Genomic DNA, 115343 nt, shown 5'->3' with positions numbered 1-115343 from the left:
ACGAGTACGATGTGCTCAACAATCGGGTCGCGACAGTTCGTCCGGACGGGCACCGTGTCAGCTGGCTCACCTATGGCAGTGGTCATTTGTTGGGGCTACGCCTGGACGAGCACGAGCTGATTGGCCTGGAGCGCGACGACCTTCATCGTGAGATTGTCCGGCATCAGGGCAACCACCTGCAGCAGACGCAAAAGTGGGATTCTGCCGGTCGTTTGCAGGAGCAGGTGCTGGGGCGCAGTGAGGACGGTGCGACGCTTGTCAAACGGACATATCAATACGATGCCGCTGGTCAACTGACTGCGATCAACGATACCCGAAGAGGCGCGATTTCATACCGTTATGATCCTCTCGGTCGACTGTTGGAAGCAGCGACACGACAGGTGGTTGAAACATTCACCTTTGACCCGGCCAGTAATCTGCTTGATGAAAAGGCGAGTGAAATTCGACGACCACTGGACCGGTCTCCGCGCCAGGAGAGGCAGGTAGACAACCTGCTACACGAGTACGAAGGTAATCAGTTCACATACGATGAGCGCGGCAACCTGGTCGAGCGTCTGCAAAACAATCAGCGGAGCTTCCTGCAATGGGATCTGTTTGACCGTTTGGTGCGATTTGAAGATCAACGCTTGTCGGTTGAATTCGCCTATGACGCTCTTGGACGTCGTCTTCACAAAAACTCTGTCGCCCATTCCAAGGGGCGTCCCGAGGCGGGGTCGCACTGGAACCGGAACGAGCATGCACGCATACAGCGAGAGTACGGCTGTGGCTTCACGCTCTACGGCTGGGACGGTAACCGACTTGCCTGGGAAAGCAGTGCCGCGCAACTGGATGGCGGTGCCGGACGCACGGTGCACTACATTTTCGAGCCCGGTAGTTTCGTTCCTGTAGCACAGGCCATACGACATGCCCCGATTACACTGACGAATCAGCCTGAGTATCAGGGAGAGTACAGCCTGGATGACGATCCGTTGTGGAATCGCAAGGTCACGGTTCAGCCAATTGACGTTTTGCTCTGGTATCAGTGCGATCACCTGGGTACGCCTCAGGAACTGACCGACTCTGAGGGGCAGTTGGTCTGGACGGCTCAGTACAAGGCATGGGGGGCGATATCGGAGCAGCAATCGCAATCGGCCCGACAAAGTGATGTGAGAAATCCTATAAGATTTCCGGGGCAGTACCATGATCATGAGACCGGGCTGCATTACAACCGGCATCGTTACTATGACCCGGCGGTGGGGCGATTCGTCAGCCAGGATCCGATCGGTTATGCGGGCGGTCTGAATCTCTACACCTATGGTCCGAACCCTACAGGGTGGGTGGATCCGATGGGCCTGACGGGGGTCGATGTCTATCGGGCCATGAAAACCGACGAAAAAGGAAAGCCCATTGCTGACTCGACCGCGCGTGGCCTAGGGGTACGGCCTGTCGATATTCCAGTTGATAAAGATGGGAACGTTCATCCCAATACCGGTGGGATGTCCGTAGCGCCGGATACTCCGCAAAACCTGCCGGATCATCGGCGCCCCTCCACGTTACCCGGCGGAACCGGCAAAGACAGCGCCTGCAAATTGAATACCGCTTCACTTCCGGAAAGTCTTCGTTACGTGCAAGACAAAAAAACTCACGGAACCATTCAGCCTAGTAAGGCCATGCCACTTTCTGATTACCAGAAGGCACTAGGGTCGACGGCTGAGCATTGGGAGAAACAATGATGAAAACGCTTGATAAACCGTTGGACGATGAACTGTCCGGCGCATTGAGGAGGGGGGATGATCTTCTTTCGATACGGGAAATCCTGCTGAAGTATCGAGATAAGGGTTTTTCGGCTATATCGGTTAATGAACTGTTGGGGTCAATGCGCGGTGATGCCGATGAAGAGTTGGAGGATCGGATTCTGGAGGTGATGGATATCGTTACCGGGTTTTGTGCGCCAGCTCTGGAAGTCTGGTAAGCAGCGGGTTTGGAATCGAGAAGTTTCACTGGAAATCTGGGGAATGAGCATGAAAAACACTGCTGTGATCCTTGCACTGACCGCCACTTTCGGCCTCGGCGCCCTGGCCCGCGCAGAAGCGCCAGATCCCGCTACCCTGAAAAGCATGTATGACAGCGGTCGCAACATGTCGGGCCTGATCAAGCATTGCGTCGACAAGGGCTACCTGAAAGCGGACAGCACGGAAAACGCCAACAAGATGGTGGCGTTCGTTGCGAATATGCCGGGCGCGTTCGACAAGGCTGATGGCGACAAGAACGAAAGTCTCGGTCGCAAAGGCGAAGTGTTGGCCGACGGTCAATACAAGAGTCTGCAAGGCAACCTGCCGCCGGATCTGAGCCTCAAGCAATGGTGCGAGCAAGCGGATCAAGGGATGCGTGAGGGGCTCAAGCAAATCGGCTTGTAAACCACATCGAAGAGAACACTTGCCATGAAATCCGAAATACCACCCACCGACGCCTCGGCACTCATCGACGCTCGAATCGCTGAACTGGACGATTGGCGTGGCGTCATTCTCAGCGAGATTCGCAAGGTCATTCATCAGGCCGATCACGAGGTGGTGGAGGAGTGGAAGTGGCGCGGTGTTCCGGTGTGGTCACGGGGCGGGATCATTTGTACCGGGGAGACCTACAAGGCGGCAGTCAAAATGACCTTCGCCAAGGGCGCAGCGTTGGCCGATCCGGCGCGGTTGTTCAACGCCAGCCTTGATGGCAACACCCGCCGGGCGATTGATTTTCATGAGGGTGACACGATCGATGAACAGGCCTTGCAAGCGCTGATTCGCGAGGCGATTGCGCTGAATTTGTCGAAGTGAATCGTGGCGCTTGCTTTGGCTCAGAAATAACTGGCTGTTTTAAAACAAATTTTTTTGCACTCAGGGCTTCCCAGATCAAAAAAAGGTTGGTAAATTGCGGCCCATTCTCGCAGAGCTTGTTACAGAGCTTGAGATACAGGGGCGTCGCCAAGCGGTAAGGCAGCAGGTTTTGATCCTGCCATGCGTTGGTTCGAATCCAGCCGCCCCTGCCATATTCAGAAAAAACGCCAGTCCGAAAGGGCTGGCGTTTTTTTATGCGCGCGATTTGTGTCTCTCGTGATGAGGCGTTGGATTCTGCCCTGTCAGCCTCACGTTTCAATCATGCGCGTGACGGAGGCTCCCAGCTCATCCTGAAAATCTCGCAGCTTTTGCGCTTTTGCCGATTTGAACCGATCACCGCACTCATTGATGGTGGCGGCGAAAGTACTTAATGCAGGGTTGTTGGCAATCAGCATTTCCTTGGCGGCGATATGCTTTAGCAGAGATTCGCAAAGCGCCACACCTTGCACTGTCTTGCCCTGATAAACGATGACGGTCGTTTCGTTGGACTCCAGGCGTACGTAGCGTATGTGTTGATCGTAGTCGTGGAATCGAGGATGAAACCAGTCATCAATACTGCCCGGAAGCGGATACGTCATCCGTGCCGGATCGATGGTGCCCCAGATTTTGTCACTTTTTTTGGCGTTGCAGTCCGTGCACGCAACCGCGAGATTCCAGAAGTGAAGCGAAAACTGGGCGTATAAGGCTTTTGGCAATACATGCTCAATGGGGCGCGCATAAGCTGTGTTGACCAACCAGCGCCGGCAGTAACAACAACGGTTTGCTTGTAGTTTGACCAACTGATCGCGCAACGCTGCCTTGAGTTGAGATGCTGTTGCAATGTCTTCCTTGGGGTCCAGTGCGTCAAGGAGCGCCCAGCCATCAGCCAGGCCTTTTCTTGTTTTGCGAAACAGCGTGCGCAACAAATCGCGCGTTTGCGTATGAAGTTTTTTGGTTCGATGGGGGCGCGCCAGATAATCGGCAAGTTCTTTGCGCAAACGTATACGGATTGCGTCGCCACGATTTGAAGGGGTCATGGCGTCAACATCTCACGCACGGCAGCGATGGCTTTGTCGACAAGTGTTCGATCCGATGCAGCCCCGTGCACCATGGACTCGCTCAGCTTCTCTTTAAGTGACTCGAGTTCGCCCAGGAAGCGGTTTTCATCCCCCCAGACCTGTCCCTGTTCATCAGACTCACCAATGATTCTTGAGATGATCTCTGCGCAACGTTCCTGAATATGATGAGTGTAGGGCGTATAAGTCCGAAATCCTTCGAACAGGCTTGCCTCTACAGATTTGCGTGCATTAGGGCTCAACTCCTCCAGTTGACGTTTTGTCATCACGAAACAATGGTCGTGCACATTGCTGGCCGAAGCGATGACGATGGGCGAATGTGTGGCAACCACAAATGAGCAGTCAAGAACCCTGGAAAATTCCCGCAGTACATGCGGAAGCTTACGTTGCCAGGCCACATGCAAGCTGATCTCGGGTTCATCAAGAAGCACCGTGGTGCCGCGTCGTACGTTGGCGACGATTTTGATCACCATTGTCAAAATCTGTTGTTCTCCCGAACTCAAGGTATCGAAAACCACAATTTCTGGGGATTCATGCCGCATGACAGCGATTTTGTATGCGCCTTTCGCCAGTGCTCGACGCTGCTCCAGCTGTTCCTGCTCTCTTTCTGTTGTGCCGAGGTCGGAGAGCGGATGAATGTCGGCCAATACCCGTTCCAGATGGTCTGAAGTGGACTTCATGGTGACGGGCACCAGATATTGTTTTGGCTGAAAGCCCAACTGATCCAGTGCCGTTTTAAAACAGCCCAGGCGCACGGGGTTATCAAAAATATCCTTGACCATCTCTCCCAATTCGCCAAGGAAGCGATTCATGTTCGGCCCGCCGCGAACATTGCGGGCGCCGGCGTAGGTGAAGTGGGATTTCAGTGGTTCGGCATTCGCTGATCTGTCGAACCTGTCGGTCGTGCCGAATGACACACCAAAGGTGTCACGTCCCTGCAAGGCAAGTGCTGTCGCAATGTCGCGCAACGCAAGGCTTTTGCCCGCGCCGTTGTCGCCTATCAGGTATACCGATTGACTATCGGTATCTGTACGAAGCTTCATCAGAACTGGATCGATTTCCACTTCCGCACGCCACGCATCATCCTTGTACCTTTTGACGTAATCCTCGGCACGTAACGAATAATTTTGTTCCTGCATTTGATCACGGTGAATGAAGCGGAGAAATCCGGGGATCTCGTCGATACGGGTGCTTAGCGCTTCTTCAATGAAGGTGATCACACGTCTTGGAGCACCAGATTCTTCCAATACCGAATGATCAATCGGGCGTCCTTCAGTCCAAGCGCGCAGCAATGATCCGACCAGTGACGCGCAAGTGAAAACTTCTTCGGAGTTGATGTTCAGTTTTAATTGCCGGACATCAATCAGAGCGACCTGCTCCCGGTATTCCGGAAATGGCGGGCCGAAATACCAGAGGCTGAAAAGTGCCGTGCCCTTTGCGGTGAAGCTGGCGAAGTCGATGACTGCACGCAAGTCGTGGTCAAAGATAAGTTCGCGACGAAGGTATTCGTCTTTGTTATACGCGCGTCTATCTTTACCGGTAAAGACGACAAACATGGGAGGGTCACCTTTGCGGCGAACATCTACCAGACCCTTGATTTTGCTTTCTTTCAAAAAAAGCATAGATCTGTCGCCATAGGCATCCCTGCTGATCTCGAGGCTTTTATCAAAGAGCCATAAATTCAGAGTTCTTCCGTCTGCACTATGGCCCTCAAATGGAATGTCATGCACAGCAAGTCGAAGATTGCGAAGAAAACGTAGTCGATCCCATAGTTCAGGAGGTAGGTCGCCGGGTCTATGGTCGAATTGACTATCGGCTCGCTCAGGAAGGCCTGATTGAGTGAAAACCTCACCAGAGCCTGGTTGCAGCTCGGCTATACCACCAAAAAACTGCGCGAGGGGAATAGCGTACATTGCGATCTGCCGATGATGTTTCGGTGCAGAAGGGATCAGTCGAGCAAACAATTTGTAGAACAAGGCGTCAATAACATGTCGTCGCATGTACTGATCAAGTTCCCCCAGTTCATACATGAGCAATCCACTGATGTAATAGACTGCACGCGGTAGGACGCCTGTACCTCGACTGACGCCGACCCACTCGCAGTTCATTGCGAGTGCCAGCAGGTGCCTCAGCTCATGAAGTTGTCGTTCTGACCTGTCCGGGTCAGCGACATTCAGCAGTTCGTGGGTGAGTTTCTGCAGCTCAGCGGCCCGCGGCGCTGGAAGATAATCCTGTAATCGAGAGTCGGCCTGCAGGCAGAAAGCCCCGAGTAAGGCGTAAGCGATATCACAGGCTTCTAGCTCCCCAAAACCACTATTCTTTGAGAACCTTGCGAGTTCGCGACAAATCCGTTCTGCGCGAAGCGCACCCTCCGACAGCATGTGTTTCTCCTTGAGTCCCGCCAAATCAACATTCGAGCGCAGCAATAGTGGCGCATGGTCATCATTGCAATGTTACCTGAGCGGTTGGGACGCGTCTTTGCAACGTTCGATCGGGTGAATCCGGGTGATGTAAACTCCCCCGCGACAAGTCCCGGCGCGTTGCTGGCCGGCGACCCTCAATCTCTCCAGACAAGAGACTTTCATGGCTAATCAAGACCTCAGCTTCACCCCTGATCCGGATGCCGATTCCATTTCCTCCGACGTTGTCGGTTTCAACGGCATTCTGGTTTCGACCCAGATCCCGACCCGCGCCGACGGTAGCCTGGAGCTGGGCGATATCACCCTGCAAAGCGAATGCACCCTGCAGGCGCTGAAAGTGGCGCTGGAGCGGGCGGGCAGTTCGATGGATCGCGTGATGCACCTCACCATCTACCTCACCGACATGGCCGACCGTGCGGCGTTCAACGAAGTCTACAAGCGCTTCTTCGCCAAGCCATGGCCGGTGCGCGCCGCTGTGGGCGTGGCGTCGCTGGCGGTGGAAGGCATGCGTGTGGAAGTCACCGCAATGGCCGCCAAGGCCTGACCGCCCCCTGTAGGAGTGAGCCTGCTCGCGATAGCGGTAAATCAGCCACCATCAACGTTGACTGTGCCACCATCATCGCGAGCAGGCTCACTCCTACAGGAGACTCTCGTGTCGGATTGGAGCGAGGTCATCTGCCACTTGGCAGCACGGGCGTGCCGCTCGGGCGTTTCGCGGCTACAATGCGCGCCTTAACCGTGACAGCCTGACTAAAAAAACTATGTCCTTGCCCAAGCATCATCTGGAATTGCTCAGCCCCGCCCGTGACGTGGCGATTGCCCGCGAGGCGATCCTGCACGGCGCCGACGCCGTGTACATCGGTGGCCCGAGCTTCGGCGCGCGCCACAATGCCTGCAACGAGGTGAGCGAAATTGCCGAGCTGGTGGAGTTTGCCCGCCGTTATCACGCGCGCATTTTCACCACCATCAACACCATCCTGCACGACAACGAACTGGAGCCGGCGCGCAAGCTGATCCACCAGTTGTACGACGCCGGTGTCGACGCGCTGATCGTCCAGGATCTGGGCGTGATGGAACTGGACATTCCGCCGATCGAGCTGCATGCCAGTACCCAGACTGACATCCGCACGCTGGAGCGGGCGAAGTTCCTCGATCAGGCCGGTTTCTCGCAACTGGTACTGGCCCGCGAGCTGAACCTGAAAGAAATCCGCGCCATCGCCGACGAAACCGATGCCGCCATCGAATTCTTCATTCACGGCGCACTGTGCGTGGCGTTCTCCGGGCAGTGCAACATCTCCCACGCGCAGACCGGGCGCAGCGCCAACCGTGGCGACTGCTCGCAGGCCTGCCGTTTGCCGTACACCCTCAAAGACGAAAAGGGTGGGGTGATCGCCTACGAAAAGCACTTGCTGTCGATGAAGGACAACAACCAGAGCGCCAACATCCGCGCGCTGGTCGAGGCCGGTGTGCGCTCGTTCAAGATCGAAGGTCGTTACAAGGACATGGGCTACGTGAAGAACATCACCGCCTATTACCGCCAGCGCCTCGACGATGTGCTCGAAGACCGTCCGGATCTGGCCCGCGCTTCCAGCGGCCGCACCGCGCATTTCTTCCTGCCGGACCCGGAAAAGACCTTCCACCGTGGCAGCACCGACTACTTCGTCACCGATCGCAAGATCGACATCGGCGCGTTCGACTCGCCGACCTTCACCGGCCTGCCCGTGGGCACCGTCGAGAAAGTCGGCAAGCGTGACATGCAGGTGGTGACGCAGGAGCCGCTGTCCAACGGCGATGGCCTCAACGTGCTGGTCAAGCGGGAAGTGGTGGGTTTCCGCGCCAACATCGCCGAGCCGAAGGGCGAGTTCGAAGAAGACGGCGAGAAGCGCTACCGCTACCGCGTCGAGCCGAACGAAATGCCCGAAGGCCTGTACAAGCTGCGCCCGAACCATCCGCTGAACCGCAACCTCGACCACAACTGGCAACAGGCACTGCTGAAGACCTCCGCCGAACGCCGCGTGGCCCTGAGCTGGGTGGCGCGTCTGCGTGAAGAGCAGCTGGAACTGACTGCCACCAGTGAAGAGGGCATCAGCGCCAGCGTGACCCTGAACGGCCCGTTCGGGATGGCCAACAAGCCGGAGCAGGCGCTGGAGCAATTGCAGGATCTGCTCGGCCAGCTCGGCACTACCCAATATCACGCCATCGACGTGAAACTGGACGCACCGCAGGCGTTCTTCATCCCGAACTCGCAGCTCAAAGCCTTGCGCCGTGAAGTCATCGAAGCGCTGACCGCCGCCCGCGTTGCGGCGCACCCGCGTGGCAGCCGCAAGGCCGAAACCACGCCGCCGCCGGTGTACCCGGAGTCGCACCTGTCGTTCCTGGCCAACGTATACAACCAGAAGGCCCGCGACTTCTATCACCGTCACGGCGTGAAGCTGATCGATGCGGCCTACGAGGCGCACGAAGAGGCCGGTGAAGTGCCGGTGATGATCACCAAACACTGCCTGCGTTTCTCGTTCAACCTGTGCCCGAAACAGGCCAAAGGCGTGACCGGTGTGCGCACCAAGGTCGCGCCGATGCAGCTGATCCACGGCGACGAAGTGCTGACCCTGAAGTTCGACTGCAAGCCGTGCGAGATGCACATCATCGGCAAGATGAAAGGCCACATCCTCAACATGCCGCAACCGGGCAGCGTGGTCGGCCACATCAGCCCCGAAGACCTGCTGAAAACCATCCCGCGCGCGCCACACTGAGTGACGGGCGGGCGTGGCGCTACGGTGTCACGCCTGCGCGGGCTCGCGCTCCGCGAGGTCTTCAAGCAAGTCGGCTGACGGCACAAAGAACAACCCCCCGGTGACCGCGGTGCTGAAGTCCAGCAAACGGTCGTAGTTGCCGACGGGTTTGCCGACAAACATGTTCTCCAGCATCTGCTCGATCGGTTCCGGCGAGCGCGCGTAACCGATGAAGTAGGTGCCGAATTCGCCAGCCCCCGGGCGGCCGAACGGCATGTTGTCGCGCAGGATTTTCTGCTCCTGGCCGTCCTTGGTGATGGTGGTCAGGGCGCTGTGGGAATTGCTCGGTTTCACCTCTTCACCGAGTTCGATGTCGGCCAGTTTGGTGCGGCCGATCACCTTTTCCTGAGCTTCGACGCTCAGCGCATTCCACGCCTCCATCTTGTGCAGGTACTTCTGCACCAGCACATAACTGCCGGATTCGAACGCCGGGTCTTCGTTGCCGATCAGGGTGAAGTGGTCTGCCTTGCGGCCCACCGGGTTCTCGGTGCCATCGACGAAACCGATGATGCTGCGCATGTCGAAGTAGCGGAACCCCTGCACCTCATCCACCACGGTGATCGCGCCATTGAGTGCGCTGCACAACTGGGTCGCCAGTTCGAAACACAGATCCATCTGGTCGGCACGGATGTGCAGCAGGATGTCGCCCGGCGTTGCGACGGCACGACGGCCCTCGACGCCGAACTCGCGGAACGGATGCAGCGACGCCGGGCGCGGGCTGCCGAACAAGGCGTCCCAGGCGTTGGCGCTGAAACCGCAGACACATGACAAGTTGCCGTTGGGCACACGTTTGCCGACCGAGCGGGTGAGGGCGGCGATGTCGCCGCACCAGCCGCGCACCTGACTGGCGGCGTCGCTGCCGGGCAGCAGCGTGGCGACGATGAAAATCGCGCTGCTGGTGATCGGGTTGCAGATCGCTTGTGGCTCGGGGGTATCCATTGATGAGGTCATAGTCGGTTCCATATGCGCGGGGCCAAGGTCGGCGCTCAGTATGAAACCAAAAACGTTTCATCGGTATCTCAGAAGCGACCCAGTCGATAGGCATCCATCGTCGGCACGCCGGCATTGGTCGAGGGAGACGCCAACTGAGCAATCATCTGCGCAGTCACCGCCGCCTGCGTCAGCCCCAAATGCTGATGCCCGAACGCGAGCAGCACTTTACCGTCGCCGACCTTGTCGATGACCGGCAGCGAGTCCGGCAGCGACGGACGAAAGCCCATCCACGGCGTCGCGTCTTCAGCGTTCAAATCACGGCGGAATAAGCCCTTGCTCAAACGGTGTAACTGCCAGGCGCGTTCCATAAACGGCGGGCGCTCCAGACCGGCGAACTCAACGGTGCCGGCCAGGCGCAAGCCGCCGGCCATTGGCGTCATGATGAACTTGCGCTCCAGCGACGTGACGGCGAACGGCAGTCGCTCGTGCTCGTGGGGCAACATCAGGTGATAGCCGCGCTCGGTGTCCAGCGGCACGCGTTTACCGGTCAGCGCAGTGGTGAGCTTCGCCGAATGCGCGCCACAGGCGATCAGCACCTGCCGCGCGGTGAAACGCCCCTGATCGGTGATCAGTGACACGCCATGCGCCTGCAACTGGCCGCCCTGAACCTCCTGCTGAATGAACTGCACGCCGGCCATTTTGGCCGCACTCACCAGTTCGCACACCACCTGATACGGGTCGAGAAAATGCCCGGTGCGCGGGTAGAACAACCCGCCCTGAATCTGTTCGCTGAGCTGCGGCGCGGTGTCCCGCACGGCGCTGGCCGACCAGAAGTCCACGGGCACCTGTTGCTGACGCATGCGAGTCTGCAAGGCGTCGATCGCTTGCCGCGACTCGGCGCGCTCGAACACCAGCAGCGAGCCGTCCTCCTTGAGCAGGTCGGGGCGGGCGATGCTGTGCAGCAGGCGCTTCCAGGCGTCGAGGCTGCTTTCGTTGAGCGCGCGCAAACCGGCCACGGTGCGCTGAAACGGAGCTGGGCGCAGGTTCAGCAGCAGGCGGCTGAACCACGGCACGGCGCACGGCAGGTACTTCCAGTCCAGGCGCAGCGGCCCCATCGGGTCCATCAGCATCGCTGGCAGACGCTTGAGGATCGACGCATCGGCAATCGGAAACACCTGCTCGGTGGCCAGATGCCCGGCGTTGCCGAACGAGGCGCCATGACCGGGCGGCTGCTTGTCGATGACCACCACCCGTTTACCCTGACGCGCGAGTTGCAGAGCGCAGGCGACGCCGATGATGCCGGCGCCGATCACCGCGATGTCGGCGTTGTCCGTTGTGAGGTTGTCGGGCATGTTCAGGCTTCCCTCTGGCCGTCGAGCAAGCGTCGTAGCTGCAGCGGATTTGCCTGTTTCAGCGGCGGCGGCAGCAGGCTGTCGGGGAAATCCTGATAACACACCGGCCGCAGGAAACGCAGGATCGCCGCCGTGCCGACCGAGGTGCTGCGCGAATCCGAGGTGGCCGGGAACGGCCCGCCATGCACCATCGCATCGCACACTTCGACCCCGGTCGGCCAGCCGTTGACCAGCAGGCGTCCGGCCTTGCGTTCCAGTGTCGGCAACAAGGCCCGGGCTTGATCCAGATCGGCGTCATCCAGGTGCAGGGTGGCGGTCAACTGGCCTTCGAGGTGTTCGCAGATCTGACGGATTTCATCGTCGTTGGCGCACTGTACGAACAGTGATGCGGCACCAAAGATTTCACCTTGCAGGCGTGCGTCGGCGAGGAAGTCCTGCGCCTGAGTCATGAACAATTGCGTCTGGCACTGGTTCGGGCCTTCAGCCGCTAGACCGCTCGCCACGCGTTGCGCCTGCGGATGTTCGGCCAACGCGGCGACTGCGCTTGAATAGGCGCGGAAGATCCCCGGCGTGAGCATGGTCTGCGCGGGGCTGCGCTGGATCAGCTCGGCGGCCGCCGCGATAAAAGCGTCCAGTGCCGTCCCTTGGCGAGCGATGACCAGCCCGGGATTGGTACAGAACTGCCCGGCACCTTGAGTCAGCGAGGCGACAAAGCCCTGCGCCAACGCTTCGCCCCGTGCGGCAAGCGCTGCGGGAAACAGCAACACCGGATTGATCGAACTCATTTCCGCGTACACCGGAATCGGTTCCGGCCGCGCTTGCGCCGCTCGGCTCAGGGCGAGGCCGCCACTGCGCGAGCCGGTGAAGCCCACAGCCTTGATGCGCCAATCACTGACCAACGCAATGCCGACCTCGTTGCCGGAACCGAACAGCAGCGAAAACACGCCTTCAGGCAAACCGCATTTTTTCACCGCGCGAGTCAGCGCCTGGCCGACCAGTTCACTGGTGCCGGGATGCGCGCTGTGTGCCTTGACGATTACCGGGCAACCGGCGGCCAGTGCAGACGCGGTGTCGCCGCCCGCCACGGAGAACGCCAGCGGAAAGTTGCTGGCGCCAAACACCGCCACTGGCCCCAGCGCAATCTGCCGCTGGCGCAAATCAGAACGTGGCAGCGGCTGGCGCTGTGGTTGTGATTGATCGACGCGAACATCCAGCCATTCGCCGGCCCGCACGGTGCGGGCGAAGGTGCGCAGTTGTTCGCAGGTGCGCCCGCGTTCGCCCTGGATACGGGCGCGTGGCAGGCCGGTTTCGGCCACGGCACGGTCGATCAGCGCATCGCCAAGGGCTTCGATCTCATTGGCGATGGTTTCGAGAAATTCGGCGCGAGCGTTGAGGGACGTCTCGCGATAACGATCAAAGGCTTGCCACGCCAGTGCGCAGGCCTGTTCGACATGTTCTGCAGTGCCACCGGCATAGGCCGGTTCCAGCACCGCGTCGGTGGCGGGATTGATCGCGCAGATCGCTTCACGGCTGCCGGCGATGGCTCGGCCGCCGATCAACATGTGCCCTGTCAGAGTCATGACGCTTCCTTGATAAAAGAGGTGAAGCCCCGGCATCACACCGGGGCAGGGACTGCGATCAGGCGAGGTTCTGTTCCGCGGACCAGTTTTTGTACCACTGACGGAACAGCGCGTACTGGGTCTCGGCGTAACGGCGCTGGGCATCGCTGAGGGCGTCGGTTTCGTTGAAGTGCAGGGCGTATTCATGGTCGCCGTTGAGCACCATCAGGTGCTTGTAATACAGCACCAGATCGCAGCCTTCATCGAACGACGACAGCACCGCCAGTGCCGCTTCCAGTTCGCGCGCCAGGCGCCGGGCCTTGGCGTCGCCCTTGGCCGCTTGCTTGCTCAGCGCCACCAGTTGCAGCACTTCGCAGGGCAGGGCGTTGCCGATACCGGTGATCGCGCCGGTGGCGTTGCAGTTGACGAACCCGTGCACCACTTGGGTATCGACACCGACCATCAGGGTCACGGCATCGTCCTGCGAGGTGATGTTTTCGGCGGCGTAGCGCAAGTCGGCGCCACCACCGAATTCCTTGAAGCCGATCAGGTTCGGGTGTTCGCGGCGCAGTTCGAAGAACAGCTCGGCGCGGGTGGCGAAGCCGTAGTAGGGGCTGTTGTAGATCACCGCCGGCAAATTCGGCGCGGCGTTGAGGATCGCGGCGAAGTGGGCTTTTTGCGCGGTGGCCGAAGCACCACGGGACAAGACACGTGGAATCACCATCAGGCCATGGGCGCCGACTTTCGCCGCGTGTGCAGCGTGGGACACCGCTTCACGGCTGTTGACCGCGCCAGTGCCGACGATGGTCGGTACCCCGGCGGCCACCAGACGCGCCACGCCTTCCTGACGCTCGGCCTCGGTCAGCAACGGCCAGTCGCCCATCGAGCCGCAGTAAACTACGGCGCTCATGCCGATATCGATCAGCTCGCGACCCTTGGCCACCAAAGCGTCGAAGTCGGGTTTACGCGCGGCGGTGCACGGGGTCATCAGTGCGGGAATGCAGCCAGTGAAGATGTTATCGCTCATTGTTGTAGCTCCTCGGGACATTCATTCAAGTCGAAAAAAACGGGGCAGGTCAGATGCCCCACGCGAAAGGATCCTGCTCGTCGATCAGCAGGGTGGCGTCGGCGGTCATGTAGGCGCGGCCGGTGATGAACGGGCGCACGCGCTCGCCGTGCCATTCGAAGCGCCCTTCGAACTGGCTGCCGGTGATGCTGGCCTGGGTCCAGACCTGGCCTTCAGCGAGTTTGCCGTCAGCGGCCAGGCAGGCGAGTTTGGCGCTGGTGCCGGTGCCGCAGGGGGAGCGGTCGTAGGCTTTGCCCGGGCACATGACGAAGTTGCGGCTGTCGGCGTGGGCGTCGTCGGCAAACAGTTCGACGTGGTCGATCAGCGCGCCGTCCTCACCGTGGATGCCTTGGGCTTCGAGAGCCTTGAGCATCGCCCAGGTGTACTCGGTAAGGGCTTCGACGTTGCTCATCTGCAGGTCCTGACCGTGCTCGGAAACCAGGAAAAACCAGTTGCCGCCCCAGGCGACGTCGCCGAACACGCGACCGTAGCCGGGCACGTCCACCGGCACCTGTTTGCGGTAGCGCCAGGCCGGAACGTTGCCCAGAGTCACCGCGCCGTCCTCGTGCAGGGTGGCGCTGACCGGGCCGACCGGCGTGTCAATCTTGTGCACGCCCGGTTCGATCTGCCCCAGGTAATGCAGCGAGTTGACCAGGCCGATGGTGCCGTGGCCGCACATGCCGAGGTAGCCGGCGTTGTTGAAGAAAATCACCCCGCAGGTGGCATCCGGCGACACCGGCGCGCAGTACAGCGCACCGACCAGCACGTCGTTGCCACGCGGCTCCAGCAGGCAGGCGCGGCGCCATTGATCGTGGCCCTCGCGCAAGGCATCGCGCTTCTCGGCCATGCTGTTGCCGGGCAGCTCGGGGAAGCCTTTCATCACCAGGCGCGTGGGTTCACCGCCAGTGTGGGAATCGATGATGTGCAGTCGTTTCATGGTTCGTCCCTTGAGTGAAGGTCAGGCGTGAGCAGGGCGCTGGCCCGTTGCCGAATGGGTGAAGGATTCAGCGGCTTCGCTTTCGTCGTCCTCGGTTTCCAGACGAATCAGGCGTGCCGGTACGCCGGTGGCGGCGCCCCAGTAGTAGATGCCCAGCGCGCAGACCGCGACGATCACCGTGTCGAACGGATGACTGAGCACGCCGATGCCGCCGAAACTGCCGAGCTTGGAGAGGACGATGGTCACGGCGTAGAAGCCGATCAGCCACGCCGACGAGCGCACTTGCTGGCCCAGATTCAGGTGCGCGGTCGGCACCATGCGCCCGCACAGCAGGTAGATGACAAACATCAGGATTTGCAGGCCGAGCAACCACGACACGGTGCCCCAGCCCGACCAGTAGACAATCAGCGCGGCGATGATGAACGACAGCGGCCCAAGCACGCTCATGCCCTTGACCCGGAACGGACGCGGCATGTCCGGCGCGTTACGGCGCAGTGCGGCCACCGTCACCGGCGCCACCGCATAGCTCAATACCAGCGCGGCGGAGACCACGTTGATCAGAGCTTCCCACGACGGGAACGGCAGGGTCCAGAACACCGACAGGCCAAAGGTCAGCCACAGCGCCGGGCGCGGGATGCCGGATTTTTCGTCGATGCGGGTGAAAATCTTGAAGAACGTCCCGGTCTGCGCCCAGCCGTAGATCACCCGTGGCGTGGCGTTCATGTAGATGTTGCCGCAGCCGCTGGGCGAGATCACCGCATCGGCCACCACCAGATACGCCAGCCAGCCGACGCCCAGTGCCAGGGCGATGTCGCGATACGGCAGGGCCAGTTCCTTGGCGACGCCGGCCCAGCCATTGGCGAGCATTTCGGTCGGGATGCCGCCGAGGAAAGCGGTTTGCAGCAACACGTAAATCGCGGTGGACAGCAGCACCGACAGGATCAGCGCAATCGGGATCGTGCGTTGCGGATTCTTCACTTCACTGGCCACGGAGATGATCGGCGTCAGGCCCAGATAAGCGAAGATCACCCCGCCGGCCGACACGGCCATTTCGATGCCGGACAGACCGAACGGCGCAAAGCCATGCACTTCGAAATTGGCCGGTTTGAAGAAGGTGAACAGCACGCCGATCACCAGCAGCGGCACGATGAACTTGAACACGCTGACCAGATTGTTGGCCATGGCGAAGGTCTTCACGCTGCGGTAATTGAGCAGGAAAAACAGGCACAACAGCCCGAACTGCACGAACCACCCGAGCACGGTCGGGTCGCTGGAGCCGGCCTTGGTCAACTCGGGAAACCACGCTGCCGCATATTGCCGCGAGGCGACCACTTCGATCGCCACCAGACTGGAAAACGCGATCAGCGTGATGAAACCCATCAGGTACCCGAGCAGCGGGCCGTGGGAGTAAACCGGGTAACGCACCACGCCACCGGCACGCGGCAACGCGGCGCCCAATTCGCAGTAGACAATGCCCAGCAGCAACACGGCGAAACCACCGAGCAGCCAGGAAAAGATCCCCGCCGGGCCGGCGATGGCTGACACGTGACTGGCGGCGAACAACCAGCCCGAACCGAAGATCGCCCCCAGTCCGATGAACGTGAGGTCTATCAGTGAAAGTTGTTTCTTGAACTTGCCTTGGCCTGTCATAGCGTCGCCTTCTTGTTGGTTGTTGGAGGGGCGTGCAGTGGCGCTACAGTGAACTCATCAGGCGATGGGCGATTGATGTTTTTTGCCGGTGACGATGACGAAATCAGCACAATGGCCAACGGCAAAGGCCCGGCTCGACAGGCTGTCAGCCATGGGGCAATCTGCCTGCAAGTGATAAAGCCGAGTGGGGAGTGAGAGGCATGCCGCAGAACGCGTTTGCGATCCTGAGCCAGCAGAACGAGGCGAGCCGACCGCAATGCCTCGACGATCTGCTCGCCAGCATGGCGCTGCTGTTGCCGATGCTCGACGTGATTCCCAACGCGGCGATCTTCATCAAGGATCTGCAGGCGCGCTATGTCATGGCCAACCAGACGCTGGTGCAGCGCTGCGGTTTGAAAGACCTGCGACCGTTACTGGGCAAGACCAGCGCCGAGGTGTTTCCGGCGCAATTGGGCCCGGGCTACACCGAGCAGGATCGGCGCGTGCTGGAAGAGGGGTTTGTGCTGGAGGATCAGCTGGAACTGCATCTGTACGGCAGCCGCGAACCGGGCTGGTGCCTGACCCACAAGCGTCCGCTGTACGACCGCGATAACCGGATCATCGGCCTGGCGGGAATTTCCGTCGACCTGCAAACCGCCAGCGAAACTCATCCGGCGTATCAGCGACTGGCGGCGGTGGATGAATACATCCGGGCGAACTTCAATCAGCGCGTCAGCCTGAGCGAACTGACGCGCATCGCCGGGATTTCAGTGGCGCAACTGGAGCGTTACTGCAAGCGCGTGTTCCACCTGACGCCGCGGCAGATGATCCAGAAAGTGCGTCTTGAGCACGCGCATCGGCTGTTGCACGGCGACTTGCCGATCACCGAAGTGGCGCTGCAGTGCGGTTATACCGACCACAGCGCGTTCACCCGGCAGTTCAAGGCTTCCACCGGATTCACCCCGCGCCAGTACCGGTTGGCGACGGCGCAGTGAGGCTTGCCCGTCAGGCCTTGACCCAGCGCTGCCGGCTCCACGCACTCAGCGAATCCACGCCCAGCACCAGAATCAGCATCGCCAGAATCACCGTACTGGCCTGCGCTTCCTGAAACAGGCTGAGGCTGACATACAACATCTGCCCCAAACCACCGGCACCGACGAAGCCCAACACGCTGGCCATGCGAATGTTGTTTTCCCAGCGATACAGGCAATACGCGAGCAACTGCGGGGCGAGGTTGGGCAGGGTGCCGTAGCAGAACGCGAGCACCGGGTTGCCGCCCTGCAAGCGGATCGCTTCGGCCGGTTCCGGCGGGGTATTTTCCAGCGCTTCGGCGAACAACCGGCCAAGCACCCCGGTGGTGTGCAGGGCCAGCGCCAGGGTGCCGGCATTCGGGCCGAGGCCGGCGGCGAGCACCATCAACGCCGCCCACACCAATTCCGGAATCGCTCGCAGGCCGTTGAGCACCAGCCGCGAAGTGCTTTGCAGCGGCCAGCCGAAACGTCCGGCGGCGGGCAGCGCGAGGAGGATGCCGAACACCGCCGCGAGCAGGGTGCCGAGGGCCGACATGGCGAGGGTTTCCAGCGCGCCCTTGAGGATCGCCTGCAAATGCGTGGCGCTCAGGTCCGGGCTGAGAAAGCGCTGCGCGTAGGCACCCATCTGCTTGAGGCTGGTGGCGCTGCCGAGTTCACCGAGATCGAGTTCGAGGTAACCGAACGAGGCGATAACCGCGACGCCAATGCCGACGATCAGCAACAGATTGATCAGGCGATTCATGTCAGCCTCCAGCGCAGCAGGCGGCTGAGTTGGTCGGCGCCGAGCACCAGAATCAAAAAGGTCAGCAACATGCTCGCCACTTCACCGCTGGCGAACATGCGCAATGACAGGTCGATCTGTTGGCCGAGGCCTCCGGCGCCGACAAATCCCATCACCACCGACGCACGAATCGCGCACTCCCAGCGATACACCGTGTACGACAGCAGCTCGGCCGCGACATTCGGCAGAATCCCGTAGGCGAACGCCGCGAGCCGCCCGCTGCCGGCCTGCATCAAGGCGTGCGCCGGGCGTTGGTCGGTGGATTCGAAAATCTCCGCGTAGACCTTGCCGAGCATGCCGCTGTAGGTGATGGCGATTGCCAGCACACCGGCCGCCGGGCCGAGGCCCACGGCACGCACAAACAGCAGCGCCCAGACAATCTCGGGCACGCTGCGCAAGAAGATCAGCAGCCCGCGCACCGGCCAGCGCAGCAAGCTTCCGACCCGACTGGGAATGCCGCCGCGGGACGCCGCCGACAAGGACAGCGCGCGGCTGGCAATCAGGCTCGCCGGTACCGCCAGCAGCAGCGCCAGAGCCATACCTGCGGTGGCGATGGCCAGTGTTTGCAGGGTCGCCTTGAGCAGCAACTGGAGAAAATCGTGGTCATGCGCCGGTGGCCAGAATCCGGAGATGAAGCGGCCCATTTCGGTCTGGCTGTCGCTGTGCAGCAGCACGCCAAGGTCCAGTTCGCTGAGCTGGATGCCCGGCCACAGCAAGGCAAGTGCCAGCAGGGTCAGCAGTAATCGCGGCGCGGCGGCCGGGTCGCGTGAATCGGCCCTCAGCATCGCGGGATCTGCACAATCAGCGGCGCATTGGGCGTCGTCGGGCTTTGCAATTGCTCGTTGACGTACAGCGTGTCGAGCATCTCGCGGCTGACCTGTTCGGCCGGGCTGTCAAACAGGATCTGGCCGTCGCGCAAACCGATGATGCGCGGAAAGTGCGCCAGCGCCAGTTCCACTGCATGCAGGCTCGCTACCAGCGTGACGTTATGCGTCCGCGCGTGCTGCGAGAGGATCGACAGGGTGTGCCCGGCGAGTACTGGGTCCATCGCCGACACCGGTTCGTCCGCCAGCAGAATCTCCGGCGCCTGATACAGCACCCGGGCAATACCCACGCGCTGCAATTGGCCGCCAGACAATTGCTGGCAGTAAGCGAAGAGTTTGTCGCCCAGATCCAGGCGGGCGAGGGCCGCACGGGCGCCGGGAATATCCGTCGGGTGCAGCAGATTGAGCAGGCTCTTGCCCAAACTCCATTGGCCGAGTTTACCGGCCAGCACCGCCGTTACCACGCGCTGGCGCGGCGGCAGCGGTGGGGCTTGATGCACCAGGCCGATGCGCGCACGCAGGCGTTGCCGTTGACGAGTGGAGAGGTGCCAGGGACGTTCGCCCAGCACCTCGATTTCGCCGCTGCTGGGGCGCAACGCGGTGGCCAGCAAGTTCAGCAGACTGGATTTTCCGGCGCCGGACGGGCCGATAATCGCCACCTGTTCGCCCGCGCCAATCTGCAGGTCGACGCCGCGTAGCGCATCGACCCCGTTGACGTGGTGCAGTTTGGCTTGTTTGAGGCTCAGGGTCATTTCAACAGATCGGCAGCGCGAGCAGCTTCCTCGATACCCTTGTAGTTTTCGGGCTTGGTGTCGATGAAGCGGCTGGCCGCCTGCAGATCAAGAATCTTCTTCTGCTCCGGGTTGGCCGGGTCGAGGTCGAGGAAGGCTTTTTTGATCTTCGCCGCCAGCGCCGGGTCGAGGGTGCCGCGCACGGTCCAGTTGTAATCGAAGTAGGCCGGGGTGGTGGCGAACACGTGGACCTTGCTGGTGTCGACCTTGCCGGCGTCTACCAGTTTCTGCCAGACGCTGGCGTTCAGCACACCGGCATCGACCTTGCCTGCCTGAACCCAAGCCACGGTGGCATCGTGCGCGCCGGAATAGGCAACGCGGCTGAAATAGGCTTCAGGCTTGATGTTGTCGTTCTTCAGCATGAAATAACGTGGCATCAGGCTGCCGGAGGTGGACGACACCGAGCCGAAGGCAAAGGTCTTGCCCTTGAGGTCGGCCAGGCTCTTGACGTTCGGGTCGGCGGTAATGAATTTGCTGGTGAACTGCGCATCCTGCTCGCGCTGCACCAGCGGGATCACCGGGGTGGTGGCGTCGGTCTTCAGGCGTGCCTGAACAAAGGTGAAACCACCCAGCCAGGCCATGTCGAGGCGGTCGGTCGCCAGCGCTTCGACCACGGCCGGATAGTCGGCCACGGGAACGAACTGCACCTTCATGCCCAACTGCTGCTCTAGGTACGCACCGAGCGGCTCGAACTTGCGCAGCAATTCGGTCGGGGCTTCATCGGGAATCGCGCTGACCCGCAACACATCGGCGGCATGCGCCACCAGAGCAGAAAAAGACAGGGCCAGACCAGCAGTCAGTGCCAGGGTTCGTTTGAGCATGGAAATCTCCGTTTCATGAGCGTCGCATTCTAAGCGCCACCGGGCGCGGTGTCGCGCGCGGGCGCTCAATCAGGTTAGACGAAACGGCGAGGTTATACGCAGCGGCGCTGTCAAAGGCCAGCAGCGGTGTCCGATGATGTTTTACCCCGGATTACGATCATGGGGTTTCCGGGAGTTTGGCAATCACCTTGATCTCGAACTGAAACCCGGCCAGCCAGGTCACGCCCACCGCAGTAATCGTCGGATACGGTGCGCTGCCCCAGAACTCCGGCACCACTTCCCAGATGGTTTCGAAGGTCGATTGCGGATCAATCATGAACACCGTGACGTCCACCGCATCGGCGAAGCTGCAACCGGCGGCATCGAGGATCGCATTGAGGTTATTGAACGCCAGGCGCACCTGGTTCTGCAGATCCGGCTCGGGCGAACCATCTACACGGCTGCCGACTTGCCCCGAGACAAACAGAAAACCGTTGGAACGAATCGCTGGCGAATAACGATGGCGCTCGTAAAGCGCATGGCGGGCTGGCGGGAAAACGACGTCGCGCTGGGTCATGGGTGTCTCCATCATTGTTGGGTGGTTGCTGATGGAGTGACTGTAGGGGCTTGCGCAGTGGCGATAAACGCGCAAGCTTGGCGTTCACTGTTTGCAGATTCCAAACAATCCGAGGGCGCAAAGTGGACCGTTTCGATGCAATGCAGGCGTTCGCCCGGGTGGTTGAGGCGGGCAGTTTCACCAAGGCTGCCGAGACCTTGCACATAAGCAAGACCACTGTCACTCAGCTCGTCCAGCAACTGGAAGCCCGGCTGCGGGTCAGGTTGCTCAACCGCACCACGCGCAAGGTCAACGTCACTGCCGATGGCGCAATCTATTACGAGCGAGTGATCAAGCTGTTGGCCGATATGGACGACGCCGAAACCAGTCTGTCCGGCGCGTCGGCATTGCCCAGAGGACGCTTGCGCGTAGATGTGCCGAGCCCGCTGGCGAGGCTGATTCTGATGCCGGCATTGCCTGAGTTTCATGCGCGTTATCCGGACATTCAGATCGACATGGGTGTCAGCGACCGCATCGTCGACATCATCGATGAGAACGTCGATTGCGTGGTGCGCGGCGGCGAATTGCTTGATCAGTCACTGATGGCGCGGCGGGTGGCCGATCTTCAACTCGGGGTCTTCGCCGCGCCGAGTTACCTGGCCCGTGCCGGCACGCCGCAGCATCCACGCGAGCTGGAGGACTCGCATCATCGGGTGGTCGGTTTTCTCTGGGCCCGCACCGGCAAACCGGTGCCTTACGCCTTGCACAATGGCAGCGAGCACCTGCAGATCAAGGGCCGCCACGTGCTCGCCGTCGATGACGGCAACGCATACCTTGCGGCAGGTCTGGCCGGCATGGGCGTGCTGTGGTTACCCAGGTACATGTCGCACGCGCATCAGGCCCGGGGCGAGTTGGTGCCGCTGTTCGAGGACTGGCAACTTGAGCCGATGCCGCTCTACGTGGCGTACCCGCCGAACCGGCATGTGAGCCTGAAACTGCGGGTGTTCATTGACTGGATCGTGGAGCTGATGGCGCAACATGCGCCGCTCGTTGCTCGCCGGGTTGAGTGATCGATCGCAAGCATGATTGACTCTTTGGCCCATCGAGCCAACTATCGGCGCATAACAACATGACCGATGGGCCAGACCTTGATCGAACGACGTCAATTCAGCGGAGGCATGAAGGGTAAAAACCTCCGCTATCTGAATGAGCAATCCACCGAGACCCGCATCACCCGCACCGGTTTCCTGTTGCTGGAGCACTTTTCACTGCCGGCCTTCACCCAGGCGCTGGACACCATCATCACCGCCAACCTGTTGCGCGCCGGACTGTTCAGCTCGCGCACGTTCGGGCTGGGTGAGGGTGAGGTGATCAGCGATCTGGGGCTGGTGATTCGTCCGGATGCGCGGATTGACGCCGCCAGCCTTGCGGATCTGGACTTGCTGGTGGTGTGTGGCGGCTACCGCACTGAGCTGAAGGCCAGCGAGGAGTTGAACAGCCTGCTGCGCTCGGCGGCGGAGCGTGGGGTCAGTCTGGCCGGTTTGTGGAACGGTGCGTGGTTTCTCGGCCGCGCCGGGCTGCTCGATGGCTATCGTTGCGCGATCCACCCGGAACACCGTCCCGCACTCACGGAAATTGCCAAAGCCACTCAGGTCAGCAGCGAACCTTATGTGATCGATCGCGACCGGCTCACCGCGTCGAGTCCGTCCGGGGCTTTCCATATGGCGCTGGACTGGATCAAGAGCCTGCACGGCAAGGCGCTGGTCGAGGGCATCGAGGACATTCTGGCATTCGAGGAGTCGCGGTATCGGCGGATCAAACCGGATGAAAACCTCTGCGTCAGTGCACCGTTGCGCGAGGTGGTCAAGCTGATGGACGCCAACCTCGAGGAGCCGCTGGAGCTGGAGCAACTGGCGGTGTACGCCGGGCGCTCGCGGCGACAGCTGGAGCGTTTGTTCAAGGAGCAACTGGGCACCACGCCGCAGCGCTATTACCTGGAATTGCGCATCACCGAAGCCCGGCGCCTGTTGCAGCACACCGAGCTGTCGCAGATGGAAGTGCTGGTGGCCTGCGGTTTCGTTTCGCCGAGCCATTTCAGCAAGTGCTACAGCGCATTTTTCGGTTATCGCCCGTCCAGGGAAAAACGCCTGGTCAAATAGACCGAGGCGTTTTCTGCCTTCGACCTCAGAGGTGATCGGCGTCGATCACTGCCTGAGCAAAAGCCTGCGGATCCTCCTGCGGCAGGTTGTGGCCGATGCCGCCGTTGATCAGGCGGAACTGGTACTTGCCGGTGAACCGCTTGGCGTAATCCTCAGGCGCCGGGTGCGGCGCGCCGTTGGCATCGCCCTCGAGGGTGATGGTCGGCACACTGATAAATGGGGCGCTGGCGAGTTTCTGCTCCAGCGCCGCGTATTGCGGTTCGCCCTGCACCAGGCCCAGACGCCAGCGGTAGTTGAACACCGTGATCGCGACGTGATCGGGGTTCTCCAGCGCTTTGGCGCTGCGGTCGAACGTGGCGTCATCGAACGCCCACTTCGGCGAGGCGAGCTGCCAGATCAGCTTGGCGAAGTCGTGGGTGTTTTTCCGGTAGCCGTCACGGCCACGTTCGGTGGCGAAGTAGAACTGATACCACCACTGTAATTCGGCCTTGGGCGGCAACGGATTTTGCCCGGCAGCCTGATTGCCGATCAGGTAGCCGCTGACCGAGACCAATGCCTTGACTCGCTCCGGCCACAGCGCCGAGACGATGTCCGCCGAACGTGCGCCCCAGTCGTAACCACCGAGCACCGCTTGCTTGATGTTCAGGGCATCCATGAAGTCGATCACGTCGCTGGCCAGCGCCGCAGGCTGCCCGTTGCGTGGCGTCTGATCGGAGAGGAAATGCGTGTCGCCATAACCCCGCGCATACGGCATCAGCACCCGATACCCCTTGGCGGCGAGCACCGGCGCGACCTCGTCATAGCTATGAATGTCGTACGGCCAGCCGTGCAGCAGAATCACCACCGGCCCCTGCGCCGGGCCGGTTTCGGCGTAGGCCACATCCAGCAGCCCGGCCTTCACATGCTTGAGCGGACCGAACGGCGAGGGCGCGGAATACCTGACGTTGTGGTCGCCGGTTGCCGGCTGCGCGGCGGCGGCCGTTGGCATTTGCGTCGCCGCCAGCGCGCCGAACAGCGCCACGGCGAGGATGTTCATACGGTTGAATGCTGCGTTTTTCATGCTGAAGTCTCCTTGGCAATCCTGTCGGGGGCAGGTGCGGGCTGAGCCCGGCAAACCTTGCAGGCATTTGAACGCCGGCACGTATCTGGCCTATGTCGAAAAAGCGCGGTGATTCAAGTTCATGTATCGCCGGGGTGTCTGTACACACTGTGGTACACAGCCGGTGTGCTTTGTATGGCCGTGTATCCAGCTCTGCACGTGATACACGGCGAGACCAAACGCGGGTTTTTCGACACATGGCCGCTACACCCGGCAGTCACAGTGCAGGCCTTCACACCATGACTGTCGAGAGGGCAATTGCATGCAACGCACACTGATTCTGGCCACTGTGGCCGCACTGGTTTCATTCACCGGCCTGGCGCAGGCGGCAGACGCTCAGGCCATGAGCTGGCAGCAGGGCTTGAGCCGTACCGACCTGATTCGTCAGGACCTGGGCGACGCGGATCGCGAGGTGATACAGGCACGTATCGATTTCGAACCGGGTGTCACCGCGCCGCGGCATGCGCATCCGGGTGTCGAAGTGGCGCACGTGCTCAGCGGCACGCTGGAGTATCAACTGGAGGGGCGGCCGGCGGTCACGCTAAAGGCCGGTGACTCGCTGTTCATCCCGGCAGGCGTGGCCCATGTGGCGAAGAACGTCGGCCAGGACCAAGGCGTGGAACTGGCGACCTATGTGGTGAAAAAGGGCCAGCCGCTGCTGCAGCTGAAACCGTGATCGGGCTTATCTGGCGCGCAGCAACTTGCGGTAATCCACTGGCGAAATCCCGCGGGCCTGACGGAAGGAATGGCTGAAAGAACTGGCCTGCGAGTAACCCAGCATCAGGGCGATGTTCATGATGCTGGTCTCGGTGCGGCGCAGGTAATGGTCGGCCAGTTCCATGCGCATGGTTTCCAGCACCTGATTGAAGTTTTCCCCTTCGGCCGCCAGTTTGCGCTGCAAGGTGCGCGGCGAAATCGCCAGCTGCCGGGCCAGGCTTTTCAGGCTGAAATCACCGGTCGGCAATTGCTCGGTGAGCAGCGCGCGCAATCGATCTGTGACCGAAAACGCCGGATACGACAGGCACAACTGCCAGTCGGCCTCCAGCAGCATGCTGCGATGCATGCGCGGGTCGGCGCCCTGGATTCGTGTAGAGAGTGTCGACTCGGCAAACACCAGCGCATTGCAACCGGCCTCGAACTGCACCGGACAACCAAAGAAGTGTTCATACAGCGCCGGTTCGCCCACCGCCGAATGCATCATCCGGACTTCCAGCATCGGCTGATTACTGGCGATCAACCAGCGGCCGAACGCTGCCCAGCCGACCATCAGCGCTTCCTGATGCAGGGCGCAATAGGGCTCCAGTTCACTGATGCGTTGATCTTCGAGGGTCACGCGGCCGTCGCCGATGACGATTCGGGTCTGGCTGGACGGACTGTCGTAAACGATCTTGCCGAAACGCAGAATCATATTCAGCGATTCGCCCAGTGTCGCGCTGGTCATCAGCACATAACCCAGTACGCCGTAGGTGCCCGGGCGTACGGCGGCGCCGACCAGCAGGCCGAAATGCGGCAGGTTGCTGCTGAGCGCCGCCAGTTCCAGCAAGGCACGCAGTTGGCGCATGGGAATGCGCACGATCGAGTCGGACAACTGCTCGCGTGAGAGTCCGGTCTGCTGCAACAGCCAGTCGCCATCGCAGCCGTATTGTTCGGCGACATCAAGGACGTGGTTAACGAAGGCAGCGCTGGAAGTGGCGGGTCGCATGGGGGGAGGGGAAGTCCGGTAATCCGGTGATCTTGCTTTTCCGAAAGGTGAAGAAAGCGACGTCGCCAAGGCGCGCGGCGTCAATAGACCCTACATGCGCCCGATCACCGGAATACCGGTGCCAGTGACGGCCGACGCTTGTTCCGAGATCAGAAACAGAATGACCGCCGCCAGTTGCGCCGGTGTCACCCAGCGCTGGTGCTCGGCGTCGGGCATGGCTTCACGGTTTTGCGGGGTGTCGAGCACGCTCGGTAACACGGCATTGACCGTGATGCTCATGTCCTTGAGTTCTTCGGCGAGGCTTTCGGTCAGGCGCAAAACGCTGGATTTCGACGCGGCGTAAGCGCCCATGCCCAGCCCGGCCTTCGCCGCCATGCTCGATCCGATATTGACGATGCGTCCCGCCGAGGATTGCAGCAGCAATGGCAGCAAGGCTTTGCTGGCGTTCAATGCGGTTCGAAGGTTCAGCGAGTAGAGCCGATCCCAGGCCTCTATCGCACTGCCCAGCAACGGCTCCCACGCATAGCCTCCGGCGCCGTTGACCAGGGCGTCGAGGCGTCCGAAATAGCGATTGATCTGGTGGGCGACTGCTTGGCAATCGGCAAGGGAGGTCAGATCGATGCCGGACAGGACCAGTCGATTGTGCGAGCTGGGCATCGCCATCGTCGCCTGATCGATCAGCACCAGATCCGCGCCCTGGGCTGCGGCCATGTCCGCCAGGGTCTCGCCGAGATTCCCCAGGGCGCCGGTAATCGCCACAACGCGCCGTGAGAGTGACTGAGTCATCAAGAGTCCTTTCCTTTTTAAGGGCGCATACTCTAATGATATCGGTGGCCCGTGGCATGCTTTTGGATGTCAACTTGTTGTGCAAAAGTGCCAAAATTTTATGCTTGGCAACACATCACGAAAGGGTCGTGAAACAGGCGTCAGAAAGTTGGCTTCTGACGGTGGGCGCCAAGCGGATTCTGAAAGCCTGGCGATGGTTTGGTCTGGCATTCTTGTCGCTGTTTCGCCAAGCGCAAGTCCTTCCTGAAGTCTTTAGCACGCTTTTTTTCCGGACGACGCCGTGCAATTCAGAAGTACGTTTTTTGCGTCACATAATCTGTTGCTGCAGCGAGTCAGTGCTGCTTGTATCCTTGCGCGCGACAAGGACACGCGGCTGCAGTCATCGAGTCGGTCGACCCGCCGCAGGAACGGAAACCGGACTTTCCCAAAGGTAGTAATGTGAAGCGTGATACCCGCCTGGTTGTGCTTTTGTTGTTGGTGATCGGTTGTTCCCTCGGGTCACTGACGGTGTGGAAAGTGCTGGCCTCTCGAGAGCGCGCACTGGAGGAGGTAAACGTTCATGGCCTGAACCTGACCCAGGCGCTGGCGACTTATTCCGAAGGGATCGTTCGCCAGAGTTCGTTGCTGCTGCTCGGAATCGTCGAACGTCTGGAAACCGAAGGCAGTGGCCCCGCGCAGATCCAGCGTCTGAGCGCTCTGGTCAATCGTCAGGAACCGCTGATGCCGCAGCTCAGCGGCATCACCATCTACGACAATCAGGGCCGTTGGCTGATGTCGTCCAACCGACCGATTCCGGCCGGGGCCAACAGCAGTGATCGTGTTTATTTCATCCATCATCGTGACGACCCGAGCCGCGAGACCTTTATCGGTCCGCCGATCCAGAGTCGCTCCAATCAGGAGTGGGTGATCACCGTCAGCCGCCGTTTCAATGATGCGCACGGCGAGTTTGCCGGTGTGGTGGCGGTGACCCTGGGAATCGAAAACTTCCTGCGCCTGTTCGGCAAGATCGATGTGGGCCAGGAGGGTGCTATCGGCTTGTCCTATACCGACGGTACGTTGCTGGTGCGCTATCCGTTCCGCGAGCAGGACATGGGGCGTAACTTTTCCAAGTCGCCGATCTATGAGAAGTATCTGGTCGATCGATCGGTCGGCACCGCGTCATTTACTTCCAGCCTCGATGGCGTCGAGCGGCTCTATGCCTTCCGCAAGAGCGACCGGCTGCCGCTGATCACCACCGTCGCCCTCGGCAAGCGCGAAGCCCTTGCTGCGTGGCGCATGGAGGCCTGGCTGTCGGCAGTGGTGGTCGCGGGGTTGCTGGGGCTTACCGGGCTCATCGGCTGGTTTCTGATTCTCGATATTCGCAGGCGTACCAGGGCTGAAGATCAATTGCGCGGGACGCAGCAGCAGTTGCTTTCCTCCAATCGTCAGCTTGAGTTACTGGCGATGAAGGACGCCCTGACCGGCCTGGCCAACCGGCGCTGCTTCGATGAGAGCCTCGCCATGGAAGCCCGACGCGCACAACGTGACGGCACGACGCTGGCGTTGCTGATGATCGATATCGATTACTTCAAGCTGTTCAACGACTCGTTCGGGCATGTCGCCGGCGATGCCTGCCTGCAGAAGGTCGGGACAATCCTCGAAGGTTGTGTACGGCGCCCCTCGGATCTGGTGGCGCGTTACGGCGGCGAGGAGCTGAGCGTGATCATGCCGGCCACCGACAGTGACGGTGCTGCAGTGGTCGCGCAGTTGATCCTCGAACGCTTGGAGCAAGCGAACATCGCACACCCGTCCAGCCCGTTCGGCCGGCTGAGTGTGAGTATCGGCATCGCTACGGTCTCGGGGGCCCAACTGCAATCCTTGCAAGGGTTGATTGAGGTCGCCGATCAGGCGCTGTATAACGCCAAGACGCTGGGGCGTAACCGGTTTGTGAAGTGATTGGTGGGCATTAATCCGATAGATCGCCGTCAGGCTGACTTTCACGCCGGGCGGCGAACCCGCTGGGTGTCTCTTGATGGCGGACACCCGAACTGGCGACTGTATTCCCGGCTGAATTGCGACGGGCTTTCGTAGCCCACTCGATAGCAGGCACTCGCCACATCCAGCCCTTCGCCGAGCAATAAGCGGCGGGCTTCCTGCAGGCGAAGCTGTTTCTGGTATTGCAGTGGACTCATGGCCGTCACGGCCTTGAATTGATGATGCAATGTGGAGCTGCCGAGACTTGCGACCCGCGCGAGTTCTTCGATGCGCAAGGGTTGGGTGTAGTGGTTGTTCAGCCAATCGATTGCCCGCGTTACCCGGCGTGTTTGCGAGTCAACGAGGGCAAGCTCATACAGACGACGACCGTGCACACCTCGCAGGAGCCGGTAATACAGCTCGCGAAGGGCGAGGGGCGCGAGCATGCCGATGTCTTTCGGTGTTTCCAGTAGCCGGACCAGCCGAAGCATGGTTTCCAGCAGAGGCACATCGACCTTTTCAATGAACAGGCCAAGCTCCGGCTCGTCCGGGACGCCCGTCGGGGGCGAATCGGCGATGACCTGCGCGATTTCCGTGGCTTCGAAATCAATGCGGATACACAGGTAGGGCGCCTCCGGGCTGGCCATCAACACGCGCCCGGAAACGGGAAGTGTCACTGAGACCACCAGGTAACTGAGCGGGTCGTACAGGTAATGGTCGTCACCCAGGCCGACTTCTTTTTGTCCTTGCACGATCAGGCAAAGTGCCGGCTTGTGCACGGTGTGGATCAGCTCCGAAGGCGCGTCAAAACGGATCACATGCAAGGACGCTATGGCTGTCTCATAGACCCCGGATGCGCTAAACCGTTGCGTCAGCAAGCGAACCAGTTCGTCACGGTAGATGGCCGTGTTTTGCAGGATGAAAGCATCGCTCTGTTGCATTTCAGGCTCTCACAAGTGTCCATGAGCGTCTGCCCGGAACTGTCCAGGCAGACGATATTCACCCGACATCATTAAAGTGCTCATTGCCGATAAAGGACCATGCCGGCGTGATACAGCACGTCGTCATGAAAATGCCCGTCAGCGGTGAAGCCGGTGTCGTCCCAGTACTGGATATAGTCACCGGTTATTTCGTAGCGACCTTCATAAGCACTGTTATTTTTACCACGGGCCTCGTCATAACGCCCAGTGGTCAGAAGCTCGTGACGGATGAATCCATCGGCGGTGACCCACATCCCGGCGTAACGATGGTCAGGCGTGATTTGTCTGGCATTTTTCATCAGCTTTTCTCCTCAGTCCTCATTCAATCCGAGCGGCCTGCCGTGGCCTGTGTCTGCATCCGTTGCGTGCTTTCAGATTACGTAGCCGAGCGCAGAGGTGTCAGAACAAAACTGCCGCAGATTTGCCTGATCCTCTCGGGCTTGCGGGCGGATCTTTCCTGTAATGGCTCAACCGGCCGTGACGGTCATGCCGCCGTCGGCCATGACAACCGAACCGACCATGAAGCTGGCACGATCCGAGGCGATGAACGCGACCACTTCGGCGATTTCTTCCGGTTGTGCCGCACGGCCGATCGGCGCGGCCTCGCCGTGTTGGGCGAGAAATGCCGGACCATCGTCGACTACATTGTTGAGGATGTTGGTCACCACATCTCCGACGCCGACGGCATTGACGCGGATGCCGTGGCCAATGACTTCAAGCGCCAGGGTGCGCGTCAGTTGCGCGAGTGCGCCTTTGGAAGCGGTGTAGGCGGCGATGGTGGGGAAAGCGAAGTAGGAGGCGTAGGACGCGATGTTGACGATCGAACCGGATTTATTCGGCATCATCGCCTTGACCGCTTCGCGGCTATGCAGAAATGCCGCCGTGGCATTGACCGCCTGAATGCGCTCCCAGTCTTCGCGAGTCATGTCGATGACCAGTTTGTTGATGATGATGCCGGCGTTATTGACCAGGATGTCCAGTCGACCAAATTGCTCGACGGCCAATGCGACCGCGCGTTCGGCGGCCCCGTCCTGAGTGATGTCGGCTACCAGTGGTACCAGCCCGGGGCGAGCCAGCGCCTCTACCTCAGGGTTGATATCTTCGGCGATGACCTTGGCGCCGCGGGCATGCAGCAGTAGTGCGATGGCCTTGCCGATGCCACTGGCCGCGCCAGTGATCAGAGCCACTTTACCGGCCACTTCGTTTGGTGTGCTGTGCTTGATATCGGTCATGATGTTCTCCAGCATTTTGATCGAGTAGGGATTGGCCGGGTCGGCGCCCGCAAGGCGCTGTCATCGGCGACGGGCCTACTGTCTCGCAGCGGGGCGAGGTCGGCTTTCGGGAGATTGCCCCGGCTGTCGGGGTTTTGCGCTGAATCTCAGCAAAAGGGCATGTTCATGACCAATACCGGGCAAACGGCGTTGCAACAGAAGTCCACTTCCTCCCAGGACTTGCGCATCACCGGGCAGTCGATGGGAGACTACCTGCCGGGCGAGCCGCAGGCGTTGCCAGCGTGTCCGGAAATCAAGGACATCGTGATCCGGTTTTTTACCCATGGCAGCGTGGTTGAACCCATTCTCGTGCCTGCGGTGGTGGAACCGCTGCTCGTCCTGGTTCTGGCGGGGTCGGCGAGGGTGGAGGAGCGCGTGCCGGGTGGCGAGTGGGAAGCGGCGGAGGTCAGCGCGGGCGATTTTTTCCTCACCAGTTCCGACGAGCCTTATGAGATGCGCTGGCAGACTCAAGGGGCCGACACCTTTGAAGTCATGCACCTTTATCTGGGGCTGCCGTTGATCGAGCACGCGTCGCGTGAGTTGTTGGGGGATTACGGGGGAGCTGTGCGTTTGCGTGATATTTCCGGGGCACGCGACGCGCGCGTCGCGTTTGTCATGGAGCAGTTGCGCACCGAACTGGTTCTGGAGCGCTCGCCCAGCGCTCTGTTTGCCCGCTCGCTGGCACAGGCGCTGGCCGTACATCTGGTGCGCAGCTATCGCGCCGAGGCCCGAGGCGGACGTCGGAGCAACGCTTTGCAAGCCTACAAGCTGCGCAAAGTCACTGACGCCATGAGCGCGGATCTGGGCGCTGAATTCAGTCTGGCAAAGCTGGCCGGACTGGCCGAGCTGAGCGAATACCACTTCAGCCGTCTGTTCAAGCGTGCGACGGGTTTTTCGCCTTCGCAGTACTTCATCCGCTTGCGCATGATTCGCGCGCGGCAGCTGTTGCTCGAGACCGGGCGCAGTGTCATCGACGTCGGCCTGGAGGTCGGCTATTCAAGCCCCAGTCACTTCTCTCAGGTATTTCGTCGCGAGGTGGGCGTAACGCCCAGCGAGTTCCGTGGGGCTTGAGCATCGCTGCTTTATCTGTTTTGCAGATTGATGCACACCGACACGAATAGGCAAAAGTTGCGCAGGTTTCGGCACGCGCCGAGCAGGCATGTGCCCTTAATCTTTTCGACGTACCCCGCAGCAACGCCCGCACTTCAGCGGTCGCTGCTGAACTTCAATGCTGAGAGCAGGAGCTACGGATATGTCGAACATTCACAACAAAGTCGTGCTGATTACCGGTGCAAGCAGTGGTATTGGCGAAGCGGCGGCCAGGCTGATCGCCAGCAAAGGTGCCCATGTGGTACTCGGTGCCCGCCGTACAGAGCGTCTGGACCAACTGGTCAGCGAGATCCGGGCCGAGGGTGGCTCGGCCAGCGCCCGCGCACTGGATGTCACCGATCTGCAATCCATGCAGGCGTTCGTGACGTTCGCCAAGGCGCAACATGGCAAGGTCGACGTGATCATCAATAACGCGGGCGTGATGCCGCTGTCTCCCCTGGCCTCGCTGAAAGTCAATGAGTGGAACCAGATGCTCGATGTCAACGTGCGCGGGGTGCTGCATGGTATCGCTGCGGTCTTGCCGGACATGCAGGCGCAAGGGTACGGGCAGGTTATCAATATCTCGTCGATTGGCGGTCTTGCGGTCTCTCCAACCGCCGCGGTGTACTGCGCGACCAAATTCGCCGTCCGCGCCATCTCGGATGGTTTGCGCCAGGAAACCGACAAGATCCGCGTCACGGTGGTGTGCCCGGGTGTCGTCGAGTCGGAACTGGCCGATACGATTTCCGATGAGGTGGCACGCGAGGAAATGAAAGCCTTCCGGCGTGTGGCGCTCAACGCCGACGCCATTGCACGAGCACTCGCTTATGCCATCGAACAGCCCGACGATGTTGATGTAAGTGAGATTGTGGTACGTCCGACGGCCAGCCCGCACTGAGCCATCCTGGAAGGCAATCGCTCTCAGGCTCAAAGCAGTCGTGCATCAACGGCTGCTTTGGGCCGCTTCATTTTCGAGGCCGCAACGAAAACCATCTGTCGCGCCGTCAGTCGCCGCCGCTGAACACTCCAGAACCGCAGCCCTCTACCGACTTACAAGTCCGGGGGTAATGACCATGAGCGACATTCGCAAAGAGCAGGCGTTGGCCGCCTGGCGAAAATTACTGGAAGAGCCAGAGATCCGTATGGACGCCGAGGATCAATACGACGAGTTGCTGAAAATGGCCGACACCATGGAGCAGGAAGGGCTGATTACAGCAACAGAATGGCGCCAGTTGGTGCGCAAGGCCGGTGCGAGGTTCGCCCAGGCCACCGAGGGGCTTTCGGGCGGAACCTGAGAATTTGGCGGGGCAGGGCGCAGAGCGACGGTGCCGCATTGACAGCGGCAACTGTTGTTAATGGGAATCTGTATTAATTGCGAATAATTTTGTATAGCATGCGCGGGAGTTTTTTGGCGGATTCACCCCCTGCATTGGCCTATTCGTAAAGGTTTCCCTCTCCATGCGTCGAACCCTGCTTTCCATTTGTGTGCTGCAAGCATTGTCGCCTGCCTCATGGGCTGATCAAACGGGGGCATCACCCTCAACGCTGGAGCTGGACGCAACCGATGTCATCGGTACGGCGAATTACGAAAGGGCGGACGGCCCGGTGCAGGGTTATCGCGCGACGCGCTCGGCCAGCGCCACGCGTACCGACACCTCGATCCACGAAACTGCGCAATCGATCAGCGTCGTCTCGAAGGATGCGGTCGAAGATCTGGGCGCCACCCGATTGCAGGACGCGCTGGACTACGCCGGTGGCGTAGGGCGAGCGAACAATTTTGGTGGCCAGGGCCTGACCACGTTTACCGTGCGTGGCTTCACCACTGGCGAGTTCTATCGCAACGGTTTCCCGATCAACCGCGGCTATCCGAACATGCCGGATGCCAACACAATCGAACGCCTCGAAGTGCTGCGCGGCCCGGCCACCATGCTCTACGGTCGAGGTGATCCTGGCGGCACCTTCAACGTGGTGTCCAAGCAGCCGTTGCCTGAAAGCAGCGTCACCCTGGGCAGCCAACTCAACGATCAGGGCATGAAACGCGGCACGCTGGACGCTTCCGGCCCGCTCGACGAAGAAGGGCGTCTGGCCTATCGCTTGAACGTTGTGGGCGAGGGCGGCGATACTTTCCGCGATCATGTCGAAACCGAGCGCTACGGCATCGCACCGGTGCTCACCTGGCAGGCAAGCGACGCGACCAAGCTGATTTTCGAAGGCGATTTCATGCGCAACAACGCGCCTCTGGATCGCGGCCTTACCCGTTACGCAAAACAGACGGGAACCGCTTCGCGCGACAGTTTTTTCGGCGAAAAAGACGCTGGCAAACTGCATAACGACAACAACATGGCGCAAATGCGTTTCGAGCACATGCTCAATGACGACTGGACCCTGGGCGGCGGTTTCCAGTGGCTCGACGGTTCGCTCAAGGGCAACGCAATCGAGGCTAATGGCATTGCCGATGACGGCCGCACTTTGGGGCGCAATTTCAACTATCGCAAGCTGGAGTGGACCGACAAGGATACCCAGCTCAACCTGACAGGGCATTTCGATACCGCGGGTTTGCAGCACACGTTGCTCACCGGCATCGAGTACGAGGATTACGACTACAAGTCGATCATCCAGCGCTCCAGCGGCGCCGTCGGTGCGTACCCGATCGACATCTTCGACCCGGTCTACGGCCAACCGCGCCCGGCACTCACCCGCACGCCGACACACGACAAGGAAAACCTCAAGACGTATGCCGCGTTCGTGCAGGATCAGGTGGCGTTGACCGATAAACTCAAGGTGTTGGCCGGGGCGCGTTTCGAGCGCTTCGAACATGACTACGAAACTTACGTGCCCGGTGGCAAGAGCTGGCAGGCCAGTGACAACGCGGTGACTCCGCGCATCGGTGTGACCTATGACCTGACCGAGACATTGGCGATCTATGCCGACACGGCGCGCTCTTTCAAGCCGAACACCGGCGCCAGTCGCCAGGGCGGAGGGTTCGAGCCAGAAAAGGGCAAGTCCTATGAAATGGGAATCAAGTGGGAAGCGCTGGATCAGCAGTTGAGCGTCGACGCGGCGATCTATCAGATCGAAAAACGTAACGTGCTGACCACCGACCCGGTTGACTCGACCTTCAGCGTTGCGGCCGGCGAGGTGCGCAGCCGTGGATTCGACGTCAACGTTGCCGGCAACCTGACTCCCGAATGGCGGGTGATGGGTGGCTACGCCTATGTCGATGCCGAGGTAACCAAGGACAACGTGCTGCGCTCTGGCACGCGGCTGATGAACATCCCGAAGAACAGCTTCAGCCTGCTGAACATGTATGAGTTCCAGGACGGCACCTTCAAGGGACTGGGCCTGGGCACTGGCATCAAGTACGTCGACGAGCGCGCCGGCCAAACCGCCAACACCGCGTTTTCGATGGGCAGCTATACCGTTGTCGACTTGCTCAGCTTCTACAAGATCAATGACAAGGTGCGACTCAATCTCGACGTGAAAAACCTCTTTGACCGTGATTATGAAGAGGGCGCATTCGGCAACGTCTATGCCTACCCGGGGGCGCCGCGAACCGTGCAGGTCGGCGTTTCCTACACCTTGTAGCAGGGTGGAGCAAAATTCTCACAGGCCACAAATGAAACAGCCCTGAATATTCAGGGCTGTTTCTTGATTATCCGATAACGCTTGAAACGTTCTTGCTGTAGCCGCTGCCGGCCTCCGTCAGATTCGCGTAAAAGATACAGCCGATCAGTCTCGCGAACAGGCCTAACGTATCCGCCAGATCCGGGTCGTCGAAAATCACCGCCCTGGAGTCCAACGCACACAGCGCGCCCCAAAGTTGTCCGTCAGGAAGGAAAATGGGCGCGCCTGCGTAGCTTTCAATCAAATATTGCTTCACCACGGGGCGTGTGGAAAATCTGCCGTCGCGACTTATCTGCGGCACGAAAAGCACCTGAGGGTCTCTGCGAAACTCACTGCACAGCGTGGTTTCCAATTCCAGCGTGTCGCCGGAGTTGATCCCAAGCTCGATCGGATCGTAGGCGGAACAGACGATCCAGTCAGTCTCGGTGAATTTCGCGATCGCCGCGAACCGCGTCCCGGTCATGCGTGTAACAAGCTGCAGAATATTGGTTGTAGCTTCAATTTCAGCGATAGAGGAACGTTCCTCTGCGCTTAGCAACGCTCTGTCAATGGTGTCACTGAGGGGCATGCATTGTTCTCCGGTCATGATTTTTTAAGTTGGCGACTGCTAAACGCTTTTGAAACTGCCCATTTTGATACTAAACAAAATGGATTCGTTCACATCAAAGGTTCCTGATGGCTGCAATAGCGAAGCGTCATTGGCGTGCGGCTTGAGGCGCCGTTATCGGCGGCGTAGCCTTGATCTCATAAATGTTGGATGTCGCATTGAATGAAAGGTGAGGAAAGTGGAAGGCGTAGTGTTGAGCGAAAAGATGCAACGTGAAGCTGATCGGCTCCTGGCGCAGATTGTCCGGGCAGACTCGATGATCATCGCCGTGAAGGCGGGGGCTCGTGCGGATGGCTTCGTGCTTGGGCTGGAAACCAGCGAGGTTCTGCGTGCCGGCGATGCTGAAAAGCTGTACGTCATTTTTGAAGCGGCTTTGGTCGAGCGGCTGAAAACGCTTTCTCGCAGTTGAGCTGCAGAACATTTATCCGCTTGAACTAACGATTGACCGGTAAGTCAGGGTAGTTATCTGCCACTCTGATTTTGAGGTTATTAATGCGCAATTACACCATCGAGTACCTGTTCAACGGCGAGTCCCGTACGCATCAACTCGCGTTGCAGCAGTCGAAGCTCTCCATTCACGACGCTGCCATGCATCTGCTGGAACTGCATTTTGGGGATGCTGAGAACAGTCTGATCATGCCAACAGCTGACTCGACTGCTGAAGAGATACTGGAGCAGGCCAGTCTGGTGGGTATTACGCAAATCGACGTGAAGGATGCAGGCGCTGACTGATTTGTGGATTCGGCCTTGAGTCCGCGCCGCCATCCCGCTCATCCAGAATGCATAAAACAGAGTGAACTCGCGGTGGCGGAGTCCTTCCGAATTTGAAGAGACAGTTCTTCAATTCCATCGTCAGAGGATTGCACCATGCGAGCAATGACCTACCACGGCGCTCACGATGTACGCGTCGAAACCGTGCCGGACCCGATCCTTGAAGCACCGGACGACATCATTCTGCGAGTGACTGCCACAGCCATCTGCGGCTCGGATCTGCACCTGTATCGGGGCAAGATACCGACGGTCGAACACGGCGATATCTTTGGTCATGAGTTCATGGGCATTGTCGAGGAAACAGGTTCGGCAGTGACCGCGGTGCAGCGCGGCGATCGAGTGGTGATTCCGTTCGTGATTGCCTGCGGCGACTGTTTCTTCTGCCAGCAGGCCCTGTACGCGGCCTGTGAGACAACCAATGCAGGACCGGGCGCGGCGATGAATAAAAAGCGCATACCGCCGCCGGCTGCGCTGTTCGGTTTCAGCCGCATGTACGGCGGAATTCCGGGCGGCCAGGCCGAATTGGTGAGGGTGCCGAAAGCCAATACCGGGCCGTTCAAGGTGCCGGGAACACTGGCGGACGAGAAGGTCTTGTTCCTTTCCGACATTCTGCCGACCGCATGGCAGGCGGTGATCAATTCGGGCGTTGGCCAGGGTTCGAGTCTGGCGATCTATGGCGCCGGGCCGGTCGGACTGCTCAGTGCGGCGTGCGCTCGCATGCTCGGCGTCGAGCGCATCTTCATGGTTGATCACCACGCTTACCGACTGGCCTATGCGCAACGCACCTACGGTGTCATTCCGATCAATTTCGATGAGGACGACGACCCGGCCGATACTATCATCAGCCAGACACCCGGCAACCGTGGGGTGGATGGCGTGATTGATGCGGTGGGCTTCGAGGCCAAAGGCAGCACTACCGAAACGGTGCTGGCCACGCTCAAACTCGAAGGCAGCAGCGGCAAGGCACTGCGTCAGTGCATCGCGGCGGTTCGCCGCGGCGGCTCGGTCAGTGTGCCGGGGGTGTACGCGGGGTTTATCCATGGATTCCTGTTCGGTGACGCTTTCGACAAGGGCCTGACTTTCAAGATGGGGCAGACCCATGTGCAGCGTTATCTGCCGGAACTGCTGGGGCATATCGAAACCGGGCGCCTGCAACCGGACGCAATCATCAGTCATCGACTCTCGCTCGAGCAGGCGGCCGAGGGCTACAAGATCTTCGACAAAAAACAGGAAGACTGCCGCAAGGTCATCCTGACGCCGGGCGGCAGTGCTGTGCCGCTGGCCGAGGTGGACGGGACAGCACCGCTGGTGCCGGCCGTCTGAGCAAGCAGACCTGTGCCGAGAGCCCTCGCCACAGAATCATTTAGCGGGAGACGATCATGAAAACAATCTGTGCCTGCCTGGGGCTTTGCTCAATGTTGCTGTTGCAGGGCTGTTTTGAAGGTTCGAATGATGCGCCGAACAAGGATGGCGACAAAAGCAAGGCGTCGCTGCAGATCCAGAAAGACAAAGCGGCCGATTCAGATAAGTGATTGAGGGTGCGGACGTGCGCGCGAAACTGAACTGCATTCGCGTGTGGAGCATCGCGTCCAGTGGCGGTTGGCCAGGCATCTTGTTCTGGGTAACGCTGATGCTGGTTACCGGCCTGCTGCTGATCAGCGGATATAGCGCACTGGTCGGTGCTGACAAGGGAAATCTGCGTCTGGCTGCATTGGGTGGCCTGTCAGGCTTCGGGGCGACCGCATTGGGCGCTTTGGTGGCGATCATCCTGCGCGATATCGCTTCACGCACCCAGGACATCATGCTGGGGTTCGCGGCCGGCATGATGCTGGCCGCCAGTTCTTTCTCACTGATTATGCCCGGAATCGAGGCTGCCCAAACGCTGTGTGGCAACCCGCTGCTGGCAGCCGCGGTGGTCGTGTGTGGATTGGCCCTGGGCGTTGCACTGATGGTCGGTCTGGATCGCTTTGTACCCCATGAGCATCAGCAGATCGGCAGGCGCGGGCCCGACGCTCAACGCATCAATCGCGTCTGGCTCTTCGTCCTGGCGATTACTCTGCACAACCTGCCGGAAGGCATGGCCATCGGCGTCAGTTTTGCGGACGGCGACATGAAAGTAGGCCTGCCGTTAACGACCGCCATCGCGATACAGGACATCCCCGAAGGACTCGCGGTTGCTCTGGCTTTGCGCGTTACCGGGATCTCGGCCTGGCGGGCGGCACTGTTCGCCATTGGCTCCGGTTTGATGGAACCGCTGGGTGCAGTGGTCGGACTGGGTGTGTCGAGTGGCTTCGCTCTGGGCTATCCGATTGCGCTGGGTCTGGCTGCGGGGGCCATGATCTTTGTGGTGTCGCACGAAGTCATCCCAGAGACCCATCGTAATGGTCACGAGACCCCGGCGACCCTCGGCTTGATGCTCGGCTTTGGCGTGATGATGTTTCTGGATACCGCTTTGGGTTGATGGAAGTCTCACTATGGCACGCTGATCGCGATGGCCAGCACCTGAAACTCAAGGATGCCGCAACCTTGCTGCAGGCCATGCTTGCAGAAGAAAAGGGCGCGGATGAAAAACTGACGAAAATCGCCGAGCAAGGCGGTAATCAGGGGGCGACGCTTGAGAAGTGAGCAGACGTTGCAGCGTGCCTGTAAGCGCCACGGCGATCGAGTACGCCGTGGCACTTCAGGACAAGCCTTCGCCTGTGTTGTATGAATCCACCCATGGCCGTCCTCTGCGGAGGACAGCAGGGTAAACGTCATCCCTTGCGTGAGCGTTACGCTTCCGGCCAGGAGGTGGAATGCTCAGACTCAAAGGCGTACTTGTCTCGTTAAAGTGCGCGACCACCATCAACGATAATTTCCGTTCCCACCGTCCAGCGAGACTCGTCCGACGCCAGATACAGCACCGCCTTGGCTACTTCTTCAGGCGTGCCAAAACGGCCAAACGGAATAGTCGCGACAATCTCCTTGTTGACCTGCTCGCGGTAGGCATCGGGTATACCTGCCTTGTCATACAGCGGTGTGTCGATTGGACCAGGGCTGACCGCATTGACTCGAACACCACGCGGTAGAAGCTCGCCAGAGAGCGTTTTCGACAGGTTCAGGAAGGCCGCCTTGGTTGCAGCATAAACGGATGAATTCGCGGCGCCCAAGTGCGCACTTATCGAGGTGTTAAGAACCACCGATGCAGGATTGGAGAAAGTCGGCAGCAGTGCTTGCAGAAGGAAGTAAGGGCCTTTGACATTGATGTCGAAGGAGCGATCAAACATCTCCTCGTTCCAGTCTTCGATTGGCCTCCAGACGGATACGCCAGCATTGAGGAAGGCAACGTCCAGCTTCCCGTAATGAGACTGAACGGCCTGTGCCAGCTCCTTCTGGGCTGTGACGCTGGCTGAGTCGGCGCGCAACACCAGGACTTCGCTACCTAAAATAGCTTGAGCATTTGCCATGGACTCAGGATTGACACCGGTGACGATCACACGTGCGCCTTCGGCGAGGAACTGCTTGGCGGTCTCCAGACCGATACCGCTTGTACCGCCAGTGATCAGGGTACGTTTGCCTTGTAAACGGGACATCTGAATTTCCTCTCTTTTTGGACCGCCAAATGGACGACTGGCCCTCTGAGAGCAACTATGTATTCATGCCGGCGCGCTGATAAGATGGGTAAATAGAATAGATCTCATGCGAAATCCGCATGAAAAGGGGCGTGATGGATCGGTTGTTACTGATGAGCTGTTTTGTGCGAGCTGTCGAGACAGGCAGTTTTTCTGCTGCGGGCCGTGATCTGGGACTAGGGCAACCGAGCGTCAGTCGTTACGTCGCTGCGCTTGAAGACCATTTGCAAACCAGGCTGCTTCACCGATCCACACGTAAACTGATGCTCACGCCCGAGGGTGAACGGTACTACGCAGATGCGCGGCGTATCCTGGATTCAGTGGAACAGTCCGAGTCCTCACTGAGAGGAAAAGTAGCGCCGTCCGGGCTACTGCGCGTCGCTTGCCCGACCGCATTGGCTCACACTTTCATCGTACCGCACGTCGCGAGTTTTCTAGGGCGCTACCCCGAACTGTCGCTCGATCTTCAAATCAATGATCGCTACGTCAATTTGGTCGACGAGGGGGTAGAACTCGCGATTCGTATCGGTCACCTCGAAGACAGTGCAATGCGAGCCCGGCCACTGGCATGGTTCGAGCGTGTGTGCGTTGCCAGCCGCGCGTACCTGGAGAAACGAGGCACTCCCTCTTCGCCAGACGACCTGAAGGAACACGACTGCCTCATTTATACCCTCCTGTCCACTGGAACCAACTGGCGGTTCAAGGACACTGATGTGCCGATCTCCGGACGACTGCGTGTCAACTCGCCTGAGGCGATCCGTGAGTACGTCAATGCAGGGTTGGGCATCGCGCAGGGGCCGCAATGGCTTTATGAGGAAGGGCTGAAGAGTGGCAATCTTCAATTGCTGCTTAACGAATACGTGGCGCCGCCGGTACCGATCCAGATTGTCTACCTGGCTAATCGGCTGCTCCCCCAGCGAGCCATCGTTTTCATGGATTTTATCGCGGATATTTTTGCTCAATTCCATGAGCGCCCTGACTAGCCTTTTAGCTCGCGGTCAGTGTGCGAGCGGAGAAGAGGACACTGGCACACGTGTGTCGGTTTCCGTTGGCAATGGGAATGGAGTGCGTCCGAGCCGATTGCTGCCTGTCGCGAAGGGCTGCAAACGGCTAGAAGCAGCCGTTCGATCAACGCTTTTTACCAGGTAAAAACGGAAAATTGCTCAATCTGTAAAAGCTAGCCTGCAAGGGCAGCCATTATTTCCTGGACCACCGGCTTCGTGTACTTCTCACTGGGGTCAGTCTCCGGTGGATCGTTACTGCGGATCCATTCACCTTGGTCGAACGCCTGGTAAAGCGAGAACGCGGGCTGAGGCATGTCGTCAGTCATGCCCACTTCAACCACGGCATTTATGATCCCATTCATAACACCGTCGCAAAAACAATAGATCAAGGATCCTTGTAGATAGCCCTCCGCAACGGCAATGGACAATTCGTTCAGCACATCTTGCGGTGCAACATCGAACTTTTCGCAAGTGGCTGCAAGATCGCTCAGCTTTAAACCGTATGAATCGGCTTTCACCGAAAGCTCCATGAGTACGTTGTGCGGTAAAACCTTGATCATGAGTTTATTCCGACCAGTTGCAAAGACAGTGAATCAGGATGGAACACATACCGAGAGGCAGAAATTTTCGTAAGCGCCAGAAACGACAAAGCCCTGAATAATCAGGGCTTTGTCGTATCAAATATGGCGGAGGCGATGGGATTCGAACTCATGGACCTGTTACAGTCGACGGTTTTCAAGACCGTTGCCTTAAACCACTCGGCCACACCTCCGTTTGCGTTGCGGGCGCCATAATACCTGAATGAAACACACTGTCAAACTCTGTGCATGGCTTGTTACAGAGCGTCTGTTATGATCTTTGCCACTGAACGTTTCAAACCAACAGGAGTGTCGCCATGCGCGAACAGGATTACGCAGTTCACAACAGCGTGCAGGCTGAGCAGCTAGAGGTTAGCCGCGTCCTGCGCAACACATACGGCTTGCTGGCGCTCACCCTCGCATTCAGCGGTGTGATGGCTTTCGTGGCGCAGCAGATGCGTGTCGGCTACCCGAACATTTTCGTGGTGCTGATCGGTTTCTACGGGCTGTTCTTCCTCACCAACAAACTCCGTGATTCCGCGTGGGGCCTGGTGTCCGCCTTTGCGCTGACCGGTTTCATGGGTTTCCTGCTCGGCCCGATCCTCAACCGTTACCTGGGCATGCAGGGCGGCGCAGAAGTGGTCAGTTCGGCATTCGCCATGACCGCGCTGGTGTTCGGTGGTCTCTCGGCCTATGTGCTGATCACCCGCAAGGACATGAGCTTCCTCGGTGGTTTCATCACCGCCGGTTTCTTCGTGTTGCTGGGTGCAACGCTGGCGAGCATGTTCTTCCAGATCAGCGGCCTGCAACTGGCGATCAGCGCCGGTTTCGTGCTGTTCTCGTCGGTGTGCATTCTGTTCCAGACCAGCGCGATCATCCACGGTGGCGAGCGCAACTACATCATGGCAACCATCAGCCTGTATGTATCGATCTACAACCTGTTCATCAGCTTGTTGCAGATCTTCGGCATCATGAGCCGCGACGACTGATCGCTGTTGTGAAATAACGAAAAACCCGCTTCGGCGGGTTTTTTGTTGTCTGCGAAAAGCGGATCAGTTGATCACGATGCTGCCATCGGCCTGTTGCTTGTAAATCGTGTAGGGCAGCAGAAACGTATCCAGCACACCTGAGACTGCTGCATCGACCACCAGGCCAAGGGAGGCGTTGTTGTAATTGAACGCGTCGACGTCATCCGGCTTTTCGGCGTGCAGCATGCAGAAGTCGTAGGTTGCACCGCTGTAAATGCGTGGAACAGCGCCGCAGTAGCTTTTCTTGGTCTTCAGCTGGTCCACAGAAGCCTTGTCGCTGAGCACGACGGTCTGCACCGTCCCGCACCCGCCGAGCATCAACACCGTCAGCATCACTGCCTGAATTCTCATTACCGCCCAATCCTTTCGCCGGAAAAACCTCAATCTACGCCGAGCAGGCGCAAAAAGCACTCACGCCATCGGCGGTAACCGGCGCTTGACCGGGGTTTTCTTGACGATCGCGGTGTTGGTTTCGGCCAGCGTATTGAGGCGGTCGAGCAGGGTGTCCAGCTGTTCCATCGAGCGCACGTGCAGGCGGGCGATGAAGCAATCTTCCCCGGTGACCTTGTCGCACTCGGTGAACTCCGGGATCGACATGATTTGACGTTCCACCTCCTGCAATTGCCCCGGCAGTGGTCGCACCCGGACGATCGCCTGGAGCTGATAGCCGAAGCATTTGGGGTCGATCTCGACGGTATAGCCCTTGAGCACGCCGCGCTCCTCCAGGCGGCGCAGGCGTTCGGCCACGCTGGGTGAGGACAGGCCGCTGATTTGCGCCAATGCCTTGAGCGAGCGACGCGAGTCGTCCATCAAGGCGCTGATGAGGATCTGGTCGATATCGTCGGTCATGGGGCAACTCCGGTATTAGGCATTTAAGGGAAACCACCCACGATAAAAAAGGCAGAAATCGAGTTTAGCCTGCTTTTTGCGCTGGAGGCGCTCGTGGTCGGCTTGGCATACTTTTGCCACGCTTTCGTCAAACGCTTAGGGAGATCGATGATGGACAACACAATCCGCCGTGGTTCATTGGAAATGACCGCCGCCATGCTGATTTCCGGGACCATCGGCTGGTTCGTGCTGGTGTCCGGGCAACCGGTGCTGGATGTGGTGTTCTGGCGTTGCGTGTTCGGCGCCGGCACCTTGCTGCTGATATGCGCGGCGTTCGGCTTCTTGCGTCCGGGCATTCTGACCCGCACCACGTTCCTGCTCGCGGTGCTCAGTGGGGTGGCGATTGTCGGCAACTGGGTGTTGTTGTTCGGCTCGTATTCCCGCGCCTCGATTGCCATCGGCACGGCGGTCTACAACGTGCAGCCGTTCATGCTGGTCGGTTTGGCGGCGCTGTTTCTCGGCGAGAAAATCACCTTGCAAAAGCTGTTCTGGCTGGCGATTTCCTTTCTCGGCATGCTGGCGATCGTCAGTGCCCATGGCGGGCAGGGCGAGGGCGGTAGCGAGTATCTGCTGGGGATTGCGCTGGCGTTGGGGGCGGCGTTGCTCTACGCGATGGCGGCGCTGATCATCAAGCGCCTGACCGGCACGCCGCCGCATCTGATCGCGCTGATCCAGGTCTGCACCGGAGTGCTGTTGCTCGCGCCGTTCGCGCACTTCAACGGCCTGCCGCAAACCAATGGAGCCTGGGCCAGTCTGGTGACGCTGGGCATCGTCCACACCGGCCTGATGTACGTGCTGCTGTACGGTGCGATCCAGAAACTGCCGACTGCCCTGACCGGTGCGCTGTCCTTCATCTACCCGATTGCGGCGATTTTCGTCGACTGGTTCGCCTTCGGCCATCGCCTGCAGATCCTGCAATGGATCGGGGTGGCAGCAATTCTGCTGGCCGCCGCCGGGATGCAACAGGGCTGGGGCCTGAAAGCACGGCGCCAGCTCAAATCGGTTTGATCAGATCCTTGAACAGGCCTTTGAGCTGTTGATTGCCGGCATCCACCAGATGATTGTCGTCAAAGTACAGCGGCACGCCGTCCATGGAGCCCATGCAATTGCCGTTGGGGCACAGGTACGGCGTCGGGTCGATCACCGTCGCGTTGCAGCGGCTGGCGGCGGCTTCGATGGTTGCGATGGCGATGCGGTTGCGCTTTTCATAGGCCTGCAACGGCAAGGAAATGTCTGTGTTTTGCCGGAACAAGCGCTGATTCAGATTCAAGCCCTTGTAGACGCTGAAAGGCATCTCCGGGATCGGTTTGACGATGTACACCGGATGGTTTTCCGCGATCGAGCAGACCGTGCTGACGTACTCTTCGGTATACGCTTCGGCAAACGTGGCCTGGCGCTCGGGAAAGGAAATCCGGTAGCTGTTTTCCCGGCCCGAATCCGCATACAGCGCCGCACGGCTGAACAGCACCACCGGCACCCCGGCGTACGCGGTTTTCAGTTGTTGCAGCTTTTCCTGATTGAAGCCCCGGCACTGGCTTTCGACGGTCTTGTCGTGCATGGCGAAGTGCGTCAGGGTCGGGCAACCGCCCCGTGACCATGACAGTGCCGCCTGAGGATTTTCCATCTGCACCGCCGCTGCGGTGGATTGCGCATGGCTGTCGCCGTACAGAATCACCGACACATCACCCGTGCCCAGTTTGCAATCCGCCGCCGCATAGGCATTCGGGTAGCACTCCTGCGGATACAGCTTGCTGGTGTATTCCGGCTGACCAAGTTCGACCAGTGCCGGGCGCCAGTCGGGGTGTTGCTTGACCAGCGACGACGTCGTTGCCGACACGGCCACCACCGCTACCGTCAGTGACGCGAACTTGATCACTGTTCGAGTAGCGCTCGTACCTTTTTTCACCTTCGATTCCACCAGATAGAAGGACAGGGTGCCGAGGGCGAACGAGGCGATGATTGCGCCAATCACGTGCGGCCAGCTGCTCAACAGCCCGCACAGGTAAAGCAGTACCACCAGCGGCCAATGCCACAGGTACACCGAGTAGGAAATGCTCCCGACAAATTGCAGCGCAGGATTGCCGCTGAACATCGACCGGGTGTTGGCGTGAATCACCAGCATCGTCCCCAGCACCGGCACCAGTGCCAGGTAGCCCGGCCACAGATCCGCCTCCGAAAAAACCAGCACGCTGACGGCAATCGCCAGCAGACCGAGCCCTTCGCAAATCGCGCCGCCGCGCTGGCTCAATCGTAGTGGAAACAGAAAAACCAGGCCGCCAGCGATCATTTCCCAGGCGCGGGTGGGCAGCATGTAGAAGGCGAACGTCGGGTTGACGCGGGTCACGATGATGGACGCCAGCAGCGAAATCAGCGCCACGGCCAGCAAGGCAAAGCGAGTTTTATCGGTGCCGAAGAACCGGTGCAGCCCCATGATCAGCACGGGGTAAAGCAGGTAGAACTGCCATTCGACCGACAGCGACCAGGTATGCAGCAACCAGTTTTCATGCAGCGGCGCCGCGAAGTAATTGCCGCTTTGGGCAAAGCTGAAGTTCGAGCTGAACAGCAGACTGCTCTTGATCGTACGGATGGTTTCGCGCAAGTCATCCAGCGGCAGATAAAAGTAGCCGAAGATCAGCAGCGCAACGCACAGGACCAGCAGGGCGGGAATGATGCGGCGGGCGCGGGAGGCGTAGAAACCGAGGAGGGAAAAGTTCTGCTGCTGCACGCCATTGACGATGATGCCGGTCATCAGGAAGCCGGAAATGACGAAGAACACGTCCACGCCGACGAACCCGCCCTCGAACCCTGGCACCTTGAAATGAAACAGCACGACCGCGAGCACGGCCAGTGCCCGCAGGGCGTTGATACTCTTCCTGAATTGCATTTATGCGTCCATGTCACATCCATTGTGCGGCGCATTGTAGTGATGATGTCGGCTTTGTTACATGGATTTTTCCGCTGATTCAGATGTTCCAGCGCGGCGCCGTCATCGCCAGGCGTTGGCGCAGCTCGCCAATGTTCGCGGCCAGTTGTCGGGTCAGTAACCGGTAACCGTCCAGCGTGTTGTAGACCGGCGTGTCGAGACTGGCGTCCGGCAACTCCAGCGGGCGCTGCAGGCGTTGCGTGGCGCCGGATTTCAAGGCCCGGGCCATGCCGATCAGTTGCACGCGGATCACCCGGTGCTCGGCCCGCAGTGCCGATTGCAGGTGTGCCATGGCGTCGGGGTCGTTGGCATCCGGGCGGGTGTTGCCGAGGATTTCCAGGGTACTGACGCACATTCGCAGGTTGCGTTGAATCGCGTCCAGCTCGGTCATGGAGATTTTCACTTCCTTGGACACCGAAGGCATCAGCGAGCGCAGTTGCACCATCACTGTGGTCACCCGGCCCATCAGCTTCAGATGTTCATCGGCGCTGACCGGTTGGCCGCTGATGATTCGCCCGTACAACGTGGCGCAGTCGCGCAAGGCATCGGCCAGGTTGTAGCGCCACGAATACACGGCGTACAGCGGCAGGGCGAAGGAAAATGCCAGGGCCAGGGCGATGCCGATCAGGATGTCGACCCCGCGCCATAAGCCATCGGTGATCGGGTTGTCACCATGTCCGGCAACGATGAACACGGTGATCGCCGAGAGCAGGGCGGTGTACCCGCCCTTGCCGATCGCGTGATAGGAGAAGAACCCGCAGACCACCGCCATGGCAAAGTAGGTCAGCCACGGCAGGCCCAGCCATGCCTGTTGCGCTACCAGCAGCAGACCGACGCCGGCACCGATCAGGGTGCCGGTGGCGCGTTCGGCGGCTTTCTTGCCGATGTTGCCGTGGTGCTGCAGGCCGCCGATCACCACCAGCATGGTCACCGACGCCCACTCGCCGTGGGGCAGGTTGATGCCGGTGGTCAGCAGGATGGTTGCCAGCAGCCCCAGCGCTACCCGCACCGCGTGAATCAGTCGGGCATGCTGGTAGCGGCGGTACGGGTCCAGCAACGGACGCAGGATTCGCCGCAGCAGCGGTGGCAGTCGTTGGGTGCTGAAGGTGCTCAGTGCAAAGTCCTCGTCAGAAGATGTAATCGGTGGTCAGGAAGCTCGAATCGCGGCCGCGAATGATTTCGCTGATCAGGTCCTTGTTGCTGTCCTGGAACTTGGTTGCCACCAGTGTGCGGATCGAAAACACCCGCAGGGCATCGTGTACCGACAGCGTGCCTTCGGCGGAGTTCTTGCGCCCGTTGAACGGGTAGGTGTCCGGGCCGCGCTGGCACTGGGCGTTGAGGTTGATCCGCCCGACCTGGTTGGCGAAAGTGTCGACCAGTCGGCCGATCGCCACCGGGTTGGTGCCGAACAGGCTCAGTTGCTGGCCGAAGTCCGATTCCAGCACGTAATCGATCACGGTATCGAGGTGACGGTACGGCACGATCGGCACCACCGGGCCGAACTGTTCTTCGTTGTACACGCGCATCTGCGGCGTCACCGGGTACAGCACGGCGGGGTAGAAGAACGACTCGCGACTCTCGCCGCCATTCGGGTTGACCACTTGTGCGCCCTTGCTCTGCGCGTCGGCCACCAGACCGTGCAGATAGTCGACCTTGCCCGACTCCGGCAACGGCGTCAGCGCCACGCCGCTGTCCCACGGCATGCCCGGCTTGAGGGTGGCGAGTTTGGCGTTGAATTTTTCGATGAAGGCGTCGACCACGTCCTCGTGCACAAAGAGGATCTTCAGCGCGGTGCAGCGCTGGCCGTTGAACGACAGCGAACCGGTGACCGCTTCGCTGACCGCATTGTCCAGATCGACTTCCGGCAGGACGATGCCGGGGTTCTTCGCATCCAGGCCCAGCGCGGCGCGCAAGCGGTGTGGTTTCGGGTGCAGTTTCTTCAGGTCGCTGGCGGCCTTGTTGGTGCCGATGAAGGCGAAGATGTCGATCTTGCCGCTGGCCATCAGCGCGCTGACGGTTTCGCGGCCGCTGCCGTAGATCACGTTGATCACGCCGGTCGGGAAACTGTCGCGGAACGCTTCGAGCAGCGGGCGGATCAGCAGCACGCCGAGCTTGGCCGGTTTGAACACCACGGTGTTGCCCATGATCAGCGCCGGAATCAGCGTGGTGAAGGTTTCGTTCAGTGGATAGTTGTAAGGCCCCATGCACAGTGCCACGCCGAGCGGCACGCGGCGGATCTGGCCGAGAGTGTCCTGTTCCAGTTCGAAACGGCTGGAGCGGCGGTCGAGTTCTTTCAGTGCGTTGATGGTGTCGACGATGTAGTCGCAGGTGCGGTCGAACTCTTTTTCCGAGTCCTTGAGGTTCTTGCCGATCTCCCACATCAGCAGCTTGACCACGGCTTCGCGCTGCTGGCGCATCCGCCCGAGAAACGCTTCGACGTGCTGGATGCGTTCGGCCACGCGCAGGGTCGGCCACAGGCCCTGACCACGATCGTAGGCACGCACGGCGGCGTCGAGGGCGGTGAGGGCGGTGTCGGCGTCGAGCAGCGGGGTGCTGCCGAGAATCACTTGTTCATCGCCGTTTTCGCCGTGCAGATACACCGGGCTGCGCACGGTGGCGAGTGGGCCGTCCCAGCGCCGCAGTTGGCCATCGACGAGGTATTCGCGCTGCTCGACCTGACCGTCGAGGCGGTATTTTTCCGGGATGTCGCTGACAGAAGGGAACAGATTGCCAAGGATGTTTGCTGTGGTCATGTCGCTACCCCGTGTTGATGTCTGTATACAGATCAAAAAGTCTCTACAGGTTATACGCCTGAATGCGCCGACATTTAAACCCGCCAATGTCACGCGAATGTCACGCAGAGCCCCAGAGCAGAGCTCTGACTGGTTTATGAGATCCACTGTGGGAGCGGGCTTGCTCGCGAATGCGTCCTTTCAACTGACATCCTCATTTGCTGACACACCGCATTCGCGAGCAAGCCCGCTCCCACAGTTGAATTGGGTGGCCTGAACACTCTCTACTGGCCCCGTTTGCCCCCATCGTTGTCCGGCAATGCCCTCAACCCGCTGCCGTGCCTGCCTTAAGGTGTGATCACAACAAAAAGCGCTGCCACCCTCGAGGATCGTTATGCGGGCAATCCGACTCACTTTACTGCTGGCGCTGATGATGACGCTGTGCGGCTGCGACGAAAAATCCGCACCGCCGGCGACCACTCACAATGCTACTCCCACCGACCCGGTACTGGCGCAGATCTACGCCAACAGCTGCCAGCTCTGTCACGCCAATCCCGCCGCCAACGCGCCATTGACCGGTGACCGAAAAGCCTGGGAACCACGCATCCGCCAGGGCGCCGACACGCTGCTCGACCACGCCATCAACGGCTACAACGGCATGCCGCCGATGGGCCAGTGCGTCGAGTGCACCGAAGAACAATTCCTGCAACTGATCGGCTTCATGGCCGACCAGCCCCTCCCACAATAAGGGCGTGCGCATGAGCATGGATCTGACACGGCGTCAGGTGTTGCAACGGGCAAGCATCGTCGGCGCGTTCAGTGCATTGGCGGCCAATCCCGCGCTGGGACAATTGATGCGCGCCCCGCGACTGATTCCCTGGCGCAACTGGTCGGGCGGGCAGAGTTGCCTGCCGGCGGCGCGGCTGGCGCCGAAGAATCTTGATGAACTAAGCGCGGCGATTCGTCAGGCCCAGGGCAAAATCCGCCCGGTCGGTTCGGCGCATTCGTTCAGCGCACTGGTGCCCACCGACGGCACTTTGCTGTCGCTGAGCTACTTCACCGGGCTGCTCGACCACGATCCGAACACCCTGCAGGCCGAATTCGGCGCCGGTACGCCGATGTCGCGCATGGGCGTGCCGCTGAAGGACGTCGGCCAGGCGCTGCAGAACATGGCCGATATCGATTACCAGACCCTCGCCGGGGCAATTTCCACCTCGACCCACGGCACCGGCAAAACCTTTCAGTCGTACTCGGCGCACGTTTGCGGCATGCAGTTGGTGATGGCCAATGGCGAGGTGCTGGACTGCGACAGTCAGCGCCACCCGGAAGTGTTCAATGCCGCCCGGGTATCCCTTGGGGCACTGGGCGTGGCGACGAAAATCCGTCTGCAAAATCGCCCGGCCTACCGCCTGCGCGAACGCCAGTGGATCGCCAAGACCGAAGAGCTGCTGGAAGACCTCGACAAAAACACCCGGGAAAACCAGCACTGGGAAATGCTCGTGGTCACCCATTCCGACTACGCGCTGTCCATCGCCCTCAACGAAACCAGCGACCCGGCCACACCGCCGATCCCGCCCGAAGAGGAGGGCGGCAATGAGTTCGTGACCCTGATCGAGAAGATCGACAAATACGGCAGCGACTTCCCCGAGCTGCGCCGCACGCTGCTCAACAGCCTGCGGCATATGGCGAGTTTCGATGACCGGGTCGGCGACTCGTTCGACATCTACGCCAACGTGCGCACCGTGCGCTTCAACGAGATGGAATACTCGGTGCCCGCCGAACACGGCCCGGCCTGCCTGCGTGAAATCCTCAAGCTGATTCAGGACAAGGACCTGCGCACCTGGTTTCCCATCGAGTACCGCTACGTCAAGGCCGACGACATTCCGCTGAGCATGTTCGAGGGCCGCGACAGCTGTTCGATCTCGGTGCACCAGCATTACCAGATGGATCATCACAACTTCTTCGCCGCGGTCGAGCCGATCTTCTGGAAGTACAACGGCCGCCCGCACTGGGGCAAATTGCACACGCTCAACGCGAAGAATCTGCAACCGCTGTACCCGCGCTGGCGCGAGTTTGTCGACGTGCGTCAGGCGCTGGACCCGAGCGGACGCTTTCTCAATGCGCATCTGTCGTCGATTCTGGGGGTGAGCTGATGGCGGTCAATCGACGCAATTTTCTCCTCGGCACGCTGGGTGTCGGCGCTTTGTTAGTGGGCGTAGGCGCCTGGCTGCGACCGGGTGATCGTGGCGGCCCGTACAGTGAGTATTTCCGCGCGCTGAATAAAGAACTGAAAGACCAGGGCCCTATGCGCCCGGTGCTGCTGATCGATCTGGATCGCCTCGACCACAACATCGACGTGGTGATGCAGTCGGTCAAGCGCGGCGGCAAGCAATTGCGTCTGGTGGAGAAATCGCTGCCGTCTCCGGGGCTGTTGAGCTACATCGCGCAACGGGCCGGGACGCAAAAACTCATGTCGTTTCATCAGCCGTTTCTCAATCACGATGCGGTCACGTTTCCGCAGTCCGACATTCTGCTCGGCAAGCCGTTGCCGGTGCGTTCAGCCGAGCTGTTTTATCAAAACCACAAAGGCTCGTTCGATCCTTCCAGGCAACTGCAATGGCTGCTCGACGGGCCTGTACGGCTGCAGCAATACCTGGCGTTGGCGCAAGGGCTGGGCACGCGGATGCGCATCAACATCGAACTGGATGTCGGCCTGCATCGCGGCGGGGTCAGTGATGTGAATGTGTTGGGGCAGATGCTCACGCTGATCAGCGCCAATCCACAGCATCTGCAGTTCGCCGGGTTCATGGGCTACGACCCGTTCGTGGGCATGGGCGTGCCGGGGATTCTCGGATCGCCAGAGGAATTGTTCGCCAAGGTGATGGTGATTTATCAGCGCTGCGTCGATTTCACCCGCCAGCAGTATCCGACGTTGTGGAATGACAACCTGTGCCTGAACACCGCCGGCAGCCCGAGTTATCGCATCCATGAAAACGAGCAGTTGAGCACCGAGGTTTCGGTGGGCACGGCGATGCTCAAGCCGACGCATTACGACCTGCCTTCTCTGGTTGACCACGTGCCGGCGACCTACATCGCCACGCCTGTGTTGAAGAGTACGGGGGCGGTGAACATTCCGGCGCTGGATGACAATTCCAAATTGTTTTCGTGGTGGGACCCGAATCAGCGGCAGACTTATTTCATCTATGGCGGCAACTGGATGGCCGAGTTCGAATCGCCGCCGGGGTTACAGAGCAATGGTGTGTACGGACGCAGCTCGAATCAGGAAATGGTCAACGGTTCCAACGCCGTCGGCCTGACCGTCGAGGATCAAGTGTTTCTGCGCCCGACCCAGACCGAAGCCGTCCTCCTGCAATTCGGTGATCTGCTGGCAGTGCGTGGCGGCAAGATTGTCGACACCTGGCCGGTCTACACCTGACCCAAAAACACCTCAGCCCCCCCTGTGGGAGCGGGCTTGCTCGCGAAGGCGTCCTGTCAGTCAGCATCTAATTGACTGGCACACCGCATTCGCGAGCAGGCTCGCTCCCACAGGGTTTTGTGTGGTCTGTCAAATCCCTATCAATTTCTGTAATGAAGCTTTTATGACAAAAGTTCGGTAGCACATAGCCAGTCCGGTCATGCCTATGTAACGCGCTTGAGGGGCCCAACGGGGCGCTTTTCACAAGCCGAGGCGGGACGCCGGGAGTGAGGCAATGGGGACTATGGAACGCTACTCGAAAGTGGGCATGCAGGAACTCGATCAGCGCCTGTCGAAGATCGTCGAGGCCGCGCGCAAGAAGCCGGTTTCGGTGTATCGCTACGGCGCGCCGTGGGTCTGGATCGTCTCGCAGGATGACTGGCAGGGCGCCTTGAAAGAGGTCTCCAGCTACATTCCGCCCGGCCATTCGCTGGTGTTGCTGCGCCCGCAGATCGATGACTTGCTCGACGCCCACCAAGGCCTGCTGCACGAGCTCAATGTCGAGCCGGGCATGCTCATTCCCGCGCAAACCGTCATGCACATCCTGCTCCTGCAACTGCTGTATTCGGTGCCCAGCGAGCAGCAACTGTATGAGCAACTCAATTACAACCTGCTGTTCCGCTGGTTCGTCGGTCTTGGCCTGAACCAGAAAGTCTGGAGCTTCAACGTCCTCAGTCGTGACATCGCCACGTTGCTCAACAACCCGCGTGCGGTGCAGCTCATTCAAAAAATCATCGGCGAAGTGTTCTGCGGTGCCTTGCTGCAAATGCCCGAGTTCTCGTTGAACTTCGCGCTGCTGCACACCTGGCTCGGCAAGCACAGCGGTGCCTCGACGGTCAGCAACTGACGCAACACACAAGGCGCGCAACAGCGCCAACAGGTCATCGCGAATTCAGGGGGTAGTGTGGATCAGATTTTCACGTCACGGCTGGCGCTGTGGGGCTGGCTGCTGGTGACGGCCGGCGCGCAACCGGCATTCGCCGAAGAGGCCGCCCAAGGCGCCGCGCCGCAACGTCTGGTGGACGTCAACGAATACTTCGTGCGCGGCAACACGGTGCTCGACGCACGGGCCATCGAAGAGGCGGTGTATCCGTTTCTCGGCCCGCAAAAAGCCATGACTGACATCGAAGGTGCCCGTGATGCCTTGCAGAAGGCTTATCAGCAGCGCGGCTACCAATCGGTGTTCGTCGAGTTGCCGGAGCAAGCGGTGGCGGACGGCATCGTCTACCTGCAAGTCAGCGAAACCAAGGTCGGCCGGGTGCGTGTGGTCGGCGCCAAACACTATTCGCCGCTGGACATCCGCGACAACGTCCCGGCGCTGAAAGAGGGCGAGGTGCCGGACTTCGCCAAGGTTCAGGGCGAACTGGCGCAGCTCAATAAAACCCCGGGCCGCCAGGTGATGCCGCTGGTGCGTGAAGGTCAGCGCCCCGGCACCATGGACGTGGACCTGCAGGTCGAAGACCAGAACCCGTGGACCGCCAGCGTCGGGCTGAACAACGACTACAGCGCCGACACCGAAAAACTGCGCACCGTCACCAGTCTTGGTTACAACAACCTTTGGCAGTTGGGGCACAGCGTCAACTTGACGTTCTTCACCGCACCGCAAGAGACCGACAACGCCAAGGTCTGGTCCGGCTCGTACACCGCGCCATTGACCGAGCGCTGGAGCGTGCAGTTCTCCGGTTACCAGTCCGACAGCAACGTCGCCACCCTCGGCGGCAGCAACGTGCTCGGCAAGGGCCATTCCTACGGCGTAGCGGCGATCTACACGATCCCGTCCAGCGACAACTGGTCGAACTCGCTGTCGGCCGGCATCGATTTCAAAGACTTCGACGAACGCCTGACCCTGTCCGGCGAGAGCGACAAGGTGCCGCTGAAATACGCGCCGTTCACCTTCGCCTACAACGGCTATCGCTACAGCGAAAAGAGTCAGTTGGGCCTCGGTCTGAGCCTGGTCGCGGCCACCCGCGGCCTCTTCGGCTACGGCAGCTCCGACGAAGACTTCGACTACAAACGCTACCGCGCCAACCCGAGTTTCGCCCTGCTCAAGGGCGACAGCAATTTCACCTGGACTTTCGACAACGACTGGCAGAGCGCGAGCAAAGGCGCGTTCCAGCTGGCGTCGGGGCCACTGGTCTCCAACGAACAGTTTTCCGCTGGCGGCGCGACCTCGGTGCGCGGCTATCTGGCGGCCGAGCGCACCGGCGATGACGGCGTGCTGCTCAGTCAGGAGCTGCGCACGCCGTCGCTGGCGAAATACGCCGGCAGCTGGATGCAGGAATGGCGCTTCTACGCCTTTGCCGAAGGCGCGCAACTGTACCTGCGCGACGAACTGCCGGATCAGGACGCCAGTTACGCCCTGGCCAGCGTCGGCCTCGGCACCCGCGCCAGCCTCAGCAAATGGCTGTCCGGCAGCCTCGACTGGGGCTACCCGTTACTCGAAGGGCCGAACACCTCGAAGCAGGAGTCGCGCCTGCACTTCAACCTTCAAGCCACTTTCTAAAGGAGCACGTTCATGCAGCGCCTCATTCTTTCGTTGTTGATCTGCCTGGGCTTCGTGCTCCCGGCCACGGCGCAGGCCTGGTGGCAGGACGACTGGCATTACCGCAAACAGATCGCCGTCGACACCACGCCGCAGGGCGCCGGGATCAATCAGGCCCTGGGCCGCACTGCGCTGCTGGTGCGCCTGCACACCGGCAACTTCACCTTCGACGGGGTCAAGGAAGACGGCTCGGACCTGCGCTTCGTTGCCGCCGATGACAAGACCGTGCTCAACCACCAGATCGAAAGCTTCGACGCGCTGATGGGCATGGCGCTGATCTGGGTCGATGTGCCGAATGTCGAGGGCGGCCAGCGTCAGGACATCTGGATGTACTACGGCAACCAGAAGGCCCCGGCCACCGGCAATGGGCAGTTGACGTTCGATCCGAATTACACCGCGCTGTATCACTTCGACGGCGCCACCGGCACCCCGGCCAAGGACACCACCGCCTACGGCAACACCGCCCAAAGCGCCACTGGCGCGGCGATTGACGGTGTGATCGGACGCGCCTTGCAGTTCAGCGGCCAGCCGTTGCTGCTGCCGGCCAGTCCGTCGTTGCAGCACAGTGCTGGCGGCGCGTTCACCTTTAGCGCCTGGCTGCGTCTGGATCAGGCCAATGGCGAGCAACTGATCCTCGCCCGCCGCGAAGGCGCCAACAGTCTGCTGGTCGGGGTCAATCAAGGCGTGCCGTTCGTGGAGATCGACGGCCAGCGCGCCGTGGCCACTCAGCCGCTGAATCCGGGGCAATGGCAGCATGTCGCGCTGACTGCCGAAGGTTCGAAAGTCAGCCTGTACATCAACGGTCGTGAGAGTGCGACCCTCGCGCAAGCGATGCCGACGTTCAATTCGGTGATGGCGATTGGCGGCGATCTGGCCGCTGGCCCGTACCAGCCATTCGTGGGCGCCATCGACGAACTGCGCCTGTCGAAAGTCGCGCGTCCGGCGCCGTTGCTGTTGGCCGACGCCACCGCGCAAGGCGCCGAGTCGAAACTGGTGGCCTACGGCGTCGACGAGGAACAGTCCGGTTTCGGCTTCGGCAGCCTCGGTTTCCTGCTCAACGCGGTACCGGTGGATGCCTGGGTGATCATCGCCGTGCTGGTGCTGATGATGTTCCAGTCGTGGATCATCATGTTGCGCAAGAACCGCACCCTCAGCCGCGTGAGCAAGGCCAACGAAGACTTCCGCGAGCAGTTCGCCAAGGTCGGTACCCGTCTGGAAATGTTCGCCGATGACGCGCAACTGGCCCAGCGTCTGCAGCACTCGCCGCTGTGGCGCCTGTACTCGGTGGCGGTCAAGGAAATCCGTACCCGCCGCGAGCAGGGCGCCGATACCTCTTCGGTGTCCGCAGCGACCATTGAAGCGATCCGCTGCTCGATGGACGGCGTGCGCACCCGTGAGAACCAGGCGCTCAGTTCGAAACTCTCGACCCTGTCCAACGCTATCGCCGGCGGCCCGTACATCGGCCTGCTCGGCACCGTGCTGGGGATCATGGTGGTGTTCCTCGGCACGGCCATGGCCGGCGACGTCAACATCAACGCCATCGCGCCCGGCATGGCCGCCGCATTGCTCGCCACCGCCATGGGCCTGTTCGTCGCGATCCCGGCGCTGTTTGGCTACAACCGCCTGATCACCCGCAACAAGGAAGTCAGCGCCGACATGCGCGTGTTCGTCGACGAGTTCATCACTCGTCTGGCGGAGATGCACGGCGAAGGCCAGTCCAGCGAAGCGGCGCATCAGCGCGGCCATCACGCCAACCACTCCGTACCGGCCTGAGGAACACTGCCATGGCGTCCGTAAATGCCTCCCACGACGATGACGAAGATGCAGCGGTGGACAGCATCAACATCACCCCGCTGGTCGACGTGCTGATGGTGGTGCTGGTGATGTTCATCCTCACCGCCACTGCGCAGGTCTCCGGGATCCAGATCAACCTGCCCAAGGCCAGCGCCTCGGTGTCGCTGTCGGAAGCCAAGACCAAGGCGATTTCGGTCAACGACGGCGGTCAGGTGTTCCTCGACGCCTACCCGGTGACCCTGGCCGAGCTGGAAGAGCGCCTGCGTATCGAGAAAGCGCAGAACCCGGACTTCCCGGTGATCGTGCGCGGCGACGCCACGGTGCAGTACCAGAAGGTCATTGAAGTGCTGGATCTGTTGCGCCGGCTCGAACTGTCTCAGGTCGGTCTGGTGACCGGCAAACCGACGCAGGGCTGAGTGATGACCGCACAACTTCCGATCGAGCCGCTGCCGGTGAAAAGGTCGCCGATGCGCTTTGTAAAGTGGGGCGCCGGGCTGCTGCTCGGCGCGCTCGCCGCGTGGTTCCTGTGGCAGTGGGCCAATGACATGAGCGGCGTGCGCCGTGAAGCTCCGAAGGTGCCGACGATCATTCCGTTGCCGCCACCGCCGCCGCCACCTCCGGAAAAACCACCGGAGCCGGAAACCCCGGTGGAAGAAAAAGTCGTCGAGCCCGAACCCACGCCCGAGCCGCAGGAGGTCAAGCCCGAGGAAGAGGCGCCGCCATCGCCGGCGGACGACCTGGCCAACCCGATGCAAATGGACGGCGATGCGCAGAGTGGCAACGACGCTTTCAACATCGGCGCCGGCAAGGGCGGCGGCATGGCCGGCGCGGGTGGCGGACGCCTGGGCACCGGCACCTACAGCCAGTTCCTCGCGTTCACTTTTCAGCGCTTGCTGCGCGAGAACTCCGATCTGCGCAACCTGGCTTTTTCGCTGCAGGCCGATGTGTGGCTGAGCAGCGTCGGCGAAATCACCCGGGTCGAGTTGGTCAAGTCCAGCGGCAAGCCCGAGATCGATACCCAGGTGCTGGCCGCATTGCGTAACGCGCCCCATCTGAGCGAACGGCCACCGGCCTCCATCACCTTGCCTGTGCGCCTGTCCCTGCAAGGACGGCGTCCGGGTTAACCGAATTCATAAAGCTGTATGAAAAGGAGTTGTGTGCAGATGATTTCCAACGTGAATCGATTGTCCCTGGCGGTCGGCATGGTCATCGCGACCCTGGTCGGTCAGGCCGCGGCAGCGCCTGCGCCTTCGGAGAACGCCACGATCAATCTGATCCGCTTGCTGGTCGAGCAGGGCATTCTGAAACAGGACAAGGCCGACGCGCTGATCGCCCAGGCGCAGAACGAAGCGGCCCAGGCCAAGCAGGCAGCGGCTTCGACAGCGGTCGCAGCCGGTCCGGTGGCCGCACCGGGCGATGTGCGCGTGCAGTACGTGCCCGCCGCGGTGCGCGACCAGATCCGCGATCAGGTCAAGGCCGAGGTCATGGCCACCGCCAAGCAGGAAAACTGGGCGGCGCCCAACACTTTCCCGGACTGGGCTTCGCGCATCAGCTTCGACGGCGACATTCGTCTGCGTGACGAGTCGCGCTACTACTCGGGCAGCAACAGCAACGAAATCGTCGACTTCGCCAAACTCAACAACAACGGCCCGTACGACGTGAACCCCAACAGCAGCACCAGTCTGCCGCCGTTGCTCAACACCCGTGAAGACCGCACCAACCAGTTCCGCCTGCGCGCACGGCTGGGCATGAAAGCGGTGATCTCGCCGGAATGGACCGCCGGCATCCGCATCGGCACCGGCTCGGACAATAACCCGGTGTCGACCACGCAGAACCTCGGCGGTGGTTTCGCCAAGAAAGACATCTGGCTCGACCAGGGTTACCTGAACTGGAAACCCACCGACGAGCTGACCCTGACCGGCGGGCGCATCGCCAACCCGTTCATGTCCACCGACATGCTCTATTCCAACGACCTGAATTTCGACGGCGTGGCGGCGATTTTCGACCACAAGCTCAACCGCGACTGGGGCGTGTTCGGCACCGTCGGTGCGTTCCCGGTGGATTACACCAACGACACCACCACCAGCAACGGTTTCGACAAGGAAGAAAGCGACAACAAGTGGCTGTACGGCGCGCAGATCGGCGCCAAGTGGGCAATCAACAGCAACAACCGCCTCAAGGGTGCGCTGGCCTACTACCGTTTCGACGACATTCAGGGCCAGCGCTCCAGCCCTTGCGAACCATGGGCCGGCGCCCCGGGCTGCGACACCGACGGCACGCGTGCGGCGTTCATGCAGAAGGGCAACAGCGTATTCCTGCTGCGCGACATCACGCCGAACCCGGCCAACCCGACCACCACGCCGCAGCCGCAATTCGTCGGCCTGGCGTCGGAGTTCAACCTGGTCGACCTGAACCTGGTGTGGGACGCCGATCTGCCAGAGGACTTCAAGCTGCGCAGCCAGGGCAACTACATCCACAACCTCGGTTACGACGAAGGCGACATGCGCAAGCGCTCCGAGGGGCAGATCGTCAACAACCTCAACAGCAACGGCGAGATCGAAAGCGGCGCCAATGCGTGGATGGTGCAGTTCACCCTCGGCAATGCGCTGGACCTGAAGAAGCAGGGCGACTGGAACCTGTTCGCCGGCTACAAGTACATCCAGCCGGATGCCTTGCCTGACGGCTTCAACGATTCGTCGTTCCACCTCGGCGGCACCAACGCCAAGGGCTATTTCCTCGGTGGCAATTACGGTCTGGCGAAGAACGTCTACGCCACCGGCCGCTGGCTGAGCACCGAGGCGGTGTACGGCGCGCCGTTCGACATCGATGTCTTGCAGCTTGAGATCAACACGCGCTTCTAAGGCGCCGGGAGTACGGTCATGCACGCACGAGTTTTTCTGTTGGGGCTGAGTTTTTTCATCGCACAAGGCGCGCACGCCGAAGGCATGGAAGAGCGTCTGCGCACCCAGTTGCGCAGCACCACCCAGCAGTTGCAGGCCCTGCAAAGTCAGCAAGCCCAGGCCAGCGCCGCACAACTGGCGGCGCAGAACGAGGCCAAGGCCGCGCAGGCGCAGATCAAGCAATTGACCGCTGAACTGGCCAAGGCCAAAGGCGTCGCCGAGCAGTTGGCCGGCCAGCAGCAGAACCTGCACAGCCAGGCGCAAGCGCAAGTCGCCGCCAGCAGCGAACAGGTCGGCAAGTTCAAGAAGGCCTACGACGAGTTGCTGGTCATGGCCCGTGCCAAAGAGGCAGAACGGTCTAAGCTTCAAGCGCAATTGGCTGAACGTGACACACAAGTGCAGCAATGTTCAGTCAAGAATCAGCAGATGTACGGCGTCGCCAAACAGATCCTCAGCGCTTACGAAAACATCGATGTCGCCGAGGTGATGAAGATCCGCCAGCCCTTTGCGGGCAGCGCCCGGGTCAAGTTCGATGAGCTGGCCCAGGGGTTTGGTGACGAGCTTTACAAGACTCAATTCGACGCGCCGCAAGCTGCGCTCTCGCACTGATAAACAAGGAAGAAGTCATGACTCAATTGATCAGCCATGTGTCCCCACAATCCCTGACCGACGTCCTGCAAGCGGCCGGTTATCGCGTCAACCAGACCGAACAGAACGGCATCGTGCAATTGCTCAGCGCCAGTCAGGGCATCGGTTATGCCGTGCGTTTCGGCAACCCGGCGGTGGAGCACGGTAGCTACGTCGATTTCACTTTCAGCTGCGCGCTGCGGGTGCAAGGCGAGTTGCCACAGGGTGTGGCCGAACAGTGGAACGCCACCCGGCGTTTTGCGCGGTTGTCGTTGCAGGGCGAGTTTCTGGTGATGGAAATGGACGTGGTGCTGGCGGCCGGCGTGAGCCACGATCACCTGCGCGGCAACCTGGAATTGTGGGATCGCCTGCTGCAGGAGTTCATCGTCTACCTGCGTGACTTCAGCCAGGCCGCGCAAGCTTCGACAGCCAAAGTCGCTACCGCTGAGCAAGAGGAAGTCGCGCTGTGAAAAAGCCTGCCATGGTGATCGGCGCCGGGGCAGTGGCGCTGTTGGTGGTAGCCGTGGCGCTGGTGCTGCGACCGGGCACTGACCCGGTTGCCGCCCAGCAATCGTCGCCGTTGGCGGCGGTTGCTGCGGGGCCTGCGGTAGCGCGGTTGGGCAATCAGCAGGTGACGCCGCAGGAGTTGCAGGCGCTGCTGGCGACCGTCCCACCGGCGACTCGCGAACAATTGCGCGGCAACCGTGACGCGCTGGAACGCTGGATTCGTGCGCGGCTGGCGGAGAAAGCCGTGCTGGAACAGGCCGATGCCCAGGGCTGGGCGCAGCGTCCGGACGTGGTGCGGCAAACCCGCGCGGCCACTGAGCAGATCGTGTTTCGCGATTACCTGCGCTCGGTCAGCACGGTGCCGGCGGACTACCCGAGTGCGGCCGAGTTGCAGCAGGCGTATGACGCTGGCAAGGGCAACTGGCAGACGCCGGCGTTGTACCGGGTGAGCCAGATTTTCCTCGCTGTGCCGGATGCCCAGAGCCTGGAAGCCGTGCGCAAGCAGGCCACCGAGCTAAGCAAGAAAGCCCAGGGCACGCCGGCGGATTTTGCCGCGCTGGCGACTCAGTATTCGCAGGACCGGCAGACTGCCGAACGTGGCGGCGACACCGGGCTGCAACCGTTGCAGCAACTGGTGCCGGAGGTGCGGGGTGCGGTGGCGAAATTGAAGGTCGGCGCGGTGTCCGATCCAGTGCAGAGCGCGGCCGGCTTCCATGTGATCAAACTCACTGAACAGCAACCGGCACGTACTGCGACCCTCGACGAACTGCGCGATCAACTGACCCAGGCCTTGCGTGCGCAACGTCAGGAGCAGATTGCTCAGGCGTATCTGGACGGGATGCTCAATACCGCGACGCTGAGTATCGATGGGGCTGAGCTGAACAAGGTCCTCGAATCCAACCATTAGAGCACTGGCACACCACAAACCCTGTAGGAGTGAGCCTGCTCGCGATAGCGATGTGTCAGGCAAAGAGATGTCAGCTATGCCGACGCTATCGCGAGCAGGCTCACTCCTACAGGGGATCTGCGCAATGTCTAAATACAAAGATCGACAGGGAGTCATCGATGTCATTCACCGAACCCGCAGGACGACAGGGTAGCCCCGACTATCGCTGGGCACAGGGCGAGCGCGAACCATGGCTGGCGCAAGCCGCGACCATTGATGCCGAGGTCGCGCAATATTTTCTGGTCAGTGCCCGCTGCGGCTGCTTCATGCAGGCCGCGCGCAGCCTCAACGTGCGTTCGACTTTGCTGCGCAAGCAGTTGGCGCAGCTTGAGCAGGAGCTGCAGCACTCGCTGTTCAGCTTTCAGGGCAGCGCCCTGAGCCTGACCCGCGAGGGCCAGCAACTGCAGGCGCAACTGGTGGCGCTGGCCCACGAACGCAAACTGCCGGTGGTCGAGCAGCCGCTAATCCGCCTGGCCGTTGCCGAATCGATCCTGCATGACATCCTCGGTCGCGACCTGATCGCGTTGCTGCGGCGCAACGCCAGCGTGCGCCTGGAGATCATTGCGCTGGACAGCGAGTTGGCCTTGCGCGCAGTAAGCGCCGACGTGGTGCTGTGGCTGGCCCACGGCGAAACCCCCAGCCCCGGCCCGACCTTCGCCACCAGCCAGCCGCAGGCCCTGGCGCGTCTGGATTACCTGCCGCACATCGCCAAACGCTATTCCCGCGTCACGGCGCGCCCGGCGAGTGCCGACGACCTCAGCGATTTCATGCTGGTGCAATGGCAGCACGACCGGCAGATCGACAGTTTCCGGCCGTGGAATGAGCTGGTCGAACAACGTCTAGCCGGCGTGGTGCAGATGCAGTCCTATGAGCTGATGCTGGAAATGATCCGTTGCAGCGCTTGCATCGGGTTGCTGCCGGCGTACATGAGCCGTTTCGATCGCGGGCTGGTGGCGTTGCCGGGGTTGTTTGATGAGCCGATGCAGCTACAGGCGTGGCTGGCGGTGAATGCTGAATCCCGGGACGTCGCCGAAGTGCAAACCCTGGTCGAACTGATCCAGCACACCTTCAACGAACGCCAGGAATGGTTCCAGACCTGATCCGATTCTGCCAACACCCCCAATCCCCTGTGGGAGCGGGCTTGCTCGCGAAGGCGGTGTGTCAGGTGACAGAGATGTTGAATTTCAGACCGCTTTCGCGAGCAAGCCCGCTCCCACATTTTGATATTCGCCAGCCAGAGGCTCAACGGTTTAGAGTAAGCGGCCACCCATCGATCCAGGAAGGATCTGCCATGCCCGACCACGCTCCCACCATCAAAATCGAACGCTTCAATGAGTCGCACCTTGAGGGCATCACCGCGCTGTACAACGATCCGGCCGTGACCCGGCAGGTGCTGCAGATGCCGTTTCAGCCCACTGAGGTTTGGCGCAAACGCCTTGCGCCAGATAACGAACGGGTGGTGCAACTGGTGGCGCTGCATGAGGGTGTGGTCATTGGCAATCTGGGGCTGGAAAACTATTCGCGGATTCGCCGCGCTCACGCCGGCAGTGTCGGCATGGCGGTCGCCGTGGCCTGGCAGGGCAAGGGTGTCGGGTCGAAACTGCTGGCGGCGGCGCTGGACGTCGCCGACAACTGGATGAACCTGCACCGGGTCGAACTCTCGGTGTACGCCGACAACCAGGCGGCTATCAATCTCTACCGCAAGTTCGGCTTCGAGAACGAAGGCCTGTTTCGTGACTACGCCGTGCGCGACGGGCAATGGGTCGACACCCTGAGCATGGCCCGTCTGCGTCGTCGATAAGCCAAAAAATCCTGTGGGAGTCAGTTGCCCAGAGCGAACGCCACCGCCGCCTGCGCATGCAGTTCGGTGGTGTCGAGCAGCGGCAGGGCGCTGTGTTCGGGTTTGACCAGCAGACCGATTTCCGTGCAGCCGAGGATGATCGCCTGGGCGCCGCGCGCGGTCAGCGCTTCGATCACCCGTTGATAGATTTTGCGTGATTCGTCACTGATCACTCCGACGCACAGTTCGTCGTAGATGATCCGGTGCACGTCCTTGCGCTCGGCGTCGTCCGGCACCAGTACCGTCAGACCCTGCGCAATCAGGCGCTGCTTGAGAAAGTCCTGCTCCATGGTGAACGCCGTGCCGAGCAGACCGACCGTGCGCGCATCGATGGCCAATGCCGCCTGCGCCGCCGGTTCGGCGATGTGCAGAAACGGAATGCTGATCGCTGCCTGAATCTGCGCCGCGACCTTGTGCATGGTGTTGGTACACAGCACCACGCATTCGGCGCCGCCGGCCTCGAGCCTGCGCGCGGCATCCACCAGAATCGCCGCCGCATCGTCCCAGCGCCCGGCGTGCTGCGCCTGTTCGACCGGGCCGAAGTCGACGCTGTACATCAGGATTTGCGCCGAGCGCAGCGAGCCGAGCCGGTCACGAACCTGTTGATTGATGAGACGATAATATTCCGCGCTGGATTCCCAGCTCATGCCGCCGATCAGGCCGATGGTGCGCATTGAAATTCCTCGAACAATGGCCCGTATTGGAAAAGTCGGGCTCCGGCCGAGTGTCCATCGGTTCAACGACGGATGCCAGTACAAAGCAACTGTACCGTTGATCCTTTCGCCAAGTGTCACGGTGCCGGCGATCGAGGTTTAACGTACGCCGGCGCCTCGATCTGTCACTATCGACTATCGCAGGCTCTCCCCGAGGAACGTACCGATGAACGACGTACAACAACTGGGCGAAATGCTTCGTCACTATGCCGAGAGTGAAGCGCACAAGAAGCAACTGTTCGAAACCCAGTCGCAGACCTGGGCTGCACGGATCAGCGAGCTGTTCGGCCAGATCCAGCAATGGCTGGAGCCGGTGCAGACGCCGAACCTGCTGGAGGTGAGCCGCGAGGCTTACGTCGCATTCGGGCCGAGCACGCCGGTGGAAACCTCGACCTTCAAGACCGAGAAACTGAGCATCGTGATTGCCGGCAAACCGGTGGAATTCGTGCCAGACGTGATGGGCAGCGCCGGGCAGATTTCCCTGGCGGTGATGGGCCTGACGGCGGCGCGCTATGGCAGCATTTCGCTGGTGGGTTTGCCCAGTGGTGAGTGGCAATGGCGCAAGACCAATGGCCTGAAGGATCCCGACACCTTTGTGTTTGATGCGGACTTTCTCGCGCAGCAGTTGCAGAGCCTGATTCCACGCGATCGCAGCTGATATCAGGGCTTCACCCATTTCCCATTGTGGGAGCGGGCTTGCTCGCGAAGGCGGCAGCCCATTCGACATTGATGGCGACTGATAGACCGCTTTCGCGAGCAAGCCCGCTCCCACAGGGGATTGAGGGCGATCCTACATATCGAGGTTGATCCAGCCTGGCTTCGCCTCTTCCGGCGCCACCGCCTTCACGGTTTTGCCGGTCGCCAGTTCCACCCGCCGTGCCACCTCCGGATCATCAGCAAACGGCACCATACTCGCATCATCCAGGCTTTCTGAAGTCTGATGGCGCAGGCAGTACTCCACCGCCAGCCACAGAAACACCACCCCCAGCACATTCAAGAAAATATCCATCCTCTGCGGCTCCCTGCCTCAGGCGATCTGCGCCTGGCTGCGTGCCAGCGCCACGTCGGCGACCCGCACCGTGCGCCAGACGTTGTAGACCATCAGCAGCATGCCGCTGAGGAAGAACACCCCGCCGGCAAAGCGCACGATGAACCCCGGATGACTGGCCTGCAGCGCCTCGACAAACGAGTAGGTCAGCGTGCCGTCCTCGTTGATCGCTCGCCACATCAGGCCCTGAGTGATGCCGTTGACCCACATCGAGGCGATGTACAACACGGTGCCGATGGTCGCCAGCCAGAAGTGCAGGTTGATCAGCGGCGTACTGTACATCTGCTCGCGGCCAAAGACTTTCGGCACCATGTGATACGTCGCGCCGAAGGTGATCATCGCCACCCAGCCGAGCGCGCCGGCATGCACGTGGCCGATGGTCCAGTCGGTGTAGTGGGAGAGGGCGTTGACGGTTTTGATCGCCATCATCGGCCCTTCGAACGTCGACATGCCGTAGAACGCCAGCGACAGGACGAGGAAGCGCAAAATCGGGTCGGTGCGCAACTTATGCCAGGCGCCCGACAAGGTCATCATGCCGTTGATCATCCCGCCCCAGCTCGGCGCCAGCAGGATCAGCGACATCGCCATGCCCAGCGACTGCGCCCAGTCCGGCAGCGCGGTGTAGTGCAAGTGGTGCGGGCCGGCCCAGATGTACAGGGTGATCAGCGCCCAGAAATGCACGATCGACAACCGATACGAATAGACCGGGCGATTCACCTGTTTCGGCACGAAGTAATACATCATTCCGAGAAAGCCCGTGGTCAGGAAGAAACCCACCGCGTTATGGCCGTACCACCACTGCACCATGGCGTCGGTCGCCCCGGAATACACCGGATAGGATTTGAACCAGTCCACCGGGATCGACAGGTGATTGACCACGTGCAGCATGGCGATCACCAGAATGAACGCGCCGAAGAACCAGTTGCCGACATAGATGTGTTTGGTCTTGCGCTGCACCACGGTGGTGAAAAACACGATGGCGTACGCGACCCAGACCACCGCCATCCACACCGCGCCGGAGAATTCGATTTCGGCGTATTCCTTGGTGGTGGTGTAGCCCAGCGGCAGGGTGATCAGCATGATCACGATCACCGATTGCCAGCCCCAGAAGGTGAAGGCCGCGAGCTTGTCCGAATACAGCCGCACCTGGCAGGTGCGCTGCACCGCGTAGTAACTGGCGGCGAATTGCGCGCTGCCGGCGAAACCGAAGATCACCAGGCTGGTGTGCAATGGCCGCAAGCGGCCGAAGGTGGTCCAGGGCAGGTCGAGGTTCATGTCCGGCCATACCAGTTGCGAGGCGATCCATACCCCCATCGCCATGCCGACGACACCCCAGAAAACCGTCGCGATAACGAATTGGCGGACGACCTTGTAGTTATACGCCTGTCCGATTGTTGCTGTGCTCATGGTCAGTTCATCCACGGTTGCAAAGTCTTGCCAGGCCACCCTGGTCTGGCACGAGCTGCACTGTAGAAACACCACTGGAAACAAAACAGGCTCAGGAATCTTTCATTTGTACGGATCAGATTCAAGTCCTGCCTGCGGCGTTCTGCCGCGCCCTGNCTCAGGGTGCCGTAAGGAATCGCTACCCGCAGCATGTAGGCGTGCTTTTGCAGGTACAGGCCATTTTGCAGGCGCAGCGGCAGGAACTCCTCCTCGCTCAACTCTCCGGCCATGAAGCGCTCGACCTGATCGCGAAACTGCGCAACGCGCTCGAACACCAGTGCGCGGTCGTAATCGTCGTATTGATACATGCAGCGGCTACCCCATCAGAATTGTGCGCAATTCCTGTAGGAGTGAGCCTGCTCGCGATTGCGGTGTGTCAGTCAACAAAGCAGTTGCCTGACACACCGCAATCGCGAGCAGGCTCACTCCTACAGGAATTGCGCACAATTCTGATGGGGTAGCCGCTGCATGTATCAATACGACGATTACGACCGCGCACTGGTGTTCGAGCGCGTTGCGCAGTTTCGCGATCAGGTCGAGCGCTTCATGGCCGGAGAGTTGAGCGAGGAGGAGTTCCTGCCGCTGCGCCTGCAAAATGGCCTGTACCTGCAAAAGCACGCCTACATGCTGCGGGTAGCGATTCCTTACGGCACCCTGAGTGCCGAACAGATGCGTACGCTGGCGAGCATCGCCGCCGATTACGATCGCGGCTACGGCCACTTCACCACGCGGCAAAACCTGCAATTCAACTGGATCGAACTGGCGCAGGTGCCGGACATCCTTGAACGCCTGGCGCAGGTCAACATGCACGCGATCCAGACCTCCGGCAACTGCGTGCGCAACATCACCACCGAAGCCTTCGCCGGGGTCGCGGCGGACGAGTTGATCGACCCGCGCCCGCTGGCCGAGATCTTGCGGCAATGGTCGACGATCAACCCGGAGTTCCTCTTCCTGCCGCGCAAGTTCAAGATCGCCATCTGCTCGGCGAAGCAGGACCGTGCGGCGATCATGATGCATGACATCGGCCTGTATCTTTATCCGGGGCGCGACGGGCAGATGCTGCTGCGGGTGATCGTCGGTGGCGGGTTGGGGCGCACGCCGATCCTCGGTCTGCAGATTCGCGAAGGCTTGCCGTGGCAGCATCTGCTGTCCTACGTCGAAGCGATCCTGCGGGTCTACAACCGCCATGGCCGGCGCGACAACAAGTACAAGGCGCGGATCAAGATTCTGGTCAAGGCGCTGGGCATCGAGGCATTCGCCAAAGAGGTCGAGGAAGAATGGCAACACCTCAAGGACGGCCCGGCGCAGCTGACCGAGGCTGAATATGAGCGGGTCGCCAGTGCCTTTGTGCCGCCGATCTATCACACCCTGGCCGATACCGATCTGGATTTCGGCACGCATCTGGCTGAAAGCCCGGCGTTCGCCCGCTGGGTCGCGCGCAACGTGCAGCCGCACAAGAAACCGGGTTACACCAGCGTAGTGCTGTCGACCAAACCGGGTCTGAGCGCGCCGCCAGGGGATGTCACCGGGTTGCAGATGCTGGCGGTGGCCGACTGGTCGGAGCGCTTCGGTTTTGGCGAGATTCGCATTGCCCACGAACAGAATATTGTCCTGCCCGATGTGCAGAAGTCCGATCTCTATGAACTCTGGCAACTGGCCTGCGAGCGCAATCTGGGCAGCGCCAACGTCGGCCTGCTGACCGACATCATCGCCTGCCCGGGCGGCGATTTCTGTGCGCTGGCCAACGCCAAGTCGATCCCGATTGCCCAAGCGATTCAGGCGCGTTTCGACAACCTCGACTTCCTGCACGACCTGGGCGACATCAGCCTGAACATCTCCGGCTGCATGAACGCCTGCGGCCACCACCACATCGGCAATATCGGCATCCTCGGCGTCGATAAAAACGGCAGCGAGTGGTACCAGATCACCCTCGGCGGCGCGCAGGGTAAGCACAGCGCACTGGGCAAGGTCATCGGCCCGTCGTTCAGCGCGACCGAAGTGCCACAGGTGATCGAACGGATCATCGGCACCTTCGTGCGGTACCGCGAAAGCGAGGAATTGTTTGTCGACACCGTGGCACGCATTGGCCTGGAGCCGTTCAAGGAGCGGGTCTACCCGAAAGTGCTGGAGGCGTCGGCATGAACAATCTGCTGCGCCTGGAGCAGGGTGTTGCGCGGCTGATCGAGGATGATCCGTGGACGCTGATCCGCGAGCCGGAGCAGGGCAGGCCACAAGGATTGCTGATCCTGCCGCTGGCGCACTGGCTGCAATCGCCTTCGACCCACGCGGTGTGGCTGGGGCCGGACGATGAAGTTGAAAGCGTGGTGCCGTGGCTGGCCTCGCTGCCGCTGATTGCCCTGGATTTTCCGAGCTTTCGCGACGGTCGCGCCTACAGTCAGGCGTATCTGCTGCGCAGCCGGTTTGGCTGGGCTGGCGAGTTGCGCGCGATTGGTGATGTTTTGCGCGATCAGCTCAGCCATATGCGTCAGTGCGGGTTCGATAGCTTTGCGGTGCGCGAGGACAAATCGGCCGAGGATGCCCTGAAGGGACTGGCGGGGATGAGCGTGCTGTATGGCCGCTCGGTGATCGAACCACGGCCGTTGTTCCGCAGACGCTGAAGACTCTGTGGCGAGGGAGCTTGCTCCCGCTGGAGTGCGCAGCACTCCCCGGTAGGCATGATGCAATCGGTCAGATAAATCGCGTTGTCTGGTTTGGGGCGGTTTCGCCACCCAGCGGGAGCAAGCTCCCTCGCCACAAGTGTTTTGCAGTGACATGCAGGGGAAACCCTTACATCCCGCACCATTCCCGGATTTTTCCTTGGGTCAATGCTGGCCTTTTGGTAGAGTCCCGGTCGCCAGCGGGTTTTCGGCTGGACGACGGAACGAAGAAGGGAGTCTGGGTAGTGAGTGCGGGCAAAAAGATTTTGGGCCTCACGGCGTTGCTGTTGATGCTGACGCTGTGGGCCAGTTACTTCTATGTGTTCAAGGAAAACCGCGACGGCCAGTTGGGCGGCGCCGGTGAAAGCACCGCGTGGTGCGGCGCGCCGCCGTCCACCGAAGCGGCGCTGTTGGGCAAGGATCAACTGACCTTGCGCGTCACCAACAACCTGCGCGGCGAGTTCATGCTCAGTGGCTCGCTGGTGGTCTCCGAACGCACCTTCAACCGTTACGATCTGGGCCGCAACGAACTGCGTCTGCGCCTGGAGCCGCTGCAGTGGTCGTACGGCGTGACGCCGATCTTCCTCGAACAGGTCAAGGTTCAGCCGCTGAACCGCAACCTCGCGTCGCCGACCAAAAGCGCCTACGCCGAGCTTGAGCCACGGCCGATCGGCGTGCAGGGCCAGGTCACCGAATTCCCCTTCGACATCTATCGCTACGGCTACAAACCGGTGCTGTATTACCTCAAGGGCAGCGAGCGCATCGACCTGCGCTTCAAGAACATCACCACGCTGATGGAGATGTCCAACACCTTCACGCCGATTCAAAAATACAACCGCGTCGAGTACATCAACGAGAAGAACTCGATGATCCGCGACGAGGATTACAAGGCCTACGGCCCGCACGAATGCGCGTTCAGCGTCGAGCGCAAAGGCTCGTTCAAGGTCGTGGTGCTGTTGTTGCTGCTGGTGCTGTGCCTGCCGCTGTTGCACGTGTTCTATCGTGACGAGCCGGGGATCGATTTCCTCGCCACGCTGGTGACGATTGCCGTGGTGCGGGTGCTGCTGGTGGGGCCGGTGCAGGACTTCCAGCTGTACAACATCGACTTCCTGTTCGGCGCGGCGATTCTGCTGGTGGGCTCGGTATCGCTGATCAAGGCGATGCGCGCCAACAGCCGGCGCGAGATGGCGTTGAAGAGCGGGGCGACGTCGTCCTGGTAATACTCAGTGTTTGAGACCAATCACTGACCCTGTGGGAGCGGGCTTGCTCGCGAATGCGGTACATCAGTCACCCTTGATGTTGGCTGAGAGAATGCATTCGCGAGCAAGCCCGCTCCCACAAGGGATCAGCGGTTATTTCAGCGCCGGATCCCCCATGTTCATCTTCTTCCAGCCCTGCAACAGCACCTGCGCCTTCGGCTCCTGGCTGTTCTCCAGGTAGTACTGAATCAGCGACAGCCGTGCATTGCGGTTCGCCGGTTGCACCTTGAGCAAGCGCTCCAGCTCATCACACGCCTCGCTCACCTTGCCACTGTCGTGCAACGCCACCGCCAGCACGTAACCGTACTGCGCGTTCTGCGGCTCCAGTTGCGCGGCTTTGTGCAGCGCGGTCATGGCTTCGGCAGTCTTGCCGGCGCGGATCAAGGACAGGCCACGGGTGTGCTGCAACAACGCAGCCTCCGGGTGCGCCTTGAGGCTGTCGTCCAGCAGGCTCTGCGCTTCCTGACCTCGGCCATTGGCCTCCAGCCATTGCACCAGCGTCACCAGTGCCGGGTAGAAATCCGGATCGCGTTTGAGTGCCGTGCGCAGCAACCCTTCGACTTCGGATGCGCGGCCACTGGCCTGATACAACATCGCCAGGTTCAGGTTGGCCTCGGCCCGTTCCGCGAGACTGTTCTGCACCGCCTCATACTCGGCAATCGCCGCGTCCCAATTGTCCTGCGCGGCGCCGAGGCCGCTGTTGCGCGCGACGCTGAGCAGATCCCGCGCCGCGACGATGCGCACGGATTTCACCGGATCGCCGAGCAGTGGCGTCAACAACGATGCGCGCTCGATGGGTGGCAGGAAGGCACTGATCGCCCGCACTGCGCTTTCGCGAACCTGCGGCGCCGGATTCTGCAGATCCCGGGTGGCCAGTTTCAGCGATTGATCGCTTGGGTACAGCGGCAGTTCGGCGAGTAACGTCGCACGCTGAATCGCCGGCAGATCGCTGCGCTGCAACTGCTCATGCAAGGCGTCCGCCGCACCCGGCTGTCCGTTGCGGATCAGCCACAGGCTTTCGTCATAGCGTGGTGTCTGCAGTGTCGAGGCGGAGGCATTCCACAACTTGAACTGTGCGCTGACCTTGTCACCGGCCTTGCCCTGATGGCAGCTGAGACACGCATCGGGCGTACCGAGTTTTTGCGCGCGTTCCGGGTTGGGGATGCTGAAGCTGTGGTCATGGCGCCAGTCGTTGCCCATGTAGAACTTGCCGGGCATGTGGCAATCCACGCACTGCGAGCCGGGCTGGCCCAGGGTGTGACGGGTGTGCTCGATGGAATCGTAGTTCTTCGCTTGCAGGCCCTTGCCGTCGACGCCAGCGACCGAAGTCTTGCCCGCCGTGTTGTGGCATTGCAGACACACGGCGTTGCCCGGCGCCTTGAGTTCAGTGCTGTGCGGATTGTGGCAGTTACTGCAGCGCACACCCTTGTCGAACATCTTGCTTTGCAGGAACGAGCCGTGTTCGAACACTTCATCCTTGATCTTGCCGTCCAGCGCATACAGTTCGCGGGTGAGGGTGCTCGGCAGGTAGTCGTCCATCAAGCGCTTGCCGACGGTGTAGCCATCGCCCAGCGGCGCCCGGCGCGCATGGCAGCGGGCACAGGTTTCGATCTCGACGCTGGCGTTCTTGTCCTTCAGGTCGACGACGAAACCCTTGTGGATCAGGTCGTCTTTTTTCTGCGCCCATTGCAGGTGATTGGAGGCCGGACCGTGGCAGGCCTGACAGCCGACACCGAGGCTGTTCCATTGGCTGTTGAACGTGTTGCTCGCCGCATCGAAATTGCGCTTGAAGCCGGTGGTGTGGCACTCGACGCACATGAAGTTGGCGTTCTGACTGGGCTTGCTCCAGTGCAGCGGATTCTTGAAGTTCACGCCTTGGCCGGGGTAGAGGTGAAACCAGCGGTGTTTCTCGGTATCCCACGCCACGCCGAGCGCCTGCAAACGGCCTTCGCCGACCTCGATCAGGTATTGCTGCAACGGCGCAATGCCGAAAGTGTAGGCAACTTTGAAGTCAGCGTTCTTGCCATCGATGCCGGGGGTATTGACCCAGAACTCGTCGCCCTTGCGTGAGAAACGGGTGGTCTCGTTCTCGGCCTTGAAGGTGACGTTATTGAAGTCGCCAAGCATGGTTTCGCCATTCGCGGCCTGCATCGCCAATTGGTGATGCGAGCCTTGCCAGTCCTTGACCTGCTCGGTGTGACAGCCCTGGCATTGTTGTTCATCGACCATGGTCGCGGGCTGCTGCGCCACAGGTTGCGGTCTGGCGACGACAGGCGCCGCCGCGCTGATCGGCGGGGCCGTGTACGGCGCGGGCGCGGGGCTGAACAGAAACCAGCCAATCCCCGCCACAGCGGCCAGCAGCACGCCGATGGTGAGGGGGAACAGGTAACGTGAAAGGGGCTGTCGGGATGAATCAGGATCAGGCTGTACGACTTTATTTTTATGCTTGGGCATTACGACTTCCGTGGTCAGATGCATTGGCCTGCTGGCATGCGTTCAAGCTCGATGCAGCTTTGCCGGATGCCCGGCGTCTGTCAAACGTCGGTTGTGAAGCAGGCCCCGAAGTTGTGTGAATTTTCCGGTTTTGCAGCGCAATCGGCGGGGTTTTAGCTATACCTGTAACTCCCCCATACGCAATACATTCAGGCCTTCTGACAGGAGTTACAGCATGAAGCTAGCAGTAATGATGGGCACCCTCTGCATCGCCACCCTGGGCGTGGTGGGTTGCTCCAGCAAAACCGTCGCTCCCGATGAGTATTCCGGCTTTCTCAAGGACTACAGCCAGCTCAAGGAGGCCAAATCGCCGTCCGGTGCCGAGGTGATGCGCTGGATCGATCCGAAGGTCGACATCAGCAAGTTCACCAGCGTGTATATCGAGCCGACCCAGCTCTATCCAAAACCACAACCGACCGCGAAGATTTCGCAGCAGACCCTCAACGGCATCACTTCCTATTACGACCAGGCGCTCAAACGTGAAATCAGCAAGGATCTGCCGTTGGCCAACGGCCCTGGCCCAGGGGTGATAGTGGTGCGGGCGGCGATCACTGCCGTGAGCAGCAAGACCGAAGGCCTGCACGCGTATGAAGTGATCCCGGTCGCTCTGGTCGCCGCAGCGGTCAGCACCGCCAGCGGTATTCGCGATCAGGAAACCACCCTGGCGACCGAAGCGGTGTTCCTCGATGGCGGCAACAACAAAGTGGTTGCGCAAGTGGTGCGCAAAGGCACCGGCAAACCACTGGAAAATGAAACCCAGGCGATGAAGGCCAGCGACGTCAAACCGGTGATTGATGGCTGGGCCAATGACATGCATCAGATGTATCTGAATCTCAAGGCCAGCTCCAAATAATCCAGCGAGGCGTGGGCCCGTTCGCGAGCAAGCCCGCTCCCACCTTGAGATCTGCGCCGGACACACAGCCTGTGTCCACTGTAGATCCCCTGTGGGAGCGGGCTTGCTCGCGAAAGCGGTCTTTCAGGCACCCCATTACTGCCCGGTAAACCAACGGAAGTACGGGTTGCCGCCATCCCAACGCATCACTTCACGCATATCCCGCCCCCAGGCATCCCGATCCCCGTCATACGCATGCAGGCTCGCGCGGTAGAACTGCATCAGGCGCTGGCGCTGCGTCTCCAGTCGCTCAGTGAACCCGGCATCGGCATTCACCAGTGGCGGTGGCTGATACAAGTCCAGCAGCGCCGGCAGCACCCGGGTGATTTCCTTGCTGCGCACCCACGGCGCGTATTCGATTCGGGGCCGATCGTCAGTCACCGCCGGCGCGTTTACCGCAAAGCGTTCAAGGCCTGCGCGGTCGGTGACCCAGGTTGCGAGCAACGCTGGTGCCGAGCCAATCCCGACATCCTGCAATGTGCTGCGTACGCTGGCCTGCTGGAAGCGCTCGGTGATTTTCGCCGCGTCCAGTTCCATCGGCTGCAGCGAACCGACCAGCAGCATCTCGTGGAACTCGCTGGTCCACAGCGAGGCATACGGGAACACGTCGAGAAAGCTGCGTACCAGTGAGCGAGAGTCATCAATGTTTTGGGTCGGCAACGGCAGCCATTGCGCGACGATGCCTTGTTGTTCAAGACGACTGGCTGCCAGTTGATAAAAGTCGCGGGAGTACAGATTGACCACGCCGGCCGCCGACGGCGGTGGCGGTTCGAGGGTGATCAGGTCATAGGTCTGCGGACTGCGCAGCAGTTCCTGACGGCCATCGCGCAAGCGAACATCGACGCCGGGATCGCTGGCGGCGTTGAAGTTGCCCTTGAACAGAGGCGCGGCCTTGACCACCGATGGCAGCAGCTCGGCGACCACCCTGTGTTCCAGCCCCGGATAGCGCAGCAGGGCGCCGGCGGTGATCCCGGTGCCGAAGCCGATCACCAGCGTCGAGCGCGGCTCGCCGTTATGGATCAGCAGTGGCAGCAACGCCTGGATGCGCATGTAGCGCAGCGACGGCATGGCATCGCCGGTATTGGACACGCCCTGAATGTACAAGCGGTGGAAGGTGTTCTCACCACGGCCCTGAGCGACCACCGCCACGGTGCCGCCACGGCCTTCCTCGTAGAACGCCAGCGTGCCGTTGCGCGCACCGGGCAACAGGCTGGCGAGTTTGTCCACCGGCGTCAGTACGGCCAACGCCACCGATACCAGTCCCAGCGCGACCACCGCCTGACGCCGGCCTTTTTTGACGTGATGACCCTTGCGGACGGCCACGTAGCCGATGCCGGCAGCAATGAGCGCCAGCAAGCCCAGCGTGCGCACCAGCCCCAGCAGTGGGATCAGCAGGAAACCGCAGAGCATCACTCCGACTATTCCGCCCAGGGTGTTGAACGCAACCACGGCCCCGAAATCGCGGCCGACCCGCTCACGACCGACACTCAAGCGCAGCGCCAGCGGAAACGCCGCACCGAGCAACAGCGTCGGCACGAACACGATGCTCAGCGCCGCCACGGCGAAACGTGCGCTCATACCGGCCAGTTCGCTGGCGCCCAAAGCCAGCAACCAGCTCTCGGCCTGACTTTGTGCCAATACCAGCCAGCGCCCGAGCAGGGCAATTTCCAGCAAGGCGATCAGCCCGGCACCGGCAATCAACAGACCGAACACGCCCCATGGATCGCGAATGCGCTCGACACGGCGGGCGAGCAGGGCGCTGCCGATGAACAGCCCGGTCAGGTACGTCGCGAGCACCACGGCGAACGCGTAGGTGCGGGTGCTCATGAACTGCACGATCGACTGCGACCAGACCACTTCATACCCCAGCGCCACGCCGCCGGCGATGGAGTACAGCCACAGTGCGGTGCGGTCAGCGGCTTTCTCGGTGTGATGTTTGACCGCAGTCGCCACCGGCGTCGGCTGTTGACGCTGCCTCCACAGCGCACCGGCTGCGGCCAGCAGATTGAGCATTGCGGCAAACAGCGCACTGCCGCGCACGCCGAGGGTGGCGATCAGCACGAACGCGGCGAGCAGGGTGCCGACAATCGCGCCGAGGGTGTTGGCCGCATACAGCTGACCGCCGGCCTTGCCCGGATCAGCCGCCAGCGAGCGCACCAACACCGGGAGCGTGCCGCCCATCAACACCGCCGGAATCCCCACCAGCGTGAACGGCAAGCACCAGGCGAGAAGGCCGACATGCGCTTGCAACCAGGCAAACGGGCTCGCCGCCAGGCTCATCGCAACCGTGGTGCCAACACCAAGAGTCGCCACCAGCACTTCCAGCCCGGCGTAAAGCAACACCGGTTGCTGCAAGCGATCAGCCCAGCGCCCGAACAGCCAGCCGCCAATGGCCAGCCCGGCAAAAAACGCGCTGATGCCGGTGGTGATGGCATAGACCTCGACGCCGACCACCAGCGACAACTGCTTGATCCACAGCACCTGATACACCAGCGCGGCGGCGCCGGAGATGCACAACAGCAGGGCGGGGATCAGCAGCGCCGGGGTGGCGGCTTGCGTGGTGGGTATGGCCGACGGCTTGCTGGCGATACGTGAGGACATGCGGATTGCCTTATTTCAATTCAGAAAATGCTGTGTCGGTGCCGGCCTCTTCGCGAGCAGGCTCGCTCCCACAGGGGATTTGTATTGGACGCAAGTCCAGTGTGGGAGCGAGCCTGCTCGCGAATGGGCCGGCGCGGTCTCAGGTGAAAATCAGGGCCGCCCGCCCCTGCGGGCGGGCGGCAGTTCAACGGTCTTACTGTGCAGCCGGTGCCGCTTTCATTTTCTCTTCAATCTTCGCGTCAACCGCAGCACGGATCTGGTCGATGCTGAAGCTCGCCGGTTTCTGGCTTGGCGGGTACTCGATGAAGGTCTGCAGGAAGCGCGCTGCCTTGGTTGTCGCAACGGCGACCAGGTAAACGTTTTTGGTCGACCAGTCGTAGTATTGATCGGAAACCACGTCGGCCCGCTCGTACGGGTCCATTCTCAGGTTGAAGATCTTGGGCACGCGCAAGGGCGTGAACGGATTGCTCCACACCGCAAAACCACCCGGCGCTCGCTGCTCGGCGAAAACGGCCTTCCAGTTGCCAAAGCGCATTGAAACCAGCATGCCGTCGTCGTTGAAGTAGTAGAACTCCTTACGCTCACCGTTGGGTTGCTGGCCGGTCAGATAGGGCAACTGGTTGTAACCGTCCAGATGCACTTTGAAGTTGTTGCCTCCGGAGGTCGGCGCCCAGCCCTTGAGCAGCTTGTCTTTCACCTCGGTGTCACCGGCAGCAGCGAGCAAAGTCGGGAACCAGTCCAGGCCCGAGAACATCTCGTTGGACACTTCCCCCGGTTTGATCTTGCCCGGCCAGCGAATCATCGCCGGAACGCGGTAGGCGCCTTCCCAGTTGGAGTTTTTCTCGTTACGGAACGGCGTGGTCGCTGCGTCCGGCCAGGAGAACTGATTCGGGCCGTTGTCGGTGGTGTAGACCACGATCGTGTTGTCGGCGATTTTCAGGTCGTCGAGGGTCTTGAGCAATTTGCCGACATCACCGTCGTGCTCCAGCATGCCGTCGGCGTATTCGTTGCCGGGCATGCCGCTCTGGCCCTTCATCGAATCACGCACGTGGGTGAACAGGTGCATGCGCGTGGTGTTCATCCAGACGAAGAACGGCTTGTCGGCCTTGGCCTGTTTCTCGATGAACACTTGTGCGGCGGCGGTAGTTTCGTCGTCGATGGTTTCCATGCGCTTGGTGGTCAGCGCGCCGGTGTCCTCAATCTTGCCGTCGGCGAAACTGTGGATTACGCCCCGTGGCGAGTTGGCTTTGACAAAGTCCGGGTCATCCTTGGGCCAGTAGGGGCGTTCGGGTTCTTCTTCGGCGTTAAGGTGATAAAGGTTGCCGAAGAATTCGTCGAAACCATGGTTGGTTGGCAGGTATTCATCTTTGTCCCCAAGGTGGTTCTTACCGAACTGGCCGGTGGCGTATCCCTGAGACTTGAGCGCCTGAGCGATGGTGATATCGCGCTTTTGCAGGCCGACAGTCGCTCCTGGCGCACCGACTTTCGACAGGCCGGTACGCAGCGGCGTCTGGCCGGTGATGAACGAGGAGCGTCCGGCGGTGCAGCTGTTCTCCGCGTAATAGTCGGTGAACATCATGCCTTCTTTGGCAATCCGGTCGATGTTCGGAGTCTTGTAGCCCACCACGCCCATGGAGTAGGCGCTGATGTTGGTCTGGCCGATATCGTCGCCGAAGATCACCAGAATGTTGGGTTTCTCAGCCGCTGTGGCGGTTGCCGACAGCGCCATCACCGAGGTTGCCACCAGGGCGAGTTTCGGTAGCCACTTGCGTATGCGAGTCATCTGACTTGCTCCTTATCGCGGGGGTCGTTGTTGCGACTTACGTTTCTTGCAGTCCTGCATCACGCTTTTTCTTATTGCACCTGCCCGGTTGCCGGTGGATCGAACGGGTAGATCCGGCGCCATTCGGTCGCCATGTCCACCACGGTCCAGCCACGGGAATTCGCTTCGTCGAGGGCTTTGTCGAGTCGCCCGATATCGGATTTTCGGTCATAGGCCCACTCGCGTCTGGCGTCGGTGTGGTGCACCAGACCCATGAAGCGTTTACCGGGGCCGGCGGCGGTCCACTGCAGCATCTGCAGGTCGCCGTCAGAATTGCCGAACGCGAGGATCGGCCGTTTGCCGATCACTGCATCAATGCTCTCCGGTTTACCCGGGCCGTCATCGTTGTGCGCCAGTTTTCGGGTGCGCAGGATCGAAGCCTTGCCGTCCTTGAACTGGAACGCGGTGACGAACGTGGTGCCGATCACCTGTTCCGGCGGGATGCCGTAAACCTTCTCGGCAAAGGCGCGCATGAACCCTGTGTCGCCGCCGGAAACAATGTAGGTCTTGAAGTCCTGGCTGCGCAGGTAGTCGAGCATTTCCAGCATCGGTTGGAAGATCATTTCGGTGTAGGGCTTGCCGGTCTTCGGATGTCGGGCCTGACTCAGCCAGGTCTTGGCGTAGTCGTCGAAAGCCTCGGTGGTCATGCCGGTGTGGGTGGCGCCGAAGATCTTGATAATCCCGTCCATGCCGGCGGCGGCCAGGGCCTTATGATCATTTTCCAGCACGGCTTTGAATGGCTGGGTGGTTTGCCATTCCGGGTGCTGCGGCGCATTGCGCTTGACTTCGTCGAGGGCGAACAGCAACTCGAAATACATCGGCTGCTCGCTCCACAGGGTGCCGTCGTTGTCGAACACGGCAATGCGATCGGCGGGTTTGACGAAATCTTTGCCGGACTGATCGGTGACCGCTTGCACAAACTCGATGATGTGTTTTTTGGCCGGGCCGTCGTTCCATGACGGCAGTGGCTCGCTGGCCTGGGCCAGCAGCGGCAATGCCAGCGTAAACAACAGTGCAAGGCTGAAACGTTGACGCTGCGGCGGCGGGTTGGTCATGGGAATTCCCTTTCCTGAACGGGGTTGAGCGGGCGCAGGGCCGACGCCGGTTTGTGCGCCTGTTGTTCGGCCTGATTGTGAAGCGTAGTCAACGATTCACGCAGTTGAGCGAGTGTTTGTGCAGCCTGCGGATGACGTCCATAAAGTCCGCGCAACAGGCCTTGCAGGCGCGGGCCGGCATTCATCAGTTGCAGCCCGAGGCGACTGCGCCGCAGCCACAGATACACCGCGCTCAATTGCGCCGGTTGAGCCTGCAGCTGCGGGTTGATCTGCTGCCAGGCGAAGTCCGCCGATTGCTCCCAGGCCAGTTGCCGCGCGTGCTTGCGCGCCTGCCATTGGTGCCGGGCGCGCATCAGCGCCGGACGCAGCCAATAACCGACGCCAATGCACACGGCGAGTAGCGCCAGCCACAGCAGCCAGCGCGTGGAAAAATGCGGGTTGTTGCGGCCGAGTTGCTGGAGATCCTCGGTGATCGAAAACACCGGTTTGTAGGCGCTATTGGCTGTGGCCTCAAAGGATATGGCGGGCACCTGCGCCGTTCGGCTCTGCTGCGTTTTGACGTCCCACCATTTCACCGCGATGGCCGGCAGGGTGTAGGCGCCAGCCTTGTCGATGCGGTAGGTGACGGCGTCGATGCGCTGACCACCGAGCACGTTGCCGCGACCGTCATCTAGCCGGGTGACTTGCGGGGGCTGCAAATAACGACTCAGGCCGGCCACGTCACTCAATGGTGGAACCGACAGCGCCATCGCCAGTGCGCCGTCGGCCTGCAGGGTCAGTTGGCGGGTAACGCTGTCGCCGATTTTTAACGGGGTTGTCGAATTGATCAGGCTTTGGCTCAGGCGCACACCGCTGGCCACCAGCGGCGTTTCTCCGGGCTTGAATCCGGGAGGTTGAGCGGCGCTGAAGTGCAATGGCTGGCTGTGTGCGCTGAGCGCTGTGCTGGCCTGACCGGGTGTCGCACTCACCGTCAACGGCGGAATATCGAAGCGGCGGGCGACATTCGGGGTGATCAGGTAGCTGTAGCGCAAGCCGCTGAAGGATTGCCCGTCGATGGTCTGATTCAGGTGTTGGGCCTGGCCGTCCGGCGGCGTGACCAGGGCGCCGTCGAGTTTCAGCTCGGGCAGGGTGGCGGCGCTGGTGAACCAGGTGTCGGTGAGCACGTCGACTTGCAGCTCGACCAGTCCGCCGACCATGGCGCCTTCGGCGGGTTGCAGGTGGGCCTGGATTTTCAGTTGGGGTTCGGCGGCAGAGGCCTGGATTGTGAACAGGCAACTGGTGAGCAGGGTCAGCAGGGTTGCGGTGATCAGGCGGGCGCCATCGCGAGCAGGCTCACTCCTACAGAAGATTTTCGGCGCACACAAATCCCCTGTAGGAGTGAGCCTGCTCGCGATGGCCGCAACCCGGTTCATGGTCTGGCCCCCGACTGATCCTGCAAACTGAATTTCTGCCTGAGAAACTTCGCCGGCGAGGTGCTCAGGTTCTGCAGCCACAACGCGTCGGACGCTGCCTGCTCGGTCTCGACCTTTTTGCTCTGGCCCTTGCCCGGCGCCTTGTCGAATTTCACTTCGTCCGGTTTGGTCTCGGGGGCGTTCTTTTCGGCGCTGTCGGTGTCCTTGAGCAACGCCTGCGCCAGCGCCAGATTGGCTGTGGCCTCGGGGAATTGCGGTTGTCTTTGCAGGGCCTGGGTGTAAGCGGCAATCGCCTGATCGAACTTGAAACGCCGTACGTAAATGTTGCCCAGGTAGAACCACGCTTGCGCCGTGTCCAGGCGGGCAAAGGTCGCTAGTGCGAGGTCGTAGTCTGCCGCGTGATAGGCCGCGACGCCTTTCCAGTACGGATCGACAAACAGCGCCGCCGCTTGCGGCCAATGCTCATGCTCGGCGGCCCAGCGCCCTTGCTGATCGCGGGTGAAAAACGCGTCGGTCAGTGCGCTGGCCTGGGCGGGTGCGGCAGGCCAGCCAAGGCTTGTGGCCAATAGCAGCGCCGGTACCCAGTTGACGCTCCAGCTCTTGCGCACACCGAGCAGCGCCAACAATAGAAGAGGCCAGCACAGCCAGTAACCGGCATCCTTCCAGTGCAATTGCTGCTGTTCGGCGCTGGCACTCTGGAAGTGTTGTTGGGCGTGCAACTCGATCCAGTCCAGATCATCGTCGTCGAGGGTGAGGCTGCCCAGAGGCGCGTCGAGGGCGGCGGCCAATTGCTTGAGTGCCGCCGGATCGAAATGGCCGAGCAGCGGACGCCCGTTGCTGTCGACTGCCGGCTGGCCATTGGCGCCCTGAATCACGCCGCCATCCGCGTTGCCCACCGCCAGTACCAACACCTGTAGCTGACTGCCTTTGAGTCGCTGGTCGAGGCCATCGAGTTGCGTGGTGTCAGCGCCGTCGGTGAGCAGCAGCAGGCTGCCCGGGGTTTGCTCGGCGCTGAGCAGGCGTCTGGCCTGCTCGATGACGGCGCTAACGTCCTTGCCCGGTTTGTCGATGAGGCCTGTGCCCAGCGCCTGAATGAAGATGTCGAGCAACGCCGGATCGTCGGTCGGCGGCAACACCAGATGCGCGCTGCCGGCATAGGCGATCAGCGCGGTGCGGGCGCCGGCGCGACGCTGAATCAGGTCGTGGAGTTTGTGCTTGGCCGCTTCCAGGCGCGTCGGTGGCACGTCGCTGGCGTCCATCGATGGCGACAGATCCACGGCGACGATCAGCGGCGCGCGATTCTGCAGAAAGTCCGGGCGATCCTGCTCCCAGGTCGGCCCGGCGGCGGCGAGCGCCCCGAGTGCCAACACCGCGCACAGCCAGTGCACCGGGCGCAGACGCTGCTGATCCGTTGGCGTGACCAGCAGGTGCGGCAGCAAGTGTTCGGCGATGTTGCTGCGCAGCCGCCGTTGCAAGTCGCGGCTGCGGCGCCAGAGCAGCGGCAGCAGCGCGGCGAACAGCGCGAGCAGCAACCACAGCGGGCGTAAAAAGTGGAAGTCGCTGAGATTGATCTCCATCTCAGGCCTCCTGCCGCTGGCGGGCCAGCGCCAGGCGCGGGCGCAGCAGGGCACCGAGGTGATACAGCGCCAACAGCGTCAGCGCCGCGCCCAGCGGCCAATGAAACAACTCGCGTTGCGGCTGATGGCTAAGGGTTTTCACTTGATGCGGCGTGAGGCGATCGAGGGTGCTGTAGACCTGATCCAGTGCCGTACGATCTTCGGCGCGGAAGAACTGCCCGCCAGTGGTTTGGGCGATCTGTTGCAGCCCGCGCAGATTGACCTGCGCCTCGCCGGACGCCGTCGGGTCGCCGATGCCGATGGTGTGAATGACCACGCCTTTGTTGGCGGCCATTTCCGCGGCGTGGTCGGGGGTGATCGCGCTGCTGGTGTCGTTGCCGTCAGTGAGCAGGATCAGCACCTTTTGCTGTTCGTGCGCCTGGTCGAGCAGCTTCAGGCTCAATCCGATGGCATCACCGATGGCGGTGTTGGGCCCGGCCATGCCGATACCAGTGTCGGCCAGCAACAGCGCAAGGCTGGCGTGGTCGAGGGTCAGGGGTGCCTGCGGATAGGCGCCGCTGCCGAACACGATCAGACCGATGCGGTCATCCTTGCGCTTGGCGATGAAGCCTTGCACCACCTGTTTGACGGCGGCGAGGCGATTGATTTTCTGGCCATCGGCATTGCTGAAATCTTCAGTCTCCATCGATTGCGAGAGGTCGATGGCGAGCATCAGGTCGCGTACCGGTTGCTGGCGTTCGATGGGCTTTTCGACGAACACCGGGCGCGCGGCGGCGAGCAGGATCAGCGCCCAGACCAGCAGATTGAGCAGCCCTTGCCAGTGGTTCTGACGATTACCAACCCGGTTCGGCGCTTCCCCGACGGCGCGGCTCATGGCGCCGAAAAACGGCACGCGCACGGCGCTGCGCGCCTCCTGATACGCCGGTAGATAACGCAAGGTCAGCCACGGCAGCGGCAGTAGAAGCAACAACCACGGGTAATCAAGCTGCCACATGGTGCTGCTCCACCCAGTATTGGCAGGTGTCGAACAGCGCCTGGCGCTGTTCGGCGGGGAGGGCGCGCAAGGTGGCGTCGGGGGCGTAAGCGAGTTGGGCGAGTTGGGCGCTGAAGTCATCGGGCAGCCTGGTTTTGCAGTGCTGCTGCAGAAAGGCTTGCCACTCATCTCTCCCCAGCGCCGCAGGACTCTGTGGGAGCGGGCTTGCTCGCGAAAGCGCTGTGTCAGGCGCCATCAATGTTGGATGTGCTGACGCCTTCGCGAGCAAGCCCGCTCCCACAGGTCGTGTGTTCCTGTTCCGGGATTGGGTTGGCATCGAAAGGGCCACGCGTTTGAGCAGTTCGGGCAACTCGCGCAGGGCATTGAGGTCATCACTGCGTTCACGCAACTGCGCCAGCCGCACCAGCGCTTCGCGCCGATACTGATCCCGTCGCCACTGCCCATAACGGCGCACGCCAACCATCAACGCCAGCACAACCAACAACGCCAGCAACAGCCACCAGCCCCAGGTCTGAGGCGCATAACTCACCGGCACCGGCAGGCTCAGCTCCTTGAGCTGGCTGATGTCGGGGATATTCGGGTTCATCGCCGTGGGCCGGCAGACTTGCCAAGCTCGGCGCGCAATTGCGCGTGGGCCTCTTCGGCGGTGCTGAACATCATCAGCGGCACCTGACTGCGGCGCAGCAGGGTGGCGACGTCCTTAAGGCGGCCACCGAGATAATCACCCAACGGCTGATGCACGCTGCGTTTCTCGACAGCCAGTTCCACCTGCAATTGGCCTTGGGTGACCAGCAGCCGGCCATCGCTCGGCAGCTTCAAGGCCAGTGGATCGTAGACTTGCAGGGCAATCACGTCGTTGTGCGCGCGCAGTTGCCGCATCAATTGCAAGGTGCGTTCATCCGCCCCGGCGAAGTCGCTGACGATGCAGATCAAATGGTCGTGACCGGCCAACGCCAGGCAACGCTGCAAGGCCTTGTCCAACTGATCCTCGTCTTCGGCGTCGGGATTGGCCGCGTTCAGCGCCTGATTCTGTTGCGCCACGCGGCTGAGCAGGGCTTCGACCCGTTTGCGACTGCGCAACGGCGCGATGCAGTCGATGCGCTGATCGTTGAACACCAGACCGCCGACCCGGTCACCGGCGTTGAACACCATCCACGCCGCCAATGCCGCCAGTTCAGCGGCGAGGGCGGATTTGAAACTGTGTTGCGAGCCGAAGAACATCGACATGCGCTGATCGACCACGATCAACGCCGGGCGGTCGCGCTCTTCAGTAAAAGTGCGTACCACCGGTTTGCCGGTGCGCAGCGAGGCACGCCAGTCGAGGTGGCGCAAATCATCGCCGGGTTGATAGCGGCGCAACTCATCGAAGTTCAAACCACGGCCACGCAGGCGCGAGGCATGATTGCCGGCAAGGATGCTGCCTTGAGGCTGACGCGCCAGAAAACTCAGGTCACGGGCCTTGAATTCCAGCGCCATCAATTGCGCCAGAGAAACGTAGACCAGACCGTCCGTGTTCATGCCGGAATCGCCACTTTATCCAGCAAACGGTCGAGCACCTGATCAGCAGTCACGCCATCCGCGACCGCGTCGTAGCTCAATTGCAGGCGATGGCGCAGCACCGGATGCACCACGGCGCGCACATTGTCCGGCGAGACGAAATCCTGGCCCTGCAACCACGCGTCGGCCCGCGCGCAACGATCCAGGCCAATGCCGCCACGGGGACTGGCACCGATGCTGATCCAGCGTCCGAGGTCTTCGTCGTAATCGGCCGGGTGGCGAGTGGCGTTGATCAGGTCGATCAGGTAGCGGTCGATGGCCGGTGATACATGCACCGCGCTGACCTCCTTGCGCGCGGTGAAGATGACTTCCTGTGACAGGCTGAAGCCCTTGCTCGGCGCGGTGTTCGCGCCTTGGGCAAACTCCTCGGCGCGCAACAGACGCAGCACCTGGCTTTCATTGTCGGCGCTGGGGTAATCCAGCAGCACCTTCATCAGGAACCGGTCCATCTGCGCTTCCGGCAGCGGATAAGTGCCTTCCTGCTCGATCGGGTTTTGTGTGGCGACCACAATGAACAGCTCCGGAAGCACGTGGCTGGTGCCGGCCACGGTAATCTGCCGTTCTTCCATGGCTTCCAGCAGCGCCGCCTGCACCTTGGCCGGGGCGCGGTTGATCTCGTCGGCGAGGATCAGATTGCCGAACAGCGGGCCTGGCTGGAAGCGGATCTCGTTTTGCCCGGCGACCTGATGCAGCACTTCGGCGCCGGTGATGTCCGAGGGCAGCAAGTCCGGGGTGAACTGGATGCGGCTCATCTTCGCGTCCAGGTGCGTGGCCAGCGCCTTGACCGTGCGCGTCTTGGCCAGCCCCGGCAGGCTTTCGAGCAGCAAATGCCCGTTGGCCAGCAGGCCAAGGAGGATCTGCCGAATGACCTGATCCTGGCCGAGTACGGCTTCAGCGATGCTCGCTTGCAGGGCGTTGAGGTCGGTGAGTGCGGTCATGGGACAGTCCTTTGTGGCCGGTCTAGAAAAACGCCAGGGTCATGTTGACGGCAATGCCGTTGCCTTCGGGTCGGTTCTTGGTGTCGAACTCCGGCACCCAGCGCGCACTGATGTTGGCTTGGGCATCGGCGAATTTGCCGCTCCAGGCGACTACCGGCCCGGCGCCGACGGAGCGTCCACGGAAGCCATTGAGGCTGTCGGCGGTCTGCCCCTTGTCGTCGGTGACTTGCTGGATATAACCGGCCGCGAGACCTGCGCTCCAGCCACTGCCGAAGCCGTGAGTCCACAAGGCGTCGAGGGTGAAGATGTTGCCGTTGCGGTAATCGGTGGCGGTGTTTTCGGTGTAGAACTCCAGGCCACTGGACAGGGTGAACTCGCCACCCTTGCCGTCCAGATGGGTGAAGGCCACGGTGGGCATGAACGTGTAATTGTTCTGCCCCGGGTTGGCCAGGCGATTGTCGTTGTAGGCACCGGTCGGCACGTAGATCGGCAGGGACAACGCGATGTGGTTCAATTCGTCGAAGTGGTAGCCGGCGGCAATCGGGGTGACCAGCGCGTCGGCGAACTGAGTCCCGGAATCGCTGGTGCCGAGGGTGCGTCCGCGCGGGCCGGTGATGGCCGCGTCAATGTCGGTGTACTGCACTGGAACGCCGATTGCCGAGGCGAAGTTCCATGGGCCTTTGCCGGTGTCCCAGATGTGCGTCAGGTTGGTCATGGTGTAGGAGACTTTCATGTCGATCCCGGCACTGACTTCACCGGAAATCGGCGCGCCACGACTGCCCTTGAGCGATCCGTCGTACCAGATGCTGGTGACCGAAACTACCCAGCCCGGCTCGGGCGGGATGATCCCGGCGTTGGAATATACTTGTTGCCCGGTGATCGGCCGGCCCACGCCGCCCTCGGCTGCATAGAGTTGAGTACTGCCGATCATGCACAGCGCCAGCAGCGGACGCACAACGTAAGGCTTGACCATCACTGGCTCCGTTTATTGTTTTGAGTTGACCGGGTTGAGCAATGGCATCTTCCACTCGCCGCTGGCCACTTCCGGTTTCGGCAGGTACAGGCGCAACACGCCGTAGAACGGCCCGTTCGGTGCCGGCAGCCAGTTGGCCTGCTTGTCCTTGCCGGGATTTTTGTGCTGCACGTAGAGGGTCAGCCCGCCGTCGGCATCGAGCTTCAAGTCGGGCAGCATCCGCGAGTTGATCAGGTAGCGATTGAGCGGGTTGGCCACCAGCAATTTGCTCTTGCCGTCATACATGGTCAGCGACCAGAAGGCGTCGGCCGGGGGCAGGGCGCCTTTGTCGAAATGCAGGGTGTAGTCGTGTTTCGCCGCGTCGACCGGCTGGCCGTCCTTGTCGACGAAATAACCGATGTAGTTCGCCTCTTCGGCAGAGTTGCCGAAAATGCCCATGTTGGCGCCGGCGTAGCGATACAGGTAATTGCCTTTGAGGTGATCGCGGGTGCCGAACAGGTCACCGCTGCTGATTTCGTGCGTGTCGACCTTGTCTTTCTTGAACGCGGCGAATTCCGCCTTGGCGTCATTGATGCCGTCTTCGAGGGCCTTGCGTTGTTCGGCGCTGAGCTGTTTCAGATCGAATGGCTGACCGGCGCCGATGCCGATTTTGGCGAAGCGCGCGAGCAGGTCTTTTTCGACATCCTGCGGCGGAGTGAAGGCGAGCATGAAGTTCAGGTAGCGAAACAGATCCGGCGTTTCACTCATGGTCGGCGTCGGTTTCGGCCAACTGACTTTCGGTGCCGGCGCCGGAGCTTTCTGTTTCACGTATTTGCTCAGCGGCTCGACCTTGTAGCCTTTCTGGATCTGCTTGACCTTGCCCAGATCTTTTTCGTCGAACAGCTGCGTGCGGTACAGCGCGTAGGCGATGTTGCTTTCGCTGCGCACCAGGCGGTCGATGTTGATCGGTTGCTGACCCTGCCAGTCAGGCCCGGCGATCATGAAATGGCCACCGTTATTCCCGGTGCTGCGGGTGCCCAGATAAGCGAAGTTCTGCGTGTAGGCGTCGATCAGTTGCACCGAGTAGTAACGGTGCTCTTCGATCGGCGGCAAGGTCAGGATCAGCGGTTCGCTGCGCAAGTCCATCCAGACGAACGAGTAGGGCGTGTCGGCGTTCGGCGTGACGAACGCGGTGTCCTTGGCGGTGAAGGCCTTGGCGGTGTTGCCGATCTGGTTGAACGGTGCCTTGAAGTTCGGGCTCTTGCTGTCCACGGCCTGGGTGTAGAGGGTCTTGTACATCTCCACGACCGGGAAGCCATACAGATAAGCGTCCTTGGCGATGCCTCGGGCTTCTTCGGGGCTGGCGCTGAAATCGGCCCAGGCGCTACTGCTCAGGGCGAGGGTGATACCGGTCAGCCATAGATTGCGTGTGTTCATGCGGCGTCCTTATTCATTGCACGACCGTGATGTCGTCGAGTTTCCAGCTCTTGTCGAAATAGGCTTCGGTCGGCGCGTACAGGCGGAAGTAGCTGAACCAGTGCTTGCCGGGCACGGTTTGCACCCAGTTGTTCTCGAAGCCTTTGGGTGCGCTTGGGCCGAAGTACAGGTCCACCGAGCCATCGGCGTTTTTCTTCAGATCCTGGCGCGAGGACAGGTCGGCCTTGCGCTGCGGATTGTCGATCAGGCAACGGCTGTCGATGTCGTACACGGTCATCGACCAGAACTGCTTGGCCGGCGGGTTGGCGCCGACGTGCAGGCGATAGGTCTTGCCACCGTCGAGCCAGTCACCCTTGGCATCGGTGTAGGCACCGAGGTAGGTCTGGCCGAGGCCCGGAGTCTTGGAGACCATGCCTTTGGTGTTGGTCACCGCTTCGTAGAACCAGGCGCTGCGTTCCCACAACTGGTCGTAATAGGCCACGCGTTGCGACGGTTCGGCGATGTTCAGCACCGTGTCCCAATGCCGGTCGGGCCAGTACTGCGCGTCAGGAAAGCGCTTGGCAAAGGTGTTGGCCTTGGCGATCAGTTCACCGACCTGCGCGCCGGACTCCAGGGCCTGACGCTGCTGGGTGTTGGGGTTGAAGGGTTTGTCCTTCTCGATGCCGAGACTGGCGAGCATCGCCATGTAGAAGCGGTCACGTTCATTCACCGGTTCTTTCTGGATGATCTGATGCAGCCGCTGCCAGTAAGCGATGCCGCGCGGCTGGGTGCCCGACCACTTTTTACCGTCAGGCGACAGCAGGCGGGTCTTGCTCGGCTCGGCGCGTTTGGCGTAGGGGTACATTTTGAATTGCTCGACCAGCGCCTTGCCCTTGGCTGGATCCGCATCCAGCACCCGGAAGCCCACCAGCACGTTCATGGTTTCCGATTTGGCCAGGTAATACTTGTCGGCATCGGCCGGTGGCTCCGCGCCCGGCGGCAGCACCAGGTATTTGCCGCCCTGGCCTTTGTCCGGGCCGGTCTGGCCCATGTCGATGATCGCCCGCTGCCAGAAATCGCCAATGCCGCCGGCGGTCGGTCCCGGTGGCAGTTCAATCACCAGCGGCCCGGTTTCGCTGAGGTCGACGAAGCCGAGAATGTACGGCGTGGTGGCATTGGCGGTGATCACGCCGAGCTTGTCTTCGTAGCTGTTGAGCACCAGCAGATCGCCGCTGCGCGCGCCGAGCTTGTCGCGAAATTCTTCCTGCCACTGCGCGTAGGACACCAGCGGCAAGGCCCACAGGTAACTCTGGGTCGCTTGCTGGAAATCCAGCTCGGCGTAGAGTTTGGCGATCGACTCATGGGCCGGCAGTTCGCCTTCCATGGCGATTTTGCCGATACGGGTTTCGAGCTCCTGCGCACCGACGCCGCAGCTGGCGAACAGGGTCATCAGGCTGAAACCGGCGGCGCGTAAAGCGATGTGCATGGCGATGTCCTTATTTTCCGAATGTCACGTTGATCCCGGCGAACAGGGTGAATTGCGGCACGCCATCGCCTTTGCGTTCGACGGTCCACTGCGGTTCGAGGAAGGCGTTGAGAATATTGCTCCCGGACTTCCAGACTTTGCCCGCACCCAGGCCGATCGGGATGTAGTGAGTGTTGTTCTTCAGGTCGAACGTCCAGGTGCCGGTGGAGCGCAGGTACCAGCCTTTTTCCAGGTTATGGATGATGAAGGGCTGCATGGTTGCCGTTTCGACATGCGCGCGGTCGTGGTCACCGGCGAACGAGCTCTGGTACTGCACCAGCGCACCGAGCAGGCCGCGCGGCGACGAATCGATCGCTACCGCCGCGAGGCCGGCCTGCCATTTACCCGTGCCCAGTTCGTCCTCGGCAGCGGTCGGCGCGGTGATCTGCGGGCCGATGCCCAACTGCACGCCGTCGGTCTTGAGCAGGAAAATGTCGAACAGATTGAGATCGCCAATGCCGGTGCTGTAGCCGCCGCGCGGATCGGGGCGAGTGCTGATCGGCATTGTTGCGCGCAGCAGTTGCGGCACACCGATGAAGTCGTTGGGCGCAATCGGCAACGTGCCGCGCAGCAGAGCATCGTTGGTGTGCAGGTTGCTGTCGAACAGCTTTGGCGTGTAGTAATCCTGAAGGTTGGCGCCGGGCGCCAGGTTCAGCGGATTGTTGCTTTTGTTGGCCTCCTCGGCGTTATTTGCCAAGGCACAAACCACAGGCGCCAGCGAGCTCGCCAGCAGCAGGGCGCGAATCCCCAATTTTTTCGACATGATCCCCGTTTCCCTGGTGGCTACTGCATGGACGTCCTGGCGATTCTCGGCCGTTGGACGCAATTCCTTTCTTAATCAAGCCTGTAGGACACGTCTGATTCACGCTAGCAGCTAATCGGGAGTTAGCCAGTCGAATGGATTAATTCTTTGGTTTTGTCTACGGCTTCGCAGTCGAGTGGTGAACTGGTCAATCAAATGCGTGTTGTCAGTGCTGACGCTTTCGCGGGCAAGCCACGCTCCCACAGGTATTGAAGCGTTCACAAATCCTGTGACCGACTCAATGCCTGTGGGAGCGTGGCTTGCCAGCGATGGCAATTTCAAATTCAACCCGGCATGGGATCAGGCATTTTTCTTCGCCTGTTCGCGAACACGCTCTTCCTGCGCCCGCGCCTCAGGCGTGAACTCGGCGCCGAAATCCTCGGCAGAGAATATCTGGCGGATCTCGATATCAGAATCGCCCGGCATGGGGTTCGGGCAGCGTTTGACCCATTCGATGGCTTCTTCTTTCGATTTCACTTCCCAGATCCAGTAGCCGGCCACCAGCTCCTTGGTCTCGATGAACGGGCCGTCGATGACGGTGCGTTTGTCGCCGGAGAAATGCACGCGGGCGCCTTTGCTGCTCGGGTGCAGGCCATCGGCGTCGATGAGGATGCCGGCCTTGACCAGTTCTTCGTTGAAGTTGCCCATGGCGGTGATCAGCTCTTCACTGGGCATGATGCCGGCTTCGGAGTCGGCGCTGGCTTTGACAAGGATCATGAATCGCATGGTGGTTTCTCCAGGGAATGGGGGGATTCATGGTTTAGTCGAATGGGCCGCGCATGAATCGACAGGTGTCTGAATAAAAGACGCAAAGCTGCGCTTTAACAAACGCAATCCGACACGCTGCACTGCCAAGGTAGGAGCTGCCGCAGGCTGCGATCTTTTGATCTTGTCGTTAAAAACCAATATCAAAAGATTGCAGCCTTCGGCAGCTCCCCGTGCATATTTCAATTCAGGATGTTTAAACGTTGTTTCGATTTTGCGGAACGTTCCCACCAGGTTTTCAGGTTGTCCGTCGGACGTCGGGTCTCTAGCCTGTGCTCGTCGCTGCCAATTCAGCGACCGGGACTGGAAACCCCGATGGGTATTAGTGGCGCGTACACGCCTTTCATAACGTATCCTTGCGCACTTCGAATGTGTGCACTCCGTTATGGCGGCTGTGCGCGGGGGACCTTCGGGTCGTCCGGGTCGCCGCTGCCCGGGTTTCCAACCTGCGTACAGCTGCCACCTCTTCGTCCGGAAACCGAAGGGGGCAGCTCCGACTATTCAGTGGAGTTACACCTATCATCCGACCACGAATAACTGCACAACCGTGACAATTGCAGGAGCAAAGGTTTCGGGAAAGTCAATTGTGCAGAACCCGGCGAAATTCAATGAGATGCGAGGTCTTTCTTTCATCGAAAGACAGGCAGCGCGTACGCAAAGTAGTCCGAAGGACGGTATTTTCATGCCTGCGGATTTACAAGCCATGCTCGAAGCGAATACCGAGGCCCCCCATGATAAGAAAAATGTTTACAAATAGACGTCTTGGCCTATGGCTGGTGGCAGTTTTATCCGTCAATGCGATTTTTTTGGCTTTTCTGATTTTTGGCGATATTGCGAAGGGACACAATATGAAAATGCTCAAAACTAAAGAACCGTTGCTGATTGAAGGGCCAAATGGCGACGAGAATTACTATGTCCTGCCTTTGGGTACTACCCTTTATCACGATAAAAGCTTTCCTGAAGGGCATGACCGTTATGTGGTGTATCTCAATCATAAAGGTGCAATTGCACACGAAGAAGTACCCATGAAGCCTGAGTATGGCGGTTCATTTATAGATCCGCTGTGGCTGACCAATGTTGATGAGGAAACCTTGAAAGAAATTTTCAAACGGTTTCCGCTCTCCAAAACCGATATTGCCGCTGCTATCAAGGCCAATGAAATAACCAAGGATGATCTTGCCGACATCATCCGATCCATGCCCGACTGACCAATTCTTTTAGCTGTCAGTGAAACGAAGCTGTGATCTTTTGATCTTGATGAAAAGATCGCAGCCTGCGGCAGCTCCTACAGGAGAGGTGGGTTGTATACAATTTTTTGCGCAGGCCCCTGACAATTTTCAGTCAGGGCATAGGTCGTCGGACAATTTCGTGGTTAACTTCGGCCTCTTGCATGCTCAATAACCACGTTAAGAAGGACTAAAGTCATGGCTCAAGTCACCCTCAAAGGCAACCCGGTTCAAGTCAACGGCCAGTTGCCACAAGCCGGTTCCAAGGCGCCAGCCTTTTCCCTGGTTGCCGGCAATCTGTCCGACGTCACCCTGAAAGACTTTGCCGGCAAGCGCAAAGTGCTGAACATCTTCCCAAGCGTTGATACCCCGACCTGCGCGACTTCGGTACGCAAGTTCAACGCTCAGGCCAACGAACTGAACAACACCGTGGTGCTGTGCATCTCGGCTGACCTGCCATTCGCCCAGGCCCGCTTCTGCGGCGCCGAAGGCCTGGAAAACGTGCAGAACCTGTCGACCCTGCGCGGTGCCGAGTTCATCGAAAACTACGGCGTGGCCATCGCTGACGGCCCGCTCAAAGGCCTGACCGCCCGTGCCGTGGTAGTTCTGGACGAGAACGACAACGTTCTGCACAGCGAACTGGTCAAGGAAATCGCTGAAGAGCCGAACTACGACGCAGCACTCGCCGTTCTGAAATAAGCGCTTTTACAATTGTTAACGGCCTGGCCCTGTCCAGGCCGTTTTCATTTGTGTATCAGTGTTTTGCCTCACACCTTGAAACGTAAGTTGAAGGTAAATTGCCGGTAAAGCTGCTTTGCTTAAATCCCATCAGTGCTTATCGTTCAGCCTCCCGTAAAAGAAGCCCACGCGCCCAATGGTTAATCAATCCATGCAATCGTCCCCTCGCAATTCCCGTCGCTGGCTGATCAGCCTGCTCGTCCTGTTGGTCATCGCCGTTTTGTGCTGGAAATTCTGGCCCGCCGGTTCGGCCCACAAGGAGGGCGCCGACAAGGCTGCGAGCGGCCACGCCGGACGTTCGGGGATGATGCGGCCGGGCTTCGGCGGCGCGGCCGGGCCGATTCCGGTGCGGGTGGCGCCGGCGGTCACGGGGGACTTCCCGCTGTATTACAAGGCACTGGGCACGGTGACCGCGCTCAACACCATCAATGTGCGCAGCCGGGTCGGCGGTGAACTGGTGAAGATCAACTTCGAGGAAGGGCAGATGGTCAAGGCTGGCGACCTGCTGGCAGAGATCGATCCGCGTCCGTACCAGAACGCCTTGCTCCAGGCTGAAGGCACCTTGCTGCAGAATCAGGCGCAGTTGAAAAACGCTCAGGTCGATGTCGAGCGTTATCGCGGTCTGTACAAGGAAGACAGCATCGCCAAGCAGACCCTGGACACCGCCGAAGCGCTGGTCGGCCAGTACCTGGGCACGGTCAAGACCAATCAGGCAGCGGTCAACGACGCCAAGCTCAATCTCGAATTCACCAAGATCCGCGCACCGATTGCCGGTCGCGTCGGTCTGCGTCAGGTCGACGTCGGCAACCTCGTCGCCGCCAACGACACCACGTTCCTTGCGGTCATCACTCAGACCCAACCGATCAGCGTGGTCTTCACCCTGCCGGAAAACAGTCTCGAAACCGTATTGGCGCGCTACCATAGCGGCGCCAAACTGCCGGCCGAGGCATGGGATCGCGGCGATACCAAAATCCAGGCCAGCGGCGTGCTGCAAAGCCTCGACAACCAGATCGACGTCGCCACCGGCACCCTGAAATTCAAGGCCCGTTACGATAACCGCGACCAGTCGCTGTTCCCCAATCAGTTCGTCAACGTCCATCTGCTGGCCGACACCCTCAAAGGCGTGGTGCTGGCACCGTCGGCGGCGATTCAGTTCGGCACCAACGGCACGTTCGTTTACGCGTTGGACGGCGACAAGAAAGTCACCATCCGCCAACTGAAGATCGGCGCCAGTGACGGCACCAACACTGTGGTCACCGAAGGCCTCGCCGCGGGCGATCGCGTGGTGCTGGAAGGCACCGACCGCCTCAAGGAAGGCAGCGAAGTCGAAGTGGTCAACGACAGCAATGAGGTGCCGACCACCCCGACCGGGCACCTGCAAGGCAAACCCGCCGCCAGTGCGCCGGACGCTGCCGCGGCTGACAAGGCCAAGAAGGGCGCATGAACATTTCGCGGCTGTTCATCCTCCGTCCGGTAGCCACCACCCTGAGCATGCTGGCCATTGTGCTGGCCGGCCTGATTGCCTATCGCCTGCTGCCGGTCTCGGCATTGCCGCAGGTCGATTATCCGACCATTCGCGTCATGACCCTGTACCCCGGCGCCAGTCCGGACGTGATGACCAGTGCCGTCACCGCGCCGCTCGAACGCCAGTTCGGGCAGATGCCGGGCCTGACGCAAATGGCCTCGACCAGTTCCGGCGGCGCTTCGGTGCTGACCCTGCGCTTCAGCCTCGACATCAACATGGACGTCGCCGAACAGCAGGTGCAGGCCGCGATCAACGCCGCGACCAACCTGCTGCCGACCGACTTGCCGGCGCCGCCGGTGTACAACAAGGTCAACCCGGCGGATACCCCGGTGCTGACCCTGGCGATCACCTCGAAAACCATGCTCCTGCCCAAGCTCAATGATCTGGTCGATACGCGCATGGCGCAGAAGATCGCCCAGATCAGCGGCGTCGGCATGGTCAGCATTGCCGGCGGCCAGCGGCAGGCGGTGCGGATCAAGGTCAACCCGGAAGCCCTCGCGGCGAACAGCCTGAACCTGGAAGACGTGCGCACGCTGATTGGCGCGTCCAACGTCAACCAGCCGAAAGGTAACTTCGACGGCCCGACCCGGGTCTCGATGCTCGATGCCAACGACCAGCTGACGTCGCCCAAGGACTACGCCAACCTGATCCTCGCCTACAAGAACGGCGCGCCGTTGCGTCTGAAGGATGTGGCGGAAATCGTCGACGGCGCGGAGAACGAACGTCTCGCCGCGTGGGCCAACCAGAATCAGGCAGTGCTGCTCAATATCCAGCGTCAGCCGGGCGCCAACGTGATCGAGGTGGTCGACCGGATCAAGGCGTTGCTGCCGAGCATCACCGACAACCTGCCGGCCGGGCTCGATGTCACCGTACTCACCGACCGCACCCAGACCATCCGCGCCTCGGTGACTGACGTGCAGCACGAACTGCTGATCGCCATTGCGCTGGTGGTGATGGTGACGTTCCTGTTTTTGCGGCGTGCCAGCGCGACGATCATCCCGTCGGTGGCGGTGCCGCTGTCGCTGATTGGTACGTTTGGTGTGATGTATCTCGCCGGGTTCTCGGTCAACAACCTGACCTTGATGGCCCTGACCATCGCCACCGGTTTTGTGGTCGACGATGCGATCGTGATGCTGGAAAACATCGCGCGCTTCATCGAGGAGGGTGACAGCCCGATGCAGGCGGCGCTCAAAGGCGCGAAGCAGATCGGCTTCACCCTGATCTCCCTGACCCTGTCGCTGATCGCGGTACTGATTCCACTGCTGTTCATGGCTGACGTGGTCGGACGGCTGTTCCGCGAGTTCGCCATCACTCTGGCGGTAGCGATCCTGATTTCCCTGGTGGTCTCGCTAACTCTGACGCCGATGATGTGCGCGCGCTTGCTCAAACGTGAGCCGGAAGCCCACGAGCAGGGCCGCTTCTACCGGGCCAGCGGCGGCTTCATCGACTGGATGATCGCCGCCTACGGGCGCAAGTTGCAGTGGGTGCTCAAACACCAGCCGCTGACCCTGTTGGTGGCTATCGGTACGCTGGCGCTGACCGTGTTCCTTTATATGGTGGTGCCCAAGGGCTTTTTCCCGGTGCAGGACACCGGGGTGATCCAGGGCATTTCCGAGGCGCCGCAGTCGATTTCCTTCGCCGCCATGGGCGAGCGCCAGCAGGCGCTGGCCAAGGTGATTCTCGAAGATCCGGCGGTGGAGAGCCTGTCGTCCTACATCGGTGTCGACGGCGACAACGCCACGCTCAACAGCGGTCGCCTGCTGATCAACCTCAAGCCGCATGGCCAGCGTGACCTGAGCGCCACCGAGGTGATCGCGCGCCTGCAACCGCAACTGGACAAACTGGTCGGTATCCGCCTGTTCATGCAGCCGGTGCAGGATCTGACCATCGAGGATCGGGTCAGCCGCACCCAGTACCAGTTCAGCATGTCCTCACCGGATGCCGAACTGCTCAGCCAGTGGAGCGGGCGTCTGGTCGAGGCCCTGGCCCAGCGTCCGGAACTGACCGACGTTGCCAGCGATTTGCAGGACAAGGGTTTGCAGGTCTATCTGGTGATCGACCGCGATGCGGCTTCGCGCCTCGGTGTCTCGGTGCAGAACATCACCGATGCGCTGTATGACGCCTTCGGTCAGCGGCAAATCTCGACCATTTACACCCAGGCTAGCCAGTACCGCGTGGTGCTGCAGGCGCAGGCCGGGGAGAAGATCGGCCCGGCGGCGCTGGATCAGATTCACGTCAAGACCACTGACGGTGCGCAGGTGCGCCTGTCGAGCCTGGCCCATGTCGAGGAGCGTCAGGCGCAACTGGCGATCACCCACATCGGCCAGTTCCCTGCGGTGATGATGTCGTTCAACCTGGCTCCCGGTGTGGCTCTGGGACATGCGGTGGACATCATCGATCAGGTGCAGAAGGACATCGGCATGCCGATTGGCGTGCAGACCCAGTTTCAGGGCGCAGCCGAAGCGTTCCAGGCGTCGCTTTCGAGCACCTTGCTGCTGATTCTGGCGGCGGTGGTGACCATGTACATCGTGCTCGGCGTACTTTACGAAAGTTACATCCACCCGATCACCATTCTCTCGACCCTGCCGTCGGCGGCGGTCGGCGCCTTGCTGGCGTTGCTGCTCAGCGGCAACGATCTGGGGATGATCGCGATCATCGGCATCATCCTGCTGATCGGTATCGTCAAGAAAAACGCGATCATGATGATCGACTTCGCCCTCGACGCCGAACGCACCCAGGGCATGGCGCCGGAGCAGGCGATCTATCAGGCGGCGCTGCTGCGCTTCCGGCCGATTCTGATGACCACTCTAGCGGCGCTGTTCGGCGCGGTGCCGTTGATGCTCGCCACCGGTTCCGGGGCTGAGTTGCGTCAACCACTGGGTCTGGTGATGGTCGGCGGCTTGCTGGTGAGCCAGGTGCTGACCCTGTTCACCACGCCGGTGATCTACCTGTATTTCGACCGCCTCGGTCGGCGCTTTGGCAAGACCAATGCCGACCGCGAAGAGGTTTCGGTATGACTGTCCGTACACATACCCCTTGTAGGAGTGAGCCTGCTCGCGATAGCGGTGTGTCTGTCCCTACCGATATTGAATGTGCCGACCTCATCGCGAGCGGGCTCACTCCTACAGGGGAGTGCGGTGAAAGTAAGGATCTTGGTCAATGAACCTCTCCGGTCCTTTCATCAAGCGCCCGGTCGCGACCATGCTCCTGAGCCTGGCGATCATGCTGCTGGGCGGTGTCAGTTTCGGTCTGTTGCCGGTGTCGCCGCTGCCGCAAATGGATTTTCCGGTGATCGTGGTTCAGGCCAGTCTGCCCGGCGCCAGTCCCGAGGTGATGGCGTCCACGGTGGCGACGCCGCTGGAGCGTTCGTTCGGCGCGATTGCCGGCGTCAACACCATGAGCAGCCGCTCCAGCCAGGGTTCGACCCGGGTCATTCTGCAATTTGACCTCGACCGTGATATCAACGGCGCGGCGCGGGAAGTGCAGGCGGCGATCAACGCTTCACGCAACCTGTTGCCGAGCGGGATGCGCAGCATGCCGACCTACAAGAAGGTCAACCCGTCGCAGGCACCGATCATGGTGCTGTCGCTGACCTCGGATGTGCTGGAAAAAGGCCAGCTCTACGACCTGGCCTCGACCATCCTCTCGCAGAGCCTGTCCCAGGTACAGGGCGTGGGTGAAGTGCAGATCGGCGGCAGTTCGCTGCCGGCGGTACGTATCGAACTTGAACCACAGGCGCTGAACCAGTACGGCGTGGCGCTCGATGATGTGCGCAAGACCATCGCCGGGGCCAACGTGCGCCGGCCCAAGGGCTCGGTCGAAGACGGCGAGCGCCTGTGGCAGATCCAGGCCAACGACCAGTTGGAGAAGGCCAAGGATTACGAGTCGCTGATCATCCATTACAAGGACGGTGCGGCCCTGCGTCTGAAGGACGTGGCCAAGGTCAGCGACGGCGTCGAAGACCGTTACAACAGCGGTTTCTTCAACGATGACGCGGCGGTGCTGTTGGTGATCAACCGCCAGGCCGGCGCCAACATCATCGAGACGGTCAACGAGATCAAGGCGCAGTTGCCGGCGTTGCAAGCGGTGCTGCCGGCCAGCGTCAAACTGAACCTGGCGATGGATCGCTCGCCGGTGATCAAGGCCACGCTGCACGAAGCGGAAATGACCCTGCTGATCGCCGTGGCGCTGGTGATTCTGGTGGTGTTCCTGTTTCTCGGGAATTTCCGCGCCTCGCTGATTCCGACGCTGGCAGTGCCGGTGTCGCTGGTCGGCACCTTTGCGGTGATGTACCTCTATGGCTTCTCGCTGAACAACTTGTCGCTGATGGCGCTGATTCTCGCGACCGGACTGGTGGTGGACGATGCCATCGTGGTGCTGGAGAACATCTCCCGGCACATCGACGAAGGCGTCAAGCCGATGAAGGCTGCCTACCTCGGGGCCAAGGAAGTCGGATTCACCTTGCTGTCGATGAACGTGTCGCTGGTGGCGGTGTTCCTGTCGATCCTGTTCATGGGCGGGATTGTCGAGAGCCTGTTCCGTGAGTTCTCCATCACTCTGGCAGCAGCCATCGTGGTCTCGCTGGTGGTCTCGCTGACTCTGACGCCAATGCTCTGCGCGCGCTGGCTCAAGCCGCACACGCCGGGCCAGGAAAACCGCCTGCAACGCTGGAGCCGCCGCGCCAACGACTGGATGGTCGGCAAATACGCGACCAGCCTCGATTGGGTGCTGCGCCACCGCCGTCTGACTTTGCTCAGCCTGATCATCACGGTCGGGGTCAACGTCGCGCTGTACGTGGTGGTGCCGAAGACCTTCATGCCGCAGCAGGACACCGGCCAGTTGATCGGTTTCGTCCGGGGTGACGACGGTCTGTCGTTCAGCGTGATGCAGCCGAAAATGGAAACCTTCCGCCGTGCCGTGCTCAAGGACGAAGCAGTGGAAAGCGTCGCCGGGTTCATCGGCGGCACCAACGGCACCAACAACGCGTTCATGCTGGTACGCCTGAAGCCGATCAAGGAGCGCAACCTGTCGGCGCAGAAAGTCATCGAACGCCTGCGCAAGGAAATGCCCAAGGTGCCCGGCGCCCAGTTGATGCTGATGGCCGATCAGGATCTGCAATTCGGCGGTGGCCGCGAGCAGACCACCTCGCAATACAGCTACATCCTGCAAAGCGGCGATCTGGGGGCGTTGCGCGAGTGGTACCCGAAAGTGGTGACCGCGCTGCGCGCACTGCCCGAGCTGACCGCCATTGATGCCCGCGAGGGGCGCGGCGCGCAGCAGGTGACGTTGATTGTCGACCGCGATCAGGCCAAGCGCCTCGGGGTCGACATGAACATGGTCACGGCGGTGCTGAACAACGCCTACAGCCAGCGGCAGATTTCGACGATCTACGACAGCCTCAACCAGTATCAGGTGGTGATGGAGGTCAATCCGAAATACGCGCAGGATCCGGTGACGCTCAATCAGGTGCAGGTGATTACCGCTGACGGTGCGCGGATTCCGTTGTCGACCATCGCCCATTACGAAAACAGCCTGGAAGACGACCGCGTCAGCCACGAAGGCCAGTTCGCCTCCGAAAGCATCGCGTTCGACATGGCTGAAGGCGTGACCGTGGAGCAGGGCAGTGCCGCGATCGAGCGGGCGATTGCCAAGGTCGGTCTGCCGGAAGACGTGATCGCGAAAATGGCCGGCACCGCCGATGCCTTTGCCGCGACGCAGAAGAGTCAGCCGTTCATGATCCTCGGTGCGCTGCTCGCGGTGTATCTGGTGCTGGGTGTGCTGTATGAAAGCTACATCCACCCGTTGACGATTCTCTCGACCTTGCCGTCGGCCGGGGTCGGTGCGCTGTTGTCGATCTATGCGCTGGGCGGCGAGTTCAGCCTGATCTCCCTGCTCGGATTGTTCCTGCTGATCGGGGTGGTGAAGAAAAACGCGATCCTGATGATCGACCTGGCGCTGCAACTGGAACGCCATCAGGGCCTGTCGCCGCTGGAGTCGATCCGCAGCGCCTGCCTGCAACGGCTGCGGCCGATTCTGATGACCACCCTGGCGGCGATCCTCGGCGCCTTGCCGTTGCTGCTCGGCCGCGCGGAGGGCGCGGAAATGCGCCAGCCATTGGGCCTGACCATCATCGGCGGCCTGATCTTCAGCCAGGTCCTGACCCTTTACACCACGCCTGTGGTTTACCTCTATCTCGACAAGCTGCGCCACCGCTTCAACAAGTGGCGCGGCGTGCGTACTGACGCCGCTCTGGAAACTCCGCTATGACTGACCGTTCGCTTCTCAATCTGGCCACTGCGCGCGGTTCGCGCCTGTTGAGCCTGTCGCTGTGCGTGGCGATGCTCAGTGCCTGCGCCGTCGGCCCGGACTATCAACGTCCGCAGACCGCCGAGGTCGCGCAATACAAAGAGGCCGAAGGCTGGCGTCAGGCTAATCCGAGCGACTCGCTGGCGCGCGGCGCCTGGTGGGAGTTGTACGGTGATCAGCAGCTCAATGGCCTGATCGAAAAACTCAACAGTTCCAACCAGACCGTCGCGCAATCCGAAGCCCAGTTCCGTCAGGCCCAGGCCTTGGTGCGCAGTGCCCGTGGAGCGTTTTACCCGAGCGTTGATTTGAGCGTGGGCAAGACCCGTTCCAGCCAGGGCACCGGCAGCAGCAGTTCGAGCCTGAGCAGTTCCGCTAGCGGCATTCGTGACACCTACAACGCGCAATTGGGTGTGAGTTGGGAAGCGGATATCTGGGGCAAATTGCGCCGAGGTCTGGAAGCCAACGAGGCCAGCGCCCAGGCGAGCTTCGCCGATCTGGCCGCGATGCGCCTGAGCCAGCAGTCGGAGCTGGTGCAGAATTACTTGCAACTGCGGGTCATCGACCAGCAGAAGCGCCTGCTCGAAGCCACCGTCGCGGCCTACGAAAAATCCCTGCAAATGACCCAGAACCAGTACCGCGCGGGGATATCCGGGCGCGATGCGGTGGCGCAGGCGCAGACCCAGTTGAAAACCACCCAGGCCGATCTGGTCGACCTGATCTGGCAGCGGGCGCAGTTTGAAAATGCCATCGCCGTGCTCACCGGGCAGGCGCCGGCCGAATTCAGCATCGCTGAAACCCAGAACATTCCGAATCTGCCGCAGATTCCCCTGAGCCTGCCGTCGCAGCTACTGGAACGCCGCCCGGACATTGCCTCGGCGGAGCGTTCGGTGATCGCCGCCAACGCCAATATCGGTGTGGCGAAAGCGGCGTACTACCCCGATCTGACCTTGAGCATGAGCGGCGGCTACAGCAGCAGTACCTCGAAAAATCTTTTAACGCTGCCGAACCGTTTCTGGTCGGTCGGGCCGAAACTGGATTTGCCGATATTCGACGGTGGCATCCGTTCGGCCGAGGTTGACCGTACCGAGGCGGTGTATGACCAGACCGTTGCCAAGTATCGCCAGACCGTACTCGATGGCTTCCGTGAAGTGGAAAACTATCTGGTGCAACTGAAGGTGTATGAAGACGAGGCGGCGGTGCGTCAGGAAGCACTGGATGCTGCACGCGATTCACTGCGCCTGACCCAGAACCAGTACAAGGCCGGGTTGATTTCCTACATCGATGTGGTCGTCGTGCAGGCCACGGCGCTGAGCAACGAGCGGACTGTGCTGAACATTCTGCAAAGCCGCCTGATTGCCAGCGTGCAATTGATTGCGGCGCTGGGTGGCGGCTGGGACGGACAACTGGCCACCGAATGACCTGTGTAGGAGTTGCGGCACGCTGCGATCTTTTGATCTTTAAAAACAAGGTCAAAAGATCGCAGCGTGCCGCAGCTCCTACAGGTTGTGATGGTTGTTCCAGAGCCTCGCAAAACCATCAAACAAGCGTTTCATCGGGTTGATGGCAAAATGATTACTTTGTCAGTGCGTTCTTCCGCGCAATCAGTACAATCGCCGCATTTGCCCGGCCGAGAATGGACGCAGTACGGCGCGGGTGGTCGCGAGAATCTTCATGCTCATCGGTAATTATTCTTTCACCCTGGTTTTCATTTCTTTGTGTGTGGCGATCCTCGCGTCCTACACCGCGCTCGACCTGACCGGGCGCATCGCCAGCGCCCGTGGGCGCGCAGTGCATTTCTGGACGGCCGGCGGTGCACTGGCGATGGGGGTCGGCGTCTGGTCGATGCACTTCATCGGCATGTTGGCCTTCAAGCTGCCGATCGACTTGGGCTACGACATTGCGATTACCGCGCTGTCGCTGCTGATTGCCGTGCTGTCCTGCGGGTTTGCCCTGTGGCTGGTCAGCCAGCCGAAACTGCCGATTTGGCAATTGGCCTTTGGCGCTCTGGTCATGGGCGCCGGCATCAGTGCAATGCATTACACCGGCATGGCCGCGCTGCGCATGACGCCTGGCATCGATTACGACCCGACCCTGTTCGGCGCCTCATTGCTGATCGCGGTCGGGGCCTCGGCGGCGGCGTTATGGATCGCCTTCCGCCTGCGCCAGCACTCGCCTTATGTGCGTCTGATTCGTGGTGGTGCGGCAGTGATCATGGGCATCGCGATTGTCGGCATGCACTACACCGGCATGGCCGCCGCGCAATTTCCTGACGGCAGTTTCTGCGGTGCAACGCTCGACGGCCTCAAGGGCAACGGCCTCGACAATCTGGTGCTGATCACCACGCTGGCGGTGCTGTCGATCGCCTTGCTCACTTCGATTCTCGATGCGCGCCTTGAAGCGCGTACCGCCGATCTGGCGCATTCGCTGACCCTGGCCAACCGTGAACTGACGCAACTGGCATTGCACGACACTCTGACCGGCCTGCCGAACCGCATGCTGCTGGACGACCGGATCAATCAGGCGATGAAGAAGGTCGAGGAGCAGGGCGGGTGTTTTGCGTTGATGTTTATCGATCTGGACGGTTTCAAACCGGTCAACGATGCCTTCGGCCACCACATGGGTGACCAGTTGCTGCGTGAAGTCGGGGTGCGCCTGCGCGAAGATCTGCGCAGTCAGGATACGCTCGCGCGAATTGGCGGCGACGAGTTCGTGCTGCTGGTGCGTCTGAGCGAACCCGACGATGCTCTGGGGCTGGCCGCGCGTCAGGTCGGGTTGCTCGGTCAGGCGTTCCGCGTGGCCGAGCACGACTTGCAGATTTCTGCCAGCGTCGGCATCGCCCTGTACCCGGGTAACGGCCTGAGCGCCCAGGAACTGCTGATGAATGCCGACGCGGCGATGTATCACGCCAAGGGCAGCGGCAAAAACGGTTACAGCTTCTTCGATGCTTCGATGAACAGCAACGCGCGCAAGCAGCTGCAGCTATTGCAAGATCTGCGCGCCGCGCTGGAACACAGTCAGTTCAGCCTGTATTTCCAGCCCAAATTCGACGCCATCAGTGGTCGTCCGGTCGGTGCCGAAGCGCTGCTGCGCTGGCAGCATCCGACCCAGGGCATGTTGCTGCCCGACAAATTTATCGATCTGGCAGAGAAGACCGGCCTGATCATCGCCATCGGTGAATGGGTGCTCAACGAAGCTTGCCGGCAGATGCGCGAATGGTACGTGCTCGGTTACACCGACTGGCGCATTGCGGTGAACCTCTCGGCCTTGCAGTTCTGCCACGCGGGGCTGGTGCAGAGCGTGGCCAAGGCGCTGGCGACCCACCACCTGCCGGCCAACAGCCTGACCCTGGAAATCACCGAAACCACGGCCATGAGCGACGCGGATGCGAGCATGAAGGTGTTGCAGGAGTTGTCCGACATGGGCGTCGACCTGTCGATCGACGACTTCGGCACCGGTTATTCGAGCCTGATGTACCTCAAGCGTTTGCCGGCCAACGAGCTGAAGATCGACCGCGGTTTTGTCCGCGATCTGGAGCATGACAGCGATGACGCGGCCATCGTCTCGGCGATCGTGGCGCTGGGCCAGGCACTCGGTTTGCGCATTGTTGCCGAGGGGGTGGAGACCGGCGTGCAGCAGGATTTCCTCACGCAGTTGGGCTGTGATTCGTTGCAGGGCTATCTGTTGGGCCATCCGATGCCGGCGGACGCGTTCATGCAGAACATTGCCCGTGGAGAGGCTCTGGCGGCAGTCTGACTGCATTCTGTGGCGAGGGAGCTTGCTCTCGCACCACAAAAAACATCTCAGTCCCATGCAGGGTTTTGTCTTTGACAGAGCCCATGCAAAACCGCCCAATGGCGGTTATTCTTCAACCCGACTGTTACGTGTGCATTGGGGGGAAGGGCCAGCATGGATAAAGTCATGGTAATCACCGGTGGCGGGCGCGGAATTGGCGCCGCTACGGCGTTGTTGGCTGCCGGGCAGGGCTATCGGATCTGCATCAACTATCAGTCGGATGAACAGGCCGCGCAAAGCGTGCTGGAGCAAGTGCGGGCGCTGGGGGCGCAAGCCATTGCGGTACGCGCCGATGTCAGCATCGAAGACGAAGTGATCGCGCTGTTTCAGCGGGTCGACACCGAATTGGGGCGGGTCACCGCGCTGGTGAACAATGCCGGCACCGTCGGGCACAAGTCGCGGGTCGATGAAATGTCCGAATTCCGCATTCTCAAAATCATGAAAACCAACGTCCTGGCGCCGATCCTCTGCGCCAAGCACGCGATCCTGCGCATGTCGCCCAAGCACGGCGGGCAGGGCGGCAGCATCGTCAACGTCTCCTCGGTCGCCGCGCGCCTGGGCTCGCCCAACGAGTACGTCGACTACGCCGCGTCCAAAGGTGCGCTCGACACCTTCACCATCGGTCTGTCCAAGGAAGTGGCGGGTGAGGGGATTCGGGTCAACGCGGTGCGTCCGGGCTATATCTATACCGATTTCCATGCATTGAGTGGCGATCCGGATCGGGTCAGCAAGCTTGAATCGGCGATCCCGATGGCCCGGGGCGGGCGCCCGGATGAAGTGGCGGAGGCGATTGTCTGGTTGTTGTCGGACAAGGCTTCTTATGCGACCGGGACGTTTGTTGATCTGGGTNATGGCGTTGGCGCAGGGCATCAGCATCGCGCCGGGGCCGATTTTCTCGCCGACTCAGCGGTTCAGGAACTGCATTCGCCTGAACTACGGCAGCCCGTGGACCGAGGATTCGGAGAAGGCGATGGAGACGTTGGGGCGGATTGTGCGGTCGTTCTGACAGACAGATGTTGCCGCTTATGACCTCTTCGCGAGCAAGCCCGCTCCCACAGTAGACCGCGTTTCTCCAGATGGAATGCGGTCTACTGTGGGAGCGGGCTTGCTCGCGAAGGCGTCATAAGCGGCAACATCTGTCTGTCAGAACGACCGCACAATCCGCCCCAACGTCTCCATCGCCTTCTCCGAATCCTCGGTCCACGGGCTGCCGTAGTTCAGGCGAATGCAGTTCCTGAACCGCTGAGTCGGCGAGAAAATCGGCCCCGGCGCGATGCTGATGCCCTGCGCCAACGCCATCTGAAACAACTTCAACGAATCCATCTGCGGTGGCAGTTCCAGCCACAGGAAATAGCCGCCGGCCGGTTGACTAACGCGGGTCTGCGCCGGGAAATAGCGGGCAATCGCTGCGAGCATCGCGCTTTGCTGTTCTTCCAGGGCGTAGCGCAGTTTGCGCAGATGGCGGTCGTAGCCGCCGTGTTGCAGGTAGTCGGCGATGGCCGCTTGCGCCGGCATCGAGGCACACAGCGAGGTCATCAGTTTCAGCCGTTCGATTTTCTGTGCGTAACGCCCGGCGGCGACCCAGCCGATGCGGTAGCCGGGGGCCAGGCTCTTGGCGAACGAACCGCAGTGCATCACCAGCCCTTCGGTATCGAAGGCCTTGGCCGGTTTCGGTGCCTGCTGACCGTAATAGAGTTCGGCGTAGACATCGTCCTCGATCAGCGGCACCTGATGCCGGCGCAGCAGTTCCACCAGTTCCTGTTTCTTCGCCTCGGGCATGGTCGCGCCCATTGGGTTCTGGAAACTGGTCATGCACCAGCAGGCCTTGATCGGATGGCGCTCCAGGGTCTGGGCGAGCACGCCGAGGTCGATACCGTCGCGCGGGTGCACGGGGATTTCCACGGCTTTGAGTTTCAAGCGCTCCAGCACTTGCAGGCTGGCGTAGAACGCCGGGGCTTCGATGGCCACCAGATCGCCCGGCTCGGTCACCGCTTGCAGGCACAGGTTCAGCGCTTCGAGGGCGCCGTTGGTGATCAGCAGTTCTTCCATCGGCAGCATCAGCCCGCCGACCATGTACCGCAGAGCGATCTGCCGGCGCAGTTGCGGATTGCCCGGCGACATGTCGGTGACCACCATGCGCGGGTCCATCTCCCGCGCCGCACTGGCCAGCGAACGTGACAGCCGTTGCAACGGGAACAGGGTCGGGCTGGGGAACGCCGAGCCGAAGGGCACGGTGCTCGGATCCTTGATCGATTCCAGCACCGAGAACACCAGTTCGCTGACGTCGACTTCGGTGGAGTCGTTGACGTGGCTGCTGATCACCGGCTCCGAGAACGGACTCGGTGCGTGGGTGTTGACGAAGTAACCGGAGCGCGGCCGCGCGCGGATCAGACCGCGACGTTCCAGCAGGTAATAGGCCTGGAACACCGTGGACGGGCTGACCCCGTAGGTCTGGCTGGCGTAGCGCACCGACGGCACCCGTTGCCCGGGGCCGAGCACGCCGGAGCGGATCAGTTCAGCGATGTCGTCGGCGAATTTTTCGTAGCGTTTCATCTTGGGTCCGGGTTGGGTTCATTCTGGAAGACCGCGGTGCCTTCATTCGCGAGCAGGCTCGCTTCCACACTGGATATCAGTGTCCACAAAACCCTGTGGGAGCGAGCCTGCTCGCGAATGGCCGCGCCGCAGTCTAAGGGATCAGCGATTCATCGGCGCCACAAACCTGCTTTTCGCCACGCTATAAATCTCGGGCTCGTCGCTGTCGGCGATTTTGAAGCTCAAGGTCTGCGAGCTGCTGGCCGGACGTTCGGTGGTCATCGCCACCGATACCGGCACATCGACAATCTCCCCCGGCGCCAGGCTCAGTTCGGTCTTGCCCTGCAACTGGAAGCCGTCGCCCTCCATCAGGCTCAGGGTGTAGTCCTGGCGCTGTTGGGTCTTGTTGATGACCTTGAGGGTGTAGATGTTTTCGATCTGGCCCTGACCGTTCTCGCGGAACAGCCCGCGATCCTTGGTCACGTCCAGCGAGACCATGGGCCTTTCGACCAAGGCCAGCGCCAGGGCGCCGATCATCACCAGCAATACCGCCACATAGCCGATCAATCGTGGGCGCAGCAGATGCGTCTTGCCGCCCTGCAATTCGCGTTCGGAACTGTAGCGGATCAGGCCGCGCGGGTAGTTCATTTTGTCCATGATCGAATCGCAGGCGTCGATGCACGCCGCGCAGCCGATGCATTCCATCTGCAGGCCGTCGCGGATGTCGATGCCGGTCGGGCACACCTGCACGCACAACTGGCAATCGATGCAATCACCGAGGCCGGCTTCGGCGGGTTTCACGTCGCGTTTGCGCGGGCCACGGTTTTCGCCACGGGCGACGTCGTAGGAAATCGCCAGAGTGTCCTTGTCGAACATCACGCTCTGGAATCGCGCATACGGGCACATGTGCATGCATACCGCTTCGCGCAGCCAACCGGCGTTGATGTAAGTGGCGGCGGTGAAGAACAGAACCCAGAACAGACTGACCCCGCCGATCTGCAGGGTGAACAGCTCTTCGGCCAGCGGCCGGATCGGCGTGAAGTAGCCGACAAACGTCAGCCCGGTCATCACGCTGATCGCCAGCCACAGAGTGTGCTTGGCCGCGCGCCGGGCCAGTTTGTTCAGGCCCCAGGGCGCCGCTTGTAGTTTGATCCGCTGGTTGCGTTCGCCTTCGGTGACTTTCTCGCACCACATGAAGATCCATGTCCACGAGCTCTGCGGGCAGGTGTAACCACACCAGACCCGGCCAGCGAACACGGTGATGGCGAACAGGCCGAACGCGGCAATGATCAGCAGTGCCGAGAGCAGGATGAAATCCTGTGGCCAGAAGGTCGCGCCGAAGATATGGAATTTGCTTTCGGCCAAGTCCCACAGCACCGCCTGACGACCGCCCCAGTTCAGCCACACGGTGCCGAAGAACAGCAGAAACAGAAAGCCCGCGCCGCTGATGCGCAAGGTACGGAACAGTCCGGTGAAACTGCGGGTGTGAATCTGCTTGTCGGTGGAGCCGGCCTTCGCCTTCATCGGGCGACCAGGCACATTTTTTATGGTGGGGCTTGCTTCTACGGTTCGGACGGGGATTTGTTCGCTCATGGTCATTCGCTCATCAGCCTCCATCAGGCGGACGAACTATGAGCGCCGATCTGTTTGCATAACAGACTCAGCTATTTGAATAAAAAGCGTATCAGATGGCGTTTGGTACACATCCTGCGACAACTTGAAGCAGCCCGCAGACGCAGGCGCAAACGCCTATCGCAGGCGTCTGCGCCGGATGTTGATCCGGGTCAGTCAAATCACCGAATCACTCTCGTCGGCCTTCAGGTGCTTGCGACCGTCTTTCGCGCCAGCGACGGTCAAGGCATCCGCCTCTGCTTCGGTGATGTAAACGCGCCGGCCTTCAATCTCAACGAACGACATGGCTTTTTCGCTATCGGTTTTGACTTCCAGCGTGTCGCAGATACGAATTTCTTCGCCATTTTCGACGGTGAAAAAACACACTTTTGCTTCGGGATTGGATTCATCGATTCGAACGGGCATGAGGCTGTCCTTTTTTCATGAGTACCTGAAAGGTTAGGGCGCGTGCTTTGCCGATCGTTCTGCGCAACTGATTAATGGTCGCTGCTGTCCATCCACTAACGACCAATAAGAAAGGACGGAGCGATGAACGCCTGGTGGCATGAAGTGTGGGTGACGCTGCAAGCGGAGTTCGCCGATGTCGGCGATGCCTCGCAACTGACGCGCATCACCGTGCGCCTGTTGATGGCGGCGGTGCTGGGCGGAATTCTCGGTTTCGAACGCGAGCATAAGGGCAAGGCTGCCGGGGTGCGTACGCACATGCTGGTGGCGTTGGGGGCGGCGCTGTTTGTGCTGGTGCCGCAGACCTCAGGGGCTGAATCCGATGCGATGAGCCGGGTGTTGCAGGGAGTGATCGCCGGGATCGGCTTTTTGGGCGCCGGGACGATTCTGAAGAATCAGGAAGGTGACGAAGGGCATGTGAAAGGGCTAACGACGGCGGCAGGTTTGTGGATGACGGCGGCGATCGGCGTGGCGGCCGGGTTGGGCAGGGAAGCGACGGCACTGCTCAGCACTTTGCTGGCGCTGGGAATTTTCAGCGTGATGCCACGGGTGGTCAGGATGTTTGAGAAGGATGGGGAGAAAAACCAGCACCTGTAATCGATCGTTCCCATGATGGGTGGGAACGATCGCTGGGTGCTTAAACGATCACCGGTGGCATCGTCGTCGGTGGTTCTTCCTTCGGCGGTGGCGTGGTGCCCGGTGGTTCCTGCTCGGGAATCGGTTGCGGCTCGGTCTCGGGCAGGGTGGGTTTGTCGATGTTCGGATCAGGCGTTTCGGCCGGGATCGGGATGTTCATCTGTAGACCTCCGTGTGGCACATGGCGTGAGAAGTGCTTAAGTGGATTGACCACCGTGTGATGAATTCGATCCGCTTTTCTGTCCAGACAAATCCCTGTGAACTTTTCCCCGCGCCGGTCGCTCGGAACCTAAGTGAGTTCAAGTCGGGGCCGGTGCCTCATTGTGAACACTGTTCCGGCACAAGAGCGTCCTTGGGGCGTTAAGGAGAGATGCTCGATGTCTGCTGAAAAACCTTCAGAGCAGAGCTACAACCCGCACATGCCGCTGTCGCAGGCGTTGCTGCTGCCGCGCATCGTGATCGAAAACACCATGCCGACCCTCGATGGCGGGCAGTTTGCCGTGAAGTCGATCGTCGAGCGTGACGTGATCGTCACCAGCAAGGTCTTCGCCGACGGGCATGACAAGCTGGCGGTGCACATCCGCTGGCGTGCGGAGGGCGAAGAGAGCTGGCACAGCGAGGTGATGAACGAGCTGGGCAATAACAGTTGGCAGGGGCAGTTTCGTCCCGACCGCCAAGGTCGCTATCTGTACTGCATCGAAGCGTGGATCGACCATTTCGCCAGTTTCCAGTACGAGCTGGAGAAGAAGCACAACGCCGCTGTCCCGGTGTCGCTCGAACTGCAGGAAGGCCGCAGCATGGTGCAGCAGGCCGCCGAGCGCAGCGACGGTCAGCTCAGCGAGCAACTCGCCGCACTGCATCATGAATTGTCCGGCCTGCTCGAAACCGAGCAGGTGGCGCTGTTTCTGCACTCGCGCAGTGCGCAATTGATGGCGCAGGCCGATCACCGTGCCTATCTGAGCCTGAGCGCCGAATTCCCGGTGGATGTCGAACGGGAACTGGCCGAGTTTGCCAGTTGGTACGAGCTGTTTCCGCGCTCGATCACCGACGATCCCAAGCGTCACGGCACGTTCAACGACGTGCACTCGCGACTGCCGATGATTCAGGACATGGGTTTTGACGTGTTGTACTTCACGCCGATCCACCCGATCGGCCGCGCCCACCGCAAGGGCCGCAACAATTCCCTGACCGCAGGTCCCGATGATCCGGGCAGTCCGTATGCGATCGGCAGCGAGGAGGGTGGTCATGAGGCGATTCACTCGCAACTAGGCACCCGCGAAGACTTCCGCCGGTTGGTGGCCGCCGCCGCTGAGCATGGCCTGGAAATCGCCCTCGATTTCGCCATTCAGTGTTCGCAGGATCACCCGTGGCTCAAGCAGCATCCGGGCTGGTTCAACTGGCGCCCGGACGGCACGATCAAATACGCGGAAAACCCACCGAAGAAATACCAGGACATCGTCAACGTCGACTTCTATGCGCCGGACGCGATCCCCAGCCTGTGGGTCGAGCTGCGCGATATCGTCGTCGGCTGGGTCAACGAAGGCGTGAAGATCTTTCGCGTCGACAATCCGCACACCAAACCGCTGCCGTTCTGGCAATGGCTGATTGCCGATGTGCGGGCGCTGCACCCGGAAGTGATCTTCCTCGCCGAGGCGTTCACCACGCCGGCGATGATGGCGCGTCTGGGCAAGGTCGGGTACAGCCAGAGCTACACCTATTTCACCTGGCGTAATACCAAGTCCGAGTTGGCGACCTATTTCACCGAACTCAACGAGTCGCCGTGGCGCGAATGCTACCGGCCGAACTTCTTCGTCAACACGCCGGACATCAACCCGGCGTTCCTGCATGAATCAGGGCGGCCGGGGTTTCTGATCCGCGCGGCGCTGGCGACCATGGGGTCGGGCTTGTGGGGCATGTATTCCGGTTATGAACTGTGCGAATCGGCGCCGGTTCCGGGCAAGGAGGAATACCTTGATTCGGAGAAGTACGAGATCCGCGTCCGCGACTTCAATGCGCCGGGCAACATCATTGCCGAAATCGCTCAGCTCAACCGCATCCGCCGGCAGAACCCGGCGCTGCACACGCATCTGGGGTTGAAAATCTACAACGCGTGGAACGACAACATTCTGTATTTCGGCAAGCGCAGCTTTGACGGCAGCAATTTCATTCTGGTGGCGGTGAGCCTCGATCCGCACAACGTGCAGGAAGCCAATTTTGAACTGCCGCTGTGGGAGATGGGCCTGCCCGACGACGCGACCACCCACGGTGAGGACTTGATGAACGGGCATCGCTGGGACTGGCATGGCAAGTATCAGTTCATGCGCATTGACCCGGCTTACCAGCCGTTCGGGATCTGGCGGATTACTGCCTGAACACCGATTCCCTGTGGGAGCGAGCCTGCTCGCGAAATGCGTTTTTGCAGGCGACATCTTTGCTGAATGTTAATCCGCAATCGCGAGCAGGCTCGCTCCCACAGGTTGCTCAGCGTTTTCGAGTCAGGTCATCGGCTCACGGTTTTTCCAGAATTGAACAGGAGTTTCACATGGCGAAGAAACCCAAGGCAGCCACCTTTATCAAAGACCCGCTCTGGTACAAGGATGCGGTGATCTATCAAGTTCACGTCAAATCGTTTTTCGACTCCAACAACGACGGGATCGGCGACTTTCCCGGCCTGATCGCCAAACTCGATTACATCGCCGAACTCGGCGTCAACACCATCTGGCTACTGCCATTCTATCCGTCGCCACGTCGCGATGACGGTTACGACATTGCCGAATACCGCGGCGTACACAGCGACTACGGGACCATGGCCGACGCCAAGCGCTTTATCGCCGAGGCGCACAAGCGGGGTTTGCGGGTGATCACCGAGTTGGTCATCAACCACACCTCGGATCAGCACCCGTGGTTCCAGCGGGCGCGCAAGGCCAAGCCCGGTTCGGCGGCGCGCGACTTTTATGTGTGGTCGGATGACGATCAGAAGTACGACGGCACGCGGATCATCTTCCTCGACACCGAAAAGTCCAACTGGACCTGGGACCCGGTCGCCGGCCAGTACTTCTGGCACCGTTTCTATTCGCACCAACCCGACCTCAATTTCGACAACCCGCAAGTGATGAAAGCGGTGCTGTCGGTGATGCGCTACTGGCTGGACATGGGTATCGACGGGCTGCGTCTCGACGCCATTCCGTATTTGATCGAGCGCGACGGCACCAACAACGAAAACCTGCCCGAGACCCACGATGTCCTCAAGCAGATCCGTGCCGAGATCGATGCCAATTACCCGGACCGCATGCTGCTGGCCGAGGCCAACCAATGGCCGGAAGACACCCAGCTGTACTTCGGTGACACCGATGCCGAGGGCGTCAACGGCGACGAATGCCACATGGCCTTCCACTTCCCGCTGATGCCGCGCATGTACATGGCGCTGGCCCAGGAAGATCGCTTCCCGATCACCGACATTCTGCGGCAAACCCCCGAGATTCCGGCCAACTGCCAGTGGGCAATCTTCCTGCGCAATCACGATGAGTTGACGCTGGAGATGGTCACCGACAAGGAGCGTGATTACCTGTGGAACTACTACGCCGCTGACCGTCGCGCGCGGATCAACCTTGGCATTCGTCGGCGCTTGGCGCCGTTGATGGAGCGTGATCGTCGCCGCGTCGAGTTGCTCAACAGCCTGCTGCTGTCGATGCCCGGCACGCCGACGTTGTATTACGGCGATGAAATCGGCATGGGCGACAACATCTACCTCGGCGACCGCGACGG

Annotated in this window: 101 protein-coding genes, 2 tRNA genes and 4 pseudogenes (1 of these 107 running past the window's edge); 56 read left to right on the top strand and 51 right to left on the bottom strand. The window is 60.8% G+C overall.

The window, feature by feature from the left end; translation table 11 throughout:
* From VLA07_RS23675 to VLA07_RS23655, 5 genes are all read left to right on the top strand, one after another.
* On the top strand, positions 1–1712 hold the 3' portion of the coding sequence (locus VLA07_RS23675) for an RHS repeat-associated core domain-containing protein (protein WP_333991790.1). It extends 2992 nt beyond the left edge of the window; the window shows 1712 of its 4704 coding nt (coding positions 2993–4704); its start codon lies beyond the left edge, outside the window; the stop codon is at positions 1710–1712.
* A complete protein-coding gene (locus VLA07_RS23670; RefSeq protein WP_238547102.1) occupies positions 1712–1951 on the top strand; it encodes a hypothetical protein in 240 nt (79 codons plus the stop codon). The genes VLA07_RS23675 and VLA07_RS23670 overlap by 1 nt, the downstream gene beginning before the upstream one ends.
* A gap of 49 nt (positions 1952–2000) precedes the next feature.
* Complete coding sequence (locus VLA07_RS23665; protein WP_333991787.1) at positions 2001–2396, top strand: hypothetical protein; 396 nt, start codon at positions 2001–2003, stop codon at positions 2394–2396.
* A 24-nt stretch (positions 2397–2420) separates the two neighbouring features.
* Positions 2421–2804 (top strand): DUF1801 domain-containing protein, encoded by a 384-nt coding sequence (locus VLA07_RS23660; protein WP_333991784.1) that lies wholly within the window; start codon positions 2421–2423, stop codon positions 2802–2804.
* 137 nt (positions 2805–2941) lie between these two features.
* Positions 2942–3016: transfer RNA gene (locus VLA07_RS23655), tRNA-Gln, on the top strand.
* A 96-nt stretch (positions 3017–3112) separates the two neighbouring features.
* On the opposite strand, the gene VLA07_RS23650 is transcribed toward VLA07_RS23655, so the two are convergent.
* Positions 3113–3880, bottom strand: coding sequence for an HNH endonuclease (locus VLA07_RS23650; RefSeq protein ID WP_333991782.1), 768 nt, complete (start codon positions 3878–3880; stop codon positions 3113–3115).
* On the bottom strand, positions 3877–6300 hold the full coding sequence (locus VLA07_RS23645) for an AAA family ATPase (RefSeq protein ID WP_333991780.1): 2424 nt from the start codon (positions 6298–6300) through the stop codon (positions 3877–3879). The genes VLA07_RS23650 and VLA07_RS23645 overlap by 4 nt, the downstream gene beginning before the upstream one ends.
* A 202-nt stretch (positions 6301–6502) precedes the next feature.
* On the opposite strand from VLA07_RS23645, the gene VLA07_RS23640 reads away from it, so the two are divergent.
* Together VLA07_RS23640 and VLA07_RS23635 are read left to right on the top strand one after the other, a co-directional pair.
* Entirely contained in the window at positions 6503–6883 is a 381-nt protein-coding gene (locus VLA07_RS23640; RefSeq protein WP_003224376.1) for a RidA family protein, read from the top strand.
* A gap of 217 nt (positions 6884–7100) precedes the next feature.
* Entirely contained in the window at positions 7101–9089 is a 1989-nt protein-coding gene (locus VLA07_RS23635; RefSeq protein ID WP_097089972.1) for a peptidase U32 family protein, read from the top strand.
* 27 nt (positions 9090–9116) lie between these two features.
* Here VLA07_RS23635 and VLA07_RS23630 read toward each other — a convergent pair whose 3' ends face one another.
* From VLA07_RS23630 to VLA07_RS23605, 6 genes are all read right to left on the bottom strand, one after another.
* Positions 9117–10079, bottom strand: a complete 963-nt coding sequence (locus VLA07_RS23630) for a Dyp-type peroxidase (protein ID WP_333991776.1) — start codon at positions 10077–10079, stop codon at positions 9117–9119.
* Between the two features lie 68 nt (positions 10080–10147).
* Positions 10148–11413 (bottom strand): NAD(P)/FAD-dependent oxidoreductase, encoded by a 1266-nt coding sequence (locus VLA07_RS23625; protein ID WP_097089974.1) that lies wholly within the window; start codon positions 11411–11413, stop codon positions 10148–10150.
* A 2-nt stretch (positions 11414–11415) separates the two neighbouring features.
* On the bottom strand, positions 11416–12993 hold the full coding sequence (locus VLA07_RS23620; RefSeq protein ID WP_333991772.1) for an aldehyde dehydrogenase (NADP(+)): 1578 nt from the start codon (positions 12991–12993) through the stop codon (positions 11416–11418).
* 58 nt (positions 12994–13051) lie between these two features.
* On the bottom strand, positions 13052–13999 hold the full coding sequence (locus tag VLA07_RS23615) for a dihydrodipicolinate synthase family protein (protein ID WP_333991769.1): 948 nt from the start codon (positions 13997–13999) through the stop codon (positions 13052–13054).
* A gap of 49 nt (positions 14000–14048) precedes the next feature.
* A complete protein-coding gene (locus VLA07_RS23610; RefSeq protein WP_333991767.1) occupies positions 14049–14975 on the bottom strand; it encodes a 4-hydroxyproline epimerase in 927 nt (308 codons plus the stop codon).
* 21 nt (positions 14976–14996) lie between these two features.
* Positions 14997–16625: an APC family permease gene (locus VLA07_RS23605; protein WP_333991765.1), complete on the bottom strand. Its 1629-nt coding sequence runs from the start codon at positions 16623–16625 to the stop codon at positions 14997–14999.
* A gap of 200 nt (positions 16626–16825) precedes the next feature.
* On the opposite strand from VLA07_RS23605, the gene VLA07_RS23600 reads away from it, so the two are divergent.
* Complete coding sequence (locus VLA07_RS23600; RefSeq protein WP_333991762.1) at positions 16826–17599, top strand: AraC family transcriptional regulator; 774 nt, start codon at positions 16826–16828, stop codon at positions 17597–17599.
* A 10-nt stretch (positions 17600–17609) separates the two neighbouring features.
* Here VLA07_RS23600 and phnE read toward each other — a convergent pair whose 3' ends face one another.
* The 5 genes from phnE to VLA07_RS23575 form a co-directional block, all read right to left on the bottom strand.
* Positions 17610–18377: a phosphonate ABC transporter, permease protein PhnE gene (phnE, locus tag VLA07_RS23595; RefSeq protein ID WP_247269059.1), complete on the bottom strand. Its 768-nt coding sequence runs from the start codon at positions 18375–18377 to the stop codon at positions 17610–17612.
* Positions 18374–19201 (bottom strand): PhnE/PtxC family ABC transporter permease, encoded by an 828-nt coding sequence (locus VLA07_RS23590; protein WP_103370548.1) that lies wholly within the window; start codon positions 19199–19201, stop codon positions 18374–18376. Before VLA07_RS23590 ends, phnE begins: the two co-directional genes overlap by 4 nt.
* Positions 19195–19992: a phosphonate ABC transporter ATP-binding protein gene (locus VLA07_RS23585; protein WP_333991756.1), complete on the bottom strand. Its 798-nt coding sequence runs from the start codon at positions 19990–19992 to the stop codon at positions 19195–19197. Before VLA07_RS23585 ends, VLA07_RS23590 begins: the two co-directional genes overlap by 7 nt.
* Positions 19989–20852: a putative selenate ABC transporter substrate-binding protein gene (locus VLA07_RS23580; protein WP_041072554.1), complete on the bottom strand. Its 864-nt coding sequence runs from the start codon at positions 20850–20852 to the stop codon at positions 19989–19991. The genes VLA07_RS23585 and VLA07_RS23580 overlap by 4 nt, the downstream gene beginning before the upstream one ends.
* Positions 20853–21009: 157 nt before the next feature.
* Positions 21010–21408, bottom strand: a complete 399-nt coding sequence (locus VLA07_RS23575; RefSeq protein WP_285375766.1) for a RidA family protein — start codon at positions 21406–21408, stop codon at positions 21010–21012.
* A 122-nt stretch (positions 21409–21530) separates the two neighbouring features.
* Between VLA07_RS23575 and VLA07_RS23570 the strand changes: the two genes are divergently transcribed.
* Positions 21531–22457, top strand: a complete 927-nt coding sequence (locus VLA07_RS23570) for a LysR substrate-binding domain-containing protein (protein WP_333991753.1) — start codon at positions 21531–21533, stop codon at positions 22455–22457.
* Positions 22458–22523: 66 nt separating this feature from the next.
* The gene (locus VLA07_RS23565) at positions 22524–23546 is read left to right on the top strand and encodes a GlxA family transcriptional regulator (protein WP_247269064.1); all 1023 of its coding nucleotides are present in this window, start codon (positions 22524–22526) and stop codon (positions 23544–23546) included.
* Between the two features lie 25 nt (positions 23547–23571).
* Here the strand turns inward: VLA07_RS23565 and VLA07_RS23560 are convergent, their stop codons facing one another.
* Positions 23572–24606, bottom strand: a complete 1035-nt coding sequence (locus tag VLA07_RS23560; protein WP_333991752.1) for an alpha/beta fold hydrolase — start codon at positions 24604–24606, stop codon at positions 23572–23574.
* A 301-nt stretch (positions 24607–24907) separates the two neighbouring features.
* On the opposite strand from VLA07_RS23560, the gene VLA07_RS23555 reads away from it, so the two are divergent.
* Complete coding sequence (locus tag VLA07_RS23555; RefSeq protein WP_150367870.1) at positions 24908–25321, top strand: cupin domain-containing protein; 414 nt, start codon at positions 24908–24910, stop codon at positions 25319–25321.
* 6 nt (positions 25322–25327) lie between these two features.
* On the opposite strand, the gene VLA07_RS23550 is transcribed toward VLA07_RS23555, so the two are convergent.
* Positions 25328–26347 (bottom strand): AraC family transcriptional regulator, encoded by a 1020-nt coding sequence (locus VLA07_RS23550; protein ID WP_027613830.1) that lies wholly within the window; start codon positions 26345–26347, stop codon positions 25328–25330.
* Between the two features lie 90 nt (positions 26348–26437).
* Positions 26438–27133 (bottom strand): SDR family NAD(P)-dependent oxidoreductase, encoded by a 696-nt coding sequence (locus tag VLA07_RS23545; RefSeq protein ID WP_027613831.1) that lies wholly within the window; start codon positions 27131–27133, stop codon positions 26438–26440.
* 438 nt (positions 27134–27571) lie between these two features.
* On the opposite strand from VLA07_RS23545, the gene VLA07_RS23540 reads away from it, so the two are divergent.
* Positions 27572–29068: a sensor domain-containing diguanylate cyclase gene (locus VLA07_RS23540; RefSeq protein WP_333991746.1), complete on the top strand. Its 1497-nt coding sequence runs from the start codon at positions 27572–27574 to the stop codon at positions 29066–29068.
* Between the two features lie 41 nt (positions 29069–29109).
* Here VLA07_RS23540 and VLA07_RS23535 read toward each other — a convergent pair whose 3' ends face one another.
* From VLA07_RS23535 to VLA07_RS23525, 3 genes are all read right to left on the bottom strand, one after another.
* Positions 29110–30027, bottom strand: a complete 918-nt coding sequence (locus tag VLA07_RS23535) for an AraC family transcriptional regulator (RefSeq protein WP_330207482.1) — start codon at positions 30025–30027, stop codon at positions 29110–29112.
* Positions 30028–30107: 80 nt separating this feature from the next.
* Positions 30108–30365 (bottom strand): Atu4866 domain-containing protein, encoded by a 258-nt coding sequence (locus VLA07_RS23530; RefSeq protein ID WP_330207483.1) that lies wholly within the window; start codon positions 30363–30365, stop codon positions 30108–30110.
* Between the two features lie 168 nt (positions 30366–30533).
* The gene (locus tag VLA07_RS23525; protein WP_204895496.1) at positions 30534–31298 is read right to left on the bottom strand and encodes an SDR family NAD(P)-dependent oxidoreductase; all 765 of its coding nucleotides are present in this window, start codon (positions 31296–31298) and stop codon (positions 30534–30536) included.
* 165 nt (positions 31299–31463) lie between these two features.
* On the opposite strand from VLA07_RS23525, the gene VLA07_RS23520 reads away from it, so the two are divergent.
* The 4 genes from VLA07_RS23520 (at position 31464) to VLA07_RS23505 (ending at position 36011) form a co-directional block, all read left to right on the top strand.
* Positions 31464–32408: an AraC family transcriptional regulator gene (locus VLA07_RS23520; RefSeq protein WP_333991836.1), complete on the top strand. Its 945-nt coding sequence runs from the start codon at positions 31464–31466 to the stop codon at positions 32406–32408.
* A 181-nt stretch (positions 32409–32589) separates the two neighbouring features.
* Complete coding sequence (locus tag VLA07_RS23515; protein ID WP_330207484.1) at positions 32590–33324, top strand: SDR family oxidoreductase; 735 nt, start codon at positions 32590–32592, stop codon at positions 33322–33324.
* Between the two features lie 175 nt (positions 33325–33499).
* Positions 33500–33721 (top strand): hypothetical protein, encoded by a 222-nt coding sequence (locus tag VLA07_RS23510; RefSeq protein WP_027613838.1) that lies wholly within the window; start codon positions 33500–33502, stop codon positions 33719–33721.
* A gap of 163 nt (positions 33722–33884) precedes the next feature.
* Entirely contained in the window at positions 33885–36011 is a 2127-nt protein-coding gene (locus VLA07_RS23505) for a TonB-dependent siderophore receptor (RefSeq protein WP_333991742.1), read from the top strand.
* Positions 36012–36078: 67 nt separating this feature from the next.
* On the opposite strand, the gene VLA07_RS23500 is transcribed toward VLA07_RS23505, so the two are convergent.
* Positions 36079–36618: a GAF domain-containing protein gene (locus VLA07_RS23500; protein ID WP_027613840.1), complete on the bottom strand. Its 540-nt coding sequence runs from the start codon at positions 36616–36618 to the stop codon at positions 36079–36081.
* A gap of 217 nt (positions 36619–36835) precedes the next feature.
* Here VLA07_RS23500 and VLA07_RS23495 point away from each other — a divergent pair, with 217 nt between their 5' ends.
* The 6 genes and pseudogenes from VLA07_RS23495 to VLA07_RS23470 form a co-directional block, all read left to right on the top strand.
* Positions 36836–37066 carry a hypothetical protein gene (locus tag VLA07_RS23495; RefSeq protein WP_027613841.1) on the top strand — a complete coding sequence of 77 codons (231 nt, stop codon included), beginning with the start codon at positions 36836–36838 and terminating at the stop codon, positions 37064–37066.
* Between the two features lie 83 nt (positions 37067–37149).
* Positions 37150–37389, top strand: coding sequence for a hypothetical protein (locus VLA07_RS23490; protein WP_027613842.1), 240 nt, complete (start codon positions 37150–37152; stop codon positions 37387–37389).
* 135 nt (positions 37390–37524) lie between these two features.
* Positions 37525–38751 (top strand): zinc-dependent alcohol dehydrogenase, encoded by a 1227-nt coding sequence (locus VLA07_RS23485; RefSeq protein WP_247269074.1) that lies wholly within the window; start codon positions 37525–37527, stop codon positions 38749–38751.
* A 56-nt stretch (positions 38752–38807) separates the two neighbouring features.
* On the top strand, positions 38808–38960 hold the full coding sequence (locus VLA07_RS23480; RefSeq protein ID WP_178083349.1) for a hypothetical protein: 153 nt from the start codon (positions 38808–38810) through the stop codon (positions 38958–38960).
* 98 nt (positions 38961–39058) lie between these two features.
* Entirely contained in the window at positions 39059–39889 is an 831-nt protein-coding gene (locus VLA07_RS23475; protein WP_330207575.1) for a ZIP family metal transporter, read from the top strand.
* Positions 39890–39901: 12 nt separating this feature from the next.
* Positions 39902–40053: pseudogene (locus VLA07_RS23470) on the top strand (DUF892 family protein); the annotation flags it as partial.
* 200 nt (positions 40054–40253) lie between these two features.
* Here VLA07_RS23470 and VLA07_RS23465 read toward each other — a convergent pair.
* The gene (locus tag VLA07_RS23465) at positions 40254–41000 is read right to left on the bottom strand and encodes an SDR family oxidoreductase (RefSeq protein ID WP_330207488.1); all 747 of its coding nucleotides are present in this window, start codon (positions 40998–41000) and stop codon (positions 40254–40256) included.
* 134 nt (positions 41001–41134) lie between these two features.
* Here VLA07_RS23465 and VLA07_RS23460 point away from each other — a divergent pair, with 134 nt between their 5' ends.
* A complete protein-coding gene (locus VLA07_RS23460) occupies positions 41135–42022 on the top strand; it encodes a LysR family transcriptional regulator (protein WP_333991734.1) in 888 nt (295 codons plus the stop codon).
* Between the two features lie 194 nt (positions 42023–42216).
* Here VLA07_RS23460 and VLA07_RS23455 read toward each other — a convergent pair whose 3' ends face one another.
* Complete coding sequence (locus VLA07_RS23455) at positions 42217–42603, bottom strand: hypothetical protein (protein WP_247269077.1); 387 nt, start codon at positions 42601–42603, stop codon at positions 42217–42219.
* 124 nt (positions 42604–42727) lie between these two features.
* Positions 42728–42815 (bottom strand) — tRNA-Ser (locus tag VLA07_RS23450).
* Positions 42816–42938: 123 nt separating this feature from the next.
* Here VLA07_RS23450 and VLA07_RS23445 point away from each other — a divergent pair.
* Positions 42939–43610, top strand: coding sequence for a Bax inhibitor-1/YccA family protein (locus VLA07_RS23445; protein ID WP_027613775.1), 672 nt, complete (start codon positions 42939–42941; stop codon positions 43608–43610).
* 63 nt (positions 43611–43673) lie between these two features.
* Here VLA07_RS23445 and VLA07_RS23440 read toward each other — a convergent pair whose 3' ends face one another.
* Positions 43674–44000, bottom strand: coding sequence for a YceK/YidQ family lipoprotein (locus VLA07_RS23440; protein WP_027613773.1), 327 nt, complete (start codon positions 43998–44000; stop codon positions 43674–43676).
* Between the two features lie 60 nt (positions 44001–44060).
* Complete coding sequence (locus VLA07_RS23435) at positions 44061–44498, bottom strand: Lrp/AsnC family transcriptional regulator (protein WP_027613772.1); 438 nt, start codon at positions 44496–44498, stop codon at positions 44061–44063.
* Between the two features lie 150 nt (positions 44499–44648).
* Here VLA07_RS23435 and VLA07_RS23430 point away from each other — a divergent pair, with 150 nt between their 5' ends.
* The gene (locus tag VLA07_RS23430) at positions 44649–45545 is read left to right on the top strand and encodes a DMT family transporter (protein ID WP_027613771.1); all 897 of its coding nucleotides are present in this window, start codon (positions 44649–44651) and stop codon (positions 45543–45545) included.
* Here the strand turns inward: VLA07_RS23430 and VLA07_RS23425 are convergent.
* The 3 genes from VLA07_RS23425 to VLA07_RS23415 all read right to left on the bottom strand — a co-directional run bounded on the left by VLA07_RS23425 (position 45532) and on the right by VLA07_RS23415 (position 50213).
* Positions 45532–47421 (bottom strand): acyltransferase family protein, encoded by a 1890-nt coding sequence (locus VLA07_RS23425; RefSeq protein WP_333991727.1) that lies wholly within the window; start codon positions 47419–47421, stop codon positions 45532–45534. The two genes, VLA07_RS23430 and VLA07_RS23425, sit on opposite strands and share 14 nt — an antisense overlap.
* 79 nt (positions 47422–47500) lie before the next feature.
* Positions 47501–48541 (bottom strand): FUSC family protein, encoded by a 1041-nt coding sequence (locus tag VLA07_RS23420; RefSeq protein ID WP_177325749.1) that lies wholly within the window; start codon positions 48539–48541, stop codon positions 47501–47503.
* Between the two features lie 46 nt (positions 48542–48587).
* Entirely contained in the window at positions 48588–50213 is a 1626-nt protein-coding gene (locus VLA07_RS23415) for an NADP-dependent glyceraldehyde-3-phosphate dehydrogenase (RefSeq protein WP_333991724.1), read from the bottom strand.
* Positions 50214–50586: 373 nt separating this feature from the next.
* On the opposite strand from VLA07_RS23415, the gene VLA07_RS23405 reads away from it, so the two are divergent.
* The 14 genes from VLA07_RS23405 to VLA07_RS23340 all read left to right on the top strand — a co-directional run bounded on the left by VLA07_RS23405 (position 50587) and on the right by VLA07_RS23340 (position 64784).
* Positions 50587–50940, top strand: coding sequence for a c-type cytochrome (locus VLA07_RS23405; protein WP_333991722.1), 354 nt, complete (start codon positions 50587–50589; stop codon positions 50938–50940).
* Between the two features lie 76 nt (positions 50941–51016).
* The gene (locus VLA07_RS23400) at positions 51017–52345 is read left to right on the top strand and encodes a D-arabinono-1,4-lactone oxidase (RefSeq protein ID WP_333991831.1); all 1329 of its coding nucleotides are present in this window, start codon (positions 51017–51019) and stop codon (positions 52343–52345) included.
* 74 nt (positions 52346–52419) lie between these two features.
* Positions 52420–53628 (top strand): DSD1 family PLP-dependent enzyme, encoded by a 1209-nt coding sequence (locus VLA07_RS23395; protein ID WP_333991829.1) that lies wholly within the window; start codon positions 52420–52422, stop codon positions 53626–53628.
* Between the two features lie 274 nt (positions 53629–53902).
* Entirely contained in the window at positions 53903–54514 is a 612-nt protein-coding gene (locus VLA07_RS23390; RefSeq protein WP_027613764.1) for a transposase, read from the top strand.
* Between the two features lie 57 nt (positions 54515–54571).
* Positions 54572–56170, top strand: coding sequence for a ShlB/FhaC/HecB family hemolysin secretion/activation protein (locus VLA07_RS23385; RefSeq protein ID WP_333991720.1), 1599 nt, complete (start codon positions 54572–54574; stop codon positions 56168–56170).
* Between the two features lie 12 nt (positions 56171–56182).
* Positions 56183–57982, top strand: a complete 1800-nt coding sequence (locus tag VLA07_RS23380) for a DUF2341 domain-containing protein (protein ID WP_333991717.1) — start codon at positions 56183–56185, stop codon at positions 57980–57982.
* 11 nt (positions 57983–57993) lie between these two features.
* Positions 57994–58419, top strand: a complete 426-nt coding sequence (locus tag VLA07_RS23375) for an ExbD/TolR family protein (RefSeq protein WP_127646955.1) — start codon at positions 57994–57996, stop codon at positions 58417–58419.
* 3 nt (positions 58420–58422) lie between these two features.
* Positions 58423–59127: an energy transducer TonB family protein gene (locus VLA07_RS23370; protein WP_097090071.1), complete on the top strand. Its 705-nt coding sequence runs from the start codon at positions 58423–58425 to the stop codon at positions 59125–59127.
* A gap of 39 nt (positions 59128–59166) precedes the next feature.
* Positions 59167–60864, top strand: a complete 1698-nt coding sequence (locus VLA07_RS23365; RefSeq protein ID WP_333991710.1) for a putative porin — start codon at positions 59167–59169, stop codon at positions 60862–60864.
* A gap of 18 nt (positions 60865–60882) precedes the next feature.
* Positions 60883–61512: a hypothetical protein gene (locus tag VLA07_RS23360; protein ID WP_027613759.1), complete on the top strand. Its 630-nt coding sequence runs from the start codon at positions 60883–60885 to the stop codon at positions 61510–61512.
* Between the two features lie 17 nt (positions 61513–61529).
* Positions 61530–62000: a YbjN domain-containing protein gene (locus VLA07_RS23355; RefSeq protein WP_333991707.1), complete on the top strand. Its 471-nt coding sequence runs from the start codon at positions 61530–61532 to the stop codon at positions 61998–62000.
* Positions 61997–62944: a peptidylprolyl isomerase gene (locus tag VLA07_RS23350; protein ID WP_333991705.1), complete on the top strand. Its 948-nt coding sequence runs from the start codon at positions 61997–61999 to the stop codon at positions 62942–62944. The genes VLA07_RS23355 and VLA07_RS23350 overlap by 4 nt, the downstream gene beginning before the upstream one ends.
* A gap of 158 nt (positions 62945–63102) precedes the next feature.
* Positions 63103–64083 carry a LysR family transcriptional regulator gene (locus tag VLA07_RS23345; RefSeq protein ID WP_333991704.1) on the top strand — a complete coding sequence of 327 codons (981 nt, stop codon included), beginning with the start codon at positions 63103–63105 and terminating at the stop codon, positions 64081–64083.
* A gap of 191 nt (positions 64084–64274) precedes the next feature.
* Positions 64275–64784 (top strand): GNAT family N-acetyltransferase, encoded by a 510-nt coding sequence (locus VLA07_RS23340; RefSeq protein WP_333991703.1) that lies wholly within the window; start codon positions 64275–64277, stop codon positions 64782–64784.
* A 20-nt stretch (positions 64785–64804) separates the two neighbouring features.
* Here the strand turns inward: VLA07_RS23340 and VLA07_RS23335 are convergent, their stop codons facing one another.
* Positions 64805–65497: an aspartate/glutamate racemase family protein gene (locus VLA07_RS23335; RefSeq protein ID WP_333991701.1), complete on the bottom strand. Its 693-nt coding sequence runs from the start codon at positions 65495–65497 to the stop codon at positions 64805–64807.
* Between the two features lie 205 nt (positions 65498–65702).
* Here VLA07_RS23335 and VLA07_RS23330 point away from each other — a divergent pair, with 205 nt between their 5' ends.
* Positions 65703–66194, top strand: a complete 492-nt coding sequence (locus VLA07_RS23330; protein ID WP_333991699.1) for a hypothetical protein — start codon at positions 65703–65705, stop codon at positions 66192–66194.
* A gap of 132 nt (positions 66195–66326) precedes the next feature.
* Here VLA07_RS23330 and VLA07_RS23325 read toward each other — a convergent pair whose 3' ends face one another.
* The 3 genes and pseudogenes from VLA07_RS23325 to VLA07_RS23315 form a co-directional block, all read right to left on the bottom strand.
* Complete coding sequence (locus tag VLA07_RS23325) at positions 66327–66545, bottom strand: CcoQ/FixQ family Cbb3-type cytochrome c oxidase assembly chaperone (protein WP_096797626.1); 219 nt, start codon at positions 66543–66545, stop codon at positions 66327–66329.
* An 18-nt stretch (positions 66546–66563) separates the two neighbouring features.
* Entirely contained in the window at positions 66564–67991 is a 1428-nt protein-coding gene (ccoN, locus tag VLA07_RS23320) for a cytochrome-c oxidase, cbb3-type subunit I (RefSeq protein ID WP_333991697.1), read from the bottom strand.
* A 158-nt stretch (positions 67992–68149) separates the two neighbouring features.
* A pseudogene (locus VLA07_RS23315) lies at positions 68150–68338 on the bottom strand (nitrite/sulfite reductase); the annotation flags it as partial.
* 160 nt (positions 68339–68498) lie between these two features.
* On the opposite strand from VLA07_RS23315, the gene VLA07_RS23310 reads away from it, so the two are divergent.
* The 3 genes from VLA07_RS23310 (at position 68499) to VLA07_RS23300 (ending at position 71907) form a co-directional block, all read left to right on the top strand.
* Positions 68499–70172 (top strand): nitrite/sulfite reductase, encoded by a 1674-nt coding sequence (locus tag VLA07_RS23310; protein WP_333991694.1) that lies wholly within the window; start codon positions 68499–68501, stop codon positions 70170–70172.
* Positions 70169–70648 (top strand): DUF934 domain-containing protein, encoded by a 480-nt coding sequence (locus VLA07_RS23305; protein ID WP_047602172.1) that lies wholly within the window; start codon positions 70169–70171, stop codon positions 70646–70648. Before VLA07_RS23310 ends, VLA07_RS23305 begins: the two co-directional genes overlap by 4 nt.
* Before the next feature lie 284 nt (positions 70649–70932).
* On the top strand, positions 70933–71907 hold the full coding sequence (locus VLA07_RS23300; RefSeq protein WP_333991692.1) for a hypothetical protein: 975 nt from the start codon (positions 70933–70935) through the stop codon (positions 71905–71907).
* Positions 71908–72039: 132 nt separating this feature from the next.
* Here VLA07_RS23300 and VLA07_RS23295 read toward each other — a convergent pair whose 3' ends face one another.
* Positions 72040–74400 carry a tetratricopeptide repeat protein gene (locus VLA07_RS23295; RefSeq protein WP_333991691.1) on the bottom strand — a complete coding sequence of 787 codons (2361 nt, stop codon included), beginning with the start codon at positions 74398–74400 and terminating at the stop codon, positions 72040–72042.
* A 214-nt stretch (positions 74401–74614) separates the two neighbouring features.
* Between VLA07_RS23295 and VLA07_RS23290 the strand changes: the two genes are divergently transcribed.
* Positions 74615–75292 carry a DUF3313 domain-containing protein gene (locus VLA07_RS23290; RefSeq protein ID WP_333991689.1) on the top strand — a complete coding sequence of 226 codons (678 nt, stop codon included), beginning with the start codon at positions 74615–74617 and terminating at the stop codon, positions 75290–75292.
* A gap of 135 nt (positions 75293–75427) precedes the next feature.
* Here the strand turns inward: VLA07_RS23290 and VLA07_RS23285 are convergent, their stop codons facing one another.
* From VLA07_RS23285 to VLA07_RS23220, 14 genes are all read right to left on the bottom strand, one after another.
* The gene (locus VLA07_RS23285) at positions 75428–77932 is read right to left on the bottom strand and encodes a fused MFS/spermidine synthase (RefSeq protein WP_333991687.1); all 2505 of its coding nucleotides are present in this window, start codon (positions 77930–77932) and stop codon (positions 75428–75430) included.
* Between the two features lie 193 nt (positions 77933–78125).
* The gene (locus tag VLA07_RS23280; protein WP_333991685.1) at positions 78126–79715 is read right to left on the bottom strand and encodes an arylsulfatase; all 1590 of its coding nucleotides are present in this window, start codon (positions 79713–79715) and stop codon (positions 78126–78128) included.
* Between the two features lie 71 nt (positions 79716–79786).
* Positions 79787–80809, bottom strand: coding sequence for an HAD family hydrolase (locus tag VLA07_RS23275; RefSeq protein ID WP_333991682.1), 1023 nt, complete (start codon positions 80807–80809; stop codon positions 79787–79789).
* Positions 80806–82221: a hypothetical protein gene (locus VLA07_RS23270; RefSeq protein ID WP_333991680.1), complete on the bottom strand. Its 1416-nt coding sequence runs from the start codon at positions 82219–82221 to the stop codon at positions 80806–80808. The genes VLA07_RS23275 and VLA07_RS23270 overlap by 4 nt, the downstream gene beginning before the upstream one ends.
* On the bottom strand, positions 82218–83798 hold the full coding sequence (locus VLA07_RS23265) for a VWA domain-containing protein (protein WP_333991678.1): 1581 nt from the start codon (positions 83796–83798) through the stop codon (positions 82218–82220). Before VLA07_RS23265 ends, VLA07_RS23270 begins: the two co-directional genes overlap by 4 nt.
* 1 nt (position 83799) lies before the next feature.
* Positions 83800–84792, bottom strand: a complete 993-nt coding sequence (locus VLA07_RS23260; RefSeq protein ID WP_333991676.1) for a vWA domain-containing protein — start codon at positions 84790–84792, stop codon at positions 83800–83802.
* Positions 84779–85378 (bottom strand): DUF4381 domain-containing protein, encoded by a 600-nt coding sequence (locus VLA07_RS23255; protein WP_333991673.1) that lies wholly within the window; start codon positions 85376–85378, stop codon positions 84779–84781. Before VLA07_RS23255 ends, VLA07_RS23260 begins: the two co-directional genes overlap by 14 nt.
* A complete protein-coding gene (locus VLA07_RS23250) occupies positions 85375–86310 on the bottom strand; it encodes a DUF58 domain-containing protein (RefSeq protein WP_333991669.1) in 936 nt (311 codons plus the stop codon). The genes VLA07_RS23255 and VLA07_RS23250 overlap by 4 nt, the downstream gene beginning before the upstream one ends.
* Positions 86307–87287, bottom strand: coding sequence for an AAA family ATPase (locus tag VLA07_RS23245; protein WP_333991667.1), 981 nt, complete (start codon positions 87285–87287; stop codon positions 86307–86309). The genes VLA07_RS23250 and VLA07_RS23245 overlap by 4 nt, the downstream gene beginning before the upstream one ends.
* A gap of 22 nt (positions 87288–87309) precedes the next feature.
* Complete coding sequence (locus VLA07_RS23240) at positions 87310–88260, bottom strand: SphA family protein (protein ID WP_096797335.1); 951 nt, start codon at positions 88258–88260, stop codon at positions 87310–87312.
* 12 nt (positions 88261–88272) lie between these two features.
* Entirely contained in the window at positions 88273–89676 is a 1404-nt protein-coding gene (locus VLA07_RS23235; RefSeq protein WP_333991666.1) for a DUF1254 domain-containing protein, read from the bottom strand.
* Positions 89677–89689: 13 nt separating this feature from the next.
* A complete protein-coding gene (locus VLA07_RS23230; protein WP_333991665.1) occupies positions 89690–91141 on the bottom strand; it encodes a DUF1254 domain-containing protein in 1452 nt (483 codons plus the stop codon).
* Positions 91142–91151: 10 nt separating this feature from the next.
* A complete protein-coding gene (locus tag VLA07_RS23225; RefSeq protein ID WP_333991664.1) occupies positions 91152–91943 on the bottom strand; it encodes a hypothetical protein in 792 nt (263 codons plus the stop codon).
* 339 nt (positions 91944–92282) lie between these two features.
* The gene (locus VLA07_RS23220) at positions 92283–92708 is read right to left on the bottom strand and encodes a YciI family protein (RefSeq protein WP_096797339.1); all 426 of its coding nucleotides are present in this window, start codon (positions 92706–92708) and stop codon (positions 92283–92285) included.
* A 782-nt stretch (positions 92709–93490) separates the two neighbouring features.
* Between VLA07_RS23220 and VLA07_RS23215 the strand changes: the two genes are divergently transcribed.
* The 9 genes and pseudogenes from VLA07_RS23215 to VLA07_RS23175 form a co-directional block, all read left to right on the top strand.
* Positions 93491–93955, top strand: a complete 465-nt coding sequence (locus tag VLA07_RS23215) for a hypothetical protein (protein ID WP_238547106.1) — start codon at positions 93491–93493, stop codon at positions 93953–93955.
* 216 nt (positions 93956–94171) lie between these two features.
* On the top strand, positions 94172–94672 hold the full coding sequence (tpx, locus tag VLA07_RS23210; RefSeq protein WP_041066982.1) for a thiol peroxidase: 501 nt from the start codon (positions 94172–94174) through the stop codon (positions 94670–94672).
* A 175-nt stretch (positions 94673–94847) separates the two neighbouring features.
* On the top strand, positions 94848–96155 hold the full coding sequence (locus VLA07_RS23205) for an MdtA/MuxA family multidrug efflux RND transporter periplasmic adaptor subunit (protein WP_096797343.1): 1308 nt from the start codon (positions 94848–94850) through the stop codon (positions 96153–96155).
* Positions 96152–99253: an MdtB/MuxB family multidrug efflux RND transporter permease subunit gene (locus VLA07_RS23200; protein WP_096797344.1), complete on the top strand. Its 3102-nt coding sequence runs from the start codon at positions 96152–96154 to the stop codon at positions 99251–99253. Before VLA07_RS23205 ends, VLA07_RS23200 begins: the two co-directional genes overlap by 4 nt.
* Positions 99254–99395: 142 nt before the next feature.
* Positions 99396–102503: an efflux RND transporter permease subunit gene (locus VLA07_RS23195; protein WP_333991657.1), complete on the top strand. Its 3108-nt coding sequence runs from the start codon at positions 99396–99398 to the stop codon at positions 102501–102503.
* Positions 102500–103960, top strand: coding sequence for an efflux transporter outer membrane subunit (locus tag VLA07_RS23190; RefSeq protein ID WP_333991655.1), 1461 nt, complete (start codon positions 102500–102502; stop codon positions 103958–103960). The genes VLA07_RS23195 and VLA07_RS23190 overlap by 4 nt, the downstream gene beginning before the upstream one ends.
* A gap of 253 nt (positions 103961–104213) precedes the next feature.
* Positions 104214–106295, top strand: a complete 2082-nt coding sequence (locus VLA07_RS23185; RefSeq protein WP_027613727.1) for a putative bifunctional diguanylate cyclase/phosphodiesterase — start codon at positions 104214–104216, stop codon at positions 106293–106295.
* 153 nt (positions 106296–106448) lie between these two features.
* Positions 106449–107189: pseudogene (locus VLA07_RS23180) on the top strand (SDR family oxidoreductase); the annotation flags it as partial.
* Positions 107170–107340, top strand: a pseudogene (locus tag VLA07_RS23175) (PLP-dependent aminotransferase family protein); the annotation flags it as partial. The pseudogenes VLA07_RS23180 and VLA07_RS23175, both read left to right, overlap by 20 nt.
* A 137-nt stretch (positions 107341–107477) precedes the next feature.
* On the opposite strand, the gene mapR reads toward VLA07_RS23175, so the two are convergent.
* From mapR to VLA07_RS23160, 3 genes are all read right to left on the bottom strand, one after another.
* Positions 107478–108887: a GntR family transcriptional regulator MpaR gene (gene mapR, locus VLA07_RS23170; RefSeq protein ID WP_008087199.1), complete on the bottom strand. Its 1410-nt coding sequence runs from the start codon at positions 108885–108887 to the stop codon at positions 107478–107480.
* 141 nt (positions 108888–109028) lie between these two features.
* Positions 109029–110459, bottom strand: coding sequence for a cytochrome c oxidase accessory protein CcoG (gene ccoG / locus VLA07_RS23165; RefSeq protein WP_333991648.1), 1431 nt, complete (start codon positions 110457–110459; stop codon positions 109029–109031).
* A gap of 195 nt (positions 110460–110654) precedes the next feature.
* Complete coding sequence (locus tag VLA07_RS23160) at positions 110655–110903, bottom strand: DUF3203 family protein (RefSeq protein WP_027613724.1); 249 nt, start codon at positions 110901–110903, stop codon at positions 110655–110657.
* Between the two features lie 123 nt (positions 110904–111026).
* Here VLA07_RS23160 and VLA07_RS23155 point away from each other — a divergent pair, with 123 nt between their 5' ends.
* The gene (locus VLA07_RS23155; RefSeq protein WP_027613723.1) at positions 111027–111539 is read left to right on the top strand and encodes an MgtC/SapB family protein; all 513 of its coding nucleotides are present in this window, start codon (positions 111027–111029) and stop codon (positions 111537–111539) included.
* A gap of 40 nt (positions 111540–111579) precedes the next feature.
* Here the strand turns inward: VLA07_RS23155 and VLA07_RS23150 are convergent, their stop codons facing one another.
* Positions 111580–111738, bottom strand: a complete 159-nt coding sequence (locus VLA07_RS23150; protein ID WP_003224520.1) for a hypothetical protein — start codon at positions 111736–111738, stop codon at positions 111580–111582.
* Positions 111739–111955: 217 nt separating this feature from the next.
* Here VLA07_RS23150 and VLA07_RS23145 point away from each other — a divergent pair, with 217 nt between their 5' ends.
* Together VLA07_RS23145 and treS are read left to right on the top strand one after the other, a co-directional pair.
* The gene (locus VLA07_RS23145; RefSeq protein ID WP_333991643.1) at positions 111956–113950 is read left to right on the top strand and encodes an alpha-1,4-glucan--maltose-1-phosphate maltosyltransferase; all 1995 of its coding nucleotides are present in this window, start codon (positions 111956–111958) and stop codon (positions 113948–113950) included.
* A 170-nt stretch (positions 113951–114120) separates the two neighbouring features.
* On the top strand, positions 114121–115343 hold a 1223-nt coding region (gene treS, locus VLA07_RS23140; protein WP_333991640.1), incomplete at its 3' end, for a maltose alpha-D-glucosyltransferase.

Source organism: Pseudomonas sp. S3(2024) (assembly GCF_036861315.1).
GTDB classification, from domain to species: Bacteria; Pseudomonadota; Gammaproteobacteria; order Pseudomonadales; family Pseudomonadaceae; genus Aquipseudomonas; species Aquipseudomonas putida_A.
Note: the sequence above shows the minus strand (reverse complement) of the source record. Positions and strands in the feature narration are given on the sequence as shown.

Excerpts from the sequence above, each read along its gene's own strand:
- VLA07_RS23500 (WP_027613840.1), bottom strand. The coding sequence starts at position 36,618 with ATGCCCCTCAGTGACACCATTGACAGAGCGTTGCTAAGCGCAGAGGAA.
- VLA07_RS23670 (WP_238547102.1), top strand. The coding sequence starts at position 1,712 with ATGAAAACGCTTGATAAACCGTTGGACGATGAACTGTCCGGCGCATTG.
- VLA07_RS23235 (WP_333991666.1), bottom strand. The coding sequence starts at position 89,676 with ATGAACACACGCAATCTATGGCTGACCGGTATCACCCTCGCCCTGAGC.
- VLA07_RS23485 (WP_247269074.1), top strand. The coding sequence starts at position 37,525 with ATGCGAGCAATGACCTACCACGGCGCTCACGATGTACGCGTCGAAACC.
- VLA07_RS23430 (WP_027613771.1), top strand. The coding sequence starts at position 44,649 with ATGGACAACACAATCCGCCGTGGTTCATTGGAAATGACCGCCGCCATG.
- mapR (WP_008087199.1), bottom strand. The coding sequence starts at position 108,887 with ATGAAACGCTACGAAAAATTCGCCGACGACATCGCTGAACTGATCCGC.
- VLA07_RS23505 (WP_333991742.1), top strand. The coding sequence starts at position 33,885 with ATGCGTCGAACCCTGCTTTCCATTTGTGTGCTGCAAGCATTGTCGCCT.
- VLA07_RS23625 (WP_097089974.1), bottom strand. The coding sequence starts at position 11,413 with ATGCCCGACAACCTCACAACGGACAACGCCGACATCGCGGTGATCGGC.
- VLA07_RS23230 (WP_333991665.1), bottom strand. The coding sequence starts at position 91,141 with ATGCACATCGCTTTACGCGCCGCCGGTTTCAGCCTGATGACCCTGTTC.
- ccoG (WP_333991648.1), bottom strand. The coding sequence starts at position 110,459 with ATGAGCGAACAAATCCCCGTCCGAACCGTAGAAGCAAGCCCCACCATA.
- VLA07_RS23285 (WP_333991687.1), bottom strand. The coding sequence starts at position 77,932 with ATGTCCTCACGTATCGCCAGCAAGCCGTCGGCCATACCCACCACGCAA.
- VLA07_RS23580 (WP_041072554.1), bottom strand. The coding sequence starts at position 20,852 with ATGCTCAAACGAACCCTGGCACTGACTGCTGGTCTGGCCCTGTCTTTT.
- VLA07_RS23515 (WP_330207484.1), top strand. The coding sequence starts at position 32,590 with ATGTCGAACATTCACAACAAAGTCGTGCTGATTACCGGTGCAAGCAGT.
- VLA07_RS23630 (WP_333991776.1), bottom strand. The coding sequence starts at position 10,079 with ATGACCTCATCAATGGATACCCCCGAGCCACAAGCGATCTGCAACCCG.
- VLA07_RS23185 (WP_027613727.1), top strand. The coding sequence starts at position 104,214 with ATGCTCATCGGTAATTATTCTTTCACCCTGGTTTTCATTTCTTTGTGT.
- VLA07_RS23550 (WP_027613830.1), bottom strand. The coding sequence starts at position 26,347 with ATGCGACCCGCCACTTCCAGCGCTGCCTTCGTTAACCACGTCCTTGAT.
- VLA07_RS23265 (WP_333991678.1), bottom strand. The coding sequence starts at position 83,798 with ATGGAGATCAATCTCAGCGACTTCCACTTTTTACGCCCGCTGTGGTTG.
- VLA07_RS23600 (WP_333991762.1), top strand. The coding sequence starts at position 16,826 with ATGCCGCAGAACGCGTTTGCGATCCTGAGCCAGCAGAACGAGGCGAGC.
- VLA07_RS23330 (WP_333991699.1), top strand. The coding sequence starts at position 65,703 with ATGAACGACGTACAACAACTGGGCGAAATGCTTCGTCACTATGCCGAG.
- VLA07_RS23255 (WP_333991673.1), bottom strand. The coding sequence starts at position 85,378 with ATGAACCCGAATATCCCCGACATCAGCCAGCTCAAGGAGCTGAGCCTG.
- VLA07_RS23240 (WP_096797335.1), bottom strand. The coding sequence starts at position 88,260 with ATGGTCAAGCCTTACGTTGTGCGTCCGCTGCTGGCGCTGTGCATGATC.
- VLA07_RS23640 (WP_003224376.1), top strand. The coding sequence starts at position 6,503 with ATGGCTAATCAAGACCTCAGCTTCACCCCTGATCCGGATGCCGATTCC.
- VLA07_RS23615 (WP_333991769.1), bottom strand. The coding sequence starts at position 13,999 with ATGAGCGATAACATCTTCACTGGCTGCATTCCCGCACTGATGACCCCG.
- VLA07_RS23150 (WP_003224520.1), bottom strand. The coding sequence starts at position 111,738 with ATGAACATCCCGATCCCGGCCGAAACGCCTGATCCGAACATCGACAAA.
- VLA07_RS23145 (WP_333991643.1), top strand. The coding sequence starts at position 111,956 with ATGTCTGCTGAAAAACCTTCAGAGCAGAGCTACAACCCGCACATGCCG.
- VLA07_RS23155 (WP_027613723.1), top strand. The coding sequence starts at position 111,027 with ATGAACGCCTGGTGGCATGAAGTGTGGGTGACGCTGCAAGCGGAGTTC.
- VLA07_RS23490 (WP_027613842.1), top strand. The coding sequence starts at position 37,150 with ATGCGCAATTACACCATCGAGTACCTGTTCAACGGCGAGTCCCGTACG.
- VLA07_RS23275 (WP_333991682.1), bottom strand. The coding sequence starts at position 80,809 with ATGACCAACCCGCCGCCGCAGCGTCAACGTTTCAGCCTTGCACTGTTG.
- tpx (WP_041066982.1), top strand. The coding sequence starts at position 94,172 with ATGGCTCAAGTCACCCTCAAAGGCAACCCGGTTCAAGTCAACGGCCAG.
- VLA07_RS23360 (WP_027613759.1), top strand. The coding sequence starts at position 60,883 with ATGCACGCACGAGTTTTTCTGTTGGGGCTGAGTTTTTTCATCGCACAA.
- VLA07_RS23510 (WP_027613838.1), top strand. The coding sequence starts at position 33,500 with ATGAGCGACATTCGCAAAGAGCAGGCGTTGGCCGCCTGGCGAAAATTA.
- VLA07_RS23335 (WP_333991701.1), bottom strand. The coding sequence starts at position 65,497 with ATGCGCACCATCGGCCTGATCGGCGGCATGAGCTGGGAATCCAGCGCG.
- VLA07_RS23435 (WP_027613772.1), bottom strand. The coding sequence starts at position 44,498 with ATGACCGACGATATCGACCAGATCCTCATCAGCGCCTTGATGGACGAC.
- VLA07_RS23415 (WP_333991724.1), bottom strand. The coding sequence starts at position 50,213 with ATGACCACAGCAAACATCCTTGGCAATCTGTTCCCTTCTGTCAGCGAC.
- VLA07_RS23440 (WP_027613773.1), bottom strand. The coding sequence starts at position 44,000 with ATGAGAATTCAGGCAGTGATGCTGACGGTGTTGATGCTCGGCGGGTGC.
- VLA07_RS23365 (WP_333991710.1), top strand. The coding sequence starts at position 59,167 with ATGATTTCCAACGTGAATCGATTGTCCCTGGCGGTCGGCATGGTCATC.
- VLA07_RS23305 (WP_047602172.1), top strand. The coding sequence starts at position 70,169 with ATGAACAATCTGCTGCGCCTGGAGCAGGGTGTTGCGCGGCTGATCGAG.
- phnE (WP_247269059.1), bottom strand. The coding sequence starts at position 18,377 with ATGAATCGCCTGATCAATCTGTTGCTGATCGTCGGCATTGGCGTCGCG.
- VLA07_RS23475 (WP_330207575.1), top strand. The coding sequence starts at position 39,059 with ATGCTGGTTACCGGCCTGCTGCTGATCAGCGGATATAGCGCACTGGTC.
- VLA07_RS23590 (WP_103370548.1), bottom strand. The coding sequence starts at position 19,201 with ATGCTGAGGGCCGATTCACGCGACCCGGCCGCCGCGCCGCGATTACTG.
- VLA07_RS23520 (WP_333991836.1), top strand. The coding sequence starts at position 31,464 with ATGACCAATACCGGGCAAACGGCGTTGCAACAGAAGTCCACTTCCTCC.
- VLA07_RS23245 (WP_333991667.1), bottom strand. The coding sequence starts at position 87,287 with ATGACCGCACTCACCGACCTCAACGCCCTGCAAGCGAGCATCGCTGAA.
- VLA07_RS23620 (WP_333991772.1), bottom strand. The coding sequence starts at position 12,993 with ATGACTCTGACAGGGCACATGTTGATCGGCGGCCGAGCCATCGCCGGC.
- VLA07_RS23375 (WP_127646955.1), top strand. The coding sequence starts at position 57,994 with ATGGCGTCCGTAAATGCCTCCCACGACGATGACGAAGATGCAGCGGTG.
- VLA07_RS23405 (WP_333991722.1), top strand. The coding sequence starts at position 50,587 with ATGCGGGCAATCCGACTCACTTTACTGCTGGCGCTGATGATGACGCTG.
- VLA07_RS23650 (WP_333991782.1), bottom strand. The coding sequence starts at position 3,880 with ATGACCCCTTCAAATCGTGGCGACGCAATCCGTATACGTTTGCGCAAA.
- VLA07_RS23530 (WP_330207483.1), bottom strand. The coding sequence starts at position 30,365 with ATGAAAAATGCCAGACAAATCACGCCTGACCATCGTTACGCCGGGATG.
- VLA07_RS23390 (WP_027613764.1), top strand. The coding sequence starts at position 53,903 with ATGGGGACTATGGAACGCTACTCGAAAGTGGGCATGCAGGAACTCGAT.
- VLA07_RS23545 (WP_027613831.1), bottom strand. The coding sequence starts at position 27,133 with ATGACTCAGTCACTCTCACGGCGCGTTGTGGCGATTACCGGCGCCCTG.
- VLA07_RS23200 (WP_096797344.1), top strand. The coding sequence starts at position 96,152 with ATGAACATTTCGCGGCTGTTCATCCTCCGTCCGGTAGCCACCACCCTG.
- VLA07_RS23160 (WP_027613724.1), bottom strand. The coding sequence starts at position 110,903 with ATGCCCGTTCGAATCGATGAATCCAATCCCGAAGCAAAAGTGTGTTTT.
- VLA07_RS23340 (WP_333991703.1), top strand. The coding sequence starts at position 64,275 with ATGCCCGACCACGCTCCCACCATCAAAATCGAACGCTTCAATGAGTCG.
- VLA07_RS23225 (WP_333991664.1), bottom strand. The coding sequence starts at position 91,943 with ATGTCGAAAAAATTGGGGATTCGCGCCCTGCTGCTGGCGAGCTCGCTG.
- VLA07_RS23605 (WP_333991765.1), bottom strand. The coding sequence starts at position 16,625 with ATGACAGGCCAAGGCAAGTTCAAGAAACAACTTTCACTGATAGACCTC.
- VLA07_RS23465 (WP_330207488.1), bottom strand. The coding sequence starts at position 41,000 with ATGTCCCGTTTACAAGGCAAACGTACCCTGATCACTGGCGGTACAAGC.
- VLA07_RS23525 (WP_204895496.1), bottom strand. The coding sequence starts at position 31,298 with ATGACCGATATCAAGCACAGCACACCAAACGAAGTGGCCGGTAAAGTG.
- VLA07_RS23325 (WP_096797626.1), bottom strand. The coding sequence starts at position 66,545 with ATGGATATTTTCTTGAATGTGCTGGGGGTGGTGTTTCTGTGGCTGGCG.
- VLA07_RS23635 (WP_097089972.1), top strand. The coding sequence starts at position 7,101 with ATGTCCTTGCCCAAGCATCATCTGGAATTGCTCAGCCCCGCCCGTGAC.
- VLA07_RS23220 (WP_096797339.1), bottom strand. The coding sequence starts at position 92,708 with ATGCGATTCATGATCCTTGTCAAAGCCAGCGCCGACTCCGAAGCCGGC.
- VLA07_RS23535 (WP_330207482.1), bottom strand. The coding sequence starts at position 30,027 with ATGCAACAGAGCGATGCTTTCATCCTGCAAAACACGGCCATCTACCGT.
- VLA07_RS23645 (WP_333991780.1), bottom strand. The coding sequence starts at position 6,300 with ATGCTGTCGGAGGGTGCGCTTCGCGCAGAACGGATTTGTCGCGAACTC.
- VLA07_RS23310 (WP_333991694.1), top strand. The coding sequence starts at position 68,499 with ATGTATCAATACGACGATTACGACCGCGCACTGGTGTTCGAGCGCGTT.
- VLA07_RS23195 (WP_333991657.1), top strand. The coding sequence starts at position 99,396 with ATGAACCTCTCCGGTCCTTTCATCAAGCGCCCGGTCGCGACCATGCTC.
- VLA07_RS23250 (WP_333991669.1), bottom strand. The coding sequence starts at position 86,310 with ATGAACACGGACGGTCTGGTCTACGTTTCTCTGGCGCAATTGATGGCG.
- VLA07_RS23660 (WP_333991784.1), top strand. The coding sequence starts at position 2,421 with ATGAAATCCGAAATACCACCCACCGACGCCTCGGCACTCATCGACGCT.
- VLA07_RS23260 (WP_333991676.1), bottom strand. The coding sequence starts at position 84,792 with ATGTGGCAGCTTGATTACCCGTGGTTGTTGCTTCTACTGCCGCTGCCG.
- VLA07_RS23560 (WP_333991752.1), bottom strand. The coding sequence starts at position 24,606 with ATGAAAAACGCAGCATTCAACCGTATGAACATCCTCGCCGTGGCGCTG.
- VLA07_RS23190 (WP_333991655.1), top strand. The coding sequence starts at position 102,500 with ATGACTGACCGTTCGCTTCTCAATCTGGCCACTGCGCGCGGTTCGCGC.
- VLA07_RS23460 (WP_333991734.1), top strand. The coding sequence starts at position 41,135 with ATGGATCGGTTGTTACTGATGAGCTGTTTTGTGCGAGCTGTCGAGACA.
- VLA07_RS23215 (WP_238547106.1), top strand. The coding sequence starts at position 93,491 with ATGTTTACAAATAGACGTCTTGGCCTATGGCTGGTGGCAGTTTTATCC.
- VLA07_RS23585 (WP_333991756.1), bottom strand. The coding sequence starts at position 19,992 with ATGACCCTGAGCCTCAAACAAGCCAAACTGCACCACGTCAACGGGGTC.
- VLA07_RS23445 (WP_027613775.1), top strand. The coding sequence starts at position 42,939 with ATGCGCGAACAGGATTACGCAGTTCACAACAGCGTGCAGGCTGAGCAG.
- VLA07_RS23345 (WP_333991704.1), top strand. The coding sequence starts at position 63,103 with ATGTCATTCACCGAACCCGCAGGACGACAGGGTAGCCCCGACTATCGC.
- VLA07_RS23280 (WP_333991685.1), bottom strand. The coding sequence starts at position 79,715 with ATGACTCGCATACGCAAGTGGCTACCGAAACTCGCCCTGGTGGCAACC.
- VLA07_RS23295 (WP_333991691.1), bottom strand. The coding sequence starts at position 74,400 with ATGCCCAAGCATAAAAATAAAGTCGTACAGCCTGATCCTGATTCATCC.
- VLA07_RS23205 (WP_096797343.1), top strand. The coding sequence starts at position 94,848 with ATGGTTAATCAATCCATGCAATCGTCCCCTCGCAATTCCCGTCGCTGG.
- VLA07_RS23610 (WP_333991767.1), bottom strand. The coding sequence starts at position 14,975 with ATGAAACGACTGCACATCATCGATTCCCACACTGGCGGTGAACCCACG.
- VLA07_RS23555 (WP_150367870.1), top strand. The coding sequence starts at position 24,908 with ATGCAACGCACACTGATTCTGGCCACTGTGGCCGCACTGGTTTCATTC.
- VLA07_RS23565 (WP_247269064.1), top strand. The coding sequence starts at position 22,524 with ATGGGCCAGACCTTGATCGAACGACGTCAATTCAGCGGAGGCATGAAG.
- VLA07_RS23380 (WP_333991717.1), top strand. The coding sequence starts at position 56,183 with ATGCAGCGCCTCATTCTTTCGTTGTTGATCTGCCTGGGCTTCGTGCTC.
- VLA07_RS23355 (WP_333991707.1), top strand. The coding sequence starts at position 61,530 with ATGACTCAATTGATCAGCCATGTGTCCCCACAATCCCTGACCGACGTC.
- VLA07_RS23480 (WP_178083349.1), top strand. The coding sequence starts at position 38,808 with ATGAAAACAATCTGTGCCTGCCTGGGGCTTTGCTCAATGTTGCTGTTG.
- VLA07_RS23665 (WP_333991787.1), top strand. The coding sequence starts at position 2,001 with ATGAAAAACACTGCTGTGATCCTTGCACTGACCGCCACTTTCGGCCTC.
- VLA07_RS23575 (WP_285375766.1), bottom strand. The coding sequence starts at position 21,408 with ATGACCCAGCGCGACGTCGTTTTCCCGCCAGCCCGCCATGCGCTTTAC.
- VLA07_RS23425 (WP_333991727.1), bottom strand. The coding sequence starts at position 47,421 with ATGCAATTCAGGAAGAGTATCAACGCCCTGCGGGCACTGGCCGTGCTC.
- ccoN (WP_333991697.1), bottom strand. The coding sequence starts at position 67,991 with ATGAGCACAGCAACAATCGGACAGGCGTATAACTACAAGGTCGTCCGC.
- VLA07_RS23455 (WP_247269077.1), bottom strand. The coding sequence starts at position 42,603 with ATGATCAAGGTTTTACCGCACAACGTACTCATGGAGCTTTCGGTGAAA.
- VLA07_RS23290 (WP_333991689.1), top strand. The coding sequence starts at position 74,615 with ATGAAGCTAGCAGTAATGATGGGCACCCTCTGCATCGCCACCCTGGGC.
- VLA07_RS23370 (WP_097090071.1), top strand. The coding sequence starts at position 58,423 with ATGACCGCACAACTTCCGATCGAGCCGCTGCCGGTGAAAAGGTCGCCG.
- VLA07_RS23270 (WP_333991680.1), bottom strand. The coding sequence starts at position 82,221 with ATGAACCGGGTTGCGGCCATCGCGAGCAGGCTCACTCCTACAGGGGAT.